This is a genomic window from Chitinophaga sp. 10T418 (assembly GCF_056394125.1).
In genome coordinates this window covers 230,685-346,027 of record NZ_JBFTHG010000008.1, presented here as the reverse complement: position 1 = coordinate 346,027, position 115,343 = coordinate 230,685, and the positions used below count along the sequence as shown (strand labels likewise).

General features: G+C 46.1%; 92 protein-coding genes (2 of these 92 cut by a window edge). 41 read left to right on the top strand and 51 right to left on the bottom strand.

Features of this window, described 5'->3' with window-relative positions; genetic code table 11:
- The 7 genes from AC1DCV_RS24025 to fucP form a co-directional block, all read left to right on the top strand.
- Window positions 1–12: the 3' end of a glycoside hydrolase family 172 protein gene (locus AC1DCV_RS24025; RefSeq protein WP_477025535.1), read on the top strand. It extends 1,128 nt beyond the left edge of the window; 12 of the gene's 1,140 nt are visible here — the last part of the coding sequence; its start codon lies beyond the left edge, outside the window; the stop codon is at window positions 10–12.
- A gap of 20 nt (window positions 13–32) precedes the next feature.
- On the top strand, window positions 33–1,595 hold the full coding sequence (locus tag AC1DCV_RS24020; RefSeq protein ID WP_477025534.1) for an aldehyde dehydrogenase (NADP(+)): 1,563 nt from the start codon (window positions 33–35) through the stop codon (window positions 1,593–1,595).
- A gap of 3 nt (window positions 1,596–1,598) precedes the next feature.
- On the top strand, window positions 1,599–2,381 hold the full coding sequence (locus tag AC1DCV_RS24015; RefSeq protein WP_477025533.1) for an L-fucose dehydrogenase: 783 nt from the start codon (window positions 1,599–1,601) through the stop codon (window positions 2,379–2,381).
- A gap of 32 nt (window positions 2,382–2,413) precedes the next feature.
- Window positions 2,414–4,063 (top strand): UxaA family hydrolase, encoded by a 1,650-nt coding sequence (locus AC1DCV_RS24010; protein WP_477025532.1) that lies wholly within the window; start codon window positions 2,414–2,416, stop codon window positions 4,061–4,063.
- A gap of 103 nt (window positions 4,064–4,166) precedes the next feature.
- Window positions 4,167–5,399, top strand: coding sequence for a DUF6786 family protein (locus AC1DCV_RS24005; protein WP_477025531.1), 1,233 nt, complete (start codon window positions 4,167–4,169; stop codon window positions 5,397–5,399).
- Between the two features lie 80 nt (window positions 5,400–5,479).
- Complete coding sequence (locus tag AC1DCV_RS24000; protein WP_477025530.1) at window positions 5,480–6,340, top strand: fumarylacetoacetate hydrolase family protein; 861 nt, start codon at window positions 5,480–5,482, stop codon at window positions 6,338–6,340.
- Between the two features lie 21 nt (window positions 6,341–6,361).
- The gene (fucP, locus tag AC1DCV_RS23995; protein ID WP_477025529.1) at window positions 6,362–7,651 is read left to right on the top strand and encodes an L-fucose:H+ symporter permease; all 1,290 of its coding nucleotides are present in this window, start codon (window positions 6,362–6,364) and stop codon (window positions 7,649–7,651) included.
- A gap of 60 nt (window positions 7,652–7,711) precedes the next feature.
- On the opposite strand, the gene AC1DCV_RS23990 is transcribed toward fucP, so the two are convergent.
- The 6 genes from AC1DCV_RS23990 to AC1DCV_RS23965 all read right to left on the bottom strand — a co-directional run bounded on the left by AC1DCV_RS23990 (window position 7,712) and on the right by AC1DCV_RS23965 (window position 18,707).
- Window positions 7,712–8,887, bottom strand: a complete 1,176-nt coding sequence (locus tag AC1DCV_RS23990; RefSeq protein ID WP_477025528.1) for a hypothetical protein — start codon at window positions 8,885–8,887, stop codon at window positions 7,712–7,714.
- Between the two features lie 59 nt (window positions 8,888–8,946).
- Window positions 8,947–10,752 (bottom strand): RagB/SusD family nutrient uptake outer membrane protein, encoded by a 1,806-nt coding sequence (locus AC1DCV_RS23985; RefSeq protein ID WP_477025527.1) that lies wholly within the window; start codon window positions 10,750–10,752, stop codon window positions 8,947–8,949.
- Window positions 10,753–10,779: 27 nt separating this feature from the next.
- On the bottom strand, window positions 10,780–13,863 hold the full coding sequence (locus tag AC1DCV_RS23980) for a SusC/RagA family TonB-linked outer membrane protein (RefSeq protein ID WP_477025526.1): 3,084 nt from the start codon (window positions 13,861–13,863) through the stop codon (window positions 10,780–10,782).
- Between the two features lie 182 nt (window positions 13,864–14,045).
- Window positions 14,046–16,610 (bottom strand): GH116 family glycosyl hydrolase, encoded by a 2,565-nt coding sequence (locus AC1DCV_RS23975; RefSeq protein WP_477025525.1) that lies wholly within the window; start codon window positions 16,608–16,610, stop codon window positions 14,046–14,048.
- Window positions 16,611–16,904: 294 nt separating this feature from the next.
- Window positions 16,905–17,639 (bottom strand): metallophosphoesterase family protein, encoded by a 735-nt coding sequence (locus tag AC1DCV_RS23970; protein ID WP_477025524.1) that lies wholly within the window; start codon window positions 17,637–17,639, stop codon window positions 16,905–16,907.
- Window positions 17,640–17,822: 183 nt separating this feature from the next.
- Window positions 17,823–18,707: an NmrA family NAD(P)-binding protein gene (locus tag AC1DCV_RS23965; protein ID WP_477025523.1), complete on the bottom strand. Its 885-nt coding sequence runs from the start codon at window positions 18,705–18,707 to the stop codon at window positions 17,823–17,825.
- Window positions 18,708–18,800: 93 nt separating this feature from the next.
- On the opposite strand from AC1DCV_RS23965, the gene AC1DCV_RS23960 reads away from it, so the two are divergent.
- Together AC1DCV_RS23960 and AC1DCV_RS23955 are read left to right on the top strand one after the other, a co-directional pair.
- The gene (locus AC1DCV_RS23960; protein WP_477025522.1) at window positions 18,801–19,727 is read left to right on the top strand and encodes a helix-turn-helix transcriptional regulator; all 927 of its coding nucleotides are present in this window, start codon (window positions 18,801–18,803) and stop codon (window positions 19,725–19,727) included.
- A gap of 48 nt (window positions 19,728–19,775) precedes the next feature.
- Window positions 19,776–20,204, top strand: coding sequence for a hypothetical protein (locus tag AC1DCV_RS23955; RefSeq protein WP_477025521.1), 429 nt, complete (start codon window positions 19,776–19,778; stop codon window positions 20,202–20,204).
- Window positions 20,205–20,209: 5 nt separating this feature from the next.
- Here the strand turns inward: AC1DCV_RS23955 and AC1DCV_RS23950 are convergent, their stop codons facing one another.
- The 5 genes from AC1DCV_RS23950 to AC1DCV_RS23930 all read right to left on the bottom strand — a co-directional run bounded on the left by AC1DCV_RS23950 (window position 20,210) and on the right by AC1DCV_RS23930 (window position 29,376).
- On the bottom strand, window positions 20,210–21,907 hold the full coding sequence (locus AC1DCV_RS23950) for a RagB/SusD family nutrient uptake outer membrane protein (RefSeq protein WP_477025520.1): 1,698 nt from the start codon (window positions 21,905–21,907) through the stop codon (window positions 20,210–20,212).
- 10 nt (window positions 21,908–21,917) lie between these two features.
- Window positions 21,918–25,253: a TonB-dependent receptor gene (locus AC1DCV_RS23945; protein WP_477025519.1), complete on the bottom strand. Its 3,336-nt coding sequence runs from the start codon at window positions 25,251–25,253 to the stop codon at window positions 21,918–21,920.
- A gap of 70 nt (window positions 25,254–25,323) precedes the next feature.
- Window positions 25,324–26,550, bottom strand: coding sequence for a FecR family protein (locus AC1DCV_RS23940; protein ID WP_477025518.1), 1,227 nt, complete (start codon window positions 26,548–26,550; stop codon window positions 25,324–25,326).
- Window positions 26,551–26,642: 92 nt separating this feature from the next.
- Window positions 26,643–27,239: an RNA polymerase sigma factor gene (locus AC1DCV_RS23935; RefSeq protein ID WP_477025517.1), complete on the bottom strand. Its 597-nt coding sequence runs from the start codon at window positions 27,237–27,239 to the stop codon at window positions 26,643–26,645.
- Between the two features lie 127 nt (window positions 27,240–27,366).
- On the bottom strand, window positions 27,367–29,376 hold the full coding sequence (locus tag AC1DCV_RS23930; protein ID WP_477025516.1) for an FAD-dependent oxidoreductase: 2,010 nt from the start codon (window positions 29,374–29,376) through the stop codon (window positions 27,367–27,369).
- Between the two features lie 204 nt (window positions 29,377–29,580).
- On the opposite strand from AC1DCV_RS23930, the gene folD reads away from it, so the two are divergent.
- Complete coding sequence (gene folD, locus AC1DCV_RS23925; protein ID WP_477025515.1) at window positions 29,581–30,432, top strand: bifunctional methylenetetrahydrofolate dehydrogenase/methenyltetrahydrofolate cyclohydrolase FolD; 852 nt, start codon at window positions 29,581–29,583, stop codon at window positions 30,430–30,432.
- A gap of 48 nt (window positions 30,433–30,480) precedes the next feature.
- Here folD and AC1DCV_RS23920 read toward each other — a convergent pair whose 3' ends face one another.
- Window positions 30,481–31,113 (bottom strand): MarR family winged helix-turn-helix transcriptional regulator, encoded by a 633-nt coding sequence (locus tag AC1DCV_RS23920; RefSeq protein ID WP_477025514.1) that lies wholly within the window; start codon window positions 31,111–31,113, stop codon window positions 30,481–30,483.
- A gap of 119 nt (window positions 31,114–31,232) precedes the next feature.
- Here AC1DCV_RS23920 and AC1DCV_RS23915 point away from each other — a divergent pair, with 119 nt between their 5' ends.
- Window positions 31,233–31,709 (top strand): hypothetical protein, encoded by a 477-nt coding sequence (locus tag AC1DCV_RS23915; protein WP_477025513.1) that lies wholly within the window; start codon window positions 31,233–31,235, stop codon window positions 31,707–31,709.
- 142 nt (window positions 31,710–31,851) lie between these two features.
- On the top strand, window positions 31,852–32,367 hold the full coding sequence (locus AC1DCV_RS23910) for a DinB family protein (protein ID WP_477025512.1): 516 nt from the start codon (window positions 31,852–31,854) through the stop codon (window positions 32,365–32,367).
- On the opposite strand, the gene AC1DCV_RS23905 is transcribed toward AC1DCV_RS23910, so the two are convergent.
- The 5 genes from AC1DCV_RS23905 to AC1DCV_RS23885 form a co-directional block, all read right to left on the bottom strand.
- Complete coding sequence (locus AC1DCV_RS23905; protein ID WP_477025511.1) at window positions 32,356–32,841, bottom strand: DinB family protein; 486 nt, start codon at window positions 32,839–32,841, stop codon at window positions 32,356–32,358. The two genes, AC1DCV_RS23910 and AC1DCV_RS23905, sit on opposite strands and share 12 nt — an antisense overlap.
- A gap of 45 nt (window positions 32,842–32,886) precedes the next feature.
- On the bottom strand, window positions 32,887–33,480 hold the full coding sequence (locus tag AC1DCV_RS23900) for a porin family protein (RefSeq protein ID WP_477025510.1): 594 nt from the start codon (window positions 33,478–33,480) through the stop codon (window positions 32,887–32,889).
- 126 nt (window positions 33,481–33,606) lie between these two features.
- Window positions 33,607–34,713 (bottom strand): Gfo/Idh/MocA family protein, encoded by a 1,107-nt coding sequence (locus tag AC1DCV_RS23895; RefSeq protein WP_477025509.1) that lies wholly within the window; start codon window positions 34,711–34,713, stop codon window positions 33,607–33,609.
- Between the two features lie 202 nt (window positions 34,714–34,915).
- On the bottom strand, window positions 34,916–35,446 hold the full coding sequence (locus AC1DCV_RS23890; RefSeq protein WP_477025508.1) for an OmpA family protein: 531 nt from the start codon (window positions 35,444–35,446) through the stop codon (window positions 34,916–34,918).
- 98 nt (window positions 35,447–35,544) lie between these two features.
- Window positions 35,545–36,351 carry an aminotransferase class IV gene (locus AC1DCV_RS23885; protein ID WP_477025507.1) on the bottom strand — a complete coding sequence of 269 codons (807 nt, stop codon included), beginning with the start codon at window positions 36,349–36,351 and terminating at the stop codon, window positions 35,545–35,547.
- Window positions 36,352–36,427: 76 nt separating this feature from the next.
- On the opposite strand from AC1DCV_RS23885, the gene AC1DCV_RS23880 reads away from it, so the two are divergent.
- The 4 genes from AC1DCV_RS23880 to AC1DCV_RS23865 all read left to right on the top strand — a co-directional run bounded on the left by AC1DCV_RS23880 (window position 36,428) and on the right by AC1DCV_RS23865 (window position 42,687).
- Window positions 36,428–39,673, top strand: coding sequence for a glycoside hydrolase family 31 protein (locus tag AC1DCV_RS23880; RefSeq protein ID WP_477025506.1), 3,246 nt, complete (start codon window positions 36,428–36,430; stop codon window positions 39,671–39,673).
- Between the two features lie 105 nt (window positions 39,674–39,778).
- Window positions 39,779–40,258 (top strand): YdcF family protein, encoded by a 480-nt coding sequence (locus AC1DCV_RS23875; protein ID WP_477025505.1) that lies wholly within the window; start codon window positions 39,779–39,781, stop codon window positions 40,256–40,258.
- 54 nt (window positions 40,259–40,312) lie between these two features.
- On the top strand, window positions 40,313–41,644 hold the full coding sequence (locus tag AC1DCV_RS23870) for a GntP family permease (RefSeq protein WP_477025504.1): 1,332 nt from the start codon (window positions 40,313–40,315) through the stop codon (window positions 41,642–41,644).
- Window positions 41,645–41,853: 209 nt separating this feature from the next.
- Window positions 41,854–42,687, top strand: a complete 834-nt coding sequence (locus AC1DCV_RS23865) for a class I SAM-dependent methyltransferase (RefSeq protein ID WP_477025503.1) — start codon at window positions 41,854–41,856, stop codon at window positions 42,685–42,687.
- A 200-nt stretch (window positions 42,688–42,887) separates the two neighbouring features.
- Here AC1DCV_RS23865 and AC1DCV_RS23860 read toward each other — a convergent pair whose 3' ends face one another.
- Window positions 42,888–44,108: a trans-sulfuration enzyme family protein gene (locus AC1DCV_RS23860; protein WP_477025502.1), complete on the bottom strand. Its 1,221-nt coding sequence runs from the start codon at window positions 44,106–44,108 to the stop codon at window positions 42,888–42,890.
- Window positions 44,109–44,238: 130 nt separating this feature from the next.
- Between AC1DCV_RS23860 and AC1DCV_RS23855 the strand changes: the two genes are divergently transcribed.
- The 7 genes from AC1DCV_RS23855 (at window position 44,239) to AC1DCV_RS23825 (ending at window position 55,630) form a co-directional block, all read left to right on the top strand.
- Window positions 44,239–44,829 (top strand): RNA polymerase sigma-70 factor, encoded by a 591-nt coding sequence (locus AC1DCV_RS23855; protein WP_477025501.1) that lies wholly within the window; start codon window positions 44,239–44,241, stop codon window positions 44,827–44,829.
- 44 nt (window positions 44,830–44,873) lie between these two features.
- Window positions 44,874–46,058: a FecR family protein gene (locus AC1DCV_RS23850; RefSeq protein WP_477025500.1), complete on the top strand. Its 1,185-nt coding sequence runs from the start codon at window positions 44,874–44,876 to the stop codon at window positions 46,056–46,058.
- Between the two features lie 293 nt (window positions 46,059–46,351).
- Window positions 46,352–49,597, top strand: a complete 3,246-nt coding sequence (locus tag AC1DCV_RS23845) for a TonB-dependent receptor (RefSeq protein ID WP_477025499.1) — start codon at window positions 46,352–46,354, stop codon at window positions 49,595–49,597.
- A gap of 17 nt (window positions 49,598–49,614) precedes the next feature.
- Window positions 49,615–51,204: a RagB/SusD family nutrient uptake outer membrane protein gene (locus tag AC1DCV_RS23840; RefSeq protein WP_477025498.1), complete on the top strand. Its 1,590-nt coding sequence runs from the start codon at window positions 49,615–49,617 to the stop codon at window positions 51,202–51,204.
- A 9-nt stretch (window positions 51,205–51,213) separates the two neighbouring features.
- A complete protein-coding gene (locus AC1DCV_RS23835; protein WP_477025497.1) occupies window positions 51,214–53,262 on the top strand; it encodes a glycoside hydrolase family 2 protein in 2,049 nt (682 codons plus the stop codon).
- 9 nt (window positions 53,263–53,271) lie between these two features.
- On the top strand, window positions 53,272–54,711 hold the full coding sequence (locus AC1DCV_RS23830; RefSeq protein WP_477025496.1) for an alpha-L-fucosidase: 1,440 nt from the start codon (window positions 53,272–53,274) through the stop codon (window positions 54,709–54,711).
- A gap of 58 nt (window positions 54,712–54,769) precedes the next feature.
- A complete protein-coding gene (locus AC1DCV_RS23825) occupies window positions 54,770–55,630 on the top strand; it encodes an NAD(P)-dependent oxidoreductase (RefSeq protein WP_477025495.1) in 861 nt (286 codons plus the stop codon).
- Window positions 55,631–55,702: 72 nt separating this feature from the next.
- Here the strand turns inward: AC1DCV_RS23825 and AC1DCV_RS23820 are convergent, their stop codons facing one another.
- Window positions 55,703–56,551 carry a protease complex subunit PrcB family protein gene (locus AC1DCV_RS23820; RefSeq protein WP_477025494.1) on the bottom strand — a complete coding sequence of 283 codons (849 nt, stop codon included), beginning with the start codon at window positions 56,549–56,551 and terminating at the stop codon, window positions 55,703–55,705.
- 217 nt (window positions 56,552–56,768) lie between these two features.
- Between AC1DCV_RS23820 and AC1DCV_RS23815 the strand changes: the two genes are divergently transcribed.
- Window positions 56,769–57,155, top strand: a complete 387-nt coding sequence (locus AC1DCV_RS23815) for a response regulator (protein WP_477025493.1) — start codon at window positions 56,769–56,771, stop codon at window positions 57,153–57,155.
- Window positions 57,156–57,160: 5 nt separating this feature from the next.
- Here AC1DCV_RS23815 and AC1DCV_RS23810 read toward each other — a convergent pair whose 3' ends face one another.
- Entirely contained in the window at window positions 57,161–57,766 is a 606-nt protein-coding gene (locus AC1DCV_RS23810; RefSeq protein ID WP_477025492.1) for an alpha-ketoglutarate-dependent dioxygenase AlkB family protein, read from the bottom strand.
- A 95-nt stretch (window positions 57,767–57,861) separates the two neighbouring features.
- Between AC1DCV_RS23810 and AC1DCV_RS23805 the strand changes: the two genes are divergently transcribed.
- Complete coding sequence (locus AC1DCV_RS23805; protein WP_477025491.1) at window positions 57,862–58,341, top strand: peptidase associated/transthyretin-like domain-containing protein; 480 nt, start codon at window positions 57,862–57,864, stop codon at window positions 58,339–58,341.
- An 11-nt stretch (window positions 58,342–58,352) separates the two neighbouring features.
- Here the strand turns inward: AC1DCV_RS23805 and AC1DCV_RS23800 are convergent, their stop codons facing one another.
- Entirely contained in the window at window positions 58,353–59,159 is an 807-nt protein-coding gene (locus AC1DCV_RS23800; protein WP_477025490.1) for an alpha/beta hydrolase, read from the bottom strand.
- A 160-nt stretch (window positions 59,160–59,319) separates the two neighbouring features.
- On the opposite strand from AC1DCV_RS23800, the gene AC1DCV_RS23795 reads away from it, so the two are divergent.
- From AC1DCV_RS23795 to AC1DCV_RS23785, 3 genes are all read left to right on the top strand, one after another.
- Window positions 59,320–59,667, top strand: a complete 348-nt coding sequence (locus AC1DCV_RS23795; RefSeq protein ID WP_477025489.1) for a hypothetical protein — start codon at window positions 59,320–59,322, stop codon at window positions 59,665–59,667.
- Window positions 59,668–59,688: 21 nt separating this feature from the next.
- Complete coding sequence (locus AC1DCV_RS23790; RefSeq protein ID WP_477025488.1) at window positions 59,689–61,029, top strand: purple acid phosphatase family protein; 1,341 nt, start codon at window positions 59,689–59,691, stop codon at window positions 61,027–61,029.
- Window positions 61,030–61,178: 149 nt separating this feature from the next.
- Window positions 61,179–63,194 (top strand): beta-L-arabinofuranosidase domain-containing protein, encoded by a 2,016-nt coding sequence (locus tag AC1DCV_RS23785; protein ID WP_477025487.1) that lies wholly within the window; start codon window positions 61,179–61,181, stop codon window positions 63,192–63,194.
- A 47-nt stretch (window positions 63,195–63,241) separates the two neighbouring features.
- Here AC1DCV_RS23785 and AC1DCV_RS23780 read toward each other — a convergent pair whose 3' ends face one another.
- Window positions 63,242–63,745, bottom strand: coding sequence for an Lrp/AsnC family transcriptional regulator (locus tag AC1DCV_RS23780; protein ID WP_441574285.1), 504 nt, complete (start codon window positions 63,743–63,745; stop codon window positions 63,242–63,244).
- A 209-nt stretch (window positions 63,746–63,954) separates the two neighbouring features.
- Here AC1DCV_RS23780 and ppsA point away from each other — a divergent pair, with 209 nt between their 5' ends.
- On the top strand, window positions 63,955–66,366 hold the full coding sequence (gene ppsA, locus AC1DCV_RS23775) for a phosphoenolpyruvate synthase (protein ID WP_477025486.1): 2,412 nt from the start codon (window positions 63,955–63,957) through the stop codon (window positions 66,364–66,366).
- A gap of 51 nt (window positions 66,367–66,417) precedes the next feature.
- On the opposite strand, the gene AC1DCV_RS23770 is transcribed toward ppsA, so the two are convergent.
- Window positions 66,418–67,038, bottom strand: coding sequence for a hypothetical protein (locus AC1DCV_RS23770; protein ID WP_477025485.1), 621 nt, complete (start codon window positions 67,036–67,038; stop codon window positions 66,418–66,420).
- A 172-nt stretch (window positions 67,039–67,210) separates the two neighbouring features.
- Here AC1DCV_RS23770 and AC1DCV_RS23765 point away from each other — a divergent pair, with 172 nt between their 5' ends.
- Window positions 67,211–67,657 (top strand): type II toxin-antitoxin system death-on-curing family toxin, encoded by a 447-nt coding sequence (locus AC1DCV_RS23765; RefSeq protein WP_477025484.1) that lies wholly within the window; start codon window positions 67,211–67,213, stop codon window positions 67,655–67,657.
- A gap of 1 nt (window position 67,658) precedes the next feature.
- Here the strand turns inward: AC1DCV_RS23765 and AC1DCV_RS23760 are convergent, their stop codons facing one another.
- The 3 genes from AC1DCV_RS23760 to AC1DCV_RS23750 are packed head-to-tail and all read right to left on the bottom strand — an operon-like array spanning window position 67,659 to window position 70,288.
- Window positions 67,659–68,354: a LytR/AlgR family response regulator transcription factor gene (locus AC1DCV_RS23760; protein WP_477025483.1), complete on the bottom strand. Its 696-nt coding sequence runs from the start codon at window positions 68,352–68,354 to the stop codon at window positions 67,659–67,661.
- A gap of 4 nt (window positions 68,355–68,358) precedes the next feature.
- On the bottom strand, window positions 68,359–69,420 hold the full coding sequence (locus AC1DCV_RS23755; RefSeq protein ID WP_477025482.1) for a sensor histidine kinase: 1,062 nt from the start codon (window positions 69,418–69,420) through the stop codon (window positions 68,359–68,361).
- Entirely contained in the window at window positions 69,413–70,288 is an 876-nt protein-coding gene (locus tag AC1DCV_RS23750) for a LytS family sensor histidine kinase (protein WP_477025481.1), read from the bottom strand. The genes AC1DCV_RS23755 and AC1DCV_RS23750 overlap by 8 nt, the downstream gene beginning before the upstream one ends.
- Before the next feature lie 416 nt (window positions 70,289–70,704).
- Here AC1DCV_RS23750 and AC1DCV_RS23745 point away from each other — a divergent pair, with 416 nt between their 5' ends.
- Genes AC1DCV_RS23745 through AC1DCV_RS23730 form a run of 4 tightly spaced genes read left to right on the top strand, consistent with a single transcriptional unit; the run spans window position 70,705 to window position 77,559 of the window.
- Window positions 70,705–73,761 (top strand): SusC/RagA family TonB-linked outer membrane protein, encoded by a 3,057-nt coding sequence (locus AC1DCV_RS23745; RefSeq protein ID WP_477025480.1) that lies wholly within the window; start codon window positions 70,705–70,707, stop codon window positions 73,759–73,761.
- An 11-nt stretch (window positions 73,762–73,772) separates the two neighbouring features.
- Window positions 73,773–75,098: a RagB/SusD family nutrient uptake outer membrane protein gene (locus AC1DCV_RS23740; protein WP_477025479.1), complete on the top strand. Its 1,326-nt coding sequence runs from the start codon at window positions 73,773–73,775 to the stop codon at window positions 75,096–75,098.
- A 33-nt stretch (window positions 75,099–75,131) separates the two neighbouring features.
- The gene (locus tag AC1DCV_RS23735; RefSeq protein WP_477025478.1) at window positions 75,132–76,367 is read left to right on the top strand and encodes a TlpA family protein disulfide reductase; all 1,236 of its coding nucleotides are present in this window, start codon (window positions 75,132–75,134) and stop codon (window positions 76,365–76,367) included.
- A gap of 16 nt (window positions 76,368–76,383) precedes the next feature.
- The gene (locus tag AC1DCV_RS23730; protein WP_477025477.1) at window positions 76,384–77,559 is read left to right on the top strand and encodes a redoxin family protein; all 1,176 of its coding nucleotides are present in this window, start codon (window positions 76,384–76,386) and stop codon (window positions 77,557–77,559) included.
- Between the two features lie 68 nt (window positions 77,560–77,627).
- On the opposite strand, the gene AC1DCV_RS23725 is transcribed toward AC1DCV_RS23730, so the two are convergent.
- Window positions 77,628–79,649, bottom strand: coding sequence for a hypothetical protein (locus tag AC1DCV_RS23725; protein WP_477025476.1), 2,022 nt, complete (start codon window positions 79,647–79,649; stop codon window positions 77,628–77,630).
- 192 nt (window positions 79,650–79,841) lie between these two features.
- Here AC1DCV_RS23725 and AC1DCV_RS23720 point away from each other — a divergent pair, with 192 nt between their 5' ends.
- Complete coding sequence (locus AC1DCV_RS23720; protein WP_477025475.1) at window positions 79,842–80,258, top strand: hypothetical protein; 417 nt, start codon at window positions 79,842–79,844, stop codon at window positions 80,256–80,258.
- Window positions 80,259–80,456: 198 nt separating this feature from the next.
- Here AC1DCV_RS23720 and AC1DCV_RS23715 read toward each other — a convergent pair whose 3' ends face one another.
- The 5 genes from AC1DCV_RS23715 to AC1DCV_RS23695 form a co-directional block, all read right to left on the bottom strand.
- On the bottom strand, window positions 80,457–81,590 hold the full coding sequence (locus AC1DCV_RS23715) for a family 20 glycosylhydrolase (RefSeq protein WP_477025474.1): 1,134 nt from the start codon (window positions 81,588–81,590) through the stop codon (window positions 80,457–80,459).
- Between the two features lie 2 nt (window positions 81,591–81,592).
- The gene (locus AC1DCV_RS23710) at window positions 81,593–82,873 is read right to left on the bottom strand and encodes an IPT/TIG domain-containing protein (protein WP_477025473.1); all 1,281 of its coding nucleotides are present in this window, start codon (window positions 82,871–82,873) and stop codon (window positions 81,593–81,595) included.
- 31 nt (window positions 82,874–82,904) lie between these two features.
- Window positions 82,905–84,557, bottom strand: coding sequence for a RagB/SusD family nutrient uptake outer membrane protein (locus AC1DCV_RS23705; protein WP_477025472.1), 1,653 nt, complete (start codon window positions 84,555–84,557; stop codon window positions 82,905–82,907).
- Window positions 84,558–84,578: 21 nt separating this feature from the next.
- Window positions 84,579–87,839 carry a SusC/RagA family TonB-linked outer membrane protein gene (locus AC1DCV_RS23700; protein WP_477025471.1) on the bottom strand — a complete coding sequence of 1,087 codons (3,261 nt, stop codon included), beginning with the start codon at window positions 87,837–87,839 and terminating at the stop codon, window positions 84,579–84,581.
- A 264-nt stretch (window positions 87,840–88,103) separates the two neighbouring features.
- Window positions 88,104–89,120 (bottom strand): FecR family protein, encoded by a 1,017-nt coding sequence (locus tag AC1DCV_RS23695; protein ID WP_477025470.1) that lies wholly within the window; start codon window positions 89,118–89,120, stop codon window positions 88,104–88,106.
- Window positions 89,121–89,282: 162 nt separating this feature from the next.
- Between AC1DCV_RS23695 and AC1DCV_RS23690 the strand changes: the two genes are divergently transcribed.
- Complete coding sequence (locus AC1DCV_RS23690; protein WP_477025469.1) at window positions 89,283–89,861, top strand: RNA polymerase sigma factor; 579 nt, start codon at window positions 89,283–89,285, stop codon at window positions 89,859–89,861.
- Window positions 89,862–89,910: 49 nt separating this feature from the next.
- On the opposite strand, the gene AC1DCV_RS23685 is transcribed toward AC1DCV_RS23690, so the two are convergent.
- From AC1DCV_RS23685 to AC1DCV_RS23655, 7 genes are all read right to left on the bottom strand, one after another.
- Complete coding sequence (locus AC1DCV_RS23685) at window positions 89,911–90,783, bottom strand: EamA family transporter (RefSeq protein WP_477025468.1); 873 nt, start codon at window positions 90,781–90,783, stop codon at window positions 89,911–89,913.
- A gap of 305 nt (window positions 90,784–91,088) precedes the next feature.
- Window positions 91,089–91,946 carry a hypothetical protein gene (locus AC1DCV_RS23680; RefSeq protein ID WP_477025467.1) on the bottom strand — a complete coding sequence of 286 codons (858 nt, stop codon included), beginning with the start codon at window positions 91,944–91,946 and terminating at the stop codon, window positions 91,089–91,091.
- Window positions 91,947–92,087: 141 nt separating this feature from the next.
- Window positions 92,088–93,023, bottom strand: coding sequence for an NADP-dependent oxidoreductase (locus AC1DCV_RS23675; protein WP_477025466.1), 936 nt, complete (start codon window positions 93,021–93,023; stop codon window positions 92,088–92,090).
- Window positions 93,024–93,099: 76 nt separating this feature from the next.
- On the bottom strand, window positions 93,100–93,444 hold the full coding sequence (locus AC1DCV_RS23670; protein ID WP_477025465.1) for a nuclear transport factor 2 family protein: 345 nt from the start codon (window positions 93,442–93,444) through the stop codon (window positions 93,100–93,102).
- 190 nt (window positions 93,445–93,634) lie between these two features.
- Window positions 93,635–94,861 (bottom strand): PepSY-associated TM helix domain-containing protein, encoded by a 1,227-nt coding sequence (locus AC1DCV_RS23665; RefSeq protein WP_477025464.1) that lies wholly within the window; start codon window positions 94,859–94,861, stop codon window positions 93,635–93,637.
- Window positions 94,862–94,883: 22 nt separating this feature from the next.
- Window positions 94,884–96,122 carry a DUF4374 domain-containing protein gene (locus AC1DCV_RS23660; protein WP_477025463.1) on the bottom strand — a complete coding sequence of 413 codons (1,239 nt, stop codon included), beginning with the start codon at window positions 96,120–96,122 and terminating at the stop codon, window positions 94,884–94,886.
- Window positions 96,123–96,155: 33 nt separating this feature from the next.
- Window positions 96,156–98,528, bottom strand: coding sequence for a TonB-dependent receptor (locus AC1DCV_RS23655; RefSeq protein WP_477025462.1), 2,373 nt, complete (start codon window positions 98,526–98,528; stop codon window positions 96,156–96,158).
- Window positions 98,529–99,158: 630 nt separating this feature from the next.
- Between AC1DCV_RS23655 and AC1DCV_RS23650 the strand changes: the two genes are divergently transcribed.
- Window positions 99,159–100,877, top strand: coding sequence for an ATP-binding response regulator (locus tag AC1DCV_RS23650; RefSeq protein WP_477025461.1), 1,719 nt, complete (start codon window positions 99,159–99,161; stop codon window positions 100,875–100,877).
- Between the two features lie 6 nt (window positions 100,878–100,883).
- On the opposite strand, the gene AC1DCV_RS23645 is transcribed toward AC1DCV_RS23650, so the two are convergent.
- From AC1DCV_RS23645 to uvrA, 3 genes are all read right to left on the bottom strand, one after another.
- Entirely contained in the window at window positions 100,884–101,741 is an 858-nt protein-coding gene (locus AC1DCV_RS23645) for a hypothetical protein (RefSeq protein WP_477025460.1), read from the bottom strand.
- Window positions 101,742–101,770: 29 nt separating this feature from the next.
- Window positions 101,771–102,496, bottom strand: coding sequence for a metallophosphoesterase family protein (locus AC1DCV_RS23640; protein WP_477025459.1), 726 nt, complete (start codon window positions 102,494–102,496; stop codon window positions 101,771–101,773).
- Window positions 102,497–102,603: 107 nt separating this feature from the next.
- Window positions 102,604–105,141: an excinuclease ABC subunit UvrA gene (uvrA, locus tag AC1DCV_RS23635; protein ID WP_477025458.1), complete on the bottom strand. Its 2,538-nt coding sequence runs from the start codon at window positions 105,139–105,141 to the stop codon at window positions 102,604–102,606.
- Between the two features lie 123 nt (window positions 105,142–105,264).
- On the opposite strand from uvrA, the gene AC1DCV_RS23630 reads away from it, so the two are divergent.
- Together AC1DCV_RS23630 and AC1DCV_RS23625 are read left to right on the top strand one after the other, a co-directional pair.
- Window positions 105,265–105,978 (top strand): 2OG-Fe(II) oxygenase, encoded by a 714-nt coding sequence (locus AC1DCV_RS23630; protein ID WP_477025457.1) that lies wholly within the window; start codon window positions 105,265–105,267, stop codon window positions 105,976–105,978.
- 9 nt (window positions 105,979–105,987) lie between these two features.
- On the top strand, window positions 105,988–106,242 hold the full coding sequence (locus AC1DCV_RS23625) for an Ada metal-binding domain-containing protein (protein WP_477025456.1): 255 nt from the start codon (window positions 105,988–105,990) through the stop codon (window positions 106,240–106,242).
- Here the strand turns inward: AC1DCV_RS23625 and AC1DCV_RS23620 are convergent.
- Both AC1DCV_RS23620 and AC1DCV_RS23615 read right to left on the bottom strand, forming a co-directional pair.
- Window positions 106,222–106,644: a secondary thiamine-phosphate synthase enzyme YjbQ gene (locus AC1DCV_RS23620; RefSeq protein WP_477025455.1), complete on the bottom strand. Its 423-nt coding sequence runs from the start codon at window positions 106,642–106,644 to the stop codon at window positions 106,222–106,224. The two genes, AC1DCV_RS23625 and AC1DCV_RS23620, sit on opposite strands and share 21 nt — an antisense overlap.
- A 33-nt stretch (window positions 106,645–106,677) precedes the next feature.
- Window positions 106,678–107,949, bottom strand: a complete 1,272-nt coding sequence (locus AC1DCV_RS23615; protein WP_477025454.1) for a PQQ-dependent sugar dehydrogenase — start codon at window positions 107,947–107,949, stop codon at window positions 106,678–106,680.
- A gap of 188 nt (window positions 107,950–108,137) precedes the next feature.
- Here AC1DCV_RS23615 and AC1DCV_RS23610 point away from each other — a divergent pair, with 188 nt between their 5' ends.
- Window positions 108,138–108,569: a response regulator gene (locus tag AC1DCV_RS23610; RefSeq protein WP_477025453.1), complete on the top strand. Its 432-nt coding sequence runs from the start codon at window positions 108,138–108,140 to the stop codon at window positions 108,567–108,569.
- Between the two features lie 2 nt (window positions 108,570–108,571).
- Here the strand turns inward: AC1DCV_RS23610 and AC1DCV_RS23605 are convergent, their stop codons facing one another.
- Complete coding sequence (locus tag AC1DCV_RS23605) at window positions 108,572–109,555, bottom strand: GlxA family transcriptional regulator (protein ID WP_477025452.1); 984 nt, start codon at window positions 109,553–109,555, stop codon at window positions 108,572–108,574.
- A 129-nt stretch (window positions 109,556–109,684) separates the two neighbouring features.
- Here AC1DCV_RS23605 and AC1DCV_RS23600 point away from each other — a divergent pair, with 129 nt between their 5' ends.
- On the top strand, window positions 109,685–110,086 hold the full coding sequence (locus AC1DCV_RS23600) for a DoxX family protein (RefSeq protein WP_477025451.1): 402 nt from the start codon (window positions 109,685–109,687) through the stop codon (window positions 110,084–110,086).
- A 2-nt stretch (window positions 110,087–110,088) separates the two neighbouring features.
- Here the strand turns inward: AC1DCV_RS23600 and AC1DCV_RS23595 are convergent, their stop codons facing one another.
- From AC1DCV_RS23595 to AC1DCV_RS23570, 6 genes are all read right to left on the bottom strand, one after another.
- Window positions 110,089–110,769 carry a class I SAM-dependent methyltransferase gene (locus AC1DCV_RS23595; protein WP_477025450.1) on the bottom strand — a complete coding sequence of 227 codons (681 nt, stop codon included), beginning with the start codon at window positions 110,767–110,769 and terminating at the stop codon, window positions 110,089–110,091.
- A 237-nt stretch (window positions 110,770–111,006) separates the two neighbouring features.
- Complete coding sequence (locus tag AC1DCV_RS23590) at window positions 111,007–111,801, bottom strand: hypothetical protein (protein WP_477025449.1); 795 nt, start codon at window positions 111,799–111,801, stop codon at window positions 111,007–111,009.
- A 471-nt stretch (window positions 111,802–112,272) separates the two neighbouring features.
- Window positions 112,273–113,538, bottom strand: coding sequence for an MFS transporter (locus tag AC1DCV_RS23585; RefSeq protein WP_477025448.1), 1,266 nt, complete (start codon window positions 113,536–113,538; stop codon window positions 112,273–112,275).
- Window positions 113,539–113,568: 30 nt separating this feature from the next.
- Window positions 113,569–113,817, bottom strand: a complete 249-nt coding sequence (locus AC1DCV_RS23580) for a hypothetical protein (protein WP_477025447.1) — start codon at window positions 113,815–113,817, stop codon at window positions 113,569–113,571.
- A 24-nt stretch (window positions 113,818–113,841) separates the two neighbouring features.
- On the bottom strand, window positions 113,842–114,432 hold the full coding sequence (locus AC1DCV_RS23575) for a TetR/AcrR family transcriptional regulator (protein ID WP_477025446.1): 591 nt from the start codon (window positions 114,430–114,432) through the stop codon (window positions 113,842–113,844).
- A gap of 151 nt (window positions 114,433–114,583) precedes the next feature.
- Window positions 114,584–115,343: the 3' portion of an SDR family oxidoreductase gene (locus tag AC1DCV_RS23570; protein ID WP_477025445.1), read on the bottom strand. 17 nt of this gene lie beyond the right edge of the window; the window shows 760 of its 777 coding nt (coding positions 18–777); the start codon falls outside the window, past its right edge; its stop codon occupies window positions 114,584–114,586.

Genomic DNA, 115,343 nt, shown 5'->3' with positions numbered 1-115,343 from the left:
GAAGTAAACTGACCACTAAAATTACCAACAAGATGAGTCGAGCATTGTTAACAGGATTACAGTTGATAGGAAATAATTTTTCCGGAGAAGGCGATCACTTATTCCGGGCATTTGATCCGGTGCAGCAACAGTGGTTGCCCCAGGAATTCAGGGAGGCGACCACCGGGGAAATAGATACCGCTTTAACCATGGCGGCCAAAGCATTTATTACCTATAAAAAAACTACGCCTGCACAACGGGCTGCTTTTCTGCATGCTATTGCAGATGATATTGTTTCCCTGGGAGATGAATTAATCAACGTGGCCTCGGCGGAAAGCGGTCTGTCGCTGCCGAGGCTACAGGGAGAAAGAGATCGCACCACCGGGCAGTTGCGGTTGTTTGCCAACACCATCAAAGAAGGCTCCTGGGTAAATGCACGTATCAACACGGGCACACCCGATGTACGGCAAATGCAGATTCCCCTGGGCGTCATCGGCATCTTCGGCGCCAGCAATTTTCCGCTGGCATTTTCCGTCGCTGGTGGCGACACGGCTGCTGCACTGGCCGCTGGTTGTCCGGTTGTATTCAAAGCACATCCCGCACACCCGCATACCTCGTACCTGGTTGCTACCGCCATCCGTAAAGCGGTGATGCGCACACAAATGCCGGAAGGCGTATTCTCCATGGTACACGGCACCTCGCATGAAACCGGCCAATACCTGGCAGCGCATCCACTTGTATCGGCCATTGCATTTACCGGTTCTTTCAAAGGCGGTAAGGCACTATACGACACGGCTACACGCAGAGCGGTGCCTATACCGGTATATGCAGAAATGGGCAGCGTTAACCCGGTGTTTTTTCTACCGGGCATATTACGGGAGAAAGGATCCGCGCTGGCCATGCAGCTGCTGCAATCCATAACCCTTGGCGTTGGACAGTTTTGTACCAATCCCGGCATGTTTATCACGCCATCCGTAGAAACGGCTGCTGCGTTTATCAGCACCCTGCAACAAGGTATTGACGGTATGAGCGGCGGACATATGCTTACCCCCGGTATTTTACATGCCTACCAGCAAGGCATCGATTGGCTACAGCGGGAAGGCGTTGCCGTACTGGGCGCGGCCCATCCTGCGCCCGAACAGGCCACCCCTTACCTGCTGCAGGTAACGGCTGCCAAAGCGCTGGAAACGCCTGCTATCTGCCAGGAAGTATTTGGTCCGGCATCCCTGCATATTCAGGCAGGTAGTATAGAAGAAGTATATGCCCTGGCACGCAGACTCGAAGGTCAGCTCACCGCTACCATTCACGGTACGGAAGAAGACCTGCAGGAGCATGCCGGTCTCATTGATATCCTGAGAGAAAAAGCAGGCAGGATCATCATCAACGGTTTTCCTACAGGCGTGGCCGTTAACCATGCCATGGTGCATGGCGGTCCCTGGCCTGCTGCCACCCCTGCTGCCGGCTCCTCCGTAGGTACTGCCGCCATGTACCGCTTCTGCCGGCCGGTATGTTTCCAGGATTTCCCGGCCTACCTGTTGCCACCGGAACTACAGGATCATAATCCTATGCACATCTGGCGACTGGTAAATGGTGAATTTTCAAACACACAAAAGTAAATTATGGACCTGGGCTTAAAAGATAAAATCATTATAGTAACCGGTGGTGCCAAAGGTATCGGTGCCGCCATTACTTCCGTGCTCGCCGCCGAAGGCGCTATACCAGTCATCATTGGCAGAAGCGGGGAAGACAACCTCCTGCAACTGGCCCACATCCACAGTGCCGGCGGAAAAGGCGCACATGTCATCGCCGAACTCACCGACCCCGCTGCCTGCAAACAGGCAGTGGAGGAAGTTACCGCGCAATTCGGCCGGATAGACGGACTCATAAACAATGCCGGCATCAATGACGGTGTAGGACTGGAAACCGGTTCCTACGAAGGATTTATGCAATCATTGCATCGCAACCTGGTACACTATTACCTGGTAACACATCATGCACTGCCCTTCCTGAAATCCAGCAAAGGCGCTATTGTAAACATCACTTCCAAAACCGCAGAAACCGGACAAGGCAACACCTCTGCCTATGCTGCTGCCAACGGAGGCCGCAACGCACTCACCCGCGAATGGGCGGTAGAACTCCTCCCCTTCAGCATCCGGGTAAATGCCATTGTAGTAGCGGAATCCTGGACACCTTTATACGAAAGCTGGATCAACACCTTCGAAGATAAAGACGCAAAACTGGCCAGCATCGTGGAACGTATCCCACTGGAAAAACGCATGACCACCCCGGAAGAAATTGCACAGATGGCCGTATTCCTGTTGTCAGAAAAATCCAGTCATACTACCGGGCAACTCATCCATGTAGACGGCGGCTATGTACACCTGGACCGATCGCTGCTATAACCTTTCGCTCTTCTTACTTTATGCTAACGACCATGAAACAGACAACTTTAAAGATCCACCCCGGTGATAATGTATGGGTAGCACTGCAGGATATTCCTGCCGGCACCCGCGTAGAATGCGGTGGTGAAACGGTAACGGCTGTACGTAATATTGAAGCCAAACATAAAATAGCTGCCCATCAGCTTCCAAAAGATAGTCCGGTGATGATGTACGGCGTATTGGTAGGCATCGCCAACGATGATATTCCTGCCGGAGAACTCATCACCACCAAAAATATCCGCCATGCCTCCGGCCAGTTTGCCGTGAGCGGAGAACGGCACAACGCATGGACGGCGCCAGATACATCTCCCTGGAAAAACCGCACCTTTGAAGGTTATCACCGCACAGATGGTCGCGTAGGCACCGGCAACTACTGGGTGATCATCCCACTGGTATTTTGTGAAAACAGGAATGTGCAGCTATTACATGAAGTGCTGGTAAAAGAACTGGGCTACCGCAGGCAGCACACCTACGAAGCCATGTTGCAGCAACTGTTGCAGGACTTCCGGCAAGGCCATACCAGCAGCCATATCGCCACAGCGGAAAATGGCGAAGGCATCACGGTGCAGGGGCGCACTTTTCCCAACATCGATGGTATCAAACTACTCACGCATACCATGGGCTGCGGCGGTACTAAACAGGACGCACGTACGCTTTGCGGACTGCTGGCCGGCTATATTACGCATCCCAATGTGGCAGGAGCCACGGTGCTGAGCCTGGGCTGCCAGAATGCGCAGATAGATATGCTGAAAGAAGAAATAGAAAAACGTGTACCCGGATTCGACAGAACAGTGATCTACCTGGAACAACAACAAACCGGTTCCGAAAAAATACTGATGACGGAAGCGATCCAAAAAACATTTGAAGGATTAGCGAAAGCCAACACGCTGCAAAGGCAGTCTGCCCCACTCAGCAAATTATGCATTGGCATGGAATGCGGCGGCTCCGATGGATTCTCCGGTATTTCTGCCAATCCCGCGGTAGGCCGTGTAGCCGATATCCTGGTGGCCCTCGGTGGCTCCGTGATCCTCTCTGAATTTCCGGAACTATGCGGCGTAGAACAGGAACTGAGCGATCGCTGCGTAGATGAAGAACTAGCCGCGCGCTATGTACAACTGATGCGCGACTACGCCAGCAGCGCCGAAGCGGTAGGTTCCGGATTCGACTCCAACCCTTCTGCCGGCAATATCCGCGATGGATTAATTACCGACGCGATTAAATCTGCCGGCGCCGCCAAAAAAGGCGGCTCCTCACCGGTAACAGATGTGATTGATTATCCCGGCTGGGTACAACGTCCTGGTCTCGCATTATTATGCACACCTGGCAGCGATGTAGAATCTACCACCGCAGAAGTGGGCGCCGGCGCCAACGTAGTGTTGTTTACTACCGGCCTCGGTACGCCAACCGGTAACCCGGTAACACCCGTGATTAAATTATCTACCAACAGTAAACTCGCTGCGAAAATGCCCGATATTATAGATCTCGATACCGGTGCTATTATCAGCGGCGATGTATCTATTGATGAAGCGGCAGCCAATATTTTTGAACTCGTGATCGCCACCGCCAGCGGGCATTACAGCACAAAGGCACAACAGCTCGGACAAGATGATTTTATCCCCTGGAAGCGGGGAATATCGCTTTAGCTGTTAGCTTTTAGCGGTTAGCTTTTAGATTAAAGCGGAGGGATTGGTGCGGAGGGATTTTTACTTTTTATCAACTATTATTTATCATTTCAATTCCATCGATATGAAATCTATTCTCCTTTCCGGTTGTCTGGCTGCGGGGCTTGCCGCATGTAACGGCGGCGGAACCACGCATGAACAAAACCATATGAAGCCTGTCAACTTTGGTGAAGACGTTGCTTTTCTACAGCAGCATTTAAAAAATGTAGTCGTATTAAAACATGCCGGCGATAGCAGCGGCCTGGTGGTAACGGGCGATTATCAGGCACGGGTAATGACCAGCACCACCGGTGGCAGTGCCGGTAAAAGTTTTGGCTGGATTAATTACGACCTCGTAGCATCACAAAAATTCGCACCACATATCAATGCATTTGGTGGAGAAGAACGCTTCTGGATGGGCCCTGAAGGCGGTCAATATGCACTGTTTTTCCCGCCGGGAAAAACATTTGATTTCGCCAACTGGCAAACACCCGGACTGATAGACACTGCACATTATGCGGTGACTGCACAATCTGATACCGCCATCACCTATCAGCAGGAAGGTAGCCTGCAAAATTATAAAGGCAGCACCTTTAAATTACAGATCAGCAGAACCATCCGCCTGCTGGGCAACAGCGATATTACTACCCGCCTTGGATTTACATTACCAGCAGGTGTTAAAAGCGTGGCGTATGAAACAGATAATGCGGTCACCAACAGCGGCGACAGCGCCTGGCAGGAACAAAACGGACTGCTGAGCATCTGGCTGCTGGGCATGTTCAAACCATCCGACCAAACCGCTATTATTGCGCCTTTCCAGCATATTCCCGATGCAAAGAATCATATTACCGATGATTATTTTGGTAAAATTCCCGCGCAAAATTTATTGATAAAAGATAGCCTGTTACTATTCCGTGCAGATGGTAAATCACGCGGAAAACTGGGACTGTCTCCATTGGTGGCAAAAAGAGGCGCCGGTAGTATAGACCTGCAAAATAATACCCTCACCGTGCTCCTCTACGAAGTTGTTCCGCAGGGCCGTTATGTCAATTCAAAATGGGAGCTGCAAAAAGAACCCTTCAAAGGCGATGCGGTGAATTGCTATAACGACGGACCACTCGCCGATGGTACACAAATGGGGCCGTTCTATGAAGTAGAATCTTCCTCAGATGCACGTGCTCTGAAACCAGGTGAAACGCTCCGCTACCGGCAGGTGACCATGCACTTTGAAGGCGATGCCCAGGCACTGCAGGCCATGGCTGCACAGTTGTGGCAACTGCCGCTGAAAGATGTAGCACAATTTCTTGCTAAAAAATAAACGTGAGAACTAACACATGGTGCCAACAATAAATAAACCCGACAACAATACCACATTTCTTCATTACCAAATAAATCAATATGGAGATCATCCGCATTTATAAAACCGCTGCCGCTTTACTGGTTGCCTACCAGGATCATTATTACACAGTGGCCGCCAACTGGAACAGTTATGTAAACAGGTCCGGGCTATTTGATTATGTAAAGGCCGATATAAAAGGGAAAACACCAGTTCCGAATACCATAGCGGAGCAACTGCTGGCAGGCGATCTGCTGGCGCCTATCGGCGCACAGGAAGTATGGGCAGCCGGGGTTACTTATTACCGCAGTCGTACTGCCAGGATGGAAGAATCTGAAGTATCCGGCGGTGCTACCTTCTATGATAAAGTGTATGTGGCAGAAAGACCGGAACTCTTCTTTAAAGCTACACCACACCGCGTATCCGGACATGGACAAATCCTGTTCATCCGCGAAGACTCCACCTGGGATGTACCGGAACCGGAGCTGACTTTATTTATCAGCAGCCAGGGAACGATTGAAGGTTATACCATTGGCAACGATATGAGCTCCCGTAGCATAGAAGGAGAAAATCCACTGTATCTGCCGCAGGCAAAAGTATATGAGAAATGCGCCGGACTGGGCCCCTGTCTCATGGTACCGGATGCACCCATTCCACAAGATACCGTGATCAGCATGTCGATTTACCGCAATGATCAGGAGCAATACTCCGACAGCGTACCTATCAGCCAGATGAAACGCAGTCACCAGGAACTGGTGAACTTTCTTTACAAAGGTTGTGCTTTCCCGGATGGTTGTTACCTGATGACAGGCACCTGCCTCGTTCCGGATAATGGCTTCACCCTGCAGGACAACGACCGTGTAGAAATCAGCATAGATCATATTGGCCAGTTGATCAACGAGGTACAGACCTGTCGTTTATAGCCCACCATAAAACCACCTTTTATGAATTCCACTATCGACATAAAGAAAGGGGCGTCCTCGCCCCCTTCCAGCAGCAGTCAACTGAAAGTCGCCTCCATACTCATTATCAGCCTTTTCTTTTTATGGGCGCTCACCGGCAACCTCATTCCTGTACTCATCCCCCATCTGAGAAAAGCCTGCCAGCTAAACGATTTCCAGTCGGCCTTCATTGACGCAGCTTACTGGATCAGCTATTTCTTTTTTGCATTGCCCGCCGCCTGGGTAATGCGTAAGTGGAGCTATAAAACAGGTATCATTACCGGTTTGCTGATCGCTGCGGCCGGCGCAATATTATTCTTTCCCGCCGCAGAATTGCGCTCTTTTGGATTGTTTCTTTTTGCCTTGTTCCTGGTAGCTGCCGGCATGACCTTCCTGGAAACCGCCGCCAATCCATATATCACCATTATGGGTACACCGGAAACATCGGTGCAGCGACTCAACTTTGCACAGGCATTCAATGGACTCGGTGCATTCGTCGCCGCATTTTTTCTCAGTAAAGTGATTCTTTCCGGAAAGGAGTTTACGCATGAACAACTCAGCAGTATGTCGCCGGATGTACTCAATAATTACCTGTTATCGGAAGCCCGCTCCGTGCAGGTACCTTATCTCGCTATAGCTGGAGTACTGGTGCTTACTGCTATCCTGTTTATGATCGTACATTTCCCTAAAATACAGGAAGAACACAGCGATGGACTTAGCATCAACTTTCGTGTATTCCGGCATATACATTTTCGCTGGGGCGTGATCGCACAATTTGCCTATGTAGGTGCACAGGTGTGTATCTCCAGCTTCTTTATCCGTTATGCAGGACATAGCGGGCATATGCCGGAAAAAGAAGCCACTACTTTCCTGGGATTGCTGTTACTCTGTTTTATGGTAGGACGGTATGCAGGAACGCTGCTCATGCGGAAAATAGCCCCCCGTCAGCTACTGTTGTTTTACAGTGTGGCCTGTGTATTATTGTTATGCTATTGCGTAGGCATTGGCGGAAGACCAGGTGTCTATTGCTTACTCGGCGTTGAATTCTTTATGTCGATTATGTTCCCGACTATTTTCTCGCTGGCCATCCGCGACCTTGGCAATGAAACGAAATCCGGATCTGCTTTCCTGGTGATGTCTATTGTTGGCGGAGCGCTGATACCGCTGGGACTGGGCGCCATTACGTACTACAGCAATGTGCAGCTGGGCTATACCGTTCCATTGATTTGTTTTGCTGTAGTGGGTTATTATGCATGGCGACATGCACTGCCGGTATTAAAAGTGATCAGATAGTAATAGAAATGGCTGCGGGTGAGTTCCCGCAACCATTTCTATAGCAGAAATTTCAAGCCGCTATTCCGATAGCAATTGCTGTATTGTTTTACGTGTAAGTCCAAAATAGATTTGCTGCCCCGGACGATATTGTTCCCTCAGTTCAAAATTTTCGAAAGATGGCCCGCCTGGAATATCGATATAGTCAGCCGGATTCCGGCTACCTCCACCCCAATATTTTGCCCTGCCGTTCACCCGCACCTGCAACGAAGTATCCGCCTCATGAGCGGCTACCCGCCAGTATTGTGTGAGCTTATAGAAAGGACGATAACGCCAGCCCCACCTGGCAGTATAAGCAGCTGTTTCTGGCCACGCAGAGAGTTCATTCAATGTTTCGTCCGGTTGCGCCATTACTATAAAATCACCACTTTTGTTATGTAACATCTGCTGCACGGGGTAAGCTACTTTTTCAACAAAATCAATATCCTTGTAACCGGCATATAATGTTCTTGCATTGACTACCTTATCTTTCAGGTATAAATTCCTCAACCTGGAATAATTCCCCATAGTAGCCGTCACCCCACAACGCTGCATGGGAGCGCTTCCCGGCTGCTGAAATACTTCTATGCATAATTCCTCCGGTTGAGCACTACGGATACTAAGGCGGAGATAAGGATGCGCCCCGTTCAGGAATTTCTCCATAAAAACATACAGATATAAAATAGTTTTTTCCGGATGCTGCGGATCGGGTGCTACTACGCTCATGGTATCTGACACAATTATTCCGCGGGTGCCGGCACTCGCTAAAAACCTTCCCGGATCCGACGTTTCACCAGTCCACATCAGCTTGCCCCATTTACCATCTACCTGTGAGGGAGACACTTCACTGAACTCCATCTGTCCATTTACCACCGGTTCTATGGCGATATAGTTAATGTGATAAACGATGTGTTGCCATTCATAGCCTATCCGCAATAATCCACGTGGACCACCATCATTGCCTGGTCTGGGGTTTTCTATGGCCGCAGGCCATAGCCCCACCACAATGCCGTTCCGGATACCCCATACCGGAGGACTGCCAGCATTATCAGGCCGGATCCATTCAGTAGATGTAGTTGTTACGGATGGCTTTTGTCCTACCGTCCATGCCGGCCATAATAGTATACTAACGGCAACGCCTATGGTAAAAACACATTTGCGTTGCCCGTTGATATGATACCATTTCATGGCGGTTATCTTCTTACAAAATCTGTTCATCCTGCTTTACTTTATCGGCCACTGGTTTGTTACCGTTAATATAACCTTAATAGAAAAAATCACCAACCGGGATTTTGTACCAGGTTTGGATTTTTATTTATTTCTGCTTGTTGTATTGGCCACAGGTAATGCTTAGGAGCTACAAACACGCGCCTTTCTATCACTGTTCTTTTATAAAAGTTGTCATCATTGAGCGAGGCGCCGGCGCCTATATTCATACCGTGAATTTCTTTATTATCAATATTCCCGGCGATTTTCCATCGATGGGTATCAAAGTAACGATGTGCTTCAAAAGCCAGTTCTATGCGGCGTTCATGATGAATGCGTTCCCGCATATCTATCTGGGATAAGCCGGAAGGCAATGCCGGCAACCCTGAGCGGTCACGGATGGCGTTGATATATTTGTATACATCTGCCACTGGCCCATCTGCTTCATTCAGTGCTTCTGCATAATTGAGATATTCCTCGCCTACGCGGTAATAGATCCAGGTATTTAAAGAAAACCTGTTTTGGAAGATGTCGGAAGTAGGGTTGACCATTTTCTTCATCAGGTAACCGGAGATACAATAATCAGAACCTGCTCTCTTTCTGCCATCCAGCCCTTCATTCCAGAATTGTATGCCGCGATTTTTCCAGATGGCGCCGTTAAAATTGATGCTGGCATAAAAACGCGGTTCCCGTTTCACGTACATATTACGCACACCTGCCGGGTAATAATTATTAGGATGATTAGCCGCCGCATAGCCCGTTTCCAAATAGCCCGAGGCAGTATTGATCACCGGCGAGCCATCGGCGTTATACCCGGTAATGGGCCGTTGTCCATTGTCCATTTCATAGTCATCTATCAGCTCCTGTGTGGGGCAAAAAATGGAGTAGCCACCAAAACCGATTGGATTGCTGCAGCGCTCAAAGTGGGAGTGTTCACCGGCATTGCGGGCAAATAATACTTCTGCATTGTTGCGTTCAATAAATACTTCCTGGTAATTTCTTACCGGATCGTTGGAAGCCGAGCGATACAATTTATAGCCGTTGGCTTCTGCGCCATCGATACATGCTTTGGCGGCTGTAGCTGCCTGTCTCCATCTCTCTTTATCAAAAGCCGGAAAAAGAGCGATGCCTTCCTTGTCTTTCAACCCCATGTAATCGGGGTTACCATTCCATAAAGGGCTCGCCATATACAGCAGGGCCTGTGCTTTCAACGCCAGCGCAGCGGCTTTGGTTACCCGGCCGTATTTGTCGGGAGTCACTGTCCAGTCCAGCAGCCCCGCCGCCTTATCGCATTCTGCCACAATAAAACCGATGACTTTATCTATAGGCTGCCGGCGTATTTTCCTATAGTCTTCTGTGAGCGTATATGCATGATCACCGATCGGCATCGGCCCATAAATGCGGGCCAGCATAAAGTGAAAGAAGGCTCTTAAAAAAGTAGCTTCTCCGATCCACTTCTTCCGGTCTTCCTCCGGCATAGGCACCAGCGCTACATTCTCCAGGAAGATATTTGTTTTGCGGATGCCTTCATACATAAATCCCCAGATATCCGGATAGTAGTCATTGGCACTCCAGGCGCCGGAGTTTAACATATGGGAGTACGCTCCCAAAAAGGTGATTTCCATTTCATCACTGGCGCCGGTAAAGGGATTACGCTGGTCCCAGTCTGCTGCTCCCAGCATCACCGGAATATTATTATAGGCAGATGTCAAAAAGGATTCTGCAAACTTTCTTTCGGAAAAAACTTTTTTGATATCCAGGTCTTCGTCCGGTGCTTTTTTCAGATAATCTTTTGTGCAGGATGGCACTAACAGCACCAGCAATCCCAATAAAAGGATGCCGATCTGCTTCTTTATTGCTGGAAATATTTTTTTCATCTGTCAGGTTTGAAAATTGAGCATTGATTAAAACGTGAGTTGGGTACCGAAGTTTACGCTGCGTTGTAAAGGATATCCGCCTGTACCATATTCTGATTCAGGGTCTATCGCTTTTACCTTATCCCAGGTGATCAGGTTATAACCGTTTATAAATAGTCGTATGCCTTCCAGTCCGGGTCTGCTGCCATGTTTCAGGTGAATGTTGTAGGCTACTTCCGCACTTTTCAACCGCACGTAACTCGCATTTTGCAGGAACATGGTAGAGGTCCGGTTGTTATTCGGATTTTGCAAAGGCGACACCCGGGGATATTTGGCATTTGGATTTTCCGGTGTCCAGCGGTTATCATAGTATTCATGTAAAATATTAAATGTGCCCAGGCCCATCTGGAAAGCATACATAGAAGGTCCGTCTACAAAGAGACTGGCTTTAGCTGCGCCCGTGAAAAACACACTCAGTTCAAATCCTTTATATGCAAAGCTGGCGCCGGCGCCATATACAATTTGTGGCGTTCTTGCATAGCCGATAGGTACGCGGTCATAATCATCGATCACGTTATCGCCGTTCGTATCCTGGTATTTAATATCGCCTGGTTTTACCTGTTCCATAAAATTCTGTCTGGGGCTTTTATCGATATCTGTCTGGTCTTTAAAAAACCCTAATGCCACCAGTCCCAATGGTTGACCTATCGGTTGTCCTACGAATGACTGATATGCATATTTCGGGATAGGATCATCGTTTTGTGTACAGATGCTGCGGGCATAGGTAAACGTACCTCTGAGGCTATAAAAGAACCCTCTGTGCGTAGTTCGTTTCACTTCCAGCATCGCATCCAGACCGCTGTTTTTAGCCATTCCCAGGTTGGCATATGGCAGGATCCACGGATAGTAACCGGTTGCCCTGGGTATCACACCCCGTTGAATTAAAATGCCTTTCCTGTTTTCTTTAAACCCATCTACCTGCAGGGTCACTGTACCATCGAATAATTCAAGATCAATCCCCAGGTTAGACTTGGTAGCCACTTCCCAGGTCACATCATCATTACCTAATTGTGCTTCATCAAATCCCTGGTAAAAGCGTTGGTTGTCCCCGAAGAGGTAAGATTGCCCGTTGCGGTTAATGGTGGTGAGAAATAAAAAGCGGCGGGCAGCTGGATCTATGCTGATCTGGTCATTGCCCACCTGTCCGTAAGATCCCCTGATTTTGAGGTTGGAAATCGCTTTGATATGCCAGAAATTTTCATTGCTGATGACCCAGCCGGCGGATACAGATGGGAAGAAACCATATTGTTTCCCTTCCGGAAAATTTTCCGATCCGTTGTAACCTGCATTCACTTCCGCGAGATAGCGGTTTTTAAAGTTGTAAGTAAGTCGTCCGGCCAGCCCCTGCCGGCGATATGGAAGATTGTTAATGGTAGTGCCGGCAGTCAGGTCTATAAATTCGCGGCGGTTGCCGAGGATCATACCGGTTACGTTATGACTGCCGAAGCTGCGGTTATAGTTAATTGCCAGCTCCGTATAGATGGCACGGTTAGCCCTGTTGATGACCGTGTATCCCATGGGTTGCTCTTCTCTTATTGTTGCGTAAAGATCATTGCCATTATTATCTTTTCCTCTGTATTGCTGAATCGCATAAGGCTTTTTACGTTCTGTGGAAGCAAAGTAATAATGATCATAGGAGAACATGCCCCGCACAGAAAGTCCTTCTGTGACGAGTGAAGACAGGTCCCATTTACCACTGAAAGTACCTTGCAGAGTATTCATGTTCTGCCGCGTGTAACCAGCACGGGTAACGAGTCCCCAGGGGTTATTCTGCAGGTAGGAGGTGGAGGCGCCGGCAATAGATCCATCCGGATTTACTTTTGGATAGTTAATGGGAGAAGTAATTTTCAGTGCGTCAAAAATATCAGGCGCGCGGGTGCCCGGATAGTTTCCCTGCTGAATAACCCCGCCAACGCCCAGTTCCAGGCTGATTGTTTTGGATACATTGATGTCTACATTCGACCGGAAGTTATAACGCTTCATTTGTGCATTGGTCTTATAAGCGTTGGCAGGATCCTGTTTATAAATACCATTCAGAATCGTATAGCCTACGTTGGTATAATACTTTATAATTTCGCTGCCACCTGTTACGCTAAGGTTGTTGATGCTCTGAAAAGTATTTTTCTTCAGTACCGCATCCGACCAGTCTACATCGGGGTACAGATAAGGATCCGAATGGTCTTTAAATTTCTGCAGTTCTTCCGGTGTATATTTTACGGGAAGATGATCATTGTTGAGGGCTTCATTGATTAAGCCGGCATATTCGGCGCCGTTAATATAATTGGGCAGGCGCAGGGCATCGAGGCTGGCATTTTCCGTACGGAATACTACCTGTGGTTTTCCGATCTTCCCTCTTTTGGTGGTAATGAGGATGACGCCGTTGGCGCCGCGCACGCCGTATACCGCCGTGGCAGAAGCATCTTTGAGGATAGAGAAACTTTCAATTTCCTGGGTATTCAGATTGTTGATATCCCGTTCTACACCGTCTACCAGGATGAGTGGACTGCTGTTGGCCCAGGTGCCGAAGCCGCGGATAAAAATGGCGGCGCCATCATAGCCGGGTTCGCCGGAACTTTGCCTGGTAATAATTCCCGGCATACTCCCTGCCAGTGCGTTAGATAAAGAAGGGGTGGCAATCCGCTGCAGGTTATTCACCGGAACGCTGGAGATAGCGCCGGTCACGGATATTTTCTTTTGCTTGCCAAACCCTACTACCACTACATCTCCTAATGTACTGGATTGTTGTTTCATGGCTATATTCAGCTCCGTCAGTGCCTCCACGGGTATCTGCTGCGTTTCATAGCCAACATAAGTAAATACCAGCGTTACGTTCTTTTCTACTTTAATAGCATAGGTGCCGTCAGGATAGGTAGTCGTKCCTACCGGTGTACCTTTTACAATCACATTCACTTCTKCGAGCGGCTTACCRTTTGCGGCCGCCGTCACTTTTCCGGTAATCACTTTTTGTGCAGATAAGGTATAGATCGAAATGAAAAAAAAGAAAAGGAAGCCTGTACATCTTTTTTTTAAAGATCCTGGCATGGGAGGCCTTCCTTGAAGGGAAGCTTTCATAAACGTGTGGATTTTGGTGATTGGTTTAATCTGGTGTTACCCTTAATCGTTTAAGCAACTGGAATTAAAGACGATTTGATGATGAATGCCTGTCTGTGTATAAGCGTAAATTATTATCGGAGATGCTGCTGCAATGATGCGATGGATATTGCGCCCGGCCTGCTCTCACCGGGCACTCTTTATCATGCAGACAATGTTATTTTTTTACCGCCCACAATCGCATGTGTGGCGGGTATGGTGCCATACGCCACCTGCAGTGACGGGATCCCTTTTTTCCAGCTAACGGTACCGAATCCTTTTTCAGTAGCAATAAAGCTGCTGAAGTCTCCTACCCTGGAATCTATGTAGATGGCTTTGTCTACTGCATCGTATCGCACACCGGTGAGTCCCTGCAATAGTCCGTAGCTGGACATGGCCCTTGCATACCAGTGACCACATTCGTACTCATTAAAAGGATTACGTACGGTGCCATCATATCTCTGGCGACAGGCGCGTACAATCTCCAGCCCTTTCGCTACTTCGCCCTGGAACATCAGGTGAGAAGCTACCTGGTATTCGATGCCGGTCCATACTTCATTGCTGTATACAAAGGGGAGCGACAGCATACCGCCCTTAGGCCAGGAGCATAATAACAAGCCGCCTTCATTGCCCAATGCATAGGTAGAGCGTTGCGGATTCACGTGATTACTTAAATCTTTTTTCAGATTGTATTGGTGTACTGCCAGCAAATGACTTTTTGTTTTAGCCTTATCTACGGGTTCTTCCATGCCGCATACCCGGGCTATCCAGGAGCCCAGAATACCGTCCGACAAGCATCCCGTGCCATACTGATATTTAGGGCCTTCTTTTTTCAACAGCACCACTGCCTCGTCGGCATACTGCGTACTGAATGATTGTGCCTTCACCGGATCGGGGGCATTTAATCCTGTCCATTGTATTTTTTGTATGAAGTATTCGCCGTTATAAAGTTCTGTTTCCAGGAGTTGTTTTCCTTTGTGATAGAGCGCGGTATATTCCGTTACATCGTTACCCAGGAAAGTACCCATTAATGAAAACGCCTGTAAGGAGCCCAGGTAAAAGCTGGTACACATACCAGTCGCTCCCCAGAATTCAATATCGTAAGTATTATGATGTGGTTCTTCCACCAGTCCTTTGCGGCGTGGATCCCAGGTACGGATGCAATAATCCATGCTCACTTTTACGAGTGGATACATTTGCTTCAGCCATTCATTATCACCACTGATGCGCCATTCGCGGTATACTTTCATGATGCCACCCAGTTGTCCGTCTGCTGCCGAATGAAAATTATGTACCAACGGAGAGATGGGGATGTTAGCCCTGAAACCCTGATGCCCTTCTGCATTCTGATTTTCGTTGAACTCCGTATGACGTAAACTTCTTTCCAGCGCCGGAAATAAATGCGGCACTGCCTGTGCATAATTCCATACATGCGTGCACGTACCGTGACAGCTCCCCCAGGTATCGCCGGAGCCTTCCCAGCACCAGAAACGACCATCATACTGCCGCATCACTGTAGCTGATTTCAGAATGGTGAGATTGGTGGCTACTGCTTCCAGTACTTCGGGGGGCAACGTACTTTTATAAAAAGCATCGGTGAACAGTGCGGTCTTTTTATACAAGTCGGCATAGTTATCTTTCCAATAATCACTAACGGCGGCGATATCTTTAAACCTGCTACTGTACCAGGGTTTATAATATTTTCCGAATGCATTGGCGTGTCCACTTACGTCATCGCCTATACGTAGTTTTGAATCAGGTACATACCAGGCCATCATAAGACGGATTACTTTTTTCTCACCCGACTTTAAATGGAATGGCACAAACAGAGAGCCACCGGGTGCATCTTTTTCTACCGGAGGGGTATTGCGCGTGTTCCCATCTTTCAAAGTATTCCATACCATGGTCAATGGATCAAACCAGCCACCACGGAACCAGCAATGATCTACAATGGTATTGGGCTCTGTTGTAAAAATGGCGAAATGGCCTTGCTTTTCTGCTGCATTTTCCGGTGCGGCCTGTGTGAGTACAAATCCGTTGGGCATTGCTTTTATGGTGTGCAAGGTATCGGCCTGCCGCATAAAATTGCGCGCATTATAGGAGAAGATAAATTCTTCCGCTTTATTACCGGTATTCGTAAAATGATATTCTATTGCGCCAACGGGCATACTGGCATGGTCTTCATCACCTGGAATGAAAGGACTCCAACCTTTTATGGCTACCTGCACTGGCATAGCAGGATCCTGGAGTGCGATATCTGCAAACGGAAAGCGGGCTTTCATGACCGCATTTTTAAACCGTGGGAGTCCCCAGGTAGCGCCGCCGGTGCCACCCAGTCCGGCATCCCGCTGACCAAATTTTTTCCAGTCGGGCACAGGACCTTCCAGTACCCTGGCTCCGCCTCCTTTCATGCTGATGGCCGCAAACATGGCCGGCTCATAAAACATTTCGGGATTGTGGTGAATAGACATATGTGAGATAGCACCCGTGCCTTCCAGGCAAAACATGCCGGCGCCAATACCACCAATAGGAAACGCGATGCGGTTATTATATTTTCCCTGATAGGCGTCATTAAAATGACGGTCTTTTTCTATCGCCGGTGAAGGCTGCTCCTCTTCTTTTTTACCGGATGTATTTTTTGCCAGTGCAACTACCGGCAATGCAGAAACACCCAGGTATGCGACCGCAATATTTCTCAGAAAAAAACGTCGGTTGTTACTTTTTTTCATGTATCAGTTATTTTTAAAAATCAGCTGGCAGATGTGCTGGCCGGGCAATTGAATATACACATAGGTTCACCTGCAGAGCCGGCGTAGCATTACTTCTTCTCTTTTTTACAATAGTTTTCCATACCACACCATGCGGTGTCTGATGCGTTTTGTTTTTCCGTGGCGCTTATACGCTTAATCGTTTAAGCAAATGGGCAATAAAAAAAATACTTTATAGAATTGAAACTATAATATTTTATCTGCGCTTCCAAATTTATTTTTAGAAGCATAGATAAAATAGTGACCATTCTCGGATTAAGAAGTACTCACTAATCGTTGCTTTTCTACTACTGTTGTTTCAATACCTTCATCACTGATGGTAATAATCCTGTAGCCAAAAAAATGCTTATCAAATGCTATTACAGCCGAATTTCTCACGAATTGCAAGGAAACAGCCGGCGTTACATACTGTTGTATATTTCCCTGCGATTGCACATCATCGAGGTGAAGATGTCCGCAAAAAATATATACTTCCTGCGCATGCTGCCGCAAAACCTCTGCTATTTTTTCCCGGCCTTTTAAAGGATATGCCCGGTCTACCTCTGCATTCACCGGCAGTATGGGATGATGTATAAACAGAATCACTTTCTGATTGGTCTGCATCTCTTTTTTAAACCATTCCAATTGTACCGGGCTTATTTCTTCGGTCGAAGAGTCCAGGAAGATGTATTTATACCCTCCCTTTTCATCCGTATAGTAAAGCTCCGTTCTTCCATCTGGTAAAGGATCATAAAATGAAATGACTTCTTTAAAATGATCATGATTACCCAGCACGATGCGATAGTCACCCGGAAATTTATTTAAAAGATCAAAGAAGAAAGGATGTGAAGATTGATCTCCGATATCGCCGCCAAAAATCACTTCCGTGATCCCGGCCGCCTGTACCTCCTGCAAAATATTTTTCAGGTCTTCTCTTGCATCCACCTGTTTACCAGTAGTAAATGCTTCATCCATATGCGGATCAGTAATAAAAGCAATAACGTTTTTCATATGCCTGGGTTGGTACTAAATATACGGATTCCTGATTGGGAATTGTCTCCACCTTTTCTATAAAGGTATCGCCAGCTTTATAGCACCAGCGGGGTCATTTGCTGCATTTACCGGGGAAACAGACCCGTTCTATTTCCCCGGTATGTCATTTCTTATTGCTGTTTTAGTAAGCCTTATTTCTTCTTATTTAAACCAGCCTGAATAATCGTTTACAAATGCATCGGCGGTGCGTGCCGGCTTCCGGAGTATTTCCGCCACCGCGTTGCTCACATATGCTGCATCGCCGCGGCGTTGTACTTCCGTATACGCCATCAAAGTCTGCACGGCCCAGGGAGGCAACCCTTTCTTCTCCATCCATTGCTTGCCTTCCTCCAGGGTCAACGGAATATAGGTAACCGGCTCTCCTACCATCTGGCTGAGGATGGCAGCGAGTTGCCCATAATTGATAGCTTCCCCACCGGTCAATACATAGGTGGCCGCCACATGTTTATCCGGCGCTATCAGAATGCTAAAAGCTACTTCTGCGATATCCCTCACATCGATATACGCTCTTTTCCCATCACCAGTGGCCTCCTGGATATTGCGTTCGTGTTTCACCCGCTCTGAAAATTCGCCTAACCAGTTTTGCATAAAACCGGTAGGTTGCAGCACTGTCCAGGGAATGCCGGCCGTCCTCAACAATTCTTCTACGGCGCCGTGTGCCTGCCCGATCTGTGAGCTGGCCATATGCGTGGGCGAGCTTTTCGCTGCAGCAGCGGATGATAACTTCACGATATGTCCTACTCCTGTTTCGGCTGCCACCTGTATTACCTGGTGCTGCTCGTCTACAAAATTTGGCCCCATACCGGATGACAGGAATACGGAGCGGCTATTCGTCATCGTTTTGTGCAAACTCGCCTTATCTGCCATATCTGCTTCCACCCATTCCACAAAAGGCAGCGCTACGGCCTTGCTTTTATTACGCGTAACCGCTATGGTAGGGATAGCATTGGCTGATAAAAACCGGAGCAGTTCACTCCCTATCTTCCCGGTGGCACCAAATACAGTGATATACTGGTTCTTTTCCATTTTAATGATTTAATTTAGTAGACCCAAAGGTACTGGCCACAGCGGCCGCCGGTTAACGGGAAAGGAAGTCTCATCAACGCAAAAAGAAGTTTTATGATCAGCAGTTGCCAGGCAGGTAGTGCAGACAACACCCCGGTTCAGGAAAAAAAAGTCCGGATCAACGATGCCTCCGGTTTTCATATACAGCTGGAAGAGCTCTCCATGAAAGAGGTAGACCTCCGTTGGGGAAATTACAGCAACCCCACCCAAAAAGTATTGTCTTTTCTCCCGGCTAAAAAAGCTATTGTATCGCATTTCCGGATACAGGACGATGCCATCAACAACAGTACTGCCATACCCGAAAAACAATTTGTGGTATACCGGGAATCCCCTGAGCCTTATGAAATGATCGTATCGCCTACGCTGCATAAAAACCGCGCATTCTTTGAGCTCCTGATGTCGGAGCATTTCTATCAGCATTTTTTTACGGAAGAAAGTCCGTTCATGAATAGCTTCCAGCGCGATGAAGCCATCAATACGCCCTCTCCTGCTTTCACCGCGCAAATGATGCCCGCCATGCAGGCCATCATCAACGACATGCGGCAAACACCATACAACGGCCATTTACAGGCGGTATACCTGGAAGCCAAAGCCATCGAGCTTTTCCTGATGCAGGTGAAACAGCTGGATCATCAACATCTCCCCCAAAAAACAAAGTTGCCTGCGAAAGATATTGAAAGTTTGCACGCCATAAAACAGTATATGGAGCAACATTACGAACAGCCACTGTCCATTACAGCACTGGCCCGCAAAGCAGGAATTAACCAGATGAAGCTCAAAAATGGCTTTAAGGAATTATTCAATACCACCGTGTTTGGCTACCTCAGTGATATCCGTATGCAGGAAGCGAAACGATTACTACAGGACGAGAAATTGTATGTAGGTGAAGTAGCGGACAAAATCGGGTATAAACATCCGCATCATTTTACTGCAGCATTCAGGAAAAAATTCGGCATGATGCCGAAGGATATCCGGAAATAATCTATTAGGTCGGATTTTTCCTACCTTTGATTTATTTAATTTCAGGAAATGGAGAAAGTAGAAACCATCCTGGAATATTACCAGGCGACTAACCGCCAGGTGCCGTTCGAGCTGCTGTCTGCAAAGGATGAAGGCACCCAGCATTTCAATATTCTAAAACGCCGGAAGAGCCTGGTGCACCTCCCCTACCAACGGCAGGATTACTTCAAAATATGCGTCACTACCGGCAATGCTATCCTGCTAACAGACAAAGGTGAAATAAATATCGACAAGCCCGCCATCTTCTTCTCCAATCCTACACGGAAATTCGGCTGGAAAATAATCACAACTGACCAGGAAGGATATGTTTGCCTGTTTAACGAAAAAACTTTTTATTCTCTTGATAATATTACACAACGATTCCTTTCAACAATTTTCAACAAAAATGGATCATATCTTCTCAAAAGACATGATCCATCAGGAAATAATTTTCATTAATTATGCTAATACAACGGATTCTGCACCATCTTCGGATCTGTTTGCGTTTCTATATATGGAATCGGCCACAGATAATCCCTTCCTGCATTAAACGTCCGCACTTCTATCACGCGCATATCTGCCCTGTTAGGTACCTGGCTATAATCCGCAATACCATTGGCATCAATAGCTGGTGCGCTGGCTAAAAGACCTCTTGGTACTCGGCCATACAAAGGTCCTTTCATTACTTTCTCTGCAATTTTCCAGCGACGTATATCAAACAACCGGAAACCTTCATTCGCCAGTTCATACATCCGTTCTTTACGCACCGCGGAACGCAATGCTGCCTGAGTGGATCCTACCGCAATCTCCGGCATGTTTACACCGCCTCTTTGCCGCACATCGTTGATCGCTTTAAATGCCGATGCATCCAGTTCATTGGCTTCCATTTTTGCTTCGGTATAGGTGAGCAATACTTCTGCGTATCTTATCAAGGTAATGCTCATGGTAGACATGCGCATATTGTCTTTATCTTTCAGATCAATGTATTTACGCCAGCAATAACCGCTGAAGGAAGCATATGCATTGACAGCGTCCTGGTTCACAATGCGGGTAGCCGGGGTAGTATTATAGTTCCAACTCATCAAGCTATCCTTGTGCGTTTCAAACTGGTAATTAAAAAAGACAGATCCCGGCAAAGCAATCGTATACCCTAATCTTGGATCACGGTTTTCAAAAGGCTTCTTAGGATCATACAAAGGCGATTTATCAATCGTAAGCCCATCGGTACATTCATAGCTGTCTACCAACGATTGAGAAGGTACTTTGTTGGAAGCGCCGCCGGCATTCCTGCATAAAAGCGGATAAGGCCCGCCCCAGTTAAGTACGGGTAATTGGTATTGCAAAGCCAGGATAACTTCTCCGGAATTTTTATTGTCATAGGAAAACAAGCGGGGAAAATTATCTTCCAGCTTATATACATTCAAGTCTATTACAGCTTTGGCGGCATCTGCTGCCACTTTCCATTTTTCATTATACAACGCCACTCTTGCTTTGATAGCCAGCGCGGCGCCTTTGGTCGCACGTCCCGACTCTGCAGCAGGATAGGTTTTCGGCAACCAGGCGGCAGCGCTATCCAGCTCTTCAAAAATAAAATCCAGTACTACTTGTTTTTCACTGCGGGGCAACTGCGCTGTTTCTAAAGTAAGGGGATGCGTTACCAGTGGTACGCCACCAAATAAAGAAATCAATTGTTGATACATGTAGGCCCTGATGAACCGGGTTTCACCCATACTACGCTTGTACAACGCGGCATCTGTGAGCGGTCTTACTTTCTCTGCGTTGTCCAGTATATAATTACAGCGACCAATTACTTTATAAAAGTCGGTCCATAGCCCTTGTGTATAAGTGTTGTTGGCGTCATGATTGCCGGTACCTATTTTCTGCAGGTCGCTGGCATTACGTTCATAGCCAATATCGGTGGCAGCATCCAGCATCAGGCTAACGGTGGGGCCTTCCAGCTGTCCGGGATCATAATCATCCATCGGCTTGTTCATGGCCCTGTATAAGCCGTTTACCGCCAATAACAATTCATCCTGACTTTTAAAGAAAGATGCATCAGAAGGACCTCCGAGCGGACTTTTATCCAGGTAGTCTTTATTGCAGGCTTGTATGCCCAATAAAGAAATAGTGATGATGATATAACAAGTAAAATGCTTCTTCATGATGACGGTTTTAAAAATTTACATTAACACCAAAACTGTACACCTTCATGACAGGATAATTATCCGCCACGCCAACAGCCGTTTCTACGTCATAGCCCGGCCAGAATTTAGCAACCGTAAACAGGTTAGATCCGTTTACAAAAACACGTACACTATTCAGCTTCGCCGATTTTGTCAGATGAGATGGCAACGTATATCCTATCTGCAGATTCTTCAAACGCAGGTAAGCCGCGCTTTTCATCCAGAAACTGGAAATCTGCTGGTTGTTGGTACCACCGAATACCAGTCGTGGGAAAGCTGCATTTGTATGTTCGGGCGTCCAGTAGTCCTTGAATCTCTCCTGTGCTGTACCACCTACAGAGCTCACATAAAAAGGCATGATGCCCGCGCCGTAAATTAATCCATCTACCTTACCTACGCCTTGCAGAAAAGCACCGAAGTCAATTCCTTTCCAGGAAGCATTCAGGCTAACACCATAAGTATAGCGTGGAATAGTATTTCCCATCACCACCTTATCATTTTCATTGATGATGCCATCACCGTTCTGGTCTTTGTATTTAATATCTCCTGGCGCGATGGTGCCGAATTGTGTAGCGTGTTTGGCTACTTCATCTGCATTCTGAAAAAAGCCTTCTGCTTCCAATCCAAAAATAGCATTCACCGGATATCCTTCTCTGCTAACGGTTACAGCCGACTGATTGATGCCGTGCATGTCCACCACTTTGTTTTTCACATCAGAAACATTCACCCCGATGTTGTATTTAAAATCTTTGATGTTACCATCGTAGTTGATACCCAACTCCCAGCCTTTGTTACTTACTTTACCGGCATTCTGATAGGGAGCTTTGAGACCGGTGATGAGGGGTATATTCAGGAGCAATAGTATATCTTTTGTTTTGCTGCTATAATAATCGGCTGTTATAGAGAGATGTGAAAACAAGGTGACATCCAGACCTACGTCACTCATCTCAGTACTTTCCCAGGTGATATTTCTGTTTGCCAATGCGTCCATAGCAGCTGCATTTACAATTTGTCCGCCGATGGTATAAGAGCTAAGATTCACTACTGTAGCAGATGGATAATTACCTATGTTCTGATTACCCAGCTTACCCCAGGAGCCACGGAGTTTTAGTTCGTTAATCGCAGGTTTCAGTGCCGCCATAAAAGCTTCTTCTGAAATACGCCAGCCTGCGGAAGCGGAAGGAAAAACGCCCCATTTGCGACCTTCCGCGAAACGGGAAGATCCATCGTTACGGATGTTTAATTCCAGCAGGTATCTTTCTTTATAGTTGTAGTTGACCCTGCCAAAAAAAGAGCGTAAAGACCATTCTGCACCGGAACCACTATTCTTCATATTACCGGCACCGCCCGCATCCAGCACCGGGTAATCAGGCAGGATATAGTTATCACGGGAAGCATTCAGTATATCCTGCCGGTAGCTGTTTTGCTCAGCGCCACCCAATATTTTTACATCGTGCTTACCCCAGGTTTTGTGAAAGGTGAGCGTGCCCCGCATGTTATTATAAAATTCTCTTTGATTGGATACTTCCAGTAAACTTACCGTTGGATTTTTATTTGCCAGGCTCCCATCCGGATGATAGGTCTGTAATGCTTTCGTAAATTTGTTCGTATAGGTTTGCACGTATTTAGGGGCAATATTGAAAGATGCTGTTAACCATTCTACTGGCTGATAGTTAATGGTCGTGTTCATGCTACCCCAGGGAGCACTTAACTTTTTCAACCCTCCTTCTTTGGCAGAAGCAGCGGGATTGTTACCTACCCATCCTTCTCCGCGCGTGCCATTGGAGTTCACGGCCAGCTGGTTGGGAGAAATATTATTCATGTAAGCGAACAGCACATCTGCACCTGCCGATGGCTCTGTAGTCACAGGACTGATGTACTGCAGATCGAACTGCATGTTCAGCTTTTTAGAGAAAATGATATCTGTATTGGCACGGACCGTGAGGCGTTTAAATTCCGATTGCTCGATCAATCCTTTCTGATCAAAGTAGCCTACAGACAACAGCATTTTTACTTTGTCCGTTCCGCCGTTCACAGTTAAAAAATGACTTTGTTGAAAACCGGAACCGGTTAATACTGCTTTCTGCCAGTCGGTGTTGGGGAGTGAGTCGGAACTGCCGTTGCCCTGCTGCCGGTACTTTTGCAGTAATGCGTCTGAATACAAAGGGGTGCGACCAGAATTTTTATAGGCTTCGTTGGTCAGCAACATATAATCCAGTGCGTTGGTGAGTGCGGGGAGGTTGGTGGCCTGTTGCCAGCCCACATAATTGTTATAGTTGATAGAAAGCTTACTGCTTTTGCCACGTTTTGTTGTTACCAGGATAACGCCGTTGGCAGCCCTGGAACCATAGATAGAAGCAGATGCCGCATCTTTCAGTACAGTTACGGAGGCAATCACGTTAGGATCAATGTTATTGATAGATCCTTCTACCCCATCTACCAGTACAAGCGGATCAGGATTTTTCAGTGTACCCCATCCGCGGATGCGGATGGTACCACCATCTCCACCTGGTTTACCATTGCCTTGTGTGATGGTGACGCCGGGCATAGTGCCTTGTAAGCCGGCGGATGTTTGTCCTACGGGTCTGGCGGCGAGTGTTTCACCGGACACGGTGGCTACCGCTCCGGTGAGATCTACTTTTTTCTGCGTGCTATAACCTACCACCACTACTTCCACGAGTGATTTTGGTGTGGGCGATAACCGGATACGTAAATTGGTTTGATCTTTTACCGGCTCCTGTATGGTTTGATAACCGATACTGGAAATCGTGAGTACATCCTGATCACTGATGTTGTTGATGGTGAAATGTCCGTTTACATCGGTTTGTACGCCTTTTGAAGTCGACTTCACACCTACCGACACACCTGGCAACCCCATACCGGTACTGTCGGTGATGGTGCCGGTAATGGTTTTGTTGGATGCCTCTTTGCCGTTTCCTGGCGAAGTTGACTTTACGCCGGGTGTACTTCTTTTTATCACTACCGTTCCATATTTAATCAGGTAGGTTAGTGGCAAATCTTTCAGGCATATTTTCAATGCTTCGTCCAGGGTTTTATTTTTGATTTCCACACTGAGCGGTGGTGTATTTTCCAGCAACTTTTCATCACAGATGAACTGGTAACCGGTTTGTTTACTGAGTATATCAAAAACTTTATCCAGCGGCATTTTGTTGGCCGACAATTTTACCGTCTGCGTTTGTGCGCTGGCCGATAAGGCGCCTGCCATCAGTAGCCAGATGCTCAGCTTCCTGACCAGCCATGTTTTGAGTTTAGCCGGCACGCGGCTCCTCCTCCCGTGGGAGTGGGAAATGGTAAGCAGTTCCATACTATCTTTTGGTTGAGTTTAAAGTAAAGGATCGTTAAATATAAATGCGGGTGCTAAACGTGGAAAAACATTATTTCATCGTTGCCGGCATCACGGTAATTTTATTACCGTTGGTACTGAAATGCACCATACCGGTTTGTTCCAGCAATTCCAACAGCTGGGCAGCATTTTCTTTACGGGTCATACTACCATAAAGTTTAATGCCGGATAAATCTCCTTTGTATTCAATATCCACATCGTACCATCGGGCAATTTGCCGCATAATCATACTGATATCTGTTTTACGGAATCTGAATTCTCCTTCTTTCCAGGCCATTACGTCTTCTATATCGGGCTTGCTGATCATAAATGTGGTGCCGGCATCGTTGATGCTGGCTTGTTGCCCGGGTTGCATCAGTGAGGTAACATTGCCCTGCGATACACTCACCGCGCCTTCCACCAGGGTGGTTTTTACGCGGCCTTCATCGGGATAAGCCATTACGTTGAAATGGGTGCCCAATACATTTACCTGCATACCACGGGTGCGTACAATAAAAGGCTTGCCGGCATTTTTGGCCACTTCAAAATAAGCTTCACCGGTTAAGGTCACGGCTCTGTCGTTGCCGGTAAAGGCTACCGGGAATCTCAGGGAGGAAGCGGCATTCAGCCATACCTGGCTGCCATCCGGCAATACTACCTGGTACTGTCCCCCTCTTGGGGTGCTGATAGTATTATACTGCGGGGCAGCATTCGCATCTCCCTGGCTGGCGGTGTAAGCCAAACGACCGCTGTCCAGTTTAATGATGCGTGTGTTGCCCTGACTGCCCAGCGCTCCGTCGCGGGCGCTGTCTAAAACAATGGTGCTGCCATCTGCCAGGGTGAGCACGGCTTTGTTACCGCCCGGAATAATAGCGCGCGTTGTATTATCAGCCACTACTGCCACGCGGTTTGCAGACCGATACCACCAGGAAAATCCGGTTCCCAGAAGGATCAGCAACACCGCTGCTGCGGCCAGTTTATACAGGATATGGATGTTGGAAGATGTGGAAACAACAGAAGACGCATCGGCAGCAGCATATTCATTTATCATGGCTTCCCGCTGTCCTGCTTTCTTCATCACATCATGGAAAGCCTGTTGCAAATCCACGTCATGTTTTTCCGTATAACGATCTTCCGCCAGGATGGCGGCAATCATTTCGCCCAGTACCTGTTCGTTGTCATTCCCCTGCACCTGTACCTGCAGGCGTTGCAACTCCTCCGGAGTGATACGATCGCTCAGGTACTTTTCCAATAATACTTTTAATTCCTCATTTGACATAAAACCGGATGAAGTATCAGCACACTCTCATGAAGGGCTGCTATTATAAAGACGAAAAAAATAATGACCGGAATCCCTGACAGATAAACTTTTTACTGCCACAATAATAACAGCAGCCATATACCTGTTAAATGACCTGCTTTAGCAGCCAGGTGTTTCCTGATCGCTACAATAGAACGGGCAATATAGTTTTTGGAAGTAACGCGGGAAATATTCATCTGCCGGGCAATTTCATCGTGTGACATGCCCTGGAAGCGGCTCAACCGGAAGGCCTGTTGCATTTGCGTTGGCAACCGGTTGATCGCTGCATTCAGCTGTATTTCTACATCTTTGAATTCCAGTTTATCCTGCGCGGAAGGGAGATCAGATTCCATGTATACATCGTAGCCGTTTTCCTGCACCGTAGGCAACACACGTTTCCTGAATTCATCCAGGATCATGTTTTTAGACATGGTATACAAAAAAGCGTCAAAGCGGTTGACAGCCGTTAACCGTTCCCGGTTCATCCAGACTTTGATAAATATTTCCTGTGTAAGATCTTCTGCCTTTGCCGCCGACTTCACAAATTGCAGGGTATTGGCATACATCTTCTCCCAATAACGGTCAAATAACAGCTGGAAGGCCTGTTGGTCTCCCGCAGCCACGCGCTGCAACAGCTCTTTTTCATTATGTAAGCTATCTTTCAGCAAGGAAGGTCATGGAATTTAATACAAAATAACAATTTTGTGGAATTACACGGTATATACTACGTTACTGCTAAAGACGGTAAAAAGAATCGCCCGAATCCTTCCGCGATATTATTTTTTTTAAAAGATTTTATCTCGGTATAAATAGAACCGCATCCGCCACCACAATACCATCTGTTTTGTGGTTATCAATTTCCACATAGGCGCCGGTGCCGGTTTTTAATTCATAACTACCCAAACTTACCCATTCTCCGGAAGTTTGTCCCAAAACCTTTACCGTTTGCGCAGCAATCAGCTTCTCGGTAGTACGCTTCCCATCATTGATTTTCACATGCACATTACCATCCATCCCCGGCAACCGCGGTACATAGGTATATACCTCGTATTTGCCTGCTTTTTTAACCTCCGGCGTAAAGCGTACTGATTTAGCGGTGGCGCCTTTGCTGTCATCTGTCAGCAAAGAAGGGCCATACCCGCCGTGGATAGCCGTTTTCCATTCGCCCGTAATGGTTACATGGGCGGCGTCATTATCATCTACCAAAATCTCCACCGGACTATTATCCACCAAAGGATTGGTGAGCAACAGCTGCTGTACTTTCTTTACATCCGTTTCCTGTACAGAAGTTTTATTATCGATGGCTACTGCTGCGGCTGTTGCGGCCGATTGACCCAACACCATAAACACCGGCTCCATGCGAATGGATCCATAGGCAATGTGCGTAGCCGACAAACAAACAGGTACCAGTACATTACGGGCATCCCCGGCTTTTGGAATAATAGAGCGGTAGGAAACCGGGTAAGGACTCAAACCGCCAATTTCCACATCTCCTTCATTCTTCACCATACCGTTTACGACTATACGCTGGCAGTTGTGAGAATCCATGTTATAAGCCGCCATACCTACTCCATCGGTAACGACTTCCCGTCTTTCACAATTGGCCTGCGTCATCACGTAGTCGCCTATCATCCGCCTTACTTCTCTCACATACATTTGAGGGGACCAGTGGCCATTATCTTTGTATTCATCTTTGGGATAGCCCCAGGTCAGCATTTCAGTCCGCAGATGAGCAGGTACCCGCTCATCATGTCCTATAAAGTACAATAAGCCTTTGGTATAGATTTCATGGTCATGGATGATTTTTTTCCGCGTAGCATAATCCGCGTCCGGATAGTCATAGTTCATCCCGATCATATCCGTGGAAAAAGCGCCTTTGTTATTGATATCTGTTTTGCCGTTGGGCATCAGGTCCAGCTTGAGCATGGGCGACAGATTTTTCGGCTTTGTGTTTTCCAGCAGGCGGAGCAATAATTCGTATTTAGTTGGATCATATCCTTCGGGGGCTGTAATCGGAATCCGGTTAGCCGGCTGATTAGTCAAACAGATCCTGAAATTATAAGCCTGTACAAATTTATCTCCGGCGCCATGATCTGCCAGGGTGCCGTTGGCAATTCCCCAGAGCAGGCCGCTTTCCGGTTTGCCAGGTACTTTGTACGGGTCTATACCGTCCGGGAACTGGTGTATTTCCCTCAGCTGTACACCGTTATAGGTTTCATTGTACTGGCTGTTGGCTTCGCGGCCTACTGTATAAGCGATACCTGCTTTGGCCATCAGATCCCCTTCATAGGAACAGTCGATGAACATTTTGGCTTTCACCACGCGGGTGTCTGCACCATTCACCACAATTTCCGTGATATAGCCATTTTCCTTTTTAGCGCTGCTGATAGCATATTCATAGAGTACCGGTACATTGGCTGTTTTAATATATTGCTGAAACACATTTTCGGCCACGCCGGGCTCAAAAATCCATTGTTCCAGTTTACCATAGTGCTGTCCCATCCGGCGATAGAAGTCGCGGGATAATCCGGTAATCGCATATTTATTACCAATATCTGTATAGCCCAATCCGCCGGAGGTGAGCCCACCCAGGTGTTTATCTGGAGATACCAGTATCACGGTTTTGTGTAATTGCTTTGCGGTATAGGCAGCGATTACTCCGGCAGAGGTGCCGCCGTATACGCAGATATCTACTTCCACAGGCACGGCAGCATAGCATAGATTACCCGCAGGAAAGAGGCAACAGGCCCCCAGGAGAACGTGCTTATATCGCCCGAGGAGGGCGGAAATGATGTTCGTCTTCATACGCAGAATATAAATAATGACCGTTTAGGAGGTCTTATGTTATAAAGACGGAAAAACAGGTAACAGGAATTCGTTGTGCAAAAAATAAATTTTGCGCCGGATAATTCCAGGTGGCCGGCGTATGGAACTTTATAACCGGTTAAGTATCTTTGTGCCCTTCAACAACGCAGATACCGCAACAATTAACGAATAAAAGATTTTAATATGACAGCAACATCTATACTGCTAGACGGGAAAGCTTTATCCAAAGAAATGGAGGCTGATTTAAAGGTAAGGGTAGAGAAAATCATCGCACAAACAGGGGTAGTGCCGGTATTGGCCACTATCCTGGTAGGCAATGATCCTTCTTCAGAAGTATATGTAAAAATGAAAGGTAACGCCTGTGAGCGGGTGGGCATGAAGTCACTGCGGGTACATTTACCGGAAGAAACAACGACAGCGGAATTATTAGCGGAAATTGAAAAATTAAATAGTGACGATCAGATCTGCGGTATACTGCTGCAGCATCCTGTTCCTCACCAGATCGATGAAAGGGCCTGCTTCGACAAAATTGCCATCCATAAAGATGTGGACGGAGTTACCTGTCTGGGATTTGGCCGCATGTCCATGGGCGAACCCGCTTATGGCAGCGCCACACCTGCCGGTATTATGGAGCTGCTGAAGCATTACAAACTGCCTATTGCCGGCAAACATGCGGTAGTAGTAGGTCGTAGTCCTATTCTTGGTAAACCGGTAGCCATGATGCTGCTGAATGAAAATGCCACCGTAACCATCTGCCACTCCAAAACAAACAACTTAGCGGAGCTGATCAAACAGGCCGACATAGTAGTTGGCGCCGTAGGCAGACCCGAATTTATCAAAGCAGAATGGATAAAAGATGGCGCTATTGTAGTAGATGCCGGTTATCATAAAGGCGGACTGGGTGATGTGGAAATCAATAAAGTAAAAGATCGTGCCGCTGCTTATACCCCGGTACCTGGTGGCGTTGGCCCGATGACCATTGCAACCTTAATAGCGCAGACAGTGGCATCTGCCGAAAAGAAAATAACCGCATAATAAAATATGATTAGTAAAGTAGAAGGTGTTACTGTATAGTGGCACCTTTTACTTTTTACCCATTACCTCTTTATAAATTTCATCGAAAGATTTTCCTTTATGCCCCTGAAATAAAGCGGAGAACTTCATTTCCGTTTCTTTTAATAACTGTATACATAAGCGCTTATCATCCTGCCCCATTTCAGCCAGCATCATCTTTGCCAGTTTCCCGATGCGTTCCTGGCAAACAGCAATTACCTTTTCGCCCTGGGCTGTCAACTCCAGCCGTTTCGAACGTTTGTCCGTTTTATCGTTGATTTCTTTCAGAAAACCTTTTGCTTTCAGGCGATTCAACATATCTGTTCCACTGGACACCTCCAGCAGACATGCATAGATCACTTCCGATTTTTTCGGATGCTTGTGTTGCTGGATTGTTAGCAGCAATCCGAATTCTTCCATCTGGGTAACGCCCGTATTTTCGAAAGCCGCATGCGCATAGGTCATGTTCAGCTTATTGATTCTGCCGATTATCCGCAGCAGCAGCCCGTCTGTATGAGGCACCACGCCACCTGCCAGTGCGCCTGTGCTGTTGCTTTCTCTGGTATGAATCAGCTGATACCGGCAAAAATCTTCAATGCTGGCACCCGGATGCCTCTCCGCAAATTCGCCCCACCGGTTAATCAGTTCAATTGTTTTCTGCATCAGTTATTTCGTTTTCGTAGTAAAAGTAAAAAAAAGAAGAGCGATACGTATCAATTATTACGTTTTCGTATTACATTTGCTATAATAAATAATGTTTACGTAATAAAATACCGATAACTATGCTTTCTCCCTATCTTCTTCCAGCGGCTTTAGTATGCCACATCGCGGGACTGGTCATGATGGCTGGTACTACTTTATCCGACTTCATTGCCTTCAAACAGTTTTGGAAACATTATCCAGGTAACCCGGTCAGTACGCAGGGCTTACAGCAAACCATGTCTAAATTCCCGATGATCATGGGACTCGGTGTGGGATTGCTCATTTTGTCCGGTGTAGCCATGATGGCGCTTACTCAGGGTGTGTTTGCAGAGATGCGCTGGTTCCAGGTAAAACTGGCCGTGGTCATGATACTGATATTAAACGGATTATTGGTGGGCAGAAAACACGGCGTAAAATTACACCGGCTGCTAACCGTTGCTGATGGTCATATGAGTAGTGAACTGCAACAGGTGAAGGTGAACCTGCGCCGCTTTCATATCATGCAATTAACACTGTTTGTCATCATCATCATTTTAAGTGTATTCCGGTTTAACTGAGGTGAGCGTGGCTGTCATCTTATAGGACAGCCACTTTTTGACAGCCTGATGATTGTCGCTTTCGACCCGCAATATTGGCGTGTTAGCACCCGATACAAACCAATATATCCCGTTAAGTTTGCAGTAGACAAAACGATCCGCTATGAAAGCACAATTAATCAGTGAGATAGATCTCACCGGAAGCACCCTTTTACGGTTACTTTCTTCTTTTACAGAAGAACAATTAAATAAGATTCCTTTTGAAGACAGCTGGACCGCCGGACAGGTAGCAGAGCATATATGGAAGGCGGGAGACTGCAGCCTGCTCTATGATCCTGCCACACCAACAGATCGTGCACCCGATGAAAAGGTAGATGCCATCAAAGCCATGTTTTTAAACTTCAGCATTAAAATGACATCGCCTGACATGATTCGTCCGGGCAATGATTATCTCACCAAAGAAGTGGTACTCGGTAACATTCACCAGATATGGGAAAAGCTGACCACTGCAGCGCATACACTCCATTTACAGGAAGAATGTACCAGCTTTGAGGTGCCTGGCTTCGGACCTTTTACCAGGTTGGAATGGATACAGTTTATCAACATTCATACACAACGACATATACATCAGCTGCAAAACATACAGGCACATTTGATAAGCGCACAATTACACGCGTAGCCCGATCTTCATTCGTTCTATTTGTCGCCGGTGACGCAAAATGTGTACTATGGCATGTTCCATCAGTTGTTCGATGTCGTATAACTGCCCCCAGTTAGTAAATATTTTCTTTGCATTATGGGGTTGTTCCAGCTCATCGTCTTTAATGTCTTTGAATACTTCGGTGGTAAACCGGAAGGCATCTCTCAGATCATTTATATAATCGCCGGCGGCAGGGCGCAACTTCTTATCCGGCTTTTCATACGCATGCCCCTTGAACCGGTGGATATAACCTGCATAGGAATACATGGAACCCGCCACGTGCGCTAACACGGTTTGAATGGACCGGCAGTCATGATTGAGAGTAAGTGGATCAGCAATAGCTACCAACGCAGTATCAGGAATACCTGTAATGCATACCACCAGTTCAGCTACCGCTCTTTCATATTCATCCAGTATGGCGCCAATGGCGCCTTGTCTATATACTTTATCCATTTTACAACTCCCCGCTAAAAGAGGAGCGATAAAATTAATGCTTTCCTATTTAAAACTGATGCCAAGACCAATCTGTGCCTGCTGTGTTTTCCACTGATAGCGGTCATCAATATTATTTACATCTGATAATCCCAATACATAGCGTGCATATACATGCAATATATCAAACGTTAAAGTGGCGCCGGCAGCCAGTCCCAGGTCACTGCGCTTAAAAGCGGCCCGGTTATAAGTGAGCAGATTTTCATTGGCATAAAATAAATAACTGTACTCCGGACCTGCATTTACGGTGATCATTTTGTTGATATTGTAACGTAACAATACCGGTAGGGTAAGGTAACTTAACTTAATGCTTTTGTTGGCACCATCATTACTGGAGTGAATATAACGGGAACTGAAATCATCGCCACGTTTTGGAGAAGCCTGTGAAAACAATAACTCCGGCTGAATGCCCCACTTCTTTGTAAAATCATAACTGGCAAAAACACCGATTCTTCCGCCTAAGGTATAATTCGATTTTATCCCTTCTCCGTTCAGCTTGAACATATTCAGATCGGCCTTTAATCCGTAATGCAATTGTTGTGCGTTCACTACGGAAACAACAGCGCATAGGATAGCCACTGCCAATATTCGTTTTTTCATAGTTGATCAATTTAACCATAAAGAAACGAATTGATCAGATGCGTATTGCAGCGGCATTGCCACTAATAGATGATCCTCCTGTTTTTCACTATCACGTGCGGAATTTCCTCGGCCAATCAGGTATGGTCAGAGGCTCAGATTTACTTTTTGCCCTGTTTGGGCCGCTTTATAAATGGCATCAATGATCTTTAAGTCCTTCACGGCCTCCTCTCCGTTCACGGGCACAACCGGCTGTTTTCCTTCCAGGAGGATGCCTGCCATTTCTTCCATCTGCACGGTTTGATGGGTCACATGTGGCTGTGTTAACTCGCCCTTGCTGGTGCGTCCTTTAATGGGACCGTAGCCGGTGGATGGCCATAATTCGGCAAATCCTTTTTCGCCGTTTAAGAAAAAGCGGTCCAGGTTATTCATGTTATACGTGGATAAACAGGAGGCTACTGCCCCACCCGGGAAGCCAAGCTGGAACTGTATGGTTTCATCCACACCTGCTTTAAATTTCACCGGATCTGTTTTTGTTTCCTGCGCAGTTACCCATACCGGATCTTCTCCTACCATATACCGGGAACCGTTGATGGCATAGATCCCGATGTCCATCATAGATCCACCACCGGCCAGTTGTTTATTTAGACGCCACTGTGTGGGATCACCGATTTTAAAACCACATTGTCCCTGGAAAAACAGGATCTTACCCAATTCACCTGCATTTCTCATACGGATGATCTCCAGTGTTTTAGGTTCAAAATGCATGCGATATCCTACCAATAGCTGCACATTTGCCTTTTTGCAGGCATCCACCATTTCCTGCCCTTCCCGCGCATTTACCGCCATAGGCTTTTCACAGATCACATGTTTACCGGCAGCGGCTACACGTATTACCTGGTCATGATGCAGCCCGTTAGGTGTGGTGATATACACCACATCAATGTCCTTGTTATCTTTTATCTGGTCAAAGTTGTCGTAGTTGTAACAGTTCTTTTCCGGAATAGCGAAGCGGCTCTGCCAGTCTTTAATTTTAGCAGGGGTGCCACTGATCACTCCTACCAGTTTAGCTTTTACGCAAGCGCGCATCGCTTCTGCCACACGATTGCCATAGCCACCTAATCCCATGATGGCTACCCTTAAAACAGGACCATCATAGTTATTCATGCGCGCAGCCCATCCGGTCAGCGGCATTAATGGCATTACCATAGCAGTAGCAGCAATTTTTTGGAGAAAGTCACGACGTGAATTCATAACGGGAATATTTTGGGTTTCATGTATGGATTAATGATACAAAAAATATCCAGCATTTTTATGCGCGGAGGCGGCTAAAATATAACGAAACGGGTATACGAAAATGAGGCGGGGAATAATGGTGGCAACAAACGGGGGGGATCTCCTGGAGTGGTGGCAGGGCCGCTATGGGCGGCACCTGCCTTCCGGGTATATCAACAACTTAATCCTTTACATCATACAAAATAACAAACTCTACTCTTCTGTTCTTTGCCTTGCCTGCTTCGGTGTCATTGGTGGCCACCGGGTCGCGGTCAGACAGGCCCCAGGTAAACATGCGGTCATTGCTGACATTATAACTGTTGAGTAGTTTTTTGGCTCCGGCAGCACGTCTTTCAGATAAATCGCGGTTGTAGGTAGCAGCCCCTGTATTATCAGTATGACCAGTGATCAGGATTTTTGTTTTGTTGTACTTGTTCAGCACTTCCGCAAAATGTCCGAATGTCGGCTTTACACTTTCATTCACCTGGTCGGATGCCGTGGCAAAAAGAACATTATTGGGGAAGATCACTTTCAGGCTGTCTTTGATGATGCTCACTTCAGCCTCGTTCAATACATTTTTCAACTCTTCATATTGCTTGTTCATATATACATGCTGACTGCTGCTTTTCTTTGAAGCAGCGCAGGAAGCCATAAAAGCAACGGCTACGATAGCCAGCAGGTAATAACGTGAGGTCAAGAACATTCTTTTCATTATCGGGTGTGTTAGGCCACAAAGGTATGTAAAATAGCCATTATCAAGCTGTTGCACCGATAATCTATAATATTTACAAAATCATATATGCGTTAATGTTATAACTCCTCCCAGGGTATCTGCGTGTATGCTTCCTGCAGGATATCGAAAACAGCTGCCTCCACTGGGAACATCCAATTCTCTATTTGGCGTATAGGCTGGGCGGCTGTAATGGAATTCATGGCAAAAGCGGCAGCAAAACTATCGAGTTCATGGACAAATATGGGCCTCACCGTTATGGGTACTTTTAAGCGCTTCAATCCCATCATGATCAGCTGCAACATAATGCCTGGCAACGCCGGCGCTGCGGGAAAAACAAATCCGGCACCGTCATAGAAGCCGATGTTCCAGACAGATCCTTCTGATATTTCACCTGATGCCGTGGTATACAACACATCATCATAGCCCTTTAACAGTGCCTGTCTTTTGTAATGAAGAAGCCCTATGGAGATGCCCGCATGCTTGATCTGTGGCAGGAAACGCTCATACGCCGCGGTTCCCACCACCAGGGGAGTAACATTCATTTCCAGGGGGGCCGACCTGATGATCAGCACCTGCAGATCATCCCGGGAGATGGCGCCCGGATTGGCGGCCGATGAAAAAATATGAACCCGCAGGGAACAGGAGCCTCCTGCAACGCTCGTCCTGATAAATGAAAGCAGTTTTTCCGACGGTACACTCACGCCAAAAAGAGCGACAGACGATGCTTCCAGGCGCGCTACATGCGGATGCAACCCTTTTACTTTTCCGTTGCGGACCTGCATGGCAGTAAAATGACCGGCATTCAATGTGGCCAGTTTAGGAAGATCGGCTAATGTCACCGGAGCGCCATTTAATGCCTGTTCGTAAATCATTTCTGTTGACATCAATTACTTTTATTTCTTTGCCATTCAAGGCTAAGGTGTATTTATTTTTTAGAAAAGATAGGGAAATATCATTTCTTTGAGACCTTCCGATCTTAAACAGCAGGAGCAAAAAACAGGTATTCCTTCGTTAACAGGCGCAGGAGCTGTATATATATTGGCAGATTTTAATGGTGAACAATTCATGAAAAAATTACTTTTACTAGTTCTTTTAGCCTTTTCGGGCGCCGCATCTTTTGCGCAGGAGGCATCGCAAAAATCCAAAGTTTTCTGGCAGGAAAATTTCAAAACCGCGGAGCTCCCGGCCGGATGGAAAAATGTGGATTCCAGCAAACGGGATTTAAACTGGATCGTTACAGATCAGCCTTACCCCGGCTCCTATCAATACCAACAACAGGCACCACCCATTGCATCTAAAAGCCGCGGTCATCATTTACAGTTTCAGGCAGGCTATTTTGTGGATGAAGATCAACCTTCCTGGGTGAAGAAAAAAGTATATCCGGATACCTGGATACAAACCAGCAGTATTAACTGTGCCAACAAATCATCTGTTATCCTTCGCTTCCAGCACACGTTCCGGTACAACGGCGAATTTGCTGCACCGGGAGCCGCGTTACTCGTGGGTGTGAGCACAGACGGCATTAAATGGACCGACTACAATGTGATGAATAATGTGCCGCCGGCCAATGATATGTTTATACCTATCAACCAGGAACTCAACATCACAGCGATCGCTGCTAATCAACCGAAAGTATATATCCGTTTCTACTGGAAAGGATTTTATAGCTGGTACTGGATGATAGATGACATTGAACTGGCAGAAGCTTATAAGAAAGACCTCGCGATTACCCGCCTGGTTTCACACAATGAAGAGAAAAACACCTTTACCACCGCAGATGAACTGGCTGTTACGGTAAAAAACACCGGCATTGAAACATTGAAATCCGCTTTTAAAATAAGCTGCAAAATCGATCAGCAGAAAGAGATAGCGGCAGTAGTACCCGCCAATAAAAAGGGACTGGCACCGGGACAGGAAATAACAGTGAAATTTCCGCCAACAGATCTAACCGACCGCACCTTGCATGCACTTGCATTCACGCTCCACTATGACGGAGATGAGCATGCGTTCAATGATACGCTGCGCGCCCGGGTGAATGCCAAAGAATCACACGTTGGCAATTTAACCGATTTCAAAGGAGCGGGTAATGAGTTTAATATCAAATCCGGCTTATCGGCTTTTAAACTGATTTTTTATACCGATGATATCTTCCGTATCTGGATGGCGCCGGATGGTGAGTTCAGCAATCCCGCCGGCAATGATATTGTGGTGGATTACACACCGAAGCCTTCAACCGTAACGGCTACGGATAAAGGAAGTTATTACCAGGTGAAAAGTAAAGACTGTATCGTTCGTGTATATAAGCAGCCATTGCGGTTTGCGATGTATGACATCACAGACACCCGGGTGATCTGGGAGGAGTCTGCGCCGATGTCCTTCGGGTCCAGCACCACGCAAACCATGCGCCGGCAGCCCGATGAATACTTCTATGGCGGCGGTATGCAGAATGGCTACTTCTCCCACCGCGGACAGGAGGTGTTGATTGAAAAAGGTAATGGATGGGATAATGGCGGCAGACCAAACCCCGCTCCCTTCTATATGTCTACTGCCGGATATGGCGCCTTCAGGAATACTTTTGACGTGGGTCGTTATTCTTTTAAAGAAGAATTACAGTTTGCACATAATGAAAATCGTTTTGACTGCTTCTATTTTTATGGTCCTGCTTTAAAACAAATCCTCAACGGCTATACGCAGATAACAGGCCGTCCTTTCTTAATGCCACGCTGGGCGCTGAGTTTAGGCGATGCCAACTGTTACAATCGTGGTGGCAGCGGTACGGATTCAAAAGCATATAAAGGTACCGGTACTACCGGCACCACCCCGGACGTAATTAAACTGGTGGCCGATAAATATGTTGAAAACGATATGCCGCGTGGCTGGATATTACCTAATGATGGTTACGGATGTGGTTATACGAAATTAGATTCTACCATTACAGAATTGCATAAACGCGGCTTCTATACCGGCTTATGGACAGAAAACGGTGTTGACAAAATCGCCCGCGAAGTAGGCACCTATGGTTCCCGCCTCGCAAAGCTGGACGTTGCCTGGGTAGGCCCGGGTTATAAATTTGCATTGGATGGCTGTAAAGCGGCCTATGAAGGTATTGAAAACAACAGCAATGCCAGGGGGTATATCTGGAGCGTAATGGGCTGGGCTGGTACGCAAAGGTATTCCACTGTCTGGTCCGGCGATCAGTCCGGCAACTGGGAATATATCCGCTTCCACATCCCCACCATTATCGGGGCAGGTCTTTCAGCACAAAATGCCGCTACCGGCGACGTAGATGGTATCTTCCGCGGCAGCGACTCTACCTATGTACGCGACCTGCAATGGAAATGCTTTACGCCGGTATTTATGGTGATGAGTGGCTGGGCAAAGAAAAACAAACAACCTTATCTCCAGGGAGAAGCCAATACGGCCATCAACAGAAAATACCTGCAGCTGAAGATGAGAATGACACCGTATATGTATACCCTCTGTGCAGAAGCACATGAAACAGGCGTGCCCGCTTCCAGGGCCATGGTATTGGAATTTCCGGAAGATGAGATATGCAAGGGTACCCAAACGGAATATCAGTTCATGAACGGGCCTTCCCTGCTGGTAGCACCCGTGTATAAAAGTGAAGGAAAAAGAGATAGTATCTATTTACCACGGGGCACCTGGTTTGACTACTGGGATGGCACTGCCTATACCGGCGCTACTGTTATCAATAATTACACTGCGGGACTGGATAAATTGCCGTTATTCGTAAAACAAGGCGCCATTATTCCGATGTACCCACTCATGAATTTTGATGGCGAAAAGAAAACAGACACGCTGACACTCGATATCTATCCTTTCCACAAGTCATCTTTTGATCTGTATGAAGATGATGGGCTGACGCGCGACTACAAAACCGGCGCTTTTGCTAAAACATTGATTGAAGTGGACGCTGCCAAAGGAGTGCAGGTGAAGATCAACGCAGCAAGAGGCGAATTTCAAGGCCGTCATCAACAAAGGATCTATTTACTGGACGTGCACCAGCCGGCTAAACCTAAAAAGGTAACTGTCAATGGCCAGTCTTTGAAAATATATACAGATCTGTCATCGTTCGACAAAGCGGCCACCGGCTGCTATTTCAGCGCAACGGAGAAAAAAGGCACCCTGCATATTAAAACAAACTGGTTAAGCACTGCTACCACACAGGAAGTGAACGTGTTATAATTTTTTATCCGGTAAATAAATGATAAAGGGAAAGAAGTTGTTACCAACTTCTTTCCCTTTATCATTTGTAAAATCCTATATTTATCCCTGTAAACACCAAAAAAGATGAAAGGACTAATTCTGTCATTAGGTGCACCCAATGACACCGCCGGCAACCTCAGTCCCATAGCCCTGGACAGGTTAAATGCCGTACTGCAGATTTTCCGCTACAACCCTCAATTCCTCATTGCCTGCACCGGTGGCAAAGGACCCCATTTCAATGAAACGGAACATCCACATTATCATTATTCGCAGTGCTACCTGCAAGCCCATGGAATTCCTGCGTCCGCACTGACGAACCCGGTAAATTCCGCCAGCACCATAGATGATTTCGTGCAGGCAAGGGCGTTAATATACACCATGGCGCCGGATATATTGTGGGTGGTTACTTCCGACTTTCACGTACCTCGGGCAAAGATAGTCCAGGCACAAAAAGTCAACTATCCCAACACCATATTCTGGGGAGCACCTTCTTCCATGACAGCGGAAGAGCTGGAAGTATTACACGCACATGAACAGAAAGCGATGGCTGCTTTATCGATGTAACGCCATTCTCATTGCAGCAAACAAGAAAACAATTAATTACTATCTTGTACTGCTATGAATACCATTCCACTGATACAAAGCATACTCGGATTGCTGGCAGGCATTGCCCTGATTGTGTTGCTCACTGCCCGTTTCAGGGTGCATGCCTTCTTTGCGCTATTATTGGCCAGTATACTTACCGGTGGTATCTTAGGACTGCCCGTCACTGAAATAATCGGCAGCATTAAAACGGGTATTGGTAATATCATCGGTTCATTAGGATTGCTGATTATTCTCGGCACTACACTTGGATTAATACTGGAACATAGCGGCAGCACTACCGTGCTCGCCAATTACGTATTACGCCGTACCGGCACGGGACGCTCTGCCATGGCGATGAACATCATCGGCTACCTGGTAGGCATGCCCATTTTCTGCGATTCAGGATTTATTGTACTCAGTGGATTGAACAAAGCATTGGCCAGGCGTTCCGGCATTCCGATGATCGTCATGGCTTCTTCGCTGGCAACCGGTCTGTATGCAGTGCATTGCCTGATGCCGCCACATCCGGGCATCACCGCGGCTACCGGCACTATACATGCCGAAACAGGAAAAGTGATGTTATACGGACTACTGATTGCCATTCCTGCTGCAGCCAGTGGTTATTTTTGGTCGGTATTTGCCGGACGCCGGATAGCCGTTACCGTTAGCAACGATCAGGGTGTTACTGAAACAACTATGAAAGGGCCTTCTGTCCTGATGTCCATCTTACCGGTGGCTATTCCTATTCTGCTCATTGCCATCCGTTCTCTCAGCAGCCTGGAAGTAACACACCCCTCCCCGTTTCTGCAGCTCATCGCCATATTGGGTATACCAGAAGTAGCACTCAGCACAGGTATCCTGCTGGCGCTAACACAACTGAAAAGTAATATGAGCATTATCCTGCAGGAAGGTGCTGAAAAAGCAGCCGGTATACTCATCATCATTGGTGGCGGCGGCGCATTTGGTGCCATTCTCGCCAAAGCAGATATAGGCAGTCATATTGCGCAGAATCAATCCGTTGCTGCCATGGGGCTGCTACTGCCTTTCCTGGTCACCGCCCTGTTAAAAACAGCCCAGGGCTCTTCTACCGTAGCAGTCATTGCGGCGGCTGCCATCATGCAACCACTGTTACCTGTGATGGGCCTCGACTCCGCAAATGGACGTATCATCTGCGTGCTGTCAATGGGAGCAGGTTCCATGATGATATCACATACCAACGATGCCTACTTCTGGGTGATTTCAAAATTCTCAGGCCTGGAAATTAAAGAAATGCTGAGGGTATACAGCACCGGGAGTATTGTTATGGGTATTATATCGGTAACATGTGTTTACTTGTTATCCCTGCTGCTATTACCCGCATTATAACATAGTTAGCAGTTCAAACTAACTACGGACTGTGAAACCGGTTGCATAGAAAAATAATTCACCGTTGTTCTTTTTCCATACTAAATTCCTACATTTAGGTCGCTACGCGAAGCACATTTACGACCTGTAATTTTGTTTACCCAAAGGGTATACAACAGACTATCCGATCCTATTTCAGTTATTAGCAAACCCTCAAATCATTAAAGGCTATGACCCCACAGTCATCTATCCACGAATGCTGGAATGATTTATCACAAAGCAGAAACGACTGGAACAAAATTGTCAATGCTTTATTAAGTCCCATCAGCAACAAGATTATTGAATCATTATCTCTTAAAGCAAACACATCTGCCTTACTGGATGTTGCTACCGGCACAGGAGAACCTGGTTTGACCATCGCCGAAAAGTTTCCCGGCATTACTGTCACCGGCATCGATCTCTCTGACAAAATGTTGGAGTATGCGGAGGAAAATGCCCGACAACGTAACATCCCTAATTACACAACCCGTTGTTGCAATGCCATGGAATTACCTTTCGGCGACCAGGCCTTTGATGCAGTGTTATGTCGCAATGGCGTCATGTTCTTTAATAACATTGACACTGGTCTGAGAGAAATGTACCGTGTACTGAAATCCGAAGCTAAAATGACGGTTTCCACATGGGGCTTACTGGATAAGAACCTGTGGATCTCCATGGTATTGGATGCCATGAAAGAAGTCACCGGCCGGAGGATGTACAACAGGCATATCCCTGGCATGTTCTATTGTATGCAACCTGGATTTATGACAGACTGGTTTGAAGAAATCGGTATGCATCAAATCCATGAAGAAGAAATAACCGGTATCATTGAATTCAATTCTGCAGAAGAACACTGGAACTATGTAACAAGTGTAAGTGCCGCGGTTGTAAATGCTTTAATCGGGCTATCACTACAGGAGCGGGAACAGGTAAAAGAGCTGTTAAGAAAGAAAATAGCCACGCATATTGTCCATGATAAACTGTATTTCCAATGGACAGCCAGGATCACCGGCGGTGTTAAATAGTTTTCTTACTTTTTACTGCTTTACCAGTAATCCTTCCGGATGAAATATACTTTTCCTCCCGGTTGTTTAATAGTGAAAGATGACCTTACTAATAGATTTCATATTATATTTTCTACTATTTATCTTTCCGGCTTCTCAAAACAGAAGCTGGAAAGATAATTTTGATAGCTGGTGTGTCTGCATTCTCACACAAAAATGATTCAACTCAGCGCCTGCTCCAGATCCCGCAAAATATCCTCCACGCTCTCCAACCCAACACTGATACGGATCAACCCATCAGAGATTCCGGCTTTCTCCCTGTCTTCTTTCTTCATTCCGGAATGCGTCATAGAAGCCGGATGTGATACCAGCGTATCCAATGTTCCCAGCGATACGGCGCGTACACACATCTGCAGCCGGTCAATAAAACGCACGGCGGCATCAAAACCGTTTTTCAATTCGAAGCTCATCACCGCACCAGGGTAACGCATCTGGCGGGCCGACAATTCATAATCCGGATGAGAAGGCAGTCCGTTGAAATTTACTTTTGCTACAGCAGCATGTGCATATAGAAATTCCGCTACGCGCAGGGCATTGCTGCAATGTTGTTTCATGCGCAGCTCCAGGGTTTTAATGCCCTGAACCAGCAGGAAGGTATCGAAAGGGTTGGCGCAGCCGCCCAGTAATTTGGCAGTCTTATTTACCTTCTGCATCAGTGGGAGGTCTTTCCCAAGGAGTACGCCGCCAATGGCAGTGCCATGACCATTCAGGAATTTGGTGGTGGAATGAAATACGAAATCGGCGCCGTACCGGAAAGGCTGTTGCAGGTAAGGAGTAGCAAAGGTATTATCAACACTTACTTTCACGGAGTAGGCACTGGCTATTTTACAAACAGCGGCAATGTCCACACAGCGCATAGAGGGATTGGCGGGCGATTCAATATGGATCATCCTGATGGTATGATCTTTCTGCAGCAGTTTCTCTACACTATCCAGGTCATGCAGATCAGCAATCAGCGCTTTCACGCCGAATTTCGGGAGGAAGTCGAACAGGAACTCATGGGTACCGCCATAGAGGGAGTAATGAGTGAGCACCGTATCTCCGGTTGCTACGTTCGCCAGGAACATGCTGGCCATAGCTGCCTGTCCGCTGGAATGCAGCAAGGCTTTCAGGGCCAAAGGGCTGCCATCTTCCTGTACAATACCAAATGCTTCCAGTGTGGCAATCAGTTTTTCCGCTACCGATACGGTAGGATTACCAAACCTGGAATAAATATAGCCGGGAGCGGTGCCGGAGAAGCGGTCCATTCCCTGTTGTGCGTTATCGAAGGTAAAGGTAGCGGTAGCGTAAACCGGTACCAGGTGGGCATTTTCTCCCATATCAGACTGGGCGGCATGGATGGCGGCAGATGCCATTTCTGTAAATTGCGGATGATTTTCCATGCGCTAAATTACTGGTTTCTGAAATTGATTTCCAGGAAAAAAAGTCGCTGCAAAAAGAAAGCGCTTGCTGGAAAAGCGGAAATGATATAATATTGATCAATAGTTTTTGCCATAAAATCCAGAACACGCTTTGAGTTTAACTGAGGACAGGCTTCTTTTTTCAAAAATTGCAGATGGAGATGAAACAGCCTTCCGTTTATTGTATCATCGCTACAATGCAGTACTGTTAGGGTCTGTAAAAAAACTACTGAAGTCAGATGCAGCTGCTGAAGAAGTACTACAGGAGGTTTTTCTGAAAGTATGGCTCATACGTCATACCCTGGGAGCTATTGAAAATCCCGGTGGGTGGATGTATACACTCGCATCTAACTATTCGCTTTCTGTACTGAGGAAACATGCACGGGAAAGAAACAGGCAGGATGATATCGCAGAAGATATGCCTGACAATGAAGATGTATCAGCCGGCATCTATGCCCGGGAATTGCAGGAACTCATTAAACATGCAGTGGAAAAGTTACCAGCCTCCCGCAGGGAGGTTTTTATGATGAATACCCAGGATGGCAAATCCCGCAGGGAAATTGCAGAAACGCTGAACATATCTGAACACACGGTCAAAAACCAACTGGTTACCGCTCGTAAATTTATTCGTGAATACCTGGAAAAACAAACAGGAACACGACTTCCTATCCTACTGATTATACTCCTGTCCAGATTTTTTTAATTTTTTTTAAAGACGCATAGTACAGTACCTGTTTCGCAGCGTCTATGAGCAAAAGAAGGGATTGTATCGTGGAAGCAAAAGAGTACTACCGGTTTTTATTGCATCGTTATTATAACGGTACCGCTACCGCAGCGGAAGAAGAAGAGTTATTCGCTGCGCTGCGTGCAGACGGTGAGGAGGAAGCATGGACAGCCATGATCAGTGAGCTGCATGCTTCCGCTACCCCCGACCCAGCATACAACCCGGCTCTCTACGAAGCCACCATTGATCAGATCCTGCAACCAGTGGCGGTTACCCGGAAAATAAGCTCTTATCGCTGGTACTACGCCGCCGCAGCTGCTGTGCTGTTGCTGATAGGCACCGGCGGTTACCTGATGCGGCAGCATCGGACGGACACACAAGCACCTGTATTAGCCGCCATTACCACCGATGTAAAGCCCGGTAAGAATGGCGCAATACTCACCCTCAGCGATGGCAGCCAGGTAGTGCTGGACAGCCTGCATAACGGCATTATCAGCACGCAACAGGGAACAAAGCTGCTGCTCCACAACGGGCAACTGAGTTATGATGCTTCTGCAGCCGGCACGGTAAGCTATAATACCATGACTACACCCAGGGGCCGGAAATTCCAGCTGCAACTGCCCGATGGCACCCACGTATGGATGAATGCCGCCAGTGCCATCACCTACCCTACTGCCTTTACCGGCAACAACAGGAGTGTAACTCTTTCGGGAGAAGCTTACTTTGAAGTAGCCTCCAATGCTACGTTACCATTTATCGTACACATCAACAACGAAACAGCCGTGGAAGTCCTCGGCACACATTTTAATATCAGCTCTTACCACGATGAAAACAACATCAGCACTACCCTGCTGGAAGGTGCTGTACAGGTAAAAGTAAAAGAACAAGCCAGACGCCTGCAGCCAGGACAACAACTCGACATCAACAAAACATCCGGTGTAACCACGCTCAACAAACAGGTAGATACACTCGCAGTGATTGCCTGGAAAAACGGCACACTGAACTTCCAGGATAAAAAACTTACCGCCGTCATCAGCATGATTGCCCGGTGGTACGACATTGACGTAGTATATGAAACAACACCTCCTGATATCACATTTGTAGGAGAAATAGGCAGTGATGTAACACTGGCCAGCGTACTGACATTCCTCCGGGAATCAGGTATCCACTTCCGTTTGGAAGGCAGAAAGTTAATAGTAGGATCTTAAAATATCATGTTATCAGACAACCAGAAAAAAGAATGTTATAGAAAAACGGTGAACTAAAATTCAAACATCTATGCAAGGATACCTGTAATAAAAAACCGAAGGTGTTTCGACCACCTCCGGCTAAAAGATTACAGCTATGCAAAACAGTTGAGTATTCCAGACAACTATCTATTTACAAGCCAAATCAATGCAAAGCTATGCAAAAAATTGCTCTTTGTAACCAGACCCGTCATGTACCTACATCAAGTAAAGTACTGACCAGGAGCTGGTTTCCAACCAAAATGCTGTTAGTTATGAAACTGACGTTTTTATTGCTTACGGTCGTTCTGTTAAATGTGCATGCTACGGGATTCGGGCAACTGATTACCTGGTCAGGCAGGAATGTACCGGTAGAACAAATCTTCGCTGTCATCAGGGTACAATCCGGCTACACCGTGGTAGCCAGCAGGGAAGTATTGAAAAAAGCGAATCCTGTGACCATGAAAGTGGAAAATGCATCCATCCAGGCATTCCTGGACCTGATGCTGAAAGGACAGCCATTGAAATATGAAATCGTGAACAAATMCGTTTTCATTTCTCCCAAAGTGGCTACTGCTAAGGAAGAAGACGTAACGCTGGCCGCACCACCGGCAGATGTAAAAGGAAAAGTAACCGATGAAGCAGGCGCACCTTTACCCGGTGTGTCTGTTAGAGTAAAAGGTAGTTCCCAGGGTGTGAGCACCGGCAACGACGGTAGCTATGCCCTGCACATTACTGCAGAAGGCCCGCAGGTATTGGTATTTTCCTACCTGGGCATGATACCGCAGGAAGTAACCGTTACCGGCAGCGGCACTTTCAATATTGTATTGAAAGCATCTGTAGAACAACAAACGGAAGTGGTAGTGGTAGGTTATGGTACCCAGAAAAGAAGTGATGTAACAGGCGCAGTAGCATCTGTTCCTAAAGAAAGGCTCCACAATTTACCCGTTACCAACGTTTTGCAATCGATTCAAGGAACAACTCCCGGCGTAAACATTGTCAGCAACAGCAGCAAGCCAGGCAGCTCCCCTGCCTTCTATTTACGTGGACTCAAATCCATCAGTGCCAGCAACTCACCATTGATCGTATTGGATGGTATCCCCTTCAGTGGATCTTATAATGATATCAACCCGAATGATATTGCCGCTATTGATATGTTGAAAGATGTATCCGCATCTGCCATCTATGGCGCCAGAGGAGCCAATGGCGTGATCATGATCACCACCAAAAAAGGAAAAACCGGTAAACCTGTTATTTCCTACAGCGGCTACGCCGGACCGGAATACCAATCCAACACCGTACAACAAATGAATGGTGAACAATACCGTACCAAAAATCACTGGTATAATATCCAGGCCGGCCGCCCCGACGCACCCGACCTGCCTTACCTATCTGAACAACAGAATTTTGCCAATGGCAAACCAGAAGTAGACTGGCTCAAAGAAATCCGGCAACAGGGATATATCCACAGTCATGAACTGAGCATTTCCGGCGGTACCGATAACGTGAAATATTATATCTCCGGTACTTACCTGAAAGAAGATGGTACCGTCAAAGGGTTCCAGTATAACCGCGCCAGCATCCGCGCCAATGTAGACGCGAACGTAACTCCCTGGATGAAAGCAGGAGTGAATATGTTCTTCGTAAACAATAACCAGGACGGTGGTAAAGCCACCCTCTTTGATGCCAATGCACTCAGTCCTTATGGTACCCTGTACAATGCCGCCGGTGACTATGAAGTATATCCCATTGCACCGCAAACACTGTATATGAGCCCGCTCATCAACCTGTACAATCCAGGACTGGACCGTGGCAAAAACATCACCGCCAGCGGCTATGCAGAAATAGCACCCACCTTCCTGAAAGGACTGAAATACCGCATGAACGCCTCCTACTCTTTCCGGCCCAACCGCACCAGCGACTATTCCGGTCGCAAAATGGGCGACATGTTAGGTACTGCTAAAGTATACAACGAAGAAAACAAACAGTGGATCGTTGAAAATCTCCTGACGTATAACCTGCACGTGAAAAAACATAACCTGGATTTCACGGCCTTATATAGTGCCCAACAGGATGAACAGTTCACCTCGCAGCTGGATGCCAACTCTTTTATAAATGATAACCTGGACTTCAGTAATATGAAAGCTGCGCAGGTACAAAAAACAACTACTTCCTATACCGGCAGTGCCCTGTTATCACAGATGTTCAGAGTGAACTACAACTACGACAGCCGGTATCTGCTCACTGCTACTATCCGCCGCGATGGCTACTCCGGATTCGGCGCCAATAACAAGTATGGCGTGTTCCCCTCTATCGCTGCCGGATGGAATATCCAGCAGGAAAAATTCATGGCCGCTATACCTGCTATTTCCCAGCTGAAATTAAGAGCTTCCTATGGTAAGTCCGGCAACCAGGCAGTAGGCGCTTACCGCACGTTAACAAGAATGACCACGGCCAATTACATCTATGATGGCGCTACTGCCATCGGTGTTGTTCCCTCTACACTGGGGAACCCTAACCTGAAATGGGAAACCACTTCCGGATTAAATATCGGCCTTGATTTCGCCGTGCTGCACGATCGCCTCAGTGGTAGCATTGAAGCTTACAGCACGCATACCAACGACCTGTTGCTGAGTAGAAAAATACCAGCCATCAACGGTTATACTTCTGTATATGACAACATCGGAGAAACCGCCAACAAAGGACTGGAAATATTACTGAACAGCCGGAACATTGAATCTGATAATTTCTCCTGGCAAACATCTTTCAACATCTCCTTCAATAAAAATAAAGTAGTGGCACTTTATGGTGATAATAAAGATGATATCGGCAACAACCTGTTTATCGGTAAATCAATGCTGGGTATTTACGATTATACCATGGCAGGTATCTGGCAGGTAGGTGAAGATTCCAAGATCGATCCGGGTACCAAACCAGGTTATATCAAATTCAAAGACATTGATAACAGTGGTAAAATAGATGCAGCCGACCGTTCTTATCTCGGCTCACAATTACCAAAATATGTAGCTGGCTTAACCAATACTTTCCGCTACAAAAACTTTACACTGAACATTTTCTTCCAGGATGTACATGGCTCGTTACGCCCAAATAATATTCTTGATAACAGAGACCAGGCCGGCATTGTAAATCTGCCGGCAGACGTTCCGTACTGGACTTCTGACAATAAGATCAATACCAACCCGTCATTGGCTTATACCAATCCCAAAGGATATAAATACGCACAGGACGCCTCTTTTATSCGCCTGAAAGACGTTACACTCAGTTATAATTTTGATAAACAGGTATTACAGCGTCATAAAATTTCTAATCTGCAGGTGTATATGAGCGGTCGTAACCTCGCCACCTTTACCAAATGGAAAGGTTATGATCCGGAAACATCTCCCTCTTCTATCACATCATCTGATACACGTTTAGCCAATGGGCAGGGAGCGGGCCAGCAGAGTTCAAATTTTTATCCGCTTAACACCACCATCATCATGGGGGTAAATATCAGTTTCTAATCTAAAAAGATATGACCATGAAAAAGAGCTTATATATATGCGGAATGCTGGCAGCAGGTGTGTTCATCACCTCCCTGTCTTCCTGCAGCAAAAGTTTTCTCAACGAACAACTGAAATCTGATTACGCACCGGATAATACCCTCGTGGATCCATTGGGTTTTGAAGCTGCGAGTACCGGCATGTTAAGCATCGTGCGTGCCGACTATGGTGATGTGCAGGGCTTACTGGCCACTTTTTACGTAGGTACAGATATGGCTATTACCGGGCAGCCCAACACAGTGCAGGCGCCTTACGAGAATTACCAGAATCTCAATTCTCAAACCGGTTCCCTCAGCAGCATCTGGAACTGGGGCTATAAAGTGATCAATGCAGCTAACGTGGTCATCGATGCTTCCGCCAATCCCAAAGCATCACTAACGGATGCACAACGTGACTTCTATAAAGCAGAAGCCTGTTTCTTCCGCGCTTATGCATACAATCACCTGTCTATTTTATTTGGCGGTGTACCACTGATTACGGCGCCGGTAGCTGTTCCACGCACCGATTATACCAGGGCCACAGAAGATGCGGTAATACAGCAGATGATCACAGATCTTACTTTTGCAGAAGCACATCTTCCCGATCCTGCCAATGTGGCAAAACAGGGTCGCATCAATAAATTCGCAGCCACAGAGCTATTGGCCGAAGCCTTACTCCGTGCCAACAAACCGGCAGATGCAGAAGCTGCGGCCAAAAGAGTGATCGATAGCAAATTCTTTACACTGATCACCAACCGCTATGGCACTAAAGCATCCCTCCCCGGTGATCCGTTTGCGGATATGTTTACCTACGGTAACATGCGCCGCAGCCAGGGCAATACAGAAGCCATCTGGGTAATAGAACAACAATATAATGTAACCGGTGGTGGCGCTGTGACGAACTTTGATCAGCGACGCCGCGAATGGGGCCCCTTCTATGTGAACGTAGCAGGCATGAAAGTATGCGATTCCCTCGGCGGCCGTGGCATAGGCAGGATCAGGCCTACCAACTGGTGGACGTATGAGCTGTACGAACAAAAAGATATGCGCAACTCTCCGTACAATATCCGCCGTAAGTATTATTACAATGATCCGGCCTCCGCTAAATACGGACAACCAGTCATCGTGAATGGCTTCGATACTATCCAGAATATTTATGCACATACCACTAAATGGTATGAGTTTCAACCACAGGATATACAAGGGGCCCAGTCTTATAAAGACAGGATACAAATGCGTCTCGGGGAAACTTACCTGCTGCTGGCGGAAGCACAGCTGTTACAGGGACGTCCCGGTGATGCAGCCACCAGTATCAATGTGATCCGCGATCGCGCACATGCTACGCCTGTGCGGGCATCTGAAGTAACCATGGATTATATTCTTGATGAAAGAGCCAGGGAACTCACGGCCGAAGAACTACGCCGCCTCACCCTTATCCGCACCAAAAAACTGGTGGAAAGAGTCCGTAAATATAATCCGAAAGTAGCTCCTACCATCAGCGATTTCAATATACATTTGCCTATTCCGCAGTCGGAAATTGATGTGAACAAAGATGCCGTACTGCAACAGAACGAAGGATATAGCAAATAACCAGAACAGATGAACAAACACACCCTCATAACATTCCTGACTGTACTCCTGTTTTTACAGGGGTACGGACAGGAAGGAAGAAAAGTAATTCCTTTCAACGATGGATGGGCTTTCCGAAAAGGACCACTCACCGCTGATTCCAGCCAAACAGATACCACCTGGACAAACGTGCACATTCCGCATACCTGGAATAACAAAGACATGCAGGAAGGCAAAAATTTTTATGCCGGCGATGCTTGCTATAAAAAGATTTTCAAAGTAGACCCCGCACTGAAAGGGAAACGATTATTTCTCCGGTTTGACGGAGTGGGCTCCGTAGCTATGCTGTATGTCAACAACCGGTTAATAGGCGAGCATAAAGGTTCTTATGCTGCTTTCTGCTTCGAAATCACCAACTCAGTGAAGTATGGAGCAGAAAATACCATTGTGCTGAAAGCGAATAACCAGGCCCGGGAAGATGTACTTCCGATCAACAATTTCCTCTTTGGCATTTTCGGTGGCATGTACCGACCCGTGAACCTGCTCATCACCAACGATATCAACATCACGACCACTGATTACGCGTCATCCGGACTCGCGATCAGCCAGGAAAATGTCAGCGATAAAAACGCAGACATCAGCGTAGTTGCAAAAATTGAAAACAAACAACCACATCATACCACTGTACAGGTACAAACTGAGATTAAAGACCCGCAGGGAAAACGTATATCCGTAGTCGTTAAAGACGTGGTACTTAGTCCACAAGGCATTAACATCATCCGCCAGGACCTTTCCGTTACGCAGCCACATCTGTGGAACGGCATGAAAGATCCGTATCTTTATTCACTCACCACTTCCATCATTGCAGCGGGTCGTATCATGGATGCAGTAACACAACCACTGGGCATACGCAGTTTTGAGGTGATCCCCGGCAAAGGCGTTTTCCTCAATGGACAACCTTACGTCATGCACGGCGTTACCCGTCACCAGGAATGGCAGGACTGTGGCAACGCGCTCAGCAACGAACAACATAAAGCTGACCTGGATCTGATCCGCGAAATAGGCGCCACCACCATCCGTTTTGCACATTACCAGCAATCGGATTATCTCTACTCCCAATGTGATAGCATGGGTTTTGTGATCTGGGCAGAGATACCCTTTGTTAATAACTTCTCCGGAAAAGAAAGTGAAAACGCCCGGCAACAACTCACAGAGCTGATAAGGCAAAACCGGAACCACCCATCTATTTATGTATGGGGGATGCACAATGAAGTATATTCCAAAACACCCGATGAACATGTGGCGGTGTTAACACGACAGCTGAATGACCTGGCCAAAACAGAAGATCCGGGCAGGTATACCGTAGCCGTAAGTGGCTATGGCGAAATGAACCGTCCCGCTAACCTGGCAGCAGACATACAGGGAATGAACCGCTACTTCGGCTGGTACGAAGGAAAGATCAACGACATAGAAAAATGGGTAACCGGACTGGAAAAAAATTATCCCGACTATAAACTGATGCTCACAGAATATGGTGCAGATGGAAATATTAACCAGCATACAGATAGTATTTCGACAGATTTTGATCCGGTAAGCGGACATTTCTTCCCCGAAACCTATCAAACAGCTACTCACGTAAAACAGTGGTCTGTCATAGAAAAGCATCCTTACATTGCCGCTTCGTACCTGTGGAATATGTTTGAATTTGCCGTTCCCATGTGGAACAGAGGTGGTGTAAATGCACGGAATCTAAAGGGTTTAATCACCTATGACCGCAAGCAGAAAAAAGATGCTTTCTACTGGTATAAGGCTAACTGGAATCCGGAACCAATGCTCTACATCGCAGAGCGCCGCAATAATATCCGGAAACAGGCACAGGTGAAGGTGGAAGTCTTTAGTAACCTGGAAAACATCACACTTACCCTCAACGATGGCAAGCCGGTAACCGGCCATCAGGGCGCCAATCACCGGGATTTTATTTTCGACAACATCCTGCTCAAAGCTGGTATAAATACCCTGAAGGCAACGGGCACTCATAATGGAAAAACTATAACAGACACTATTACCTGGACGCATTAACCGATAACGATGAAAAAATTTTGTACGACTGCTGCCACCGCATTGCTGTTATTACAACTACAAAGCCAGGGCCAGACAAGCATACCAGCAAAAGATAGTATCACACTCGAACATGGCGCGCACCGCACCGGCAACAGAACAGATGCCGACATGGAGCGCTGGAGATCCCTGCGCCTCGGACAGTTCATTCACTGGGGATTGTACGCCATTCCAGGCGGCGAATGGAAAGGCAAAACTTACAATGGCGCAGCCGAATGGATCCGCTCCTGGAAAGAAATGCCACAGGCAGACTATGATAACTTATACAAACAATTTAACCCCGTTAATTATAACCCGGACCAGTGGGCCCAACAAGCGAAAGACATGGGCGCCGGCTACATGATTATTACCACCAAACACCATGATGGCTTCTGTTTATGGCCCAGTAAGTATAGCCGCTACACGGTAGCTGCTTCTCCCTGGAAAAAAGATATCATTGGTCCCATGGTTACGGCGTATAATAAAAAGGGCATTGATGTATACCTCTACTTTTCCATCATCGACTGGAACCATCCCGACTACCGCGCGTCACTGAAAACGCCGGCTGACAGTCTTGCCAACAACCGCTTTAAAGTGTTTGTAAAAAACCAGCTACAGGAACTGCTGTTAAAACATCCAACGGTAAAAGGGTTCTGGTTTGACGGCACCTGGAATGACTCCTGGAAAAATGATGGCGCCTTTTCGGATGAACTGGAACAGTACCTGCAAAAAATACATCCGGGCCTGATCATTGGCAGCCGCTTACGCGCCGACGAAAAAGGCGCCAGGCATTTTGATTCCAACGGTCACCTGATGGGCGACTATGAACAGGGCTGGGAGCGCAAGCTACCGGAAAAATTTGCCGACATACATGGTAACGACTGGGAAGGTGTGATGACCATTCCGGAAAATCAATGGGGCTATAATGCGAAGTGGGCGGGGCATATAAAAACATCCAACGAATTAATTGAAATGCTGGTAAAGTCCACTTCCCTTGGCGGCAACTTCGTGATCAACTTTGGGCCTGAAAGCGATGGTACTTTCCGTACAGAAGAAGTACAGCGCATGCAGGAAATTGGTCAGTGGATGAAAACAAACGGTGCAGCCATCCGTGGCGGTGGTTATGCCGGTTTTGAAAAACAGGATTGGGGTTACTATATCCGTAAAACCGGCACCGACAGCATTTTCATGGTGGTATGCAATGTCCCGGTATCTGGTAGTCTCCGTGTAAAACTACCGGCACAAACCACGCTGACAAAAGCGGCTTACCTGGACAATCCAACACAAACACTCCTACCGGAAGTAATTGGAAAAAATGAATACTTCCTTCACCTGGATGCTAAAAACTATCTGGCGCCGGTAGTCATTTTATTACAAACTAACCGTAGCAGCAGTGGTGATAACGGGCACTTTGAAAAAGCAAAGACCTGAGTTGGAATTACAGATCTGTAATTCGTAATTCTAATCTACCTTCGAAAGAAAAAAGGTTATGATAGCATTCTTAGGCATGGGCCTTCTGGGATCAAATTTCGTGAGGGCACTTATCAGTAAAGGAGAAACCGTACAGGTATGGAACCGCACTACCGCTAAAGCTACTGCGCTGGAAACCTATGGCGCCAAAGCATTTGCGGAAGTGACCGAAGCCGTAAAAGGGGCAGACCGCATACACCTGACACTAAAAGATGACCACACCGTAAATGAAGTACTGGAGGCAGCGCTCAAAGGACTGAAGCCCGGGGCGATGATCATTGATCACACCACTACTTCTGCCGATGGCGCCGTTGCAAGAACGAAAGAATGGGCCGCACGTGGATTCACCTACCTGCATGCACCCGTATTTATGGGGCCTTCCAATGCACTGGAAAGTACCGGGTATATGCTGGTTTCCGGCGATCAGACAGTGATCAGCAACATCACACCTGCCCTCGCTAAAATGACCGGCCAGGTGATCAATTTTGGAGATACCGTTGGCAAAGCAGCTGGCATAAAACTGATTGGTAACAGCTTCCTGGTTAGTCTGACGGCTGGCCTCGCAGATACCCTGTCACTCGCCAAAGCACTGGACATCCCTATCAGTGACGTCAGCTCCCTGTTTGGTGTCTGGAACCCAGGCACAGGGCTACCGGCCAGACTGCAAAGGATGACGTCCGGTACCTATAACAATCCTTCCTGGGAACTGAGCATGGCCCGGAAAGACACTCAGCTGTTTATTGATGCCGCAAAGAAAGGTGATACCCATCTGGCGGTGTTACCGGCTATCGCAGCAGAAATGGACCGCTGGATCGAGAAAGGTCATGGTAACGATGACTGGACGGTGATAGGAAAAGACAGCATCTCCGGAAAAAAATAAACAGGATTAAATAAAACAGAAAGAGGGGGTATCATATGATACCCCCTCTTTCTGTTTTATTTACAGCAACGTCTACTCTCCTTTCAACGTCACCTTATAAGCGGCGCCAATAAACGTTTCCGCCTTCGGCTCTGTAATCACCTGGATAGTCATGCTACCTGGAGCAGGTGCAGTAAGCTTATAGTGAATAATGGCTTCGTTGGCGGCCGTAAAATCGATACGGGTAATACGCAGTTCATACCCTCCGGTAGGCTTGCTGCCAGCGGAAAGCACGATACTGTTTACCTGGTCGTTTACCGGCGTGGTGGTAAAGGTAACAGCACCATCTGCCTTTTGTCCTTCTCCGGCATTTTCTTTATGCGACTGTATAAATTCGGCAGCTTTCTTTACCATAGTAGCAGCTTCTGTTTTAGTGATGTATGCTTTAGGACGGAAATTACCGTTCTCCAGCGCCACTACATTGAATTTGATGAGTGTTTGTACGGCATTGAGGGCACTGCCTGTAAAAGACTTTTCATCTTTTATATTCAACCACATCATATTTACCGGGTACTGGTTTTTAGCGGTGATGGCTTCATATAAAGCAAGTGCAAACTGCTCCCTGGTGGCAGGTGACTCCGGGTTCCGGTCACGGCCAGACTGGATACCGTTATTACCGGCGATGATGAGCGACTGCGCATAAGGCGCTTTATCATTGGCCAGTTTAAAGTAATCGGTGGCCTTAGGGGCTTTAATAAAGCGGATATTGTCGATATTTAAACCCAGACCTTTTACGATAAGATCAATGCCATTACCAAAAGAAATACGCGATTGGGGCTTGGGGGCTGTGTATTCTGTTACAGGTTTGTCTTTGCTGTAAAGGTCCTGAGGCTGTAAAGTCAGGAGGAATACCGGTAATGCTACGGCCGTGTATAGATTCATAAAAACAGGTTTTTATACGATGGGGCGAAATTAAGGTATTTGTGAATAGGTTTAAAAATCCGTGTAATCTATTACCCTCCTTCCGCCCTAATTCCACACTTTGTGGCATCCGTTCATTTCCCCTTAATCAATAGGGGTAAGCGTTAGCGGGTTTAAAATTAAAATTAATCCTAATGGCATCCACTTTGACTGTAGGAAGGTGGATAAATATTAACGGATGAAAATTCTCATGGTAGATGATGATGCTGACGACCGGGATATCATTCGGTTTTCAATGGAGTCTATAAATGCACCTGATACGATTTCTTTTGCGGAAGACGGAGAACAGGCACTGACTATTTTACAGGAAAACGAAGCACTCAGCCCGGTCCCGCTCCTCATTATATTAKACCTGAACATGCCCAGGATGAATGGGACAGAAACCCTCAGGAGCCTTAAACAGGATGACCGTTTAAAAAACATACCTGTAATCATTTACTCTACTTCTATCAACCCTTTTGAAAAAGAGAAATGCATGGAACTTGGTGCACATTCTTTTATCACCAAGCCGATTTCTTACCAGGAAAGCCTGGATATCGCCCACGCCTTCTTACGCTTTTTATAACCCGGCTAGTAAATAATCCTGAAGGTTAAATTAATTCTTGGCTGCAAAGGTCGGGTGGACTTAGCGATACGATGCTCCCATTGTTGCTGCAGATCTCCTTTCATGATCAGCAATGAGCCATTGCCAAGCTTCAGGGAATATTTACGCTGATGATCTTTCTTATGTCTGAAATCAAAGTTCCTCGCCTGTCCCAGGCTTAAGGAAGCGATATTAGGATGCTTCCCCAACTCTTGCTCATGATCACTATGCCAGGCAACAGAGTCGTTACCATCCCGGTAATAATTCAGCAACACGCTGTTAAAATGCAGCTGCGTGAAATCTTCCACCTTATTTCGTAACGCCTGCAATGCCGGTGTCCAGGGTAATGGATCAAATTGCTTTTCAGAGAGACGATAACTGTATTTCGCATCTCCATACCAGGCCAGCAGTCGTGGTGTAAGGATCACTTTGTCTTTTATCGTTAAAGTAGATTGCTTCCAGGGCACGGTGCTGACCAACTCATTCAGGAGTGCGATGCCCGCTCCGGCTTCAAGGAAATGCGGATAATATTCCAGCAGGTTTTCCGGAAAAAGCAGGCTCTCATTATCATCAAAAAAACTTAGCTGCGACATATGTGTGATATACTTACCAAGGGTGCCTCAATTTTATGCCAGAAGATATATTGGGTAATGAAAAACATTATATTTATAAGCAAACCTCCGTCCCTATGCCACTTAACAACTTCAGACAACAGCTTCCCGAATCAAAGAAAAAGCCCTTATGGCCGATATCGCTGGTGCTGATTACGTCACTGGCTACGCTCCCACATGCATTCGCCACCGCAGCAAATGTTTATGCAGTCTATAAAATCAGATCAACAGATACCGTTCGCGTCAAAGGAACCATTCAAATGGTAGATGCTCAAACGGGAAAAACAGAAAACGTTCCCAGTGTTATTATAAGAATTAAAGAGACTCAATCTGCTGTAGTGACCAACGGAAATGGCGACTTCCGGTTTAGCTATGTTCCGGGAAGAGATACGATCACACTTATTATCGCCGATCCATTATTTGATAAAACACAAATTATGTTAACGAATGTTCATTTGCAGGATGAAATTGATCTCGGGAAAATATTGTTGAAACAAGCTCCCCCCAGCCTGCCAGAGCGGGAATCAAAACGCTCAAAAAGAAGCAGGAAAGATTAACCAGGTCCTTCTTATTTCTTTTGCGGATTCAGTACCTGCAATGCTTTATACGCAGCATTGTGCAATATAGTCAGGTGCGTTTCCTCCGGCATGGGTACAAACACCACCGACATGCCCATTACCGATTCAGCCCGTAGCTTATCTGACAGCGCCTTTGCGTCATCTTCCATTTGTTTTCCTTCGGTACCCACCGCAATAAAAATCTGTGCATCTATTCCCGTATCACGGAAGGGTTTCTTTATTTTGGCCAGCAACGATTCATTATTCCACCATAAGCTGGGGCTGATGATCACGTAGCGATTAAACAAATGAGTATGTTCCACCAGTATTTGGGTAGCCAGTAAGCCGCCCAGCGATTGCCCGATGATGGTGCGGATATTGTTGGTTCTGAAATGTTGCTTTACATAAGGTTGTAATTCCTTCTCAATAAAACTGATAAATTTTGCGGATCCTCCTCCGGTAGGCAGGTCTTTTTTATCTTCCGCCACTGTAGAAGGAAAGGTGAAATCCCTTTTCCTGTCTATGTTCGCAATACCCACTATAATGGACGGCGGCATTTGCTGGATCATGGTTAAAAACTGTACCAGTCCTGCTATATGCAAAAAGTCTTCATTCGCAGAACCATCCAGCAGGTATATGACCGGGTAGGTTTGTTGGGTATTTTTTTCATATCCCTCCGGGAGATAAATATTCAGTGTGCGTGTTTCATTTAGTTCCGTTGACCGGATCTGCTGTACTTCGCCGATTGAAAAAGGAGTGGTTTGCGCATTTGCTGTACTAATGAATAAGATGCCAAACAGAAAGATTAACGGACGCATTTTTTTTCTTTCAAACTTAAGCATAAAAAAGATATCCACCGTTTGTTGGCTTAACAATGGCGTAACATGTCCCCGCTATATTTGTGTTGTCATGATTAAAGTCCAGATACCCGATGGAAGATTTTTCTGCAATTGAAGTGTAAATGATCCCCGGCTGGAATTGTGGATCGCACCTGTCAGCAGCAGCACCGGTGCTACTGTGGATCAAAACAAGTATGCAGGTGTGCCGCATGCAGCGGTAACTCCTGCTGACTATAACGGTGGTGAATCACATCAGTCAGTCTTCTCATCTTTCTTCCGTCAGAATAAATCTGCCAGTCTCAAAGCCAGTACGATAGTGTATTCCGAAGTATGTTTCCTGTTGGCCGAAGCGATACAGAGCGGTAAGGTAACCGTACCAGGCACCGATGCTGCCACACTTTGGATAACTATAAAGCAGCGATCAGCGTTTTTGGTCCGGATGATATCAATACCAAAATGTGGTACCTGCAATCACGTTAACGGATAAACGATAAAAGCTATGCAACATATGGAGAGAAGAAAATTTTTAGGCAATTTCCTCAAGGCAGGGAGCCTGCTCCCTTTTGCAGGAGGAGCCGTATTGCTGGAATCGGCCACGGCGGCTCCTTCGGCGGATAAATCTACAATACCTCATCCCGCACTGGAAAGTTTTGAGCCGCTCCCTTATCCTGCCACCAACACACCGGATCGCATTATACTAACGGTAACGGATAAACCGGCCACGTCTGTTACACTGAACTGGCGTACCGCCGATGCTGCCGGTGCACATTATGCAGAATATGCGATCGCAGATGCCCATCCTGATTTCACTGCCAAAGCCAAACGTGTATCCGCAGATGCCCGCAGCTTCCGGTTTGAACAGGTGAGTGCTGTCCATCACCGTGTGACGCTGCAGGGACTGCAACCCGCTACCACCTATACCTATCGCGTAGGCAACGACAGCGGCTGGAGTGAATGGACCTCTTTTCGTACTGCCGCCGCAGATAACAGTAAGCTGTCTTTCATCTACCTGGGAGATGCACAGGTAGGCATCCGTCCTTTCTGGAGCCGCGTGATACGGAAAGCTTATGCACAGTTACCGGATGCACAGCTCATCATCCACGCCGGCGATCTGGTAAACCGCGCGAACAAAGACGAAGAATGGGGGCAGTGGTTTGAAGCAGGTGGTTATATACATGGCAGCATTCCGGCCATTGTAACACCCGGTAATCATGAATATACACATGAAGATGATCAGCCGCATCTGTCAGTGTACTGGAAAGAACAGTTTGGCCTGCCGGCCAATGGTACGGGAGATGACAACCTCGAAGGGAGTGTATACTATACGGATATCCAAAACGTACGTTTCATTTCGCTGAATACCATGATGCTGGAAGAAGCGGCCAACGAAGCCCAGATACACCGGCAAACCGCCTGGCTGGAAAAGTTGCTGAAAAACAATCCCTGCAAATGGACCTGCATCACCATGCACCACCCGGTATTTTCCACCAAAAAAGGGCGTGATAACAAGCAGGTAAAGGCCTGTTTAAAGCCACTCTTCGATCAGTATAAAGTAGACATTATACTGCAGGGGCATGACCATGCATATGGCAGAGGCATGCAAAAAGTGGCTCCCGGCGGCACCATGTACCTGGTGACCGTTAGTGGTTCCAAAATGTATGAGTATGATACGTCTATAGAGTGGACGGATGTAGTAACAGGTGACATACAACTGTATAGTCTTGTTACCATCGATAACGATACGTTGTCGTTCCGTTCCTGTCTGGCTACCGGTGAGGTATTCGATGCCTTCGACCTGGTGAAACAACCCGGCCGTCACAACCGGTTGATTGACCGCCGGCCTTTATAACTGTCCGCTATCCCTGTATGTAAGGCTGTTTCCCTTCCGGAAGCAGCCTTTTTTTGATACAATTTGTAGAAACTTTGAGTCAATTACGATATCTCGTAAAGCGGATAAAGTATATTTTGGCATTGAAATTTATATCGACTACAAAGATTATGAAACTGATTGCTATAGCTTCCACGATATTGCTGGGTCTTTCCCTTTCCACCCTGGCACAGCAGCAACGCACTGCTGTGCCAACTTATTACCCGAACCGCGCCCCACTTCATCCCAAACCTTACATCGCGCTTCCTTTGGGCGCCATTACGCCTAAAGGCTGGTTGCGAAACATGCTGGTGCAGCAAAAGAATGGCGCCACCGGGCAACTGGATAAATTATATCCGCTGGTGATGAACCAGCGTAATGGCTGGCTGGGTGGTGATGGCGACCAGTGGGAACGTGGCCCCTACTGGATAGACGGCCTGCTGCCGCTGGCCTATATCCTGAAAGATACGGCCCTCATCGCCAAGGTGAAGCCCTGGGTGGAATGGTCTCTTAAAAGCCAGCAGGCAGACGGCTATTTCGGTCCTTCCAAAGATTATACTCCCGAACCCGGCATACAACGGGACAACAGCCATGACTGGTGGCCCAAAATGGTAATGCTGAAAGTATTAAAACAATACTATGATGCCACCAGCGATCCACGTATTATTCATCTCCTGACCAACTACTTCCGGTATCAGCTGAAAGAACTACCGCAAAAGCCCCTCGACCACTGGACGTTCTGGTCACGCTACCGGGCAGGTGATAACCTGATGGTGGTGTATTGGTTATATAATATTACAGGAGATGCATTCCTGCTGGATCTTGCCAAACTGCTGCATCAACAAACATTTGATTATACTGATGCCTTTTTACATACTAACCTCCTCTCCACGGCTGGAAGCATTCATGGTGTAAACCTGGCACAGGGGATGAAAGAACCGGTGATCTATTATCAGCAACAGCCGGATAACAAATACCTGGAAGCTACCCGTAAAGGTTTCGATGACCTCCGCAAATTTAACGGCATGGCACAAGGCATGTATGGCGGTGATGAAGCCCTGCATGGCAATAACCCTACACAAGGGGCAGAGTTGTGTAGCGTTGTAGAAATGATGTTCTCACTGGAAAGCATACTCGAAATAAGCGGAGAAGTATCGTATGCCGACCAGATCGAAAAAATTGCATTCAATGCCTTGCCGGCACAGATTTCCGCCGACTTTATGACCCGGCAGTATTTCCAACAGGCCAACCAGGTAATGGCCACCCGCCATATCCGGAATTTTGATGTGAACCATAGCGGTACCGATCTTTGCTATGGCTTACTCTCCGGTTATGCCTGCTGTACCTCTAATATGCACCAGGGATGGCCAAAATTCACGCAAAACTTATGGTATGCCACCACAGACAGCGGCGTGGCAGCCCTCCTGTATGCACCCAGTGAAGTAAAAGTATATGTGGGCCGGCAAATACCGGTAACGTTTAAAGAAGAAACGAACTATCCTTTTGAAGAAAGTATCCGGTTTACCCTTAGCACACCTAAGAAAGTAAGCTTTCCGTTTCACCTGCGCATACCTGCCTGGTGTAAAAAAGGGACCATCAAAATAAATGGCAAAGTATGGCAGGAAGCCGACGGCAACCAGGTGGTGAAGATAGCCCGGGAATGGACACCAGGCGATGTAGTAGAACTGCAATTGCCGATGCACATCTTCCGGAATACCTGGTTTGAAAATTCGATGTCGGTAGAACGTGGGCCTATCACGTATGCACTAAAAATCGGGGAAGCAGAGCAGGAAGTCACCAACACAATAGATCCGGTGGATAATGGTAAAACCTATACTGAAGTGCGCCCTACCACTCCCTGGAACTATAGCCTTATCGCCACTCCCGATAATAAGATGCAAGATCGTTACAAAGTAACAACCACCGGTGTGATGCCCACTTATCCATGGTCATCAGCGCATGCACCCATCTCCATAAAAACAACCGCCAAACGAATACCCTCCTGGCTATTATATAATGAAATGACAGGACCCATTCCGTACAGTATTACTTATGGCATGGAAATGGGCGCCGAAGAAGAAATTACGCTCATACCCTACGGCTGTACAAAGTTGCGGATTTCACAGTTCCCGGTTGTAGGTAACTGATAAATGAATGGGGTGTATCAAAAAATGATACGCCCCACTTTTTAAATTTATTTATTTTTATGCTGCAGTTTTGTTTGCAGTCCTGTTTTCAGGTTTAACTCCACTTCAAACTTGGACTCTGCTAAAACAAACAGGCTGCGGATCTTTTGGATATTATCCAGCTTCGATAATTTAGTCAGGTTAAATTGTTCGTAGGCTTCCATATCAGCTACCAACACCTTCAACAGGTAATCAAACTGTCCGTTCATTTTATAACATTCCATGACTTCCGGGAAAGTATTGATCTTTTGTTCGAAGGCCGGCAGGCGGTCATGCCCATGTTCCTTTAACGTAACGCTGGTATAGGCCACGAGGTTTTTGCCCAGCTTATTTTTATTGAGCACGGCAATATAGCGTAAGATATACCCTTCTGCTTCCAGGCGTTTTACTCTTTCAAATATAGAAGTAACTGACTTACCTAACCTGGAAGCAATCTCTTTATTGGTTGTTCTGGCGTCTTCCTGTAATATGTCCATTATACACATATCAATCTGGTCAGGTATGAAACTCATGATGTTATTTTTATCAAAAATAGCGATACTACTACTGATTTAGGAAAAAAAGTCGGTGGAAGCAGTTTTTTTTAGTTTTGTTTTCGCTTTTGAATCCGTTGTTGTCATACCATCGTCACATAGCATAATTTGCTTTCATAGAAAACAAACCACGTTTGGAAGACGTACATCATCCTTCCATTTTTTTTATTCATTAAACTCATTTTTATATGAGAGAAAGTATTGTACTGCCGCTAAAAGCGGTGGGCATGGATGCTATTGCCCTGGTAGGTGGTAAGTCGGCCTCATTGGGAGAAATGATCGCTAACCTGTCAGAAGTAGGTGTTGCCGTTCCGGATGGTTTTGCTATCACCACAATCGCCTATTACGATTTTATGAAACAAAGCGGGCTCGAAAAATTCATAGCAGAACAGGTAGCCACCGTTGACTTTAACGATATCATCACCCTCCGCAGAGCCGGGCAGAAAATAAGACAAGCAATCAGCAGTACCCGGTTTCCGCACGAGCTGAGTAACGAGATCATTGCCGCCTATCAGCAGTTATCACAGCAATACGGACAGGAACAAACAGATGTAGCCGTACGATCATCCGCCACCGCGGAAGACTTACCCGATGCCTCTTTTGCAGGACAACAGGAAACCTTCCTCAACGTAAGAGGGCCCGCTGCATTAATTGATGCCGTAAGAAACTGCTTCGCCTCCCTGTTTACCGACCGCGCCATCAGCTACCGGCAAAATTTCGGCTACGACCATTTTAGTATAGGCTTGTCCGTATGCGTTCAGAAAATGGTCCGCTCCGATCTGGGAGCTTCCGGCGTAGCCTTCTCTCTTGACACAGAATCAGGATTTAAGGAAGTAGTAGTGATCAATGGTTCCTTCGGTCTTGGTGAAATGGTAGTACAGGGCGCTGTATCACCGGATGAATTCATCGTATTCAAACCCTGCATGCAGGCCGGTTACACCCCTATCATAGAAAAAAAACTGGGTGTAAAAGATAAGAAAATGGTGTATGGCGAAAGCAGTGATGAGAGAACCAGGATCATACCGGTAGAAAAAAAGCAACAGCAACATTTTTGCCTGAGCGATGCACAAATCATGCAACTGGCTACCTGGGTACGTTGTATTGAAACCTATTACTCACAAAAGAAAGGGCGCTGGTGCCCGATGGATGTGGAGTGGGCTGTAGATGGGCTCACCAATGAACTGTATATCGTACAGGCACGCCCCGAAACCATCCACTCCCGGAAAGATCACAGCATGATTACCTCTTATGCCATTGATCATACCAACACCGCCAAACAATTATTAAAAGGTATTGCCGTAGGTGATAAAATAGCCGCCGGTAAAGTGAATATCCTCTTTTCCCTCGACAACCGCTTAATTACCGGTAGTGAATTCAAACCCGGTGATGTACTCGTCACCGACATGACAGATCCGGATTGGGAACCCATCATGAAAATGGCATCTGCCATCGTCACCAATAAAGGAGGACGTACCTGTCACGCGGCCATTGTTGCACGCGAAATGGGTATCCCCGCTATTGTTGGCTGTGGCGATGCCACCGAGAAATTAAACGCGGATCAGGAAATCACCGTTTGCTGCGCAGAAGGCAGCGATGGTATCGTATACGAAGGCATACTGCCTTTCCGGGAAGATCAACTGGACCTCGCCAAACTCCCGGCCATACGTACCCCGCTCATGCTCAATGTAGGCGCTCCTGCCATGGCTTTCCAGTTTGCCCACCTGCCCAACAAAGGTGTGGGGCTTGCCAGAGAAGAATTCATTATCAACAACTACATTAAAGTACATCCATTAGCGTTATTAAAGCACAAGGAACTGCACGACGCAGAGCTCTCTGCTAAAATAGCCCAGCTCATTCAGGGACACGATAATGAAGTGGACTACTTCGTTAATAAACTGGCCTATGGCGTTGGAAAAATTGCGGCTGCTTTTTATCCCGAAAAAGTAATCGTACGTTTTTCCGATTTCAAAAGCAACGAATACTTCAACCTGTTAGGTGGTAAATACTTTGAGCCTACAGAGGAAAACCCGATGATCGGCTGGAGAGGCGCCTCCCGCTACTACTCTCCACAATACAAACCTGCCTTTGAACTCGAGTGTAAGGCACTCCTCAAAGTACGGCAAACCATGGGACTGAAGAATGTAGTAGTGATGATTCCTTTTTGCAGAACTGTAGAAGAACTGCAACTGGTACTTGCTACCATGGAAGAATTTGGATTACGCCGCGGCGAACACGGCCTGGAAGTATACCTGATGGCAGAACTACCCTCCAATATTATGATGGCGGAAGAATTCTCCGCTTTCATTGATGGTTTCTCGATAGGATCAAATGATCTGACACAGCTCACACTTGGTCTCGACAGGGATTCTTCCCTGGTGGCCAATCTTTACAATGAACTGAATCCGGCAGTACAACGGCTCATTGCACATTTGATTAAAGTAGCGAAACAACAAAAAGTAAAAGTAGGTATCTGCGGACAAGGCCCATCGGACTTTCCGGAGTTCACTAAATTCCTGGTACAACAGGGCATTGATAGTATTTCAGTTACACCAGATGCAATCATAAAAACGGTGATGGCGATTCATGAGGCGGAGAAGTAAGAAAAGAGCGCGCTGGAGCCCGGGGGCTTCAGCGCTTTTTTGATTTGGGAATTATTCCTGCAGTTGTATGGAACATATAATGTTCATTACTTTTTCGACAAACAGTTCATCTTCTTTTTTCTTACCTTTCGCCAGTACCTTGAATTCAAACATTACAGCATCCCTTTTCAAAATAGCAAGGGCACTTATATTGTAGCTTTGTATATCATTTATTTCGTTGAAAACGCCCACCACCGGTATCAAATGCTTACCTACCTGCATGATAGTGTCTATCACGAAATGAGCGTGGTAATTATCTGTTAAAAACATTTTCCTCATATTCTCACGAAACTGCCTGATGTCATTTAAAGTATCTTTCGTCACTTGCATTTCTGCCTGTTGTATAACCGTTAATTGTTCAATTGAATCGTGAGGAGACCTTGTGTACATCCATCCGTCTTCCAAAGCAATAGGGAAAACCTTAGGTTGAAACCTGTATTTAATTTGGTCGCATGGCAGGCCGCAGTCAGAATGATGTGTCCATTGTAATGCAGTATCCCAACCCGGAGGTAAGTCCATTTTAATAATACCGCGGTTATCTTTTAACACCAGTGTTGTCGCACGATGATGTTCCTTCGGAGAACGACAGGAGCAGGCAAGGATCACAATAATAAGGTACAGGAGAATGCGCATGAACTGAATTTACTGTCCCATAACGCCCTGGTTAAAAAAAGATTGCATAACTTTCCCCTCCGAAAATAAATATTATGCAACACTTAACCCCAATTCTGAAGCTGACGGCTTATTAAAAGTACTCAACGATTATACTTATGCGCTAGATATACTTGACAAGTACGACCACCAGGTGCTCGAAATTGAATCCACTACCCTTGAAAATATTTTTGAAATTACTTATCAGAATGCCATGAACGCGATCATGGGACTTCGCGATAAATTTGGCGGCAGCAGCCTCTTTGGCAATGAGAAAGATGAATCTTTCAAGGGATCGCTGGCGGCTATCTATCAAACGTTCGGAGGCCAATTCGTTTATCCCAGTGTAGAAGAAAAAGCTGCACATCTGTTATACTTCGTTACCAAGAATCATTCTTTTTCAGATGGCAATAAAAGAATAGCCGCATTTTTATTTGTGTGGTTCCTCGATAAGAATGCTATTCTTTATCGTGAAGACGGGTCAAAGAAAATTGGCAATAATGCGCTGGTAGCATTTACGCTGATGATAGCGGAATCCAAGCCGGAGGAAAAAGATATGATGATAAAGGTGTTGGTGAATCTGATGAATGGGAATAACTAACTCACCGCGGCATATTAATCGCCTCCATAAACTGTTTCATATAGGCATCACCGATAGGCACATTATACTCCCCTGTAAAAATCCGTTGTCTTTCTATGCTATCTATTTTATCCAGGGAGATAATATAGGATTTATGCACCCGTAAAAAGCGAAAAGGCGCCAGGATTTCTTCAAAGCTGCGCAGGTTCTGTAAAGTGAGGATCTTTTGTTTGATAGTTTGTATGGCCACGTAATTACGCAGTGCTTCTACAAAAAGAATATCTTTTACATCTACCCGTACAATCCGTTTATCGGTGCGAACAAAAATATAATCTGTGCCGGCAGGTTGTGAGATAGCGGGAGTATTTTTCGCCTGTACCCGTTGCACCGCCCTGGCGAAACGTTCAAAGGATACAGGCTTAAGCAGGTAGTCTATGGCTTCGCGATCAAAACTTTCTACCGCATATTCATCGTAGGCAGATACTATGACGATCTGTATTCCTGCCGGCGCTAATTGCATAAATTCAATGCCGCTGAGCTCCTGCATTTGTATATCGAGGAATACCAGGTCTACTTTTTCCTGTTTCAGAAAAAGCAATGCTTCCTGCGGATGAAGAAATGTTTTCACTAACTGCAGGTCCGGCGTTTTATTGATGAAGGATACCAATACCTGTGCCGCCAGGGGCTCATCATCTACCACTATACACTTTACTGCCATATGGTTACCAGTTGATCACTAAGTTACTATAATATTCGTCTTTCATATCCACTACTTCCAACTCATGTTTTCCGGGGTAAATCAATTGTAAACGCTTACGCACATTATCATGCCCGATACCACCGGTTTTATCCCGCTGATGACCGGAAATATAATTATGCACCCGGAAAACCAACTGTTGTTCATCACATTCCAGCGTAATGCGCACCGGCTTTTCCGGGCGATTGCTCACCCCATGTTTGAACGCATTTTCTACAAACGGCACCAGTAATAAAGGCGCCACTTTTTTTTCCGGCAACTGTTCCGGGAATTTAAACACCACCCCTTTATTACAACCGGTACGTATGCGCTGTAAAGTTACAAAGTCCTGCAAATAACGGATCTCCTCCGCAATAGGCGCACGGTAAGCAATATCTGAAGGTTGCTCTACCATATAGGCCAGCAGATCGGTGAGGGTTTTATGCGCCATTACCACTTCCGGTGAGTCCACCAACGCCAGTGAGTAAATACTATTAAGACTGTTTATCAGGAAATGAGAATTTAACTGCATCTTCAGAAAACCAGATTCCGCCTGTAACTGCTGCTGCTGTAGTAAAGCTCTTCGTTTATCTTCCTCTAACCATAAAATAAAAAAACAATAGGCAAATGCGGCCACCAGGATCACCAAACCACTCCATAAGCCGCTGACAAAGTACATCTGGAAAGATTGATACAATTGTACTTTCTCTCCGTTAACATAGTGGTAACCGGTATTCAATATGATATTCCGGAAAAAATTATCTGCAATCAAATACTTCAGTACGATACTGCCCGTCATTAATGGCAACACTGTTGCCAAAAGCCGGCCCCAATTATTGTATTGCAGAAATGGAGGTACCACCCAACGCACATATACATAGCATACCAGGAAATTCAGCAAGCCAAAAAATCCATAATTAATATGAAAGTTGTGCATCACCAGCGGGGTACGTTTCACAATGGCAATCGCATTCAGCCCGTATACCAACAGCATCCACACCACCATTAGCGCAAAAAACTCAATGATATTTTTACGGACATTACTCATTGGCAGGATATATATTTATTTTATCCGGTAAAACATGACCAGTAGTACTTTCCGGCGTTACAGACAAAAACACGGTGTCTCGGGAAATATCAAGTCTAATCACCAATGCTCCCGAAATCCCCTGTAGTTCCCGCATTCTTTTATCCGCCAGGTACTGTAAACGCAACGCTTCCACCAGCCCGGCAGGTTCAGCACCAGTAATCTGCAACACGATTGATTGTGATACATTACAGAGATTACGTAGTTCCAGGTAACGCTCCAGATTCAACAGCTCTCTTTTTAAACTCACTTTATCATTTTCCAGGGCTTTATCATAAAGCATATATCTCAGCAAATCTGATAATAACAGCATGGCTCGTGTACCCTCCTTTTCACGTTTCTCCGGGTCTTCCAATAAGGGAGCCAGTTGCTGCAAATTATACAACAACTGCCTGGAGCCTTCCTGCATCCGTTCATTCCGCCGCCGGGCATGGGCGGCCGTAGTAGCCAGTAAACGGTCTTCCGGTGCTGCATTACGCCACTCCAGGAAGAGACGGTAGCCATACGCCAGCAATGCAACACCCGTACCTACCTGTATCGTCAGCGGCAAATACTGCATAAAAGTCATAGGCGCAGGCGGTGCTATACGGCCCGCCATTGACATCATTCTCAACGGAATAGCCCTGAATAATACCTCGTCAGGAAAAAGAAAATAACCAATGAGATATTTAAGTACAGAAAATCCCAGGATCGATGCAACAGTATATATCACCATACGCACGTATTGCTTCTTCTTTACTGCGGCAGGCAGGAAAAAGAAAACGAGCAGGTAAAACAATTGAAAATTGATAAATCCATACAGCACATATTTTACCGAAGTCCATTTCAACAAAAACAAGTTTGACCACGCCCCCTTCATTGACGGATATATGTATAGCAGTATGAAGGCCATCCAGACAGCCAGGTGCGCAAAATACCGGTATGGTTTATTGTGTCGCATATACACTTACAACATTGAAGATAGTATTTGCAACTACTGTTTCGGCATAATTACCTACTTATTTTTTTCGTACCTGTATAAGCACCGTTCATCCTTCCTATTGCACTGAAAGTACCTGCTGACGCCATTTTATGGTTACTTACCCTCCGTTGCTTCAAAATTGTTTCATCCATGCCAAAAGAGGGAATGTACATTCTGCAACCGGGTACGTCCATTATCCGGAGGAAGTTATTACAGGATAAGTACTTTGGATTTTCATTTTTGTTCAGGACAGTTCATATATCGTAAAATCAACCAACTATTGTATGAGAAAGTCATGTTTATTTATCCTCCTATGCATGTCCGGCATCTCCGCCTATGCACAGCAGGTTTTAAAGGGAACCGTGAAAGATGCGGTATCCCACCAGCCAGTCCCGGGAGCTACCGTAAAAGTAATAGGAGCTGCCAAAGGAGCTACAACCAATGATAAAGGAGAATTTGAACTCAACGTGCCAGCCAACGCACAACTGCAGATTACCTCTATTGGCTTCGAAAATGTGGTGATAGCCGCCAGTCTGATCAAAGCAGGACCAATCATGATGCGCATCAAGGCCATCAGCTTAACCGATGCCGTAGTAGTGGGTTATGGTACCTTACAAAAATCCAATGTCACTACCGCCATTTCTACGGTAAAAGCCGATGCCTTATCTCCGGAGAAAAACATTGCCAGCGATTTCGGAAAAGCGCTGACAGGCAGAGTAGCCGGCGTATTTGTGGCGTCCAAAGACGGAGGCCCCGGCGGCACACCTAATATCCTAATCCGTGGCGCACAATCGATCAGCGCCACCAGCACCAATCCCCTCATTGTAATCGACGGACTGATTGTTGAAGGCAACACGATCTCTATTAATAACATTAACCCGCAGGATATTGAATCCATAGAAGTATTGAAAGATGCGGCGTCAGCAGCTATATATGGCGCGAGGGGATCTACCGGCGTGATCATTGTTACCACTAAAAAAGGAAAGATGAACTCCAGGCCAGCTTTAAATATTAACATGTATACCGGGATCAACAATGTACCTACCTCCCGGCATATGCTCAATACAACGGAATACACTGCTGCATTTAACGACGCGCGCAATAACCGTATTGGCGATATTGATGCAAAACTGGCCGATCCCGGCAGTCTCACCCCTGCAGCGATCAGCCAACTGAAAAATGAAAAAAACACACTGCAAAGCCAATTGAATGGCCTTAAAATGGCCGACCGCAGCACCGACTGGCTGGATCGCATCAAAAACAAAAATGCACCCGTTACTAATATACAAGCCAGCATGAGCGGCGGCGGTGATAAAAACAATTATTACATGTCGCTCGGCCGCTATACCGAAGCTGCTACCATGGGCACCGGCAACTTCGAAAGATACACTGGCCGCCTGGACCTCACCCAGCAAGTTAACAACTGGCTGAAAGTAAACGGGAACATCAACATTACCCAGTCTGTCAGAAAAAATATCAGCAGCCCGTTAGTCACCGCTTTCAACGCCAGGCCTGACACCCCGGAAGACCCTGTACTCAATCCCGACGGATCACTGGGCTATTATGTAGGCCAGCAACAGCATCCGCTGGGGGTAATGATGGATAATAATAACAAAGATAAAAACAACGTATACATCGGTAGCTTATCCGCAGATGTGAAACTGCTAAATGACTTGTCCTTCCGATCCTCTTTTAATGCCACCAAATTCAATGATCTCGCTACCACCTTTTACCCAGCTTCCGGCTACCTGGGTGCTTTTAACAAGGGTACCTTCAAAAACCTTGGGGTAGATAATTTCTCCTATAACTTCGATAACTACTTCACCTATACGAAAAGAGTAAGCCGACTGGGTATCAACGCCACCCTTGGGTATACCTTCTATAGTAACGAACTGAATAGCTTCGGTTATGATCTCAACGGCTTCCCTAAAATTGATGGTATTACCGGCGGCGCCGCTGGTGCCGCTTACGGCAGTACTTTCAATATTGGCAGCTACAATGTCAACAACAAAGAAATATCCGATGCCTATTTCCTGCGTACCGGCTTTGACTGGGAAGGTAAATACCTGCTCAATGCCTCTATCCGCCGTGATGGTTCATCCAAGTTAAATGCCGACAACCGCTACAGCTGGTTCCCTTCCATTTCCGGTGGCTGGGATATCGCCCGCGAAAACTTCCTCGCCGGCAGCCGTTTCGTCAACCAGCTGAAAATCCGCAGCAGCTATGGTATCAGCGGCAACATCCGCCCATTGGGATACTTTGACGCACAAAACCTGCTCACCGCCACTTCTTACATGGGCAATTCTGCGCTGATGCTCGGCACCACCGTAGGTAATCCCAACATACGCTGGGAACGCACCAAACAAGTGGATGCAGGTATCGATGTTGCCCTGCTCAACAACAGGCTTACCTTCACGGCAGACTACTACAATAAAACCACTGATGGTTTAATGAGTAGTAATAACATCTCGTATATCTATGGCGCTGCCAGTATTCCGGATAACATCGGCAGCATCCGCAACTATGGCGCAGACCTGGAACTGGCCCTCAGCAGCCGCCCCGGCACCGCCTTCTCATGGAAAGTGGAAACCAATATGAACATCAACAGGAACTTATTGGTGTCACTGAAAGACTCTCTCACTACTTATGGTGCTTTCGTTTTTGGAGGTCCTATGACCAAAGCCAAAGTAGGACAATCACTCGGCTCTGTGCAGGTATATGAATCAATGGGCGTAGATCCGCAAACCGGCGACATGATCTATAAAGACCAGAACAAAGATGGTAAATGGGACAGCAATGATATGATCACCGTCCCTGTGGCATTGCCCAAATTCACCGGAGGTACCAATATCACCCTGTCTTACAAAAACTTTACCCTATCTGCATTATTCAATTATGTGGTGGGCAACAAAGTATATGACTTCTATGAACAAACATTACGCAACTATGATATCGACTATTACGGTGTAATGCCCAACAAATTTGATATCATTAACAACCGCTGGAAACAAAAAGGAGATATCACTACTGTACCAAGAGCCATAGTAGGTATGCATGGCGCCGGCCAGACCAGCGACTGGAACTATAGGCCATCGACACAATTTGTATATGACGCCTCCTATGTTCGTTTACGTAACCTTTCCGTAAGCTATGAACTGCCATCCACCCTGCTGGATAAAGTGAAAGTTAAACGGGCACGCATATACGCATCTGCGCAAAATGTATTCACAATTACCAAATACATTGGATTTGATCCGGAAGCAGCCAGCAATACCGGCATTGTAAGTTCCAACACACCGAATCCGCGTGCGACTGTTATTGGTATAGATCTTTCATTTTAATCCGCCAACACATGAAACAACATACTTTATTACATATCGCGGCTATCATCACCATCGGCTTATCTGCCTGCAGTAAGCAACTGGATGAAGTAGCCCCTAATACCAAAATTGCCTTCTCTCAACTCAACAAAAACAACCTGCCACTGGTGATCAATGGCGCCAAACTGGCCCTCACCAATAACAATGCGTTTTACCTGTATTACGGATTGCAGGATGTTATGAGCGATGACTTTCAATCACTGAGTTTTCCTACCTATGAAGCAAACAACATTGCTTCTAATGATAACTCACTGGTAACCGCTTATAAACAGCCTTACCAATGCATCGCCAACGCCAATATGGCGATACAATATGCACAGCAGTTTTCCGGCGACAGCAGCATCAGCGCCACACTGGGCGAAGCCTACCTGTTACGTGCTTTTTCATACATGCTGCTCTCTGAATACTTCGGCGATGTGGTCATCATAAAAGGAGAGGAAGATCCGAAAAGTCGTCCTCCACGCAATCCCATAGCAGAAGTAAACCAGCTGATTGAAGCAGACCTTAAAAATGCCATCAATCAGTTGCCGGCCTATACAACTGCAGTGAGTGGATCTAAACAGGGTGCGCAACTATTACTCGCCAGGTTTTATCTGAACCTGGGCAGGAATGATGAAGCACTAGCCATGGCCAACGCCGTGATCAGCTCCGGCAAATTAAGCCTGCAATCCAATTTCGGAGATATTTTCAAGTCAACAGTGAACAGTCCCGAAGCCGTGTATAAGATCAACGAAACCAGCACCAGTACATTTTATGGCATGCCGGCTTTATACCGACAAGGCGGCAGCGGACAGGCTGGTAGTGGTAATACCTGGGCCGACAGCAACCTGGTAAAATCATATGAACCAACAGATATCCGCCGCAGCTACTTCATTCGTACCAAAGGCGGTTCGATAGTAGATACAGTATACTTCCTGGGTAAATTCCCATCAGAACTTACGCCTTCGTATGTGGTATGCCGTTATAGTGAAGCTTTCCTGATTGTAGCCGAAGCAAATGCCCGTAAGGGAACTGTGGACGTGACTACTTACAATCAGCTGCGCACTGCCCGCAAAGCCAGTACAGTAAGCAATACAGACTTTGCTACACCCGCCGCTTTTCTCGCAGTCATTGAACAGGAAAGAAGAAGAGAATTCATAGGCGAAAGGTTGAGATGGAGCGATATGCAGCGCTTTGGCAAAATGAACAACTGGCTGCAATCATTCGGGCAGCCTATTACACATGCACTGATGCCGATACCATCAAGGGAATTTTTCATTAATCCTGACTTGTCGCAAAACGCCGATTACAGTAAATAAAAACGGAAATCAATTATATTTAAACTAATAACGATGAAGAAAACAGTCTTAAAATTTTGCGCACCGCTGATGCTGTTAGCAGCCCCCGCAGCCCTGATGGCACAACAAAACAAAATAGTGAAAGCCGTTACCGTAACCGGTAGCGTTGAATTCACCGACCCAAAACAGGAAGTCAATAAAGTATTCCTGTCGAAAGACAACCCGAAAGGGAAAGCAGTGGTAGTAGACTCCTGCGTGGTAAGCAAAGACAACACCTTTTCTTTTAAAATCAAACAAGACCATCAGGGCATCTATATTATCAATGCTATGAACTGGGACCGCGCCACCTTCTGGAGCGATGCAGATGTAAAAGTGGCCATGAGAGGTTACGACACTGCCAGGTACAAAGTGAAGGTTCCCCATTACAACTATGTAGATGGGTCCTATGACAACAATTTCATCAATCTTTCTGAACTGAATTCTGAATTCAATTATCGCCGCATGATTGATGAATACAACATGGAATATTATTCCAAAAAGGCCACCGACACTACCTGGTATGCCTATATGAAAAATACAAAGAAGTATAATCCACTAAATGAGGATTATAAAATACGGCAAGAAGTACTCGTGAAGGCATACGCAGATCGTCCGGTAATGGTATATGCACTTCGTGGCATGGCAGGCACAGAAGCAGGCGAAAAATACGATAAGGCCATGAAGATGCTGGACCTGCTGATCGCCCGGTATCCCTGGTTAACAGAAGCCAAACAATTAAAGGAAACCATTATCACCAATAAGGCACAGGCCATGCGTCTGAAAAGCGGTCAGCCTATGCCATCCGTGAAATATCCTGATGCCAATGGCCAACTGGCAGGACTGGAAAAATACAAAGGCAAATACCTGCTGGTGGATTTCTGGGCTAGCTGGTGTGGTCCGTGCAGACAGGCCATTCCTAAAGTAAAGGAACTGTATGCAAGCTATAAAGACAAAGGATTTGAGGTAGTAAGTATTTCTATTGACACCGATAAAAATGCGTGGAAAAAAGCGATGAAGGAAGAGGACATGCCCTGGGAACAAATGCTGAGTGATAACAAAGACAAAACAATGGAACAGTTCCAGTTCTCTGGTATCCCTACCATGTATCTCGTAGATAGCGAAGGTAAAATCATGGAACGTTTTACCGGATACAGCGATGAAGCAGCCGCTAAAATAAAGGAAAGTCTGAATAAAGGCACCAAGGCAGCACCAGCTAAACAGGCAGCATCCATTCCAATGACCAGTTTCTAAAGATCATACACCAACCATGAAAAAACACATCCTGATGATGGCCTGCAGCTTGCTGCTGGCCTCTTTTCACCCGGCAACCGCACAAAAAAGTTATAAGATAACGGCTAACATCAAGGGGCAGGGCGACTATCGCCTGAGCTTATCTTATGTAACAGCAGAAGGGCATAAAATGGATACTGTGATCTCCCGCAACGGCGATGAATTCACTTTTTCCGGCAATGTTAACGAACCCGTGATCGCCACTTTTGCTTCCCGTCATCCGGGATCCAGATTTGAATTGACCAAAGGAGGGATGTTCATGCCGGCGCCCAACCTGGAAATTATACTCTCTGATAAAACAAATATACAGGTAACAGGTGATGCGGAAGAGTTATACAAAGCCACGATAAAAGGCGACAAAGCGAATGAAGAAATGAACGCGCTCCGGCAGAATGAAATGTCACTGGTGGGGAAAGTCTGGGAGCTGCGCAAAAAAGCGGCGGGTATCCGCAAGCCGGAAGACAGCACCGCCAAAAAAGCCGTGATCGCCGAAATGCTGGCAACCGCCGATCAGCTCACGGCCATGCACAAACAGTTCGTGGCAGCTCATCCCAATTCATTTGTAAGCGTGATGCTGCTGTCGAGAATGCAAAGTGATTATGATGCTACAGCGTATGAACAGGCTTATAAAAAGTTGAGCGACACTTACAAGACAACCTACCTGGGTAAATACCTGGCTTCCCGGATATCCGGCGCTAAAGCCACCAGCGAAGGTGCTGCTGCGATTAATTTCACCAAAAAAGATAACCACGGAGAGCCGTTCACGTTATCTTCTCTCAAAGGAAAATATGTGTTACTCGACTTCTGGGGTAGCTGGTGCGGTCCATGCAGGGCAAGTCATCCTCACCTGAAGGAAGTATATGCCAGGTACAAAGACAAAGGCCTGGAAATTGTAGGCATTGCAGATGAAAAATCCAGTAATCTGAATGACGCAAAAGCTGCATGGCTAAAAGCAATCCAGGATGATGGCATCAACTGGATACAGGTGCTTAACAACTACGACAAAGCCACCACTGACCTGGCCATGTCATATGGTATTACCGGCTTTCCTACCAAAATACTGCTGGATAAAAACGGCAAAGTATTATTCAAATTAGTAGGTGACGGCGGTGACGAACTGGATCAGAAATTAAAGGCCGCACTGAGCTTATAAAAAAACAGGGTGTACCAGATCACCGGTACACCCTTTTATCGTAAGCCCCCTCAGGCATTACCGTTATGTTATTTCACCGGTTTCAACTCCAGCACTTTCACCTGCAATGGCGCCAGTTCTATCGTGATGCTGGCTTCACTATCCATCTCTCCGGCTTTTACGTTGTCTATCACATTAAAAGCGGCAAACTTGGCCTTATAGTCCGCCGGCAACTCCAATACCTCTTTCAAACGGAACCTAATTTTTCGCGGTGCTGCAGATGGATTCCTCCAGGTGAGCGTGGCTTCTTTATGATTCCATGCCGCAAAGCCATACACTTCTTCCTTACCGGGATCGCCACCTATCCAGTGTATATCGGACAAAACATCGCGGTGCCTCTCAGACCACTTCATGCCTTTAGCCAGTACATTCCAGGCGGCAGTACTCATCAGGTGAGGATTAATATACAATTCCTGCATACCGGTACCGTTACCGAAAAACTCCCAGATGTCTTCCGCCAGGCCCGCATCATCGTTGGCAAAAGATGCACCCAGCCCATTCTCATTATTCACTACAATGCCATGATACATCAGTGCATTGAGCGGATATAAGCGGGAACGTTGCACCACATTTTTATATACTTCCGCATCGCGGTAATTGATCCATTGTTGTCTTTTAGTGCCCACACCCTGTACACCCATATCTTCACCGGCACGCCAAATGGCATCGCCATAATTGAGCCAGTAAGGAGAAGGCCAGGTACCTACCGTGAGATTAAAAAACAGATCGGATTTTATTTTACGCAGATCTGTGATCACACGTAAAAAAGATTCCACATCTTTGGCATACTTCTCTCCTGCCCCGGCAGCACCATTACCGGCACCTACCCCATCAAATTTAAAACTGATCACACCCTGATTTTTTACAAATCCTTCCGTGAGCTTTTTAAAATAGTCGAAGTAGTGCGGATCAGCCAGACTTAAGCCGTTATCATTCGGCGTAAATGGCAACTGCAGCGTTTTAATGCTGGCCAGGCGACTGATCTTTTCTTTATCATAACCACCCCAGGGTGATACCCATACTCCCATGGCCGATTGGTACTGACGGGCCAGCGCATCCATCTTCTTAAAACCATTGGGCAACTTACTGCTGAAATACCAGAGTCTGTTATAATCATCCCAGCCACTGTCCCATAAAAAGGCGCTGATCTTTGCTTTGCGCTTTACTACCAGGCTGTCGCCAAACATTTTAATCCGGTCCATGGCATTGGCCTCCGTAATTTCCCGGCCATCATACCCTACATCATACCAGGAGTTATAATGCGGGAAAGCACGATAAGGTACTGCCCTTACTTTTTCGAGGTAAGATAGAAAACCCCGGCGAAGTTGCTCCGCAGGCGTAATCCCCCAGGCTACACTGATATCAAAGCCGTCAGTGGAGCGCAGTGTGGCAGATGCGGCCACCCCACTTCTGGTAGCAGTAGCACTCACCTCATTCTGCGCCATCGGGTGCTCCAGGGCAAAAAACAGGTTACCTGCCAATATCGGAGAGCCATCTACAGTACCGGAAAGCAGGGGGTGATACACAGCGGGAATATTGACCAATGATAAATCCGTAATTGCATGCTTCGGATCCACGATATGAAAATGTTGCTGGATAAAATTACAATCATCGTGCAGGGAAATACGCCAGCTGATTGTGATACCGTGTGCTTTATTGGTGAGCCCGAAAATCAGCTGCTTTCCCGGCAGGCGGTCAATTAACTTCACCGCATTGGGTATCGCTGCAATAGCGCCCGCATCGCGGGTGCTGATCGTAAAATCAGCCGGCAGCAACAAGGTGCCATCGTTTAGTTTCAACGCAAATAAACTATTCTTATCAAAATCTATTGCTTTAGACAACAGCTTATCCCGGAAAGTAACATAACCAGACTGCTCACTTATCGACCCGAAGTTTACCTCCAGCACATTATTCTCCAACACGTATTTATCGGGTAAAACGATTGCTTTAGCCGGGGCTTTACCTGCATAAAATACCTGTGCGGGCAACGATTGCTGTATAGTTAGTAAAAAGAGTACGATCAGTATTCTGCTGGTGAAAATGCTTTTCATAGAACGTCTGTTGAACAGAGGATAATGTTAGCTGATTTTAGCGAAAAATACTGACACAAACGATTGCGTGAATTAACCGGCAATAAACGGTTTTTAGTGTAATTGTCCTGATATGCCACTGTATTTGTCGCTTTCGCCCCGTATACTCAAAATATATCCGTGGTACATTTACAGTACATCAAACCGTCTACCATGGAACCATATACTTTAGAACGCGATGTGGAGGTGTTTTATGTGAAAGCCTCCTCTTTTCCGCAAGGCATTAAACCCGCCTTTGAAAAGCTGGCAGCTTTACTGCCCGATATACAGGACAGAAAACTTTACGGTATTTCACGGCCGGAAGGTGGCAGTGAAATCATTTACAGGGCAGCTGTAGCCGCTCAATCTCCCGGAGAGGGCGCAACCTATGGTCTCGATAGCTTTATTATCAGGAAGGGGGTTTATATGGGTGAAATCCTGTTGAATTATGAACAGGACCTGCCCAAAGTCAGCCAGACATTTGACAAGTTGCTGCAAACGCCCGGTCTGGATCCCCAGGGCTACTGTGTGGAAGACTATCTCAATGAAAAAGATATACGCTGTATGGTGCCGCTAGCTTTTAACCATTAGCTTTTAGCTTTTAATAAATGCAGCGCAGATGGTGTTATGTTGAGCTATGCTATATTAACCGAATGTTGTTTACACATTTTCCTCTTCTAATTACGATGGCAGGGGGAAATAATGTTACCAAATTCGCGATGCGCCAATCTGGTAAAAAAGGTGCTGAGTATACACCCAGCACCTGTATAGGATTAGAATAGTTGTTATTTATAATTTCTCTTTCTTCCTGATTTCCGCAAACAACGCCTTAAAGGTATCCACATTATCCTGTGTGCCTTTACGCACGCCTTTGCGGTTATAATACCCGTCAATAAACTCCTTTGTATTCACCCACATGGTTTCAAACACGCCTGGCATTCGTTCCGATAAGGTACGCGAAAACTCCGCCATCAGTGCATTTTTGCGGGCGGCATAAACCTGGTCCAACTGTGCCAGCGCCACGGATGTTTTAGCACAGGCAGATGGCAGCACCTGGAATCCTTTGATCGCAAAGTAGGCAGGCGTAGGCGGCGCGTCTTCATACTTCCAGTCACAGATCATAATATCTTTCGGTATCATATCTATCGCCCTGGCGGTATTATTCATGCTCGCCTGCCAGGCCAGCAGGTTCGTTTCTTTTCCATCTATCAGGCGATCACTCCACATCCACATCTGGCATTTTTTTTCTTTGAGATGTTGATGCAATGCATTTACGTAGCCCGCAAATAGTTCCGCCGGATCTTTACCACCACAGCGCGGACATTTATTATACCCGATGATCCAGGCTTCGTCCAAACCTACATGAAAGGCATCTGCTCCACACACATCGATCAGTTCATCCATCAAAGGAAAAATGACTTTGAACAAATCCGGATGCAGAGGACAAACACATTTGCTATAGAAGTCGAACATCCCACCATCTTTCCATGGCACCGGCGGATTATAATCCGGTGATTCATCGAACTGCGGATACTTTTTCAACAATGGTCCTATTTCCGTTTGCTCCGACTGATGTGCCAGCAGGTTCATGGTCGGAATAAACCGGATACCCGCTTCCTTACAGGCTTTCACAATCTGTTTCAGATCGGATTCCGAAATAGCATTCCGTTCTGCCACTTCCGGATCAGCTTTAAACTGGTATACATACTCAATCCTCAACGCCAGCGTGTTCACCCCTTCTGCCACCAATGCTTCTTTGATGAAGCGGCACAGCAATGGCACGTCCTGCGAAGCCGGCACACTGAGCAGCAGTCCTTTTACCGGGAGTACATTCCATTTAAACGGAGCCGGTTGCTGCGATTGGGCCATCACCGGCAGCCACAAGAGCCACAAAACGGCCAGGATATGTTTTAATCTTTTCATTTTTATTCAGCGGTTACTTTACGGATACGATTATTGTTTCTGTCCAGCACATATACAGCCCCGTTCTTGTCGATCGCAACACCGGTAGGTGCACTAAACATCGCGGCAGCGCCGGCGCCATCTGCAAATCCTGCAGTGCTGCCACCAATATAAGTAGTCACATTCCACGTATTGGCGCTGATCATACGGATACATTGATTGCTGTTTACCACCGAACCATCTGATGTGCCATTACCAGCAACATACAGGTTGTTGGCGGCATCAACTGCAATACCCCAGGGATAGTCGAAACGGGAAGCTGTGCCGGGGCCATTTACCAGGCCGGTTTGATTGGCGGCACCACCAACAATCGTCGGCGCCCAGGTATCTGCTGCGAATTTTTTGATCAGGGAGCTTCCATTCTCTGTCACAAATAAATTGCCTTTATCATCTACGGCTACATCAGCGGGATAACTGAGGCCCTTGATAATCTCTTTGGCATCGCCTGCCGGTGTTACCTGGAAAATGCTGCCTGCAGCGCGGGCGTTGGCGTAGTACATTGTTCCATTGCGTTTATCAATACCAATGCCCCAGGCTTCTCCCCAGGCTATCAGTGATGTGGTACCATCCGGTGTAATTTTGCGAATGGTCCAGTCGGCCGGATCAGCCACGATTACATTGCCATCTTTATCTGTAACAATATCCAGAGGAAGAGAGAACTGCGCAGTGTTTCCTTTACCTTCCACATAGCCGCCGGCACCGTTGCCTGCCAGTGTAGTCACCGTTCCATCAGGCGCTATTTTCCGTACACGATGATTGTCGGCATCTGCCACATATAAATTGCCATTGGCATCTACATCCATACCGCATCTTTTACCAAAATTAAAAGAGGAGAAAATACCTTTGCCATCAGAAAAACCAGCTACACCATTACCTGCAACCGTACTTACTTTGTAAGAAGATATATATCCGAAGTCTTTGGTGGTGGTAGCAGTTTTTCCATTAATAGTCACCGTGATTTTACCACTACCCGCTTTTTCTGGTATCACGATCAGGATATGATCGCTGATAACCCCTTCTATCAATGCTTTCCTGCCATTCACAGTTACACTTACACCAGTGGTATCCGTACTGAAATTGCTGCCGTAAATTAATACTTCCGTTCCTGCGGCACCTGTTTCCGGAGTAAATTTATCAATCACCACCGGGGCATTGTTGTCATGTACAAAGCCCTTGTCTTTTTTACAGGCAGCGGCCGTGCATAACAGCATCACTATCTGCAAACGATATAATATAGTTTTCATCTGTTATTTTTTTAGTGAGACAGTTACGTTATTACCAACCCGGATTTTGTGTAAAGCCAGGGTTCTGACTGCTGACTTTATCCATTTCGCTCTGCGGAATAGGCAACCAGTAATTCCTGGCAGCATCAAACACTCTTTTCTCAATTACCGGATATGAATATGTAACATTACCGCTACCGGAAAGAGCTACGCCGTGTACCTCTTTGTTATCCACTTGTGCGGCTATTTTCCAGCGGCGTACATCCCAGAAACGATGATCTTCCAGTGCCAGTTCTATTCTCCTTTCGTGACGGATCTTTGCCCGCAGCGAGGCCTGGTCACCACCACTGATGGATGGCATGCCTACCCTGCCACGGATGGCATTCAGCGCATTGTATACGTCTGCACCAGGGCCTGCCGCTTCATTCTGCGCCTCCGCATAATTGAGATACAGTTCTGCCGTTCTGATCAACACCCATTTGCGATCGGTACCACCGGAGCCGGAAAATAAATCTACCGAAGGGAGCAGGTATTTACGTGGCCAGTAGTTGGTAGCTATCTGCCCGGAGCGTGGTGCGTCAGCACCGTTTGGATCCAGTACTTTCCCTTTCCAGCTGCAACCAGGATATAAAATGGTAGCATAAAAACGCGGATCCCTGCCTTCATAAGGTCTTTGCGCGCTGTAGCCGGAAGCAGGATCAGTAATTGGTAAACCGGTGGTCTTCATTTCATAATCATCTACCAGCTCCTGTAAAGGGGTAATGTTTCCATAGCCATTGGCACTGCGGGGATTCATCTCCCGGTCTATGCCGCCATCACCAAAAGCACCGGGCGCACCACGGCTCCAGATTACTTCTTTATTAAAATACTGCGTAAAAATATCAGAGTAGTTATCATACAACGTATAGCCGTTCATAACAGCGGTATCCAATGCTGCCCTGCAGGCTACTGCTGCTTCCTGCCAGCGGCCGGATTCATTACCAGGATTAAACAACGGGCTTGCATAAAACAAACGTACCCGTCCTTCCAGTGCCATGGCAATCATTTTAGAAGCACGCCCCCAGTTAGAAGGACGATCGTTATACGTTACCGGCAATAATGCAGTGGCTTCTTTCAGATCACTCAGGATACTGGCAGTTACTTCCGGAATGTTGTTGCGCTTAAAGTAAATACCGGATGGATCGTCGAATGGATTTTTTTCACTCAGCAACAACGGCACACCACCCCAGGTACGCATCAGTTCAAAATAATAGTATCCGCGCAATAACAACACTTCTCCCCTCAACCGGCTACGGCGTTGCGGATAGTTAGGGTCCTGCGGTATCATATCATAGTTGGTGAGAAATTTATTACAGGCACGGATTTTTCCATAGAAACTGGTCCACAGGTCGGCCATTGGAAAATTAGCCGGGCTCATAGATCCTGTATTGAAATTACCCGCGTCCGGATAGGAGGCAGAGTTATCACTCGCCTGGTTGGTTTCATCGGTAGCACTGCTCAAGCCCCAGCCCGAACCGGGTTTAAACATATTAGGTAAACTCTGATAAATGGTATTTACAAAGCCTTCTGCATTTTCAATATTTGAAAATACTTCCTTTTCGGTGATCAGGTCACTGGGCTTTCTGTCGAGAAAATTTTTCCCGCAGGCAGTTACACACATCATCAGTACTGCCGTAATCCCTGTTTTTATTAAAGTATTTTTCATCATTATAATTTATCCCCGTGATTAAAGATTGATGGTAATACCAGCGTTAAACACCCGCATAATCGGATAAGGCTGCCAGCCCCAGCGGCCACCGGTATTGGATTCAGGATCTATGCCCAGGTCTTTTACATTATCCCAGGAGATCAGGTTCATGCCATTTATATAAATGCGGGCATTCTTTATCTTCACTCTTTTCAGCAAATGAGCGGGCAAGCGGTAACCTATTTCTGCATTCTTCAATTTGATGTAGTCTGTTTTCCGGATCCAGTAAGAAGAGCTGATAAAGTTGTTGGACATATTGCTTTCCGATAAATGCAGGGCCGGAAAAGTGGCATTGGCGGCATTCTCCGGTGTCCACCGGCCCTCATGTATCGGGCGATAGCTTTCCCTGTAGTTGGCCGTCAACTGTGAAGAAAAAATCTGGCGACCGCCAGCTGCACCCTGGAACAATACACTCACGTCTATCCCTTTATAGTCTATCCCGAAGGTGGCACCAAAGTAATTGGTAGGCACATTCAGCATAGGAAGCATCACCCGGTCTGCCTCATCTATTTTATTATCCCCGTTGATATCCTTGTATTTGACATCACCCGGTATCAGCGGAGCAAATGTTTGTTTAGGACTTTTATTGATTTCATCCTGACTCTGGAACAGCCCTTCTGCAATATATCCCAGGTCATAACCAATCGGATGTCCTACCTTACTTTGGTAAGGATAGGCCAGCTTAGGTTCATCCTGTTCCAGGATTTTATTCTTCACATACTGGTAGTTTACTTTCGCAAAAACACCTACCGGTCCTGCATTGGTATACATGTTCAGTTCTGCTTCTATTCCCCTGTTCTGAATGCGGCCCATATTCCTGTTCAGTGAGGCGGTAATACCCATATATCCTGGAATAGTGCCGGCAGCTACCAGGATATCTTTACGTAGTTCATTAAAAAGATCTACTGAAAACTTCAGCTTATCTTTCATAAAGCCTGTTTCTATACCCAGGTTTGTTTTGGCGGCCTTCTCCCAGGTGATAGCAGTGTTACCCACCCTGTTTTCGTAATATCCACTGGTACCGGAAGCCACACTACCAAAGGTAAATCCACTACCACGGGCGTAATCAGACACATATAACCAACGTTCTCCACCTACCTGGTCGTTACCCACATAACCATGAGAGAACCGCATTTTCAGGAAGCTGAATAACGATTGATCTTTCATGAAATTTTCATTGCTCAGCACCCAGGCAGCAGATAAGGCCGGAAAAAATCCATATCGCTTGCCGGGAGGAAAGTTTTCAGATCCATTGTAACCTGCATTGAATTCCAGGTAATACTTCGTGGCATAATTGTAAGCGATGCGGCCAACGAAGCCTTCATATACCCTTGGCAGATTACCTGACTGAGAGCGGTAGTTACGGTTAAAGAGGAACAATCCACTGAAGGCATGTTTCCCGAAATCCCGGTCATACATTAGTTTCAGGTCGTAGTAGTAATACCTTTCTCCACTGGAAGCGCCGGAACGCTGTAAGCTGGTGGCTTTACGGTGTTGGGTATACGTACCTTCCCCACCAGGTACTGATTTATAGCGATAGGAATCAAATTCCTGATCCAGTGCGAAGTTGATATCCCCGTAGTTTTCAAAGGTAAAGAGTCCTTTTACTTTCAGACCTGGTGTAATGAAATCCAGTTTGCGGGTAAGTGCCACACTACCATTGGTACTGTGCCAGTAGGCATCCAGGTAGCCATTCCGGGTAATCAGGCCATATGGATTGTAGAAGTCTTCCCGCAATGTGCCGGATGCAATGCTGCCATTGGGATTCAGCCGGGGAGTAAGCCGGTTGGTCATCTGTGAAAGCACCACGAAGAAAAATTCATTGCTGCCCCTGTCACCGGAAGGACTCGTTCTGTTTTCCAGCCGGGAAGCCAGATCTACCTGCAGGTCGGTATTTTTATCCAGCGTAATATCTACGTTGGAGCGGAAGTTGAAACGGTCGTATTTATATTTGACGCCGTAAATATTTTCATTAGCACGGTTGTAGATAGGTTCCTGCCGCAGGTAAGAGCCGGAAACAAAATATTTCACATATTTGGATCCTCCTCCGATATTAATATTCAGGGTTTTCTGAGGTGAATTTTTCCGGATCATTTCACTGTACCAATCCGTGTTGGGATAATCATAGGGCTTCAATCCTGTTTTATAATATTCCAGTTCCTGATCCGTAAACACTGCAGGCATGCCATCATTTTTAGCGGCTTCATTTTCCAGTACACCAGACTCATAGGAGCTCAGAAAGCGGGGGAAATTAGTAGGCTGCTGCAACGCATACTGCATGTTTACCTGGATATTGGGAGGACCATCTTTACCACGTTTGGTGGTGACCAGCACAATGCCATTGGCTCCCTGAATACCGTATAATGCAGTAGAAGAAGCATCTTTCAGGATAGATACTGATTCTATTTCATTAGGATCCAGCTGACCAATGTTGGCGTCTCCCCTTGGTAAACCATCAATGACCACGAGTGGATTGGTAGCACCGGTAGTGCTGATACCACGGATGAACAACTGCGCATCATCACTGCCGGGTCTGCCGGAGTGCTGGGCAGTGATCAAACCGGGTAGTCGTCCTGCCAGGGCATTAGACAAATTGGCTACCGGGCTTTGTTTGAGTTCTTTGGTTTGTATACTGGATACCGCACCGGTAATACTTTGCCGGGTTTGCTTTTGTCCGTAACCCAATACCACTACTTCATTCAAACCTGCCTCTGATGGTTTCAGCCTGATCACAGGTAGTTGTGTATTGCCTTTTACCGGTACCTCTTTCGGCTCATATCCCAGGTAGGAAATGAGCAGGATGCCGTTTTCAGGGACCGTTATTTTAAAGTTGCCATCTACATCTGTAGCGGTTCCTTTGCTGGTACCTTTCAGCTGAATGCTGACCCCAGGCAGTTCCTGGCCATTTTCTGCCATTACCTTACCCGTTACCGTTATATCGGCCGCGCTCTCGGAAATAGCTACCAGTCCTCCTTCCAGCATTTTGTAGCGGAAGCTTTTGGCCAGCACCTTATCCAGGATCTCCGGCAGCGTGGCTTCTTTGAAGTTAACATCCACCTTTTCATCTTTCGGAAAAGTTTTGTAATTGTACAGGAAGCGGTATTCACTTTTTGTTTCTACCCACTCCAGCAGCTTATGCAAAGCTATCTGCCGGCTGTTAAGCGAAAACCTGCTTTGTGAATGCACATCAGCACGCACCTGTAGCATGAAAACAGTAATCAGGATGAGGCAAAGCTTCATACACAAGAATATTTTTCTCACTAAATAGTTGGAAAGGGCTGTTTTTAAACACAGCGTTTTTTTCATACATTTGAATTGAACGTTAGACATTTGAAACAATGAAAATCCCGCACGGACTAGTTGTTTCGTTCCATGTTTGACATTTAAAGGGAAGTGTGGCGACGCTTCCCTTTTTTCTTTGGCGGAAGGCGTGTGGTTATACAGGTTCCGGTGGAACCGGGACAAAGTTTTTCATCGTGTTACTGTTTTTTTTGATCTGGTTGACTAATGATGTATGTAAATGGTATCCCCTTTTATGGTATAATTGAAATCTGCTGTTACCTGTAATGCTGTCAATGCTTCTGTGACGGTTTCCTTTTTAAAAGTTCCCTTAAATCTGTAATCGGCCGGGAAGGTGTCTGTTAAAATGATTTTGCGATTGTACCAACGGCTCATCAGTCGCACCAGCTCGGGAAATGACTTATCCTTAAACTCCAGTCTGTCATCCATCCACACGAGTTCACTCACCTTCTGACTGCTGACATTCGGTGTCACTTTTTCCACGATGAGGAGTACATCTCCCCAGTCAACGATGCGGCCATTCACCACCATTTCACTGGTTAACCGGGTTTTCTTTCGGAGGATGGCTTTTTCACCCGGCGCCAGCACCAGGCTGTTGCCATTACGACTGATAGACACATGACCTTCTACCAGCGTGGTTTCTATGCTCCCGTCTCCTTCATATGCTTTTACATTAAACCGGGTACCCAGCACCTGCACATTCACATCAGTGGTATGGATCACAAAAGGATGCAGATCTTTTTTGGCGACTTCGAAGAAAGCTTCTCCTTCCAGGTACACTTCCCGGTGACCACTGCCAATATTGGCAGGATAAGTCAGGTGACTGCTTACATTGAGCCATACCCGGGTGCCGTCTTCCAGCAATACCTTTTTCCGGACACCTTCTTTGGTATCCAGCGCCAGCTGCCGGTCTGCGCGGGGTAGCAACATCCATATACCGGCGCCTGCCACCAACAGCACTACTGCCGCCGCTAGCTGCCACCAGCGGTGTTTTATCTTAGGCACTACTGCGGCTACCGGCTCCTGCCATTCCCCCTCCTTCTTTAAACGATCGGTGATATCGTTATACATCTGGAGCAGGTCCGGCGCTGCATCGCCACTATCCGGCGTTTGAACAGCCCGGTAGTTTTCGTACCATGATTCCAGGGCCGTCCGTTCGTCTTCCGTACAATGCCCCTGCAGGTATTTTTCCAATAGCCCTATCAGTTGTTGATCACTCATTATTTTGGTTGTCTGCAGGTATAGACACGCCACTTTATTCCAACCCTACCCCCTGCGCAAAATTTATTTTTCGCCCATTGTTGATGGGAACCACCCGTTTTTTTATATCTTATGCACTTTATGGCAGCCGGGCACCTAACGACACCGGCATAAGTGGTAAGAATGACGGAGTATATTGCATTACAGGATGAACAATTGATAGCATTACTGGCAAACAATGACAACAAGGCTTTTGAAACCTTGTACCAGCGCCATGCTGCTGCCCTATATCATCATGCCTACAAAAAATTCCCCGTGCCTCACCTGCTGGAAGATATGTTGCAGGACATTTTTACTACCCTCTATAAAAACCGCGCTACGCTCACGGGCATAAAGAATTTCAGTGCCTATCTTCACGGTGCCCTGCGCAACCGGATACTCAATGAGCTCAGGAATTCGCTGCTGCACCAGCAACATCATCAACATCTGCCTATAGAAAAAATAGCAGAAACGGATAATACCTACGACTATAAACTGCTGGAAAAAAGATTTGCCCTCGCACTCGATAAATTAACGGAGCGCAGCCGGGAAGTGTTTTTACTCAGCCGCCGCGATCATCTCTCTAATAAAGAAATTGCAGCACGCTTAGGCATTTCTGTGAAAGCTGTGGAGAAACATATGGGGAAGTCTTTACAGGTAATGCGCAACGAATTCAAAGACTATGGCCTCCTGGTGGCGCTCTCTGTAATTTTCTATCAGTAGAAAGGGCCAGCCTAGACAGTCCACTGCTTCAGCCAGCCCCATATTTTATCTATCGCCGGAAATCAGGCGCATTTAACAATAGCATCGACAGTAACATCAACGCCACTCCCACCCATTGCCAGCCATTTACCGGTTCTTTCAGTATCATATGCGAGCATACAATGGCTACCGGCAATTCTGCCGTCATAATCACAGCGCTGATGCCAGCGCCCACTTTGGGAATCCCCTTTGCAAACAACAGCGGTGGGATGATGGTGCCGAACAATCCCAGGAACAGCGCCCACTTCAACAGGCCCAGATCAAAATGTGTGCTGGCGATCAGCGGGGCCGCATTCACCAGCAGGATGCCCATGGTGGATCCCGTCATGATCACCGCACTTTTTTGCAGTGGATGCAACTGCTTTCCTACCCTGCTGTTGGCCACCACATAAATGGCGTACAAAAAGGCTGAAGCGCCGGCATAAAGCAATCCTTTCAGTGATACCAGCTGCGTGCCGCCTGTAGCCAATCCGCTACCCAGCCAGGTACCCGTAAGAATTAATGCCGTTGTAATCAGCTGTAGCAAAGAAGGCTTCTTGCCAAACAAACTCCATTCCAGCAACAATCCTATCCAGGTAAACTGCATCAGTATCACAATGGCCACCGAAGCCGGAATATATGCCACAGACACATAATACACGAAGCTGGTAAATCCGATACTCGCCCCGGTCAACAGCAACCATCCCCATTCCCGCGCACTCAGGGCGGCTTTATTTTTCTGATACATCCATAACAGGATCCACAATACCACCATGCCGGTGAAGGCTTGTGTACCGGAGATTTCAGCGGCAGTATAGCCTTCGCGGTAAGCCAATTTTACAAAAGTAGAGAGTATACCAAAGCTGCACGCCCCGGCGAAAACCATTAATATATACCTGATCATTATTTTCGTTTGTGTAGAAAAAGAATAAAGAGAAACGTAGGTGCACGAAAAAATAACCAGGTCAACAGACTTAGACAGATACAATGATTCAACTGATTCCTGCAACAGGAACAGCGGCTAAGAAGAAGAAATGCTGGTTATTTTGCCTGCAAAACAACAACAGCTGGAGGAGGTGTACTGGAATATATGCGGTGCATGTGAGCTATATTATGGCTACAAGGTAGAAATATTTTTTTAAATACTCCTATACGGCATGAAAAAATGCCACCGTTTTTACGACGGTGGCGCATCATCCTTAAAAAATATTACTCAGGTAATTTTGCGTGCATCAACCTACCTTCTGTTATCACCGAGGTATCCGCATCCGCTTTGGACCATACTTTACCGGAAAAAATAGCGTCAAACGTTTTATCGCCTATGGCGGTAATCGTAAATTCAACGGTAGAACCGGAACCAGGGGCAATCCCATTGGCATCCACCTCGGTACCATAATCTTTGTTACCATAATAGAACTTAAAGTAAGGCATCTTTATTTTCTGTCCCACAAATAAAGCGGGTTGTGATAATCCGGATTTTACTCTCAGTGCGTTATAACAAGAGAAAGCATAACTTTTATCTGCCTTTTGATACAACACAGACGTCACATAACTGAAGTCATTGTAATTAATCACATAATGATTGGCCTTGAAATACACGGTGGTAGTCAACTCTATACAATTGATTTTATCATAGGTCGAAGAGAAAACATACTTTTTATCCGGGCTTTGGATGGATAATACCTTTTCATCCACATCAAAATTACCTGTTGGGCCGATATAATATTCAAACAGGTTTATATTACCCATACCGGAAGGATTATCACGTATCAGGTTTTTATACCCGGCAGGAATAGTCGCCGTAATAACGGTGTCCGGTAGCCCTCCTGTTCGGGGTATCTGCACTTTAAAAGTAACGTCTGCATCAATAACACCGTTGTAGATGGCACTTAAATAATGACCACTGTTACGGGCGCCTTTATCGACCTGGTTAATTTGTATTTCTACAGGTATTTTCTCGTTGGAAGTAAGGCTACTATTTCTGCCTTTGTTGTCTTTTGCATCTTTTTTGCATCCCATGGCCAATAGCAACAGGGATGACAGCATGAAGAAATTGAGGGTACGCATGGTTATAATAATAAGTGATTAAATCATAAGCAGCGTAAATGTAAAGGGTTCAGGGTATTCAGCAGATCAAAAAATATATCAAGATAAATTAAAAACAACTGCGCTGCTGTCAGAGCAACTACCACAGCGCAGGTTGTCGTTTTATAGCAAAATAATTACTTTACCAACGGTTCTTCCGGATTCAATCTGCAGGTGTGCAGCAGCCATTTCTTCGAAGGCGAATATCCTGGAAACATGGGAAAGCAACTGTCCCTGTTGTAAAAGATCCGCGAGTTTCGCCATATCTGCACCACTGGATTTTACTGCCACAGGATAGCCATGGCAACCCACTGCTTCTGCTTTGTCGGTAACCGCTTCTTTCAGACCGGAAGGCAGACTCACAATGGTGGCACCTTCTTTCATGATCAGCAGCGAACGATCAATGTTTTCTCCGCCGAGCGTGTCTACTACAAAATCAATATCTTTTGTGTGCTCTTCCAGTTGCCGGGTAGTATAGTCAATATGTTCGTCTGCTCCCAAACCCAGTACCACCGATTTGTTGGCAGCAGAAGAAGTACCGATGACATATGCGCCCCAATGTTTAGCCAGTTGCACGGCATAGTGTCCTACGCCACCGGCAGCTGCATGTACCAATACTTTTTGTCCGGGTAAAATAGGTGTATAATACGTCATGCCCTGCCATGCAGTGAGTGCTGCCAGGGTTGCCGCGGCCGCGGCTTCATGCGAAATGTTGGCTGGCTTCAATACCAGGTGTTCAGCAGGAGCCGCTACATACTCAGCATACCCTCTGCCATGGCCCGGAAAATTGACCATCCCGAATACTTCATCATCTACCTTAAACAAAGGAGAAGCAGAAGCGATGACGACACCGGAAATATCCCATCCMAATATCAGCGGATGTTCATCTTTCAATCGTGCCCACTGCCCTTTACCGATACGTGTTTTTACGTCTACCGGATTAATACTGATGGCTTTTACTTTCACCAGCACTTCTCCTGCGGCAATAACAGGCACTGGTAGTTCAACGATCTGTAAATGATCCACGCTGCCAGGTTCCTTCAAAATAATAGCTTTCATCGTGCTCAATTTTAAAACAAATGTAACGCTGGCAAGCGGCTATTACCTGTATATTTATACGAAAATTCTGTACATTTCAGAGGAATGGTCTCGGATCGAAAATAACTTTCAGTGAACTCACCCTTCCCCCATCCAGGTGGTACCATGCGCAACCAAAAATGGTTTTACCGTCCATCGTCAGATCATAAAACAGACATACGTCTTCCTGATCCACAAACACCTTCTGTACGGCATATTTCAGCTTCATCTTTTTCATATCATCGAAGTAGGCGGTGGCGCCCTGCCTTGATCCCATCACGCCTTCAAAAGTCATTTCCTCGTTGGCAAAACGCTTTGCTGCATCGAAATCTTCTTCATTGATGGCTTGTATCAGTGAAAGTACCACTTTCGCATTATCAGATACCTGGTTTATCTTTTCCATAATGAGTTATTTTTTTATGATAACCGCGAAAAAATCATACCGTTATTTTTCTACCGGATTCACCTGTTTCAGGGTACAAAATTCCGCAATAAGGGCATGTTACGGCGCATTTGTTACTCATTTCCACATAAAAAAAGAGGCACATCCGCAGATGCACCCCTTCTCTTCAAATCTACGACGGATTGTCTTTTTATACGCCGGTTGTTTGCGCCACCTTTTTTGCAGGCACCGTTATCTTTTTCTTTCTTCCCTTGCCCCACCAGATAATAAACCCGGTAATGGGTAAAGTGGCGCCGATTAAGCTGGCAAAAAATGCCATGAACTTTCCGGGCAAACCAAGTATACTGCCCACATGAATATCGTAGTTCATGCGTCTCAGCTTACCGGCAAAATCAGCTTCCTGATAAGACTGTTCATATAATTTGTTACCTGTAAGCGGCTCCAGCGTATGCTGATCATACAGGTAGCGCTGATTGTTATAATACTGCCCCCGGGAAGGATATACAATCACGCTGATAGCCGCCTGTGCTTTGGTTGTATCCGGGAATCCCAGGTAAAAACCTGCTGCCTCCGGATGTTTGCCAACTACAGTTTTCCAGGAGATGTCCATCTTTTGCCCCAGGTTATCAAAATGCTTTTTCCCTGCCTGTAAAGAATCTGATTTCAGCTCTACAAATTCAGGCATGGTTTTCCCGCCCGAGGTTGCCCAGTACAGCCCTTTGCTCCACCATTCCAGTCCGTATACCATACCGGTAACGCCTATAGCAAAAAGCAGGAGCAGGGCATAAAATCCGAGTACATTATGCAGGTCATAGTTGATCCTTTTGGTACTTGCACCCCACTTTATTTTAAAACTTTGATTACGGGTACTTTTATTCCATTTTTTTGGCCACCATAACACCAACCCGCTTATCAGCGTAATCACGCAGATAAGGGTGCTGTAATTGATAATAGGACGTCCTATTTTGTAAGGCAGCCAAAGAAAACGATGCCCGTTCAATATCCAGCGAAAAAAGCTGACATCCCCTTCTTTGCGGTCTACTTTGCTGATGACTGCTCCGGTATAAGGGTTCAGTTTCAGGGTAGACCCACCGCGACGCCCGCCGACATTAGCTTCTACGGCCTTCCCTTCTTTGTACAATACATAGCCCACCTGTTTACCGGGATACGCTTTATTCGCTACCGCCATGATCTGCGAAGGAGCAATCAATGCCTGCGACTGTACCGGAATATTGGCCTCCGGCTCCGTCAGGCTGGTAATTTCTTCATTGAATACATAAATGCAGCCGGTGATACAAATGATGACTACAATAATACCCGACACAAGGCCCAGCCACAAATGCAGCCAGGCGGATATGCGATAAAACAGTGACCTGGAATTGGATTTCTTCCCGGTTACTTTTTTTGAATTACTCATATTTTTCTACTTAAACGGGTTATTAATATTCCACTTTTGTAATCGCCGTAATTTTCCCGCCGTTCACTGTTAAACCACGTGTAGCCGTTGCCGTAGCTATGTCTATTTTATATACCCAACTTCCATTCGCTGTATTTAAACCGATATAACCGGTTTTTCCATCTTCAGAAGTGGTATTGTTATTATAGGTGGCAGAAGTACTGGTAATCGCCGCCGGCGCGCCTGTTATCCAGGTAAACGTTTTCTTTTCCACATCTGCCAGCGCCATTTTAAGATTGCCTTTCACGGCCCTGGCATCTTCATACATCATCAGTAAAAATTGATGGTGGCCCAGGTAAGCCTGTGATGCAATATGATGACCACCGGATATTTCCTGCACATTGAAGAAATAGTTTTGGTCAAATTCGGTGGTCCCTTTCAATATCCTCACTATAGCCGAAGGCTTGGTGGTGGTTACTTTTCCACCGTTTGTTGCAGCCGCCTGTGAAAATCCATATACATCCCCCTCTTCAGTAACGCCTAATCCATCGGTGAAATAAGCGCCTAAATAGCTGGTCCGGTTATCCCTGATTACTTTTTCCAGCTTCAGGTCCGGGTAAGAAAATACAGCTACCCAGCTACTATCAGGATACGCCGTACCAAATGCGTCACTGCAGCACCCCTTGATGCTCATATAAGGAGCATATACCTTTTCTCCTACCTGGGTAGCCCAGGTGAAATGCGCCCTTTCTCCGTTTGCAGCCAGTTGAACAATATTTATATTACCACGCCCCACAATTCTTGATTTCATGGCATCAATACGATACGTACTGGCCACTTCATTGCCACTCCGTGGTACTTTTATGAGTAATAGTTCATCGTTTACTTTAACAAATACCTGTACGGTTTCTGTCTGAAACTCTGTTGTTTTCACCATTTTACCGTTGGTAGTAAAGCGATAGGTAGTCACCGCTCCCGGGTTGCCCTGTCCGTACAGGAGACTAAAAAATCTTCCCTTATGTGTCAGGTAGTAGCGATAAGAGCCATCCTGCTCCATACCATTACCTGCAGTGGTAATAGTGCCACCGCCCAGGCTATCCGTTGTCAGTAAAACATCTGCAATACCACTGGTACCTATGGGTGTTGCTGTTATTACATATTTTGCCAGCCCCTGGAATTTTCCTTCTATAAAAGGCTCATCCATCGTATCTTCTTTATCACATGATATTCCCACAAAGATGATACTGCAAAACAGGAATAAAAGCTTACTTATTTTTTTCATCACTATCCGTATTGAAATTGAAATGATTGATATTTATTTACTGATAAAGTACCGCAGCTTGGCATAAAATGCACGACCTGGTTTCTGTAAGGTGAAATTGTCATACAGTCTGTTATCCACCAGGTTTTTACACTCCACAGATACATTATACCGGCCATTGGCCAGGCTATACACCATGTTTACGTCCTGGGAAAACTGTCTTGGAATTCCCAGTTTCTCTTCTGCCTGGCTGGGCCAGGAGAGATAATAGTCGTGCACATACAACAGGTTATAACCCAGTGTAAGTGTATTGCCTTTTTTCAGTACATTTCTAAAGAAAAGGGACGCATCTGCATTACCAAAAAGAAAAGGCATATTAGGAATACGATCTCTGTACAGCGGACTTACATTCTTTTGTCCGTCCTCATACTCCGTATTGTTACGCAGGTTCTGGTAGGTCATGTTCACTCCGGCAGTAAATAGTTGTTTAAAAGAATATCTTACCTCTCCGTCTATTCCCATATTGGTCACTTTGGCCAGGTTACCATTTGTTTGCCTGGTCTGGTTAGGATTCAACATAGGACGGATAAAGTCGCTGGCATCGCGGTACAGGAAGTTAGCCTCAAAGAGAAAACGATGATCACCTTTAATATTCAACTGATAATTTACCCCGAAATTGAAATTGTTGCTGCTCTCAGGTTTCAGGTCTGTATTACCTTCCAGGTTGATCATATCACCATACAGTTCTTCTGTTTCAGGTAAACGATAACTTTTTTCATAAGAGGTTTTCAGTTGTAACACGGGCAGGATAAAGTAGGTGGTAGCCAAACCGTATCCCTGTTTACTAAATTTCGATTCCTGATTTCTATAGGCTACATCACCCCAGTTACCACTTGGATTATAGCTTTGCGAGAAGCTGTTGCGTTGTGAATAATTTTTCACAAATACGGAAGTATTCCATCTGGTATCGTAATCAAATTTATATCCCAGACCCAATACGTTTTTATTTACTTTTTTGGGCTGATCATATTTCTCATCCTGTGGAAATAATTCATCCTTTCCTTTGCGGCTGAAAGTACTGTATACATCATTGATGATAAAGGAATGGTGGTCATCTAAACGATAGCTCAGATTGGCGGTACCCAGTCCGTTGTTGTTACTGAATTTATACATGCTCCGTTCCCTTTCGGCACCATTATTAGGTACATGTTGCTGGAACCAGTTGTAGCGGCGGTTTACCGTATCAATATTTTGTTCATGTCCCAGGTTATAGTTACCTGTCAGGCTAAAGTCCAATCCTTTTACAAAGATGTCTTTTACCTGGTATTTCACACTGGGCATCAGGATATCACCTTTGCGGTGCCAGTCGCCAAATACACTGACCATTCTTGCGCCGGATTGTATTTCCGCGTAGTTCTGTCCCATGGTGATACCGAATAATAATTTATCGGCGTATTTCTTTCCCACTACCCCCACATTGGCAATGATAGTTTCATTATGATAAGTATCATGGAATCTTCTTACCCATTGACGGGGATAATATTCACCGGTAAGCAGATCGGCTACGTTCACGCGTACACGATAATTGTTATCGGAGTAATTCTGGAAGGCATTTATCTGCACCGTAAAACCAGATTTGGCGGTATAACCTGCATTCAGGGTAGAGCGATGTGTGTTAAAGGAGCCAAAGGAATAAGAAGCATCTATATAACTACGCTTGTTATTGCTGGTAACGATATTAATAGCACCGCCCAAAGCATCTGATCCCAGCCAGATAGGCACTACACCTTTGTACACTTCTACTCTTTCTGCCAGGTTGATAGGAATATTATTCAGCTGGAAAGAAGAGCCAAAGTTATCCATAGGTACTCCATCCAGGAAAAACTTCACCTGCCGGCCGGTAAAACCATTCAGGGAGAAATTCATCCTGGAGCCTAAGCCACCATCTTCGCGGACGCGGATACCGGATACACGATCCAGTGCATGTGAGAGATCCAGGGTGGAGTTATATAATTTCTTTGCATCAATGGCCGTTACATTAAAGGCCTGCCGGTTTACTTCCTGGCTGGTAGAGCGACCTATCACCGATACGGTATTTATTTCACTGACAGCTAATGTCATGGTAAGTTGCAGCATTTTTTCCTCTCCGGCCTTCAGGTCCAGTGTCTGATCGGCTTTCTTAAAGCCTACCGCAGAAATGCTGAGGATGTGTATACCGGGATTCACTTTTTGTATGCGGAAAAATCCATCTACATCAGAGATAGCGTTGGCGTTATTGTTATGTAGTTTCACGGAAGCACCGGGAACAGGTGTACCGGCAGCGTCTTTCAGATAGCCACTAATGGTAGCCGTGCTAACAGACTGGGCATAAGTAAAAAGGACAAGGAATAGCAATATGCTTGTCAGCAAAATTTTTCTGATATACATTTTTAAACAGCTTTTTTTAAGTCTCCGGCAGGTATTGGCAATAGTTGATCAGGCGGGCGTTTCCGCAACATCCGCTACTGGTTTCCTGTCTCATTTTAGTTCCGCAGTATGTGTATGAAAAGTATATCCTGGCAGCATGGTTCCAGGTGTTCACATACAGTATTGATTATAGGTATTAAATTTCTTTTGCAAAAGTACCCGAATATTTAACAAACCATTTTCGACATCGGGAATTTTTAGGCTGCTGAATTTTTCCGCATTGCGTCAGGGTTAAATTTCGGTTATGCGTACACGTTAGTACGACTTCATCTTACGCAACATGATATTTTATCAGGATGGTCTGCTGCTTACCTTCCAGATTTTTCATCCGTACCTGCATTAAATAATTAAGTGAATCCGGATAAAAAAGAACTTTCCTATATAATTCTAAATCCGTATATGAATACATTGTTTATAACCCGACTAAAAATGTGCGTTACTTGTTAAAATCTTCACCCGGTAACTTTAAACTTCTCGCAAAACAACTATGTTGTTAACAAAGAATTTACACTTGATAATCTGCATTCTTCTACCTTGAATGCAAACAGGAAGGAAAACCTGCCCCCTTTTGAATTTGAAAACCTGGAAACTATGAAGATAACCAATGTAATACCCAGGATGACCAGTCAGGATGCCGAAGCAAATGAAACGACCGGACGGATTATAAAGATTGTCAATTCTCTGGCCCTTGGTGCTAGTCTGCTTGCATTTGTGCTGGGCTGTTTACTCTATTATATGACCGGCTATAAAAGCATATTATATCCGGCCATGCTGGAAAGCGCCTTGTTTCTTTCCATATTGCTGATCACCCGGCACAGCCGGCCGGAATACGGGCAGCAGTTGATGTTCTTTTTACACAGTGTATCTATCTGGTACTTTGGCATCATACTGGGACCGGCAGCACAGATCTACCTGTTTGCCCCATTCCTTGCATTTTGTGTATTCCTGGTATTTCACCGCCCACTGGCACAAATCATTGTACTAACCAGCAGCGCAGGTATGTTGCTGTTAATAGAAATAAATTACCGGCAAGGACTTATTGCACCGCTGCCACTGGATAAGGAAACCGAAGCGGGCCTTCACTGGCTCGTGATTGCAGCCGCCACTTTCCTGAACGGCACTGCCCTCTATTATTTTACCAGGGAGAGCAGGTTTCAGAATAAACAGTTGCAGCTTTTGGTGAATCAACTTGATAAGGCCAACCAGGCAATGAGAATATATGTGCGGGAAACCACCCACGAAATCAGATCTCCGCTGAATGTAGTCAACAGTATTCTGCAAAACTACATTGAAACAGCGGATAGGGGGAAACGAACCGTCCAGGTGGGAATAGCCCACCTGGAAGCGGTTCACTTTGCCTGCCAGGATATGCAGCTCGTGATGAGCAATGCCCTTGGCTGGTCAAAAATTGAAGCAGGGAAAGATGAAATCAGCAAATCGCCGTTCCTGTTCACCGACTGGATACTGCAACTCTGCGACACTTATGAATACCTCGCCAAAAGAAGATCTGTACATATTAATATTGCCTTCAGCGACCACCTGCCCGAATATATCCTGGCAGATAAATCAAAACTACGAACCATCATCGTTAACTTACTCAGCAATGCTATCAAGTTTACTACTTTCCGCTCCATCATTACGGTGAGTGCCACTATGAAAAATAATCAGCTCGTTTTTTCTGTTACCGACCAGGGAGCAGGCATTTCAGCAGAGAAAAAAGAACACATCTTTGATCCCTATGTCAGTGAACTCGGACAACAAACAGAGTCCAGTGGCCTGGGATTACCTATCGCACGTCATATGGCACGCATGATGGGAGGTGATCTGTTTGTCAGTGACAACACCGATGGCGGCGGCAGCATCTTCACCCTCCACCTGCCGATAGAAGCCATTCCGCCACCCCCCACTGCGAATGCGATCATCGATTATTCTCTCCTGAGTGGTTTAAAAGTACTGGTAGTGGATGACGATCATCTCAATCATCTCGCCTTCTCCCTCGCATTGAAACGCATGGGCATAGAAGTGATCCTCGCCGATTCAGGTCCACAAGGCTTCACCAAAGCCCGTCTCCATGAACCAGATGCCATCTTAATGGATATGATTATGCCGCACGTCAGCGGTATAGAAATGCTGGCACAATTTAAAGCCGACAGGGCACTCCGGCAAATTCCTTTCATCCTGGTATCCGGCAATTGTTATAGTGAAGTACGGGAAGAAGTAATTGCTTCCGGCGCAGATGGCTTTTTAAGTAAACCTGTAAATATTGAACAACTATATAACATACTGAAAGAGCTGGTGGTGATGGCATAGCCATCATCACACTGCTTTCAAACGCCAGGTGGACCTGATTCTGCCAGCCCCCCGCATCTTTTGCAACTGTGTTTCCGTCAGTTTTTCCAACAGATGTGGCAACGCTGTCAGCCGGCTACGGTCCCTCGCCGCCTCTTTGTCTATCTCAAATCCCATCCTTTTAAAAAATGCTTCGGCCACCTCAAAACTGTCAAACATGTTTTCATGAATCCTATGCTGCGCATAAAAGGCATTCCATTCTTCCCCACGATCAACACCCGATTTTGTTTGGTCCCATTTCACATAAATATCGGCCGTAATCCAATAGCCGCCACGCTGCGTCAACACCCGGTGAATGATACGACACAACTGTTCTTTTTCTGATTCATCCAGGTACATCAACAACCCCTCATTCACAATCACTATTTCACCCGCCGGAAAACGACTCACCCTTTCTTCAAATTGCGCTTCATCTAATGCATTTAAAGGCAACAACTCCAATGCACTCACCACGGAGGCACCGGACAACGCAGCAACAAATTCTTTTTTAATCGCCACCACTTCCGGTAAGTCAGTATCGATATAATGATAACCCGGCTGCTTCGTGGCTTCCAGTCCCCGGAAAGAAAAACCCGACGATAACTCCAGTATATTTTTAATAGGCAGATCCGCCAGTAGCTGGTCAATACTCCAGTAGCGGTCTTCGAAATGCAATACCCGTCCCCAAAAGGAAACATCTTTATTGCTAAGGTCCGGCTGATAGGGCTGCGGTGCTATCATCAGCTCCGCGGCCTCCTTTACAAAAGGAATTTGGGTAATTCCTTTCAATAGTAATAATGATTTGGCAGTAGGGCTGATGGTGCTGTAATCGCGGGAGGTTTCCATACGTATTATTTTATACGTAAAGATAGCAGCTATTCTTCACCGGCTAAAAAATCAGCATAAAAATCCGGAATCGGACTGTTACGGATGCCGGCAATAGTATCGGCAATCGGATAAGCTACTTTCCGGATCGCCGGTGTCAGCTTCTCTCCAGCGATCGTTAGCTGCAGGTAAGCCGCCAGCCGGTCTTTCTCTTTTGATCTTCCCACTGCACCTGTATTCATCACCATCTTACCGGCCGGTTCCAGCTCCCGTATATACGACAAATGGGTATGACCGGTAATCAGTATATCTGCCTGGTGTTCGTCCAGCATATTTAACAAGTCTTTTTCTGCATGCTGTTCATATAAATATTCATCATTGCTCCTGGTGCTGCCATGTACCAGCAACAAAGTAGCAGTTGGAAAACTCAGTCGCATAAAACGGGGCAGATCAGCCAGGAAAGCCTTGTTATCCGGAGTAATGGTATCTTTCGTATAATTAATAGCGGTAAGCCTCGCGTCCTGCTCAACTTTACTATGCTTGCTGAGGGGTAATACCGGATGATTAAAAGCAATGCGCTCATCATGATTGCCCATGATCACTGGTATCTGCCGGCTCCGGATCAGCGCTATCACTTCGTTATGCCAGGGCGCCGCATCTGTTAAATCCCCCAAACAATATACCTGGTCTGCTCCAAAGGCATGAATGTCTTCCAGTACTGCCTGCAATGCCGGCAGATTGCCGTGAATATCACTGATGATAGCTATCTTCAACATGCTGATGATTCTTTGATCTTGTGCAACGTTACATATTAATTCAGGCGCAACATCTTTATTGCGAAAGAAAAAGTAAAAAACGCAACTATTTCATTAAATAATACCATTTACTTCTTACCTATAAATGCAGCCAGGTAAGGGGCTGTTTTACTATTACGCACCGTTGCCAATTTTTCCGGTGGTCCTGCAGCTATTATCTTTCCACCTTCATCACCGGCCCCCGGACCAATATCAATTACCCAGTCGCTGCCCGCTACTACCCGCATTTCATGTTCTACCACCACTACGGTATTGCCGGCATCTACCAGTCCATTCAGTTGCGTAATTAGTTTTTCTGCATCGGCCGGATGCAAACCGGTAGTAGGCTCGTCCAGTATATACAGTGTATTCCCTTTGCCGATGCGCTGCAGTTCTGTTGCCAGCTTAATACGTTGCGCTTCTCCGCCGGAAAGTTCTGTGGCGGGTTGCCCCAACCGCAGATAGCCCAGCCCCACTTCATGCAATACTTCCAATGATCGCTGCAGCGAAGCATCTGTGGTGAAAAAGTTTTTTGCTTCGTCTACCGTCATGCCGAGTACTTCTGCGATGTTTTTATCCTGCCAGGTGACTTCCAGCGTTTTGGCATTATAACGGGCACCATGACAGGTAGGACAAGGGGCATATACGCTGGGCAGGAAAAGCAGTTCTACCATCACGGATCCTTCTCCCTGGCAGGTTTCGCACCGTCCTTTTGCCACATTAAAAGAAAAGCGTCCGGCATCGTACTTCCGGGCTTTAGCCATTTTCGTAGCGGCAAACAATTTACGCACCTGGTCAAATAAACCGGTATAAGTAGCCAGGTTAGAACGTGGAGTACGACCTATCGGTTTCTGATCTACCTGTACCAATCTTTTAATATTTTCCATGCCACCTGTAATGCTGCCCCCCAGCGTAACGGGCCGCGATTGTTCGAGCTCCTCTCCTTCTTCCGCGGCCGGCGCTTCATAACCCAGATAGGTGGCCACCAGCTCTACCAGCACCTGGCTCACCAGACTGGATTTACCGGAACCGGATATGCCTGTTACCGTAGTAAACACCCCTAATGGAAACGCAGCATCCAACGACACCAGGTTGTTACGGGTAACGCCTGCCAATGTCAGCCAACCTTTCGGTTCACGGGGCTTGCGGGTAATTGTTTTTTCCCGGGAGAAGAGATAATGACGGGTGCTGGAAGCTGCCACGTGCTCCAAACCGGCAGGTTCACCGCTGTACAATATATGTCCGCCTTGCTCGCCTGCAGCAGGACCTACATCCACAATCCATTCCGCATGCCGGATCACGTCCAGGTCATGTTCTACCACAAACAGCGAATTGCCCGCCGCTTTTAGTTTATCCATGGCCGTTAGTAAGGCAGCCGTATCAGCGGGATGCAATCCGGCAGAGGGCTCATCGAGTACATACACTACGCCGAACAGATTAGACCTTACCTGTGTAGCCAGTCGTAACCGCTGTAACTCGCCCGGAGAAAGACTGGGAGAACTACGTTCCAGCAGCAGGTAACCTAAACCCAGATCCAGCAAAATAGACAATCGTGCTGCCAGATCCTGCGCAATACGCTGCGCCACAATAATACGCTCTGGGTGCAATCCCTTTGCCACAAAGGCTTCGGAAGATCCGCAGGCATAACGTTCCATTAAAGCCGCGAGTTTTTTCAGTGGCAACCTGGACATTTCTGCAATATCCAGTCCATCAAATTTCACTGCCAGCGCCTTTCTGCCCAAACGCTTGCCATCGCATTCCGGGCATTCCCTGCTGATCATATATTGCGACACCCGCTTTTTCATAGCAGCACTTTCCGTGTTGGCAAAAGTGTGCATTACATATCTTTTCGCACCGGAGAAGGTACCCATGTAACTGGGCTCCATCTTACGTTTCAGCGCATCTTTAGTTTCTTCGGGTGTAAAGCCCGCATATACCGGTACTACTGGTTGTTCTTCTGTAAACAGGATCCAGTCACGCACTTTCTTTGGCAGCTCGCGCCACGGCTTATCTACATCATAGCCAAGGGTAACGAGTATATCCCGGAGATTTTGTCCGTACCAGGCCGTAGGCCATGCGGCCACTGCACGCTCCCGAATGGTCAATGAATCGTCCGGCACCATGGAGGCCTCTGTTGCATCGTAAATACGACCGAGACCATGACATACGGGACAAGCGCCCGCAGGGGTATTGGGAGAAAAGAATTCTGAATCCATTTGTTCCTGGTGAGGCGGATATACACCTGCCCGGGAATACAACATGCGCAACAAATTAGACAAGGTGGTTACACTGCCTACAGATGAACGGGTAGTAGGTGCACCCCGCTGCTGTTGCAATGCTACTGCAGGCGGCAGACCATCTATTTCATCGACTACCGGCACCGGCATCTGGTGAAATAACCTCCGCGCATAAGGCGATACTGATTCCAGGTAACGGCGCTGTGCCTCTGCATACAGGGTCCCAAATGCCAGCGATGATTTACCCGAACCTGAAACGCCGGTAAATACCACCAACGCATTTCGGGGAATGCTGAGTGTTACATTTTTCAGGTTGTGTTCACGTGCACCACGTACATGTACAAAACCGGTATCACCGGTGGCTGTAGGGGTTTGATCTTGTTTCCGCATGCCCGGTTGCCACAAAAATTATGCCCCGCAACCAGTTGGCAGTATCCTCACAACACCGCAAGATCCGGGTTTTCTGTGGCGGTACATCGGGCTAATTTTACATTTCAATACAAATTATATCAGATGGAAAATATCACTAACCGCCTGTTGTCGCACAACTGGCAGCACACAACGGATCAATTACTGGAACAGGGTTATGCCCTCGTAGAAAACGCGCTGACCCAAACGGAATGTAAGGCACTCATCAGCGCCTACAACGCTGATAATACCTATCGTAAAACAATCGTAATGGAACGTTACCGTTTCGGCAAAGGAGAATACAAATACTTTCAATATCCGCTACCAGATATGATTACCAGCATCCGTGAAACAGTATATCCTTTCATTGCGCCGGTAGCTAATAAATGGATGGAAGTACTGAATATCGATAAAAAATTCCCGGCTACACATACCGAACTAAAACAATACTGTCATGATAATGGCCAAACCAAACCCACTATCCTCATATTGAAATACGGGAAGGATGGATTTAATACACTTCACCAGGATTTGTATGGCGATATTTATTTTCCGATGCAGGTAGTATTATTTTTAAATGAGCCGGAAGAAGATTACACGGGTGGTGAATTTGTACTCACCGAACAAATCCCCAGGGCGCAATCCAAAGCAAATGTACTCAGACCCAAACGGGGAGATATGTTGATATTCACCACCAACTTCCGTCCTGTGAAAGGTAGTAAAGGCTATTACCGGGTAAATATGAAACATGGGGTAAGTCCGGTCCATAGCGGCAACCGGCATACGTTAGGGATTATTTTTCATGATGCACTGAGTTAAAACAAAACGATGTTTTATCACGAAAAACTAACTCCCTTATCACTGAGGCGGCTCATTCACCAGGGTGAAATTAAGCTGGGCGGAAATCAATCACTCCACATATATGGTACCCTTTCCTGTGCCTCTGGCAGACGAATGAAAACGGCTAACCGTGTTTTCTTTGCAGATGAAGCCGAAGCGAAGGAAAATGGGTACCGCCCTTGCGGGCATTGCATGCGGGCGGCATACAAAGCATGGAAAGGATCACTCTCCCCACGCCGTTAGCATCAAATTACGCGGCCCTCCGTAATTACGGTGTTCGCATAAATATACACCTTGCCAGGTGCCCAGTGCCAGACGGCCATTGCGAATAGGGATCATCACAGCATTCCCCAACAATGAGGCTTTCAGGTGAGCCGGCATATCATCTGACCCTTCATCATCATGTAAGTATTCCGGATCATTCTCCGGTACTGTTTTGTTGAAGTACATTTCAAAGTCCAGTCTTACTGTAGGATCCGCATTTTCATTAATGGTGAGTCCTGCAGACGTATGTTGAATGAATACCTGCAACATACCTGTTTTTATTTCGGCGAGTTGTGGAAACCCCTGCACGAGTTCCGCGGTGATAATATGAAATCCTCTCTTTCGTTGATGCAGTTGTATAGGCTGCTGGAATATTTTCATGCCGGTTGTTTAAGAGGTTGCAAGATAATAATTTCATGGCTGACCATACACCACACGCCAGATCCGGTTGGTTTTATCATCTGTTAACAACAGTGCGCCATCTTTCGTTTGGAGCAATCCTACGGGACGTCCCCGCACCACTGAATTCCGGGCATCTTTCACAAAGCCGGTTAAGAAGTCTTCCGGCTTACCTGCAGGCTTGCCGTTGGCAAAAGGTACAAACAGCACCTTATAACCAGATATGGGTTTCCTGTTCCAGGAGCCATGCTGAGCGATGAATGCGCCATGGTGATATCGTTGCGGGAATTTATCTCCTGTATAAAACACCAGCCCTAAAGAAGCAGTATGTGCGCCCAACGGCACATCCGGAATAATAGCATTACTCAAGGACACAGGTGCAGGCTCTTTTACTCTTGGGTCAGGATGTGATCCGTAATACAACCATGGCCACCCGTAAAAACCACCTTCCTGTACGCTGGTGAGATAATCAGGCACCAGGTTGTCGCCTAATTTATCTCTTTCATTCACAGCCACCCATAAGGTGGAAGATCCCGGCGCCCAGCCCATCCCTACAGGGTTTCTCAAACCTGACGCGTATACGCGCAAACCGGTACCATCGGGATTTATTTCCAGGATGCAGGCTCTTAATTTTTCATTGTCGATACCTTTCTCTGCATGGTCAGTTCCTGATCCTACAGCAATGTATATTTTAGTTTGTTCTTTATTAGCGATGAGGTTACGGGTCCAATGCCGGTTTATTTTACCTGCCGGCAAGTCCAGTATTTTTTCCGGCGTACCGGTGAGCTTTGTACTGCCTCTTTCATAAGTGTATCGTAATAAGGCGTTGGTGTTGGCCACATAAAAATATTGCCCGATTAAGAGCATACCGAATGGTTGTTCTAAACCTTCCAGGAAGGTGCTGCGAAATTCAGGGATACCATCGTTGTTCGCGTCCCTTAACAGGGTAATACGGTCCACACTATGTTTCATACTGTTGGATTTGTTGGCGCCCACTATGGTAGCGCCTATCTTCGTCAGAAAAGTATGATTACTGTTGGAGGAGGCGACCAGTATATCACCATTTGGCAACTCATACATCCACCGGGGATTGTCAAAACCAGCGGCATATAAGGTAACGCGAAAGCCTGCTGGCGCCACAGGTGCTTCTCCTTCCTCCCATCCTTTTACATGGCTGTAATTCATATGCGATTTGGTCGCGTACGGCTGTGGCAGATGAGCCGTATCCTGCGCAGCGAGCGCCTGCGTAATGTATAATAAAAACAGTGATAACAGTTCTTTCTTCATGGGGTAAATTTTCAAGGTAATCACTATACCATCACAATATTTACGCCATGAGCATCTGCTTAACGAAGTCTGCTGTACGCATTACAAAATATTTAATTCGAACGCTCTCACATTTTTCTTTATCTTCATATTTCCCCGCCGCGATAGTAACAATGAGAATGGAAATCCATAATGTTTAAATTTTAACCATGATGAAGCCGCAACAAATAATGATCATAGACGATGATGCAGATGACAGGAACTTCTTCCAGGAAGCTATCAATAATATTTCACCTGTTATAGAAACGCATATTTGTGATAGTGGAATTCAGGCGCTCGCGCTGTTCCAGGAAAACAAAATCGCCACACCTGATTTTATTTTCCTCGACTTTAATATGCCACTGATGAATGGGAGAGAATGCCTGGTAGAATTAAAAAAAATACTGCAACACAAGATTACCAATATTATTATACTCAGTACTTCTGATATGAAGGAAGATATGGAAGATGCGCTGCGTTTGGGAGCTAAGCTGTTCCTGACCAAGCCCAATACTTTCCAGGAGCTTTGCAGTATGCTAAAGGGTGTACTTGAAGGTAGCTGGCAGAAGTTATTCTCTCATCCTGCCAGCTCCGATATGTAAGTTTATGCTTTAACAGCTCCTTTATTGTATTTATTCCTATACTCGAGTGGTGATAAACCCGTTGTCTTTTTGAAAATCGTCCTGAAAGCCTTTGTATCAGAATATCCCACCTCCCACATAATTTCATTGATATTTTTCCGACTGCTTTCAAAACCTTTTTTCGCTACTTCCACTTTTACCCGTTGGATGTATTCCGATACGGTATTGCTGGTGGCTTTTTTAAATCGTCTTTCGAGGCTCCTGCGGCCAACGGCGAACATAGAAGACAACTGTTCTACTGTTATCTTCTCCATGAAGTTCTGTTCTATAAATTCCTGCGCCTGTTTCACTGATTCATCCTGGTGTTCCCGCTGTCCTTTGAATATGGTAAAGCAGGACTGACTGTCCCTGTCTATTTCTATTTCAAAATATTTGGAAGCCAGAATGGCCATATCTCTGTCTGTATATTTCTCTATCAGGTATATCAGGAGATTCCAGAAAGAATTAGCTCCACCACTGGAATAAATGCCAAATTCATCTGTGATGATTTTTTCAGAAACCAGTTCTATCTGTGGAAACATGGCCCTGAACTCTGCTGCCGCCAGCCAGTGTGTAGAACAACGCCTGCCATCTAACAAACCGGTAGAAGCCAGTAAGAAGGCGCCTACGCAAAGACTAGCCACTTCTGCACCGGCCTTGTGTTGCTGTACAATCCAGGGATAGAAGTCCTTATTCTGTGCAATGACTTCCTCCCGCTCTCCGTTTACTGCAGGAATGATGATCAGGTCTGCTTTGTGATCCTCTGTAATCTGTGCATCCGGAGTTACCCTGAAAAGCCGGTCATATACCTGTGCTTCTTTGGTGAGCCCTATCAGCTTTACATTGAATAAGGCAGGTCTTCCCAGGCTCTCCAGGAAGTCATTCGCTTTCGTAAAAGCAACAAAAGATCCTTCAATGCAGCTAAGTGCAACGGCGCCTTTGGGAACGAGAATAGATATCTGCTTCATATACCAAATCTAAGATAAAAGAATGTCGGAATCAACCCTTTTTAAGTCGTTTATACCCCCATAATGAATTTAACAGGTAGTGTACTTTTGAATTGTACCATCATATCAACATTAAACCCTTATAAAAATATGAAAAAGACAAAAATTATCTACTGGATCTTTACCGGCATATTATCGGCCTTAATCCTGCTGGGAGCAGTGCCCGATCTGATCAGCGTACCGGAAGCACAAGCCATGTTTAAACACTTAGGCTATCCGATGTACCTGCTGCCATTCCTGGGACTGGCAAAAATACTGGGCATCATTGCCATTCTTATTCTCGGCTACCCAAGACTCAAAGAATGGGCGTATGCAGGTCTTTTCTTTGATCTCACCGGTGCGATGTATTCCAGCTTCTCTGTTGGCGACCCAGCTTCACAGTGGGCGCCGATCCTGATAGGATATGTCCTGATTTTCGGTTCTTATATTTTCTATCATAAGTTGGCTGCTGCCAAAGGTAAAGTCAGCAGCAGCCAATTGAATATAGCATGAAATTACCGCGGTAAATCATAATAAGAATTAACGGCGCCCTGCCCGGTGTAGTTTGGTCCTGCCTGATCATCCGCACCGAGATATGGAAGCCCGGTGTTAAAGACCAGTGGGCCAGTGCGTTTAATAATGCGCGTGCGACTGTTGTATTGGATACCTTGCTCCTTCAGTAATTTTTTCAATAAAATATTCTTTGGCAGCATTATATTTTGTGTATCGAGATGAGCAACAAAATATCCGTTTGTAGTTAACGCACTACACGCCATGGCGATTACTTTTAACTTATCACCAAGGTAATGCAGCCCATGTGAACAGGTGATGAGGTCATAAGATTTATCCGGTTGCCAGTCCACTACAGACGTCACCTCGAATGTGAGTCCTCCGCGGTTCTCTGCTTCCGGTGGAAAGGTATCCAGTAAATCAATTCCCTTTAATTGTACTTGTTGTAGTAATCCTTTTCGGGCTAAATCGATATAAGTTTGAACCAAGGCAAAGCCGCTGCCACAGCATAAATCCAGCCAGGTGGCAGCACCGTTTTCCCGTACTTTTTGTTCCAGGAAACGGGCAGGAATAAATTTAAATTCCTTTTCATAACTGTTAATACCGCTGGCATTCCGGTCGCGGTTCATACTGGAATTAGCGACTACAGCAGACCATATCAGGTCTTTTTCAGGGAGTAAAGGCATAAGTAGTTTGGGTGTGCAACAAGATACACATTAGCCCTGGAAATTGCAATCATTAGTGGCCTGTTTTATCACAAAAATAAGAAGAAATGGCATCTCAAAAGCAGATAGTGCACCCCCTAAATGTTAAACACTTTTAGGGGGTGCACTACCTGCTTTTGAGATGCCCTCTTTTAAATCCAAAGACATCTTTCTACCGTCAGGACGGCTTTTAAAATCTGTTAACAACTAACTATATAGTTAATAAGATAACATCCTGGTATATACTCCATATGACGTGTTTATAACCACCTTAGTAAGCCGCTTATTGTTATTATAAGTATAAGTATATTTAGTCTGATTTCCACCCTCAGAAAAACCTGCGATCAGGTTGTTGTTAAAAAATTTTTCGTCGTCAGCCAGCCCTCCTAAACCAATACCATTCCTGAAGTTAAGCAAAGACAAAGGTTTAAAAACATTTGTATCACTGGTGTAGGTAATAATAGTTTCACCAAGAAGTGTTCCCGTGCTATTATACGCCTTACGGTTGGTGATATTACCATTCGTCACCTCATAAGTGAAATATCCCGCTAAATTAAGTGTTGTTGGGCTGTTAAGATTAGTGACAGTGTAATAACTCTTCTTTGAGAGTACACTATTAGTATATTCATAAACATAGCGTGCCGGACTCCCGAATTGGCTGAAATTAACTTCAGTTAACAGATTATCCGCATTGTATTTGAAAGTACCTGCGGGATAAGTAGAACCGTGATACTTTTCAACTAACGAACTAAGATTGCCTGCATTATCATAAGCAGGTACCACTTCAAATTTATCGCTACTCGTACTATCCAATACACTGCTAACGCGTTTATTGGCATCGTAACTGAAGAGGTAAACGGTATCATCTGATCCAAATCCCTGCTGTAATCTGAGTAAGAGCGTACCTTCTGTTGGATTTGGAGATTGGTCATCGGGTTTGGCGTCGTCCTTTTTACTACAGGAGATAATAGCCATAGTAATAAGCAGTAAACAAATAGTAAATTTCACTTTCATGAAGTATGGTTTTATTTTCCACAAAGATATATACTTTAATTACATATAATATAAATAATATATAGCAATACGCTGGCTTTAGCGCATTATCGATTACATAACTATCTTGATGGGATTACAGAATGTATGAAGTAAAAGAAAGTAAATCCCAATGGCATGGGTGTTTTATAAAATTAAGCTCAGGGGACTTTTCGAAGATACAATCCCAACCTACCATGTTAAAAATTAATTATCATCAGGACTACCGCCCCAGGATTTTCAATGTCCGATACATTATTTAATGCCAGTAGAAAAACCAATATATAATAAAGCAACCCGTCTTCGAAAATCTTCTTAACACAAAAAATAAATTATAAAAAGGCGGTATCAAAAATAATTCGGATGCTTAAGAATTGCGTAAACGAAATTTCTCTTCATCCAGCCCCGGATAAAATTCGGCAAAATTATTTTTGATACCGCCTTTCCTTCTGATTAAACTTCAGTTGGAACGGGCATATTTACTACTGCCGCGCCACGTGCAAGCTTAGCTTTTACCAGTTTACTTACACGATATACAAGCCAAATACAGGGAATMGTTAGCCCTATAATTACCCAACCCAATGTATCATAATGTTCCAGCGGACTGAATTTATCTTTCTGAGATACAATCATGCCGGCGATTACGGCTGCAATACCGCCTGCTACCTGCTGCAGGGAAGAGTTGACACTCATGAATGCACCTCTGTCGGCCAGATCAGGAATGCCCGTGGTCAGTGCGGTGAAAGGAATCATACGACCCATGATACCACCCATCATCAATACATTTAAGGTCATGATGATCCAGAGTGGTTGTGGAGTAAGATGCGTGTAGATCAGCACAATCACCATCATGTATACGGCAGCGACAGTGTAAAGTAAAAATTTATCTGTCTTATCACTCAACTTGCCGAGAAGCGGCATAATGAACAGGGCGCCTACTCCCGATACCATAAATAACAAAGGTAATTGCTGTTGGGTGATATGCAGATTATTGATGGCGAAGGCGCTGCCAAAGGGCATCATCATAAAGCCACCGATAGACATCAGCGCAGTAGCGGTAAAGCCTATACGATAATCTCTTTTCGCCACGGTGTGCAACAGATGCTTATAGGCACTCTTGTCCCGTTGTACGGCCAGGTGTGCTATAATAGGTTCCAGTTTGATACTGATCAGCAGCAACACTATCAAAGCCATGCCAGCCACCAGGAAGAAAGGTGCTTCCCAGCCCCACGCATTAGCGAGATATAAACCAATGGGTATACCCAGTACCTGGCTGGCGCCGAAGGCCATTTGTACAAAGCCCATCACGCGGCCCCGTTGGGAGAGGTCAAAAAGATCGGTGATAATAGCCAGGGAAATAGAGCCTATCACACCACCGAATAAACCCGTTACAATCCTCGCCGCCACCATAGTGTAGTAGGTGTTGGCCAGGCCGCAACAAAGCGTACCGATAATAAAGCCTACGTAAAAAAATACCAGTAATTTTTTACGGTCGAAACGATCTGCAAAACCAGCGGTCAGCAACCCGGAGATACCGGCGCTGAAAGCATAGGCAGATACAATAAAACCAAACTGGTTAGGTTTTATACTCATAGATTTCATGAGCATATCTCCTAATGGCGACATCACCATAAAATCCAGTATGACGGTAAACTGCGTGAGTGCCAACAGGGCAACCACCAGTTTCTGATGAGACGAAAAAGCAGATGTTTGTTTCATGTAAAGGATATTGACGGATAAAGAAAGTGATTAGTCTTCCAGCTCTGCACATTCATACGCGCTGGCATGCACCAGTGCAATGATGTTATCTGTTGCCGGTTCAGCAGCTACGACCCTGAGTACGCAATCCACATCTTCCAGGTCCACGGTCCATTTCTCGATAAACGGCTGCCGATCCAGTACCTGCGCCACTTTTGAGCGGTCTTCCACTGTTGCGATGTTCGTTTTGAAAACAAGAATATGTTGTGCTGTATTCATCTTATATAAGCAAGCGCTCATTTATTAATTTGACAAAAAAAATAGCTATTTCGATAACCCTTTTATCACGCAGTCGAATGTTTCTTTCATGATCTTTTCGGAGAACTTAAATTTACGGCCGCCAAGACTTTGACCTTCATTATGAAATTTTATCAGGGAATAGAGCGGCGCAAATGCTACTGACCAATATACTTCCAGGGGCATGCGCTCTATTTCGCCGCGAGCTACAGCATTCTCCACGTAATCGCCCATGTTTCGCTGAAACTCATCGGTAATAGTTTCCAACATTTTTTCCCTATAGGCAGAGTTGCGGAGCTGTTCAAAAAAAGCGGCAGATTTATGGTTATCTAATGCATACTCCGCCCGGTTTTTCCACTGACACCAAAGACCATCTTTAAATGACATTTCCGGGCTAAATCCCTTCAGTGTGGCACGGGTCATCTTAATCCCTTCTTCAATGCTGATACTGGTGAGCAGGTCTTCTTTATCTTTATAGTAGATGTAAATAGTAGCCGGAGATACACCCGCCGCTTTTGCCAGGCGATTGATCCCGAAATTCTCCAGTCCATCCTTCGCCACCATCTCAATGGCGGAATCCCGAATGGCCTGCTGTTTATTTTCATCTCTGTATCTCATCCGGCACAAATATAAGTGAGCATTTGCTCATTTAAAAATATTTTATGCTTTTTTTTGAAAAATTACCGGCTAAGTACAAAAGTATACCTGTAGAAAACCTGCTTAAAAGTGAGGCTGAGTAAGCGTAAGTGGCTTAGTCAGCCCTACTTTTTTAGTGAGACAGGTCCGGCGGCGTGAGTTTTTTGGAAAGACCGCCATCTACAGTGATTTCTTCCCCGGTGGTGAACGTAGCATCAAAGGCCAGGAACAACACCGCTTTTGCGACCTCCTCTGCCCTCCCATTCCGTTTCAGGGGAGTCACCTCATCTCCCAGCTTTTCAAATGCCAGCAGATCTTCTTTTGAGGCGCCGGAAACACCCATAGTAGGCGTGTGTATGAAACCCGGGCTCACCGCATTCACCCGGATACTGCGGGGCAGCAATTCAGCCGCAAACCCTTTTACAAATGATGCCAGCGCTGCCTTCGCACCGGCATATACGCTCATCCCTGCATAGCCCGACTGATTGGCAATAGAAGTAGTCAATACAATAGCACCATGATCTTTGATCAAAGGCGCCAGTCGCTGTAAGGTGAAGAAGGCCCCTTTGGTATTGATGGCAAACGTTTTGTCATAGCTAGCTTCTGTTACCAGGTCAAAAGGCTCCAGCATCGAAAAACCAGCATTGATAAAAAGGAAATCAATTTGTCCCAGCTTCTCTTCGACGATGCGTTTCAGCGCGTCAATGTCATGCAGACTGCTGGTATCGGATTTCACGATGTGTACTGCCGGCCCCAGCTCCTGCTGCGCAGCTTCGACGTTCTTTGGATTGTTACCTGTGAGCAATACTTCTGCTCCCCCAGCTATCAGTATTTTCACTGTAGCCAATCCCATTCCATGGGTACCGCCTGTCACTACTATCTTTTTCCCGGTA

Coding starts and splice junctions, on each gene's coding strand:
- AC1DCV_RS23990 (WP_477025528.1), bottom strand. CDS start 8,887: ATGAACAGATTTTGTAAGAAGATAACCGCCATGAAATGGTATCATATC.
- AC1DCV_RS23770 (WP_477025485.1), bottom strand. CDS start 67,038: ATGCGCATTCTCCTGTACCTTATTATTGTGATCCTTGCCTGCTCCTGT.
- AC1DCV_RS23960 (WP_477025522.1), top strand. CDS start 18,801: ATGATCAGCAGTTGCCAGGCAGGTAGTGCAGACAACACCCCGGTTCAG.
- AC1DCV_RS23915 (WP_477025513.1), top strand. CDS start 31,233: ATGCTTTCTCCCTATCTTCTTCCAGCGGCTTTAGTATGCCACATCGCG.
- AC1DCV_RS23940 (WP_477025518.1), bottom strand. CDS start 26,550: ATGTCAAATGAGGAATTAAAAGTATTATTGGAAAAGTACCTGAGCGAT.
- AC1DCV_RS23860 (WP_477025502.1), bottom strand. CDS start 44,108: ATGGAAAATCATCCGCAATTTACAGAAATGGCATCTGCCGCCATCCAT.
- AC1DCV_RS23890 (WP_477025508.1), bottom strand. CDS start 35,446: ATGAAAAGAATGTTCTTGACCTCACGTTATTACCTGCTGGCTATCGTA.
- AC1DCV_RS23715 (WP_477025474.1), bottom strand. CDS start 81,590: ATGAAAAGATTAAAACATATCCTGGCCGTTTTGTGGCTCTTGTGGCTG.
- AC1DCV_RS23690 (WP_477025469.1), top strand. CDS start 89,283: ATGACGGAGTATATTGCATTACAGGATGAACAATTGATAGCATTACTG.
- AC1DCV_RS23580 (WP_477025447.1), bottom strand. CDS start 113,817: ATGAGCGCTTGCTTATATAAGATGAATACAGCACAACATATTCTTGTT.
- AC1DCV_RS23685 (WP_477025468.1), bottom strand. CDS start 90,783: ATGATCAGGTATATATTAATGGTTTTCGCCGGGGCGTGCAGCTTTGGT.
- AC1DCV_RS23850 (WP_477025500.1), top strand. CDS start 44,874: ATGAGCAAAAGAAGGGATTGTATCGTGGAAGCAAAAGAGTACTACCGG.
- AC1DCV_RS23800 (WP_477025490.1), bottom strand. CDS start 59,159: ATGCGTCCGTTAATCTTTCTGTTTGGCATCTTATTCATTAGTACAGCA.
- AC1DCV_RS23605 (WP_477025452.1), bottom strand. CDS start 109,555: ATGAAGCAGATATCTATTCTCGTTCCCAAAGGCGCCGTTGCACTTAGC.
- AC1DCV_RS23600 (WP_477025451.1), top strand. CDS start 109,685: ATGAAAAAGACAAAAATTATCTACTGGATCTTTACCGGCATATTATCG.
- AC1DCV_RS23900 (WP_477025510.1), bottom strand. CDS start 33,480: ATGAAAAAACGAATATTGGCAGTGGCTATCCTATGCGCTGTTGTTTCC.
- AC1DCV_RS23950 (WP_477025520.1), bottom strand. CDS start 21,907: ATGAAGAAGCATTTTACTTGTTATATCATCATCACTATTTCTTTATTG.
- AC1DCV_RS23965 (WP_477025523.1), bottom strand. CDS start 18,707: ATGGAAAAGAACCAGTATATCACTGTATTTGGTGCCACCGGGAAGATA.
- AC1DCV_RS23700 (WP_477025471.1), bottom strand. CDS start 87,839: ATGAAGCTTTGCCTCATCCTGATTACTGTTTTCATGCTACAGGTGCGT.
- uvrA (WP_477025458.1), bottom strand. CDS start 105,141: ATGCGGAAACAAGATCAAACCCCTACAGCCACCGGTGATACCGGTTTT.
- AC1DCV_RS23705 (WP_477025472.1), bottom strand. CDS start 84,557: ATGAAAAATACTTTAATAAAAACAGGGATTACGGCAGTACTGATGATG.
- AC1DCV_RS23970 (WP_477025524.1), bottom strand. CDS start 17,639: ATGAAAAACGTTATTGCTTTTATTACTGATCCGCATATGGATGAAGCA.
- AC1DCV_RS23810 (WP_477025492.1), bottom strand. CDS start 57,766: ATGTCGCAGCTAAGTTTTTTTGATGATAATGAGAGCCTGCTTTTTCCG.
- AC1DCV_RS23665 (WP_477025464.1), bottom strand. CDS start 94,861: ATGAGTAATTCAAAAAAAGTAACCGGGAAGAAATCCAATTCCAGGTCA.
- AC1DCV_RS23575 (WP_477025446.1), bottom strand. CDS start 114,432: ATGAGATACAGAGATGAAAATAAACAGCAGGCCATTCGGGATTCCGCC.
- AC1DCV_RS23825 (WP_477025495.1), top strand. CDS start 54,770: ATGATAGCATTCTTAGGCATGGGCCTTCTGGGATCAAATTTCGTGAGG.
- folD (WP_477025515.1), top strand. CDS start 29,581: ATGACAGCAACATCTATACTGCTAGACGGGAAAGCTTTATCCAAAGAA.
- AC1DCV_RS23835 (WP_477025497.1), top strand. CDS start 51,214: ATGAACAAACACACCCTCATAACATTCCTGACTGTACTCCTGTTTTTA.
- AC1DCV_RS23760 (WP_477025483.1), bottom strand. CDS start 68,354: ATGGCAGTAAAGTGTATAGTGGTAGATGATGAGCCCCTGGCGGCACAG.
- AC1DCV_RS23655 (WP_477025462.1), bottom strand. CDS start 98,528: ATGTATATCAGAAAAATTTTGCTGACAAGCATATTGCTATTCCTTGTC.
- AC1DCV_RS23620 (WP_477025455.1), bottom strand. CDS start 106,644: ATGAAAATATTCCAGCAGCCTATACAACTGCATCAACGAAAGAGAGGA.
- AC1DCV_RS23805 (WP_477025491.1), top strand. CDS start 57,862: ATGCCACTTAACAACTTCAGACAACAGCTTCCCGAATCAAAGAAAAAG.
- AC1DCV_RS23895 (WP_477025509.1), bottom strand. CDS start 34,713: ATGAATTCACGTCGTGACTTTCTCCAAAAAATTGCTGCTACTGCTATG.
- AC1DCV_RS23725 (WP_477025476.1), bottom strand. CDS start 79,649: ATGAAAAGCATTTTCACCAGCAGAATACTGATCGTACTCTTTTTACTA.
- AC1DCV_RS23745 (WP_477025480.1), top strand. CDS start 70,705: ATGAGAAAGTCATGTTTATTTATCCTCCTATGCATGTCCGGCATCTCC.
- AC1DCV_RS23870 (WP_477025504.1), top strand. CDS start 40,313: ATGAATACCATTCCACTGATACAAAGCATACTCGGATTGCTGGCAGGC.
- AC1DCV_RS23920 (WP_477025514.1), bottom strand. CDS start 31,113: ATGCAGAAAACAATTGAACTGATTAACCGGTGGGGCGAATTTGCGGAG.
- AC1DCV_RS23645 (WP_477025460.1), bottom strand. CDS start 101,741: ATGGAAACCTCCCGCGATTACAGCACCATCAGCCCTACTGCCAAATCA.
- AC1DCV_RS23720 (WP_477025475.1), top strand. CDS start 79,842: ATGGAACCATATACTTTAGAACGCGATGTGGAGGTGTTTTATGTGAAA.
- AC1DCV_RS23975 (WP_477025525.1), bottom strand. CDS start 16,610: ATGAAAAAAAGTAACAACCGACGTTTTTTTCTGAGAAATATTGCGGTC.
- AC1DCV_RS23755 (WP_477025482.1), bottom strand. CDS start 69,420: ATGAGTAATGTCCGTAAAAATATCATTGAGTTTTTTGCGCTAATGGTG.
- AC1DCV_RS24000 (WP_477025530.1), top strand. CDS start 5,480: ATGGAGATCATCCGCATTTATAAAACCGCTGCCGCTTTACTGGTTGCC.
- AC1DCV_RS23730 (WP_477025477.1), top strand. CDS start 76,384: ATGAAAAAACACATCCTGATGATGGCCTGCAGCTTGCTGCTGGCCTCT.
- AC1DCV_RS23735 (WP_477025478.1), top strand. CDS start 75,132: ATGAAGAAAACAGTCTTAAAATTTTGCGCACCGCTGATGCTGTTAGCA.
- AC1DCV_RS23905 (WP_477025511.1), bottom strand. CDS start 32,841: ATGGATAAAGTATATAGACAAGGCGCCATTGGCGCCATACTGGATGAA.
- AC1DCV_RS24005 (WP_477025531.1), top strand. CDS start 4,167: ATGAAATCTATTCTCCTTTCCGGTTGTCTGGCTGCGGGGCTTGCCGCA.
- AC1DCV_RS23985 (WP_477025527.1), bottom strand. CDS start 10,752: ATGAAAAAAATATTTCCAGCAATAAAGAAGCAGATCGGCATCCTTTTA.
- AC1DCV_RS23840 (WP_477025498.1), top strand. CDS start 49,615: ATGAAAAAGAGCTTATATATATGCGGAATGCTGGCAGCAGGTGTGTTC.
- AC1DCV_RS24020 (WP_477025534.1), top strand. CDS start 33: ATGAGTCGAGCATTGTTAACAGGATTACAGTTGATAGGAAATAATTTT.
- AC1DCV_RS23910 (WP_477025512.1), top strand. CDS start 31,852: ATGAAAGCACAATTAATCAGTGAGATAGATCTCACCGGAAGCACCCTT.
- AC1DCV_RS23955 (WP_477025521.1), top strand. CDS start 19,776: ATGGAGAAAGTAGAAACCATCCTGGAATATTACCAGGCGACTAACCGC.
- AC1DCV_RS23630 (WP_477025457.1), top strand. CDS start 105,265: ATGGAAAATATCACTAACCGCCTGTTGTCGCACAACTGGCAGCACACA.
- AC1DCV_RS23680 (WP_477025467.1), bottom strand. CDS start 91,946: ATGCGTACCCTCAATTTCTTCATGCTGTCATCCCTGTTGCTATTGGCC.
- AC1DCV_RS23640 (WP_477025459.1), bottom strand. CDS start 102,496: ATGTTGAAGATAGCTATCATCAGTGATATTCACGGCAATCTGCCGGCA.
- AC1DCV_RS23615 (WP_477025454.1), bottom strand. CDS start 107,949: ATGAAGAAAGAACTGTTATCACTGTTTTTATTATACATTACGCAGGCG.
- AC1DCV_RS23710 (WP_477025473.1), bottom strand. CDS start 82,873: ATGAAAACTATATTATATCGTTTGCAGATAGTGATGCTGTTATGCACG.
- AC1DCV_RS23865 (WP_477025503.1), top strand. CDS start 41,854: ATGACCCCACAGTCATCTATCCACGAATGCTGGAATGATTTATCACAA.
- AC1DCV_RS24010 (WP_477025532.1), top strand. CDS start 2,414: ATGAAACAGACAACTTTAAAGATCCACCCCGGTGATAATGTATGGGTA.
- AC1DCV_RS23670 (WP_477025465.1), bottom strand. CDS start 93,444: ATGGAAAAGATAAACCAGGTATCTGATAATGCGAAAGTGGTACTTTCA.
- AC1DCV_RS23660 (WP_477025463.1), bottom strand. CDS start 96,122: ATGAAAAAAATAAGTAAGCTTTTATTCCTGTTTTGCAGTATCATCTTT.
- AC1DCV_RS23820 (WP_477025494.1), bottom strand. CDS start 56,551: ATGAATCTATACACGGCCGTAGCATTACCGGTATTCCTCCTGACTTTA.
- AC1DCV_RS23830 (WP_477025496.1), top strand. CDS start 53,272: ATGAAAAAATTTTGTACGACTGCTGCCACCGCATTGCTGTTATTACAA.
- AC1DCV_RS23885 (WP_477025507.1), bottom strand. CDS start 36,351: ATGTCAACAGAAATGATTTACGAACAGGCATTAAATGGCGCTCCGGTG.
- AC1DCV_RS23945 (WP_477025519.1), bottom strand. CDS start 25,253: ATGGAACTGCTTACCATTTCCCACTCCCACGGGAGGAGGAGCCGCGTG.
- AC1DCV_RS23595 (WP_477025450.1), bottom strand. CDS start 110,769: ATGCCTTTACTCCCTGAAAAAGACCTGATATGGTCTGCTGTAGTCGCT.
- ppsA (WP_477025486.1), top strand. CDS start 63,955: ATGAGAGAAAGTATTGTACTGCCGCTAAAAGCGGTGGGCATGGATGCT.
- AC1DCV_RS23785 (WP_477025487.1), top strand. CDS start 61,179: ATGAAACTGATTGCTATAGCTTCCACGATATTGCTGGGTCTTTCCCTT.
- fucP (WP_477025529.1), top strand. CDS start 6,362: ATGAATTCCACTATCGACATAAAGAAAGGGGCGTCCTCGCCCCCTTCC.
- AC1DCV_RS23740 (WP_477025479.1), top strand. CDS start 73,773: ATGAAACAACATACTTTATTACATATCGCGGCTATCATCACCATCGGC.
- AC1DCV_RS24015 (WP_477025533.1), top strand. CDS start 1,599: ATGGACCTGGGCTTAAAAGATAAAATCATTATAGTAACCGGTGGTGCC.
- AC1DCV_RS23650 (WP_477025461.1), top strand. CDS start 99,159: ATGAAGATAACCAATGTAATACCCAGGATGACCAGTCAGGATGCCGAA.
- AC1DCV_RS23695 (WP_477025470.1), bottom strand. CDS start 89,120: ATGAGTGATCAACAACTGATAGGGCTATTGGAAAAATACCTGCAGGGG.
- AC1DCV_RS23930 (WP_477025516.1), bottom strand. CDS start 29,376: ATGAAGACGAACATCATTTCCGCCCTCCTCGGGCGATATAAGCACGTT.
- AC1DCV_RS23610 (WP_477025453.1), top strand. CDS start 108,138: ATGATGAAGCCGCAACAAATAATGATCATAGACGATGATGCAGATGAC.
- AC1DCV_RS23790 (WP_477025488.1), top strand. CDS start 59,689: ATGGAGAGAAGAAAATTTTTAGGCAATTTCCTCAAGGCAGGGAGCCTG.
- AC1DCV_RS23780 (WP_441574285.1), bottom strand. CDS start 63,745: ATGAGTTTCATACCTGACCAGATTGATATGTGTATAATGGACATATTA.
- AC1DCV_RS23590 (WP_477025449.1), bottom strand. CDS start 111,801: ATGAAAGTGAAATTTACTATTTGTTTACTGCTTATTACTATGGCTATT.
- AC1DCV_RS23875 (WP_477025505.1), top strand. CDS start 39,779: ATGAAAGGACTAATTCTGTCATTAGGTGCACCCAATGACACCGCCGGC.
- AC1DCV_RS23625 (WP_477025456.1), top strand. CDS start 105,988: ATGTTTTATCACGAAAAACTAACTCCCTTATCACTGAGGCGGCTCATT.